The organism is Corynebacterium sp. MSK310, from assembly GCF_030227355.1.
In the GTDB taxonomy this organism is placed as follows: Bacteria; Actinomycetota; Actinomycetes; order Mycobacteriales; family Mycobacteriaceae; genus Corynebacterium; species Corynebacterium rhinophilum.
This window is the reverse complement of record NZ_JASPFZ010000001.1, coordinates 115344-230686: the sequence shown is the minus strand read 5'-3', so window position 1 is coordinate 230686 and position 115343 is coordinate 115344. Positions and strand designations below refer to the sequence as shown.

General features: G+C 59.1%; 108 protein-coding genes and 1 pseudogene (2 of these 109 cut by a window edge). 34 read left to right on the top strand and 75 right to left on the bottom strand.

Annotated features, from left to right (window positions below; translation table 11 throughout):
* The 3 genes from QP891_RS01075 to galE all read left to right on the top strand — a co-directional run.
* On the top strand, positions 1-364 hold the 3' end of the coding sequence (locus QP891_RS01075) for a sigma-70 family RNA polymerase sigma factor (protein ID WP_284784261.1). 650 nt of this gene lie to the left of the window's left edge; 364 of the gene's 1014 nt are visible here — the last part of the coding sequence; its start codon lies off the left edge, out of view; the stop codon is at positions 362-364.
* 235 nt (positions 365-599) lie between these two features.
* Entirely contained in the window at positions 600-1277 is a 678-nt protein-coding gene (locus tag QP891_RS01070) for a metal-dependent transcriptional regulator (protein WP_284782091.1), read from the top strand.
* Between the two features lie 3 nt (positions 1278-1280).
* Positions 1281-2264, top strand: a complete 984-nt coding sequence (gene galE, locus QP891_RS01065) for a UDP-glucose 4-epimerase GalE (protein WP_284816813.1) — start codon at positions 1281-1283, stop codon at positions 2262-2264.
* Positions 2265-2285: 21 nt separating this feature from the next.
* Here galE and QP891_RS01060 read toward each other — a convergent pair whose 3' ends face one another.
* Positions 2286-3371, bottom strand: coding sequence for a DUF4192 domain-containing protein (locus QP891_RS01060; protein WP_284816811.1), 1086 nt, complete (start codon positions 3369-3371; stop codon positions 2286-2288).
* 260 nt (positions 3372-3631) lie between these two features.
* Between QP891_RS01060 and QP891_RS01055 the strand changes: the two genes are divergently transcribed.
* On the top strand, positions 3632-4648 hold the full coding sequence (locus tag QP891_RS01055) for a PAC2 family protein (protein ID WP_284769667.1): 1017 nt from the start codon (positions 3632-3634) through the stop codon (positions 4646-4648).
* A 34-nt stretch (positions 4649-4682) separates the two neighbouring features.
* Positions 4683-7226 (top strand): DEAD/DEAH box helicase, encoded by a 2544-nt coding sequence (locus QP891_RS01050; protein ID WP_284769666.1) that lies wholly within the window; start codon positions 4683-4685, stop codon positions 7224-7226.
* 124 nt (positions 7227-7350) lie between these two features.
* Here the strand turns inward: QP891_RS01050 and ahpD are convergent, their stop codons facing one another.
* Together ahpD and QP891_RS01040 are read right to left on the bottom strand one after the other, a co-directional pair.
* Positions 7351-7875, bottom strand: a complete 525-nt coding sequence (gene ahpD, locus QP891_RS01045; protein WP_284769665.1) for an alkylhydroperoxidase, AhpD family — start codon at positions 7873-7875, stop codon at positions 7351-7353.
* A gap of 99 nt (positions 7876-7974) precedes the next feature.
* Positions 7975-8568: a peroxiredoxin gene (locus QP891_RS01040; RefSeq protein WP_023022697.1), complete on the bottom strand. Its 594-nt coding sequence runs from the start codon at positions 8566-8568 to the stop codon at positions 7975-7977.
* 162 nt (positions 8569-8730) lie between these two features.
* On the opposite strand from QP891_RS01040, the gene QP891_RS01035 reads away from it, so the two are divergent.
* A complete protein-coding gene (locus QP891_RS01035) occupies positions 8731-9678 on the top strand; it encodes a hydrogen peroxide-inducible genes activator (protein WP_284769664.1) in 948 nt (315 codons plus the stop codon).
* Between the two features lie 65 nt (positions 9679-9743).
* Here the strand turns inward: QP891_RS01035 and QP891_RS01030 are convergent, their stop codons facing one another.
* Positions 9744-10676 carry a hypothetical protein gene (locus tag QP891_RS01030; protein ID WP_284769663.1) on the bottom strand — a complete coding sequence of 311 codons (933 nt, stop codon included), beginning with the start codon at positions 10674-10676 and terminating at the stop codon, positions 9744-9746.
* A 121-nt stretch (positions 10677-10797) separates the two neighbouring features.
* On the opposite strand from QP891_RS01030, the gene hrpA reads away from it, so the two are divergent.
* Positions 10798-14700 (top strand): ATP-dependent RNA helicase HrpA, encoded by a 3903-nt coding sequence (gene hrpA / locus QP891_RS01025; protein ID WP_284769662.1) that lies wholly within the window; start codon positions 10798-10800, stop codon positions 14698-14700.
* 266 nt (positions 14701-14966) lie between these two features.
* Here hrpA and nrdR read toward each other — a convergent pair whose 3' ends face one another.
* Both nrdR and QP891_RS01015 read right to left on the bottom strand, forming a co-directional pair.
* On the bottom strand, positions 14967-15425 hold the full coding sequence (nrdR, locus tag QP891_RS01020; protein ID WP_023017363.1) for a transcriptional regulator NrdR: 459 nt from the start codon (positions 15423-15425) through the stop codon (positions 14967-14969).
* A 218-nt stretch (positions 15426-15643) separates the two neighbouring features.
* Positions 15644-16048: a hypothetical protein gene (locus tag QP891_RS01015; protein WP_284769661.1), complete on the bottom strand. Its 405-nt coding sequence runs from the start codon at positions 16046-16048 to the stop codon at positions 15644-15646.
* 253 nt (positions 16049-16301) lie between these two features.
* Here QP891_RS01015 and lexA point away from each other — a divergent pair, with 253 nt between their 5' ends.
* Positions 16302-17012 (top strand): transcriptional repressor LexA, encoded by a 711-nt coding sequence (gene lexA / locus QP891_RS01010; RefSeq protein ID WP_284769660.1) that lies wholly within the window; start codon positions 16302-16304, stop codon positions 17010-17012.
* A 483-nt stretch (positions 17013-17495) separates the two neighbouring features.
* On the top strand, positions 17496-18278 hold the full coding sequence (gene sugR / locus QP891_RS01005) for a transcriptional regulator SugR (protein WP_023022711.1): 783 nt from the start codon (positions 17496-17498) through the stop codon (positions 18276-18278).
* 69 nt (positions 18279-18347) lie between these two features.
* On the opposite strand, the gene ptsP is transcribed toward sugR, so the two are convergent.
* Positions 18348-20036, bottom strand: a complete 1689-nt coding sequence (ptsP, locus tag QP891_RS01000) for a phosphoenolpyruvate--protein phosphotransferase (protein ID WP_284769659.1) — start codon at positions 20034-20036, stop codon at positions 18348-18350.
* A gap of 209 nt (positions 20037-20245) precedes the next feature.
* Between ptsP and QP891_RS00995 the strand changes: the two genes are divergently transcribed.
* Genes QP891_RS00995 through QP891_RS00985 form a run of 3 tightly spaced genes read left to right on the top strand, consistent with a single transcriptional unit; the run spans position 20246 to position 23651 of the window.
* The gene (locus QP891_RS00995; RefSeq protein WP_284769658.1) at positions 20246-21208 is read left to right on the top strand and encodes a 1-phosphofructokinase family hexose kinase; all 963 of its coding nucleotides are present in this window, start codon (positions 20246-20248) and stop codon (positions 21206-21208) included.
* Between the two features lie 18 nt (positions 21209-21226).
* Positions 21227-23326, top strand: a complete 2100-nt coding sequence (locus QP891_RS00990; protein ID WP_284805805.1) for a PTS fructose transporter subunit IIABC — start codon at positions 21227-21229, stop codon at positions 23324-23326.
* A gap of 55 nt (positions 23327-23381) precedes the next feature.
* The gene (locus QP891_RS00985; RefSeq protein ID WP_023022720.1) at positions 23382-23651 is read left to right on the top strand and encodes an HPr family phosphocarrier protein; all 270 of its coding nucleotides are present in this window, start codon (positions 23382-23384) and stop codon (positions 23649-23651) included.
* Positions 23652-23780: 129 nt separating this feature from the next.
* On the opposite strand, the gene QP891_RS00980 is transcribed toward QP891_RS00985, so the two are convergent.
* From QP891_RS00980 to hflX, 3 genes are all read right to left on the bottom strand, one after another.
* Positions 23781-24824, bottom strand: a complete 1044-nt coding sequence (locus tag QP891_RS00980) for an HNH endonuclease signature motif containing protein (RefSeq protein ID WP_284769656.1) — start codon at positions 24822-24824, stop codon at positions 23781-23783.
* A 126-nt stretch (positions 24825-24950) separates the two neighbouring features.
* On the bottom strand, positions 24951-26231 hold the full coding sequence (locus tag QP891_RS00975) for a uracil-xanthine permease family protein (protein ID WP_284769655.1): 1281 nt from the start codon (positions 26229-26231) through the stop codon (positions 24951-24953).
* Positions 26232-26263: 32 nt separating this feature from the next.
* The gene (hflX, locus tag QP891_RS00970; RefSeq protein WP_284769654.1) at positions 26264-27772 is read right to left on the bottom strand and encodes a GTPase HflX; all 1509 of its coding nucleotides are present in this window, start codon (positions 27770-27772) and stop codon (positions 26264-26266) included.
* A gap of 75 nt (positions 27773-27847) precedes the next feature.
* Between hflX and QP891_RS00965 the strand changes: the two genes are divergently transcribed.
* Together QP891_RS00965 and QP891_RS00960 are read left to right on the top strand one after the other, a co-directional pair.
* The gene (locus tag QP891_RS00965) at positions 27848-28657 is read left to right on the top strand and encodes a hypothetical protein (RefSeq protein WP_284769653.1); all 810 of its coding nucleotides are present in this window, start codon (positions 27848-27850) and stop codon (positions 28655-28657) included.
* Positions 28658-28668: 11 nt separating this feature from the next.
* Entirely contained in the window at positions 28669-29217 is a 549-nt protein-coding gene (locus QP891_RS00960; RefSeq protein ID WP_284769652.1) for a hypothetical protein, read from the top strand.
* A gap of 5 nt (positions 29218-29222) precedes the next feature.
* On the opposite strand, the gene dapF is transcribed toward QP891_RS00960, so the two are convergent.
* The 3 genes from dapF to QP891_RS00945 are packed head-to-tail and all read right to left on the bottom strand — an operon-like array spanning position 29223 to position 31580.
* Positions 29223-30068: a diaminopimelate epimerase gene (dapF, locus tag QP891_RS00955; protein ID WP_284769651.1), complete on the bottom strand. Its 846-nt coding sequence runs from the start codon at positions 30066-30068 to the stop codon at positions 29223-29225.
* A 10-nt stretch (positions 30069-30078) separates the two neighbouring features.
* Entirely contained in the window at positions 30079-30978 is a 900-nt protein-coding gene (gene miaA / locus QP891_RS00950) for a tRNA (adenosine(37)-N6)-dimethylallyltransferase MiaA (protein WP_284769650.1), read from the bottom strand.
* Positions 30960-31580 (bottom strand): protein-L-isoaspartate O-methyltransferase family protein, encoded by a 621-nt coding sequence (locus tag QP891_RS00945; protein ID WP_284769649.1) that lies wholly within the window; start codon positions 31578-31580, stop codon positions 30960-30962. The genes miaA and QP891_RS00945 overlap by 19 nt, the downstream gene beginning before the upstream one ends.
* 136 nt (positions 31581-31716) lie before the next feature.
* On the opposite strand from QP891_RS00945, the gene QP891_RS00940 reads away from it, so the two are divergent.
* Together QP891_RS00940 and QP891_RS00935 are read left to right on the top strand one after the other, a co-directional pair.
* A complete protein-coding gene (locus QP891_RS00940) occupies positions 31717-33021 on the top strand; it encodes a DUF349 domain-containing protein (RefSeq protein WP_284769648.1) in 1305 nt (434 codons plus the stop codon).
* Positions 33021-34121 (top strand): GNAT family N-acetyltransferase, encoded by a 1101-nt coding sequence (locus QP891_RS00935; protein WP_284769647.1) that lies wholly within the window; start codon positions 33021-33023, stop codon positions 34119-34121. The genes QP891_RS00940 and QP891_RS00935 overlap by 1 nt, the downstream gene beginning before the upstream one ends.
* On the opposite strand, the gene QP891_RS00930 is transcribed toward QP891_RS00935, so the two are convergent.
* From QP891_RS00930 to QP891_RS00910, 5 genes are all read right to left on the bottom strand, one after another.
* Positions 34118-34744, bottom strand: a complete 627-nt coding sequence (locus tag QP891_RS00930) for an Rv2732c family membrane protein (RefSeq protein WP_284769646.1) — start codon at positions 34742-34744, stop codon at positions 34118-34120. The genes QP891_RS00935 and QP891_RS00930 overlap by 4 nt on opposite strands.
* Positions 34745-34767: 23 nt before the next feature.
* Complete coding sequence (miaB, locus tag QP891_RS00925) at positions 34768-36294, bottom strand: tRNA (N6-isopentenyl adenosine(37)-C2)-methylthiotransferase MiaB (RefSeq protein WP_284769645.1); 1527 nt, start codon at positions 36292-36294, stop codon at positions 34768-34770.
* A 171-nt stretch (positions 36295-36465) separates the two neighbouring features.
* Complete coding sequence (gene recX, locus QP891_RS00920; RefSeq protein WP_284769644.1) at positions 36466-37065, bottom strand: recombination regulator RecX; 600 nt, start codon at positions 37063-37065, stop codon at positions 36466-36468.
* A gap of 39 nt (positions 37066-37104) precedes the next feature.
* Complete coding sequence (recA, locus tag QP891_RS00915) at positions 37105-38241, bottom strand: recombinase RecA (RefSeq protein WP_005283473.1); 1137 nt, start codon at positions 38239-38241, stop codon at positions 37105-37107.
* Positions 38242-38422: 181 nt separating this feature from the next.
* Positions 38423-38638 carry a DUF3046 domain-containing protein gene (locus QP891_RS00910; protein ID WP_284769643.1) on the bottom strand — a complete coding sequence of 72 codons (216 nt, stop codon included), beginning with the start codon at positions 38636-38638 and terminating at the stop codon, positions 38423-38425.
* A gap of 130 nt (positions 38639-38768) precedes the next feature.
* Here QP891_RS00910 and QP891_RS00905 point away from each other — a divergent pair, with 130 nt between their 5' ends.
* Genes QP891_RS00905 through QP891_RS00895 form a run of 3 tightly spaced genes read left to right on the top strand, consistent with a single transcriptional unit; the run spans position 38769 to position 40662 of the window.
* Positions 38769-39332, top strand: coding sequence for a biotin transporter BioY (locus QP891_RS00905; RefSeq protein WP_284769642.1), 564 nt, complete (start codon positions 38769-38771; stop codon positions 39330-39332).
* Complete coding sequence (locus QP891_RS00900; protein ID WP_284769641.1) at positions 39332-40024, top strand: energy-coupling factor ABC transporter ATP-binding protein; 693 nt, start codon at positions 39332-39334, stop codon at positions 40022-40024. The genes QP891_RS00905 and QP891_RS00900 overlap by 1 nt, the downstream gene beginning before the upstream one ends.
* A 14-nt stretch (positions 40025-40038) precedes the next feature.
* A complete protein-coding gene (locus tag QP891_RS00895; protein ID WP_350309196.1) occupies positions 40039-40662 on the top strand; it encodes an energy-coupling factor transporter transmembrane component T family protein in 624 nt (207 codons plus the stop codon).
* Positions 40663-40788: 126 nt separating this feature from the next.
* Here the strand turns inward: QP891_RS00895 and QP891_RS00890 are convergent, their stop codons facing one another.
* The 4 genes from QP891_RS00890 to pgsA all read right to left on the bottom strand — a co-directional run bounded on the left by QP891_RS00890 (position 40789) and on the right by pgsA (position 43271).
* Positions 40789-41646: a PspA/IM30 family protein gene (locus tag QP891_RS00890; RefSeq protein WP_284769640.1), complete on the bottom strand. Its 858-nt coding sequence runs from the start codon at positions 41644-41646 to the stop codon at positions 40789-40791.
* A 133-nt stretch (positions 41647-41779) separates the two neighbouring features.
* Positions 41780-42157, bottom strand: coding sequence for a helix-turn-helix domain-containing protein (locus tag QP891_RS00885; RefSeq protein ID WP_005278839.1), 378 nt, complete (start codon positions 42155-42157; stop codon positions 41780-41782).
* An 8-nt stretch (positions 42158-42165) separates the two neighbouring features.
* The gene (locus tag QP891_RS00880; RefSeq protein ID WP_284769639.1) at positions 42166-42681 is read right to left on the bottom strand and encodes a CinA family protein; all 516 of its coding nucleotides are present in this window, start codon (positions 42679-42681) and stop codon (positions 42166-42168) included.
* 5 nt (positions 42682-42686) lie between these two features.
* A complete protein-coding gene (gene pgsA, locus QP891_RS00875; protein ID WP_284769638.1) occupies positions 42687-43271 on the bottom strand; it encodes a CDP-diacylglycerol--glycerol-3-phosphate 3-phosphatidyltransferase in 585 nt (194 codons plus the stop codon).
* 59 nt (positions 43272-43330) lie between these two features.
* On the opposite strand from pgsA, the gene QP891_RS00870 reads away from it, so the two are divergent.
* A complete protein-coding gene (locus QP891_RS00870) occupies positions 43331-43621 on the top strand; it encodes a YciI family protein (protein ID WP_284769637.1) in 291 nt (96 codons plus the stop codon).
* 4 nt (positions 43622-43625) lie between these two features.
* Here the strand turns inward: QP891_RS00870 and QP891_RS00865 are convergent, their stop codons facing one another.
* The 7 genes from QP891_RS00865 to dapB all read right to left on the bottom strand — a co-directional run bounded on the left by QP891_RS00865 (position 43626) and on the right by dapB (position 53731).
* Positions 43626-44747 (bottom strand): TerC/Alx family metal homeostasis membrane protein, encoded by a 1122-nt coding sequence (locus QP891_RS00865; RefSeq protein WP_284769636.1) that lies wholly within the window; start codon positions 44745-44747, stop codon positions 43626-43628.
* Positions 44748-44916: 169 nt separating this feature from the next.
* Positions 44917-48123 carry an FtsK/SpoIIIE family DNA translocase gene (locus tag QP891_RS00860; RefSeq protein ID WP_410757600.1) on the bottom strand — a complete coding sequence of 1069 codons (3207 nt, stop codon included), beginning with the start codon at positions 48121-48123 and terminating at the stop codon, positions 44917-44919.
* 272 nt (positions 48124-48395) lie between these two features.
* The gene (locus QP891_RS00855; RefSeq protein WP_284769802.1) at positions 48396-49034 is read right to left on the bottom strand and encodes a TIGR03085 family metal-binding protein; all 639 of its coding nucleotides are present in this window, start codon (positions 49032-49034) and stop codon (positions 48396-48398) included.
* Between the two features lie 65 nt (positions 49035-49099).
* Positions 49100-51268 (bottom strand): ribonuclease J, encoded by a 2169-nt coding sequence (locus QP891_RS00850; RefSeq protein ID WP_284769634.1) that lies wholly within the window; start codon positions 51266-51268, stop codon positions 49100-49102.
* A 2-nt stretch (positions 51269-51270) separates the two neighbouring features.
* A complete protein-coding gene (dapA, locus tag QP891_RS00845; RefSeq protein ID WP_284769633.1) occupies positions 51271-52179 on the bottom strand; it encodes a 4-hydroxy-tetrahydrodipicolinate synthase in 909 nt (302 codons plus the stop codon).
* A 54-nt stretch (positions 52180-52233) separates the two neighbouring features.
* Positions 52234-52980, bottom strand: a complete 747-nt coding sequence (gene thyX, locus QP891_RS00840) for an FAD-dependent thymidylate synthase (RefSeq protein WP_284769632.1) — start codon at positions 52978-52980, stop codon at positions 52234-52236.
* A gap of 4 nt (positions 52981-52984) precedes the next feature.
* A complete protein-coding gene (gene dapB / locus QP891_RS00835) occupies positions 52985-53731 on the bottom strand; it encodes a 4-hydroxy-tetrahydrodipicolinate reductase (protein WP_284816809.1) in 747 nt (248 codons plus the stop codon).
* A gap of 125 nt (positions 53732-53856) precedes the next feature.
* Between dapB and QP891_RS00830 the strand changes: the two genes are divergently transcribed.
* Positions 53857-54246, top strand: coding sequence for a VOC family protein (locus tag QP891_RS00830; protein WP_284769630.1), 390 nt, complete (start codon positions 53857-53859; stop codon positions 54244-54246).
* A gap of 117 nt (positions 54247-54363) precedes the next feature.
* A complete protein-coding gene (locus tag QP891_RS00825) occupies positions 54364-55095 on the top strand; it encodes an AMIN-like domain-containing (lipo)protein (RefSeq protein WP_284769629.1) in 732 nt (243 codons plus the stop codon).
* 85 nt (positions 55096-55180) lie between these two features.
* Here the strand turns inward: QP891_RS00825 and QP891_RS00820 are convergent, their stop codons facing one another.
* From QP891_RS00820 to QP891_RS00805, 4 genes are all read right to left on the bottom strand, one after another.
* Positions 55181-57427, bottom strand: coding sequence for a polyribonucleotide nucleotidyltransferase (locus tag QP891_RS00820; RefSeq protein WP_284769628.1), 2247 nt, complete (start codon positions 57425-57427; stop codon positions 55181-55183).
* A gap of 213 nt (positions 57428-57640) precedes the next feature.
* Positions 57641-57910 (bottom strand): 30S ribosomal protein S15, encoded by a 270-nt coding sequence (gene rpsO, locus QP891_RS00815; protein ID WP_005278802.1) that lies wholly within the window; start codon positions 57908-57910, stop codon positions 57641-57643.
* A 149-nt stretch (positions 57911-58059) separates the two neighbouring features.
* Positions 58060-59001 carry a nucleoside hydrolase gene (locus tag QP891_RS00810; protein ID WP_284769627.1) on the bottom strand — a complete coding sequence of 314 codons (942 nt, stop codon included), beginning with the start codon at positions 58999-59001 and terminating at the stop codon, positions 58060-58062.
* Positions 59002-60024 carry a bifunctional riboflavin kinase/FAD synthetase gene (locus QP891_RS00805; protein WP_284769626.1) on the bottom strand — a complete coding sequence of 341 codons (1023 nt, stop codon included), beginning with the start codon at positions 60022-60024 and terminating at the stop codon, positions 59002-59004.
* A 23-nt stretch (positions 60025-60047) separates the two neighbouring features.
* Between QP891_RS00805 and truB the strand changes: the two genes are divergently transcribed.
* Positions 60048-60941, top strand: coding sequence for a tRNA pseudouridine(55) synthase TruB (truB, locus tag QP891_RS00800; RefSeq protein ID WP_284769625.1), 894 nt, complete (start codon positions 60048-60050; stop codon positions 60939-60941).
* Between the two features lie 48 nt (positions 60942-60989).
* On the opposite strand, the gene QP891_RS00795 is transcribed toward truB, so the two are convergent.
* The 9 genes from QP891_RS00795 to rimP form a co-directional block, all read right to left on the bottom strand.
* A complete protein-coding gene (locus QP891_RS00795; protein ID WP_284769624.1) occupies positions 60990-61664 on the bottom strand; it encodes a 4'-phosphopantetheinyl transferase family protein in 675 nt (224 codons plus the stop codon).
* Positions 61664-62470, bottom strand: coding sequence for a metallophosphoesterase family protein (locus QP891_RS00790; protein ID WP_284769623.1), 807 nt, complete (start codon positions 62468-62470; stop codon positions 61664-61666). The genes QP891_RS00795 and QP891_RS00790 overlap by 1 nt, the downstream gene beginning before the upstream one ends.
* A gap of 101 nt (positions 62471-62571) precedes the next feature.
* The gene (locus QP891_RS00785; RefSeq protein ID WP_284769622.1) at positions 62572-63882 is read right to left on the bottom strand and encodes an MATE family efflux transporter; all 1311 of its coding nucleotides are present in this window, start codon (positions 63880-63882) and stop codon (positions 62572-62574) included.
* Complete coding sequence (locus QP891_RS00780; protein ID WP_284769621.1) at positions 63872-64840, bottom strand: DHH family phosphoesterase; 969 nt, start codon at positions 64838-64840, stop codon at positions 63872-63874. The genes QP891_RS00785 and QP891_RS00780 overlap by 11 nt, the downstream gene beginning before the upstream one ends.
* The gene (gene rbfA, locus QP891_RS00775; protein ID WP_284769620.1) at positions 64841-65284 is read right to left on the bottom strand and encodes a 30S ribosome-binding factor RbfA; all 444 of its coding nucleotides are present in this window, start codon (positions 65282-65284) and stop codon (positions 64841-64843) included.
* Positions 65285-65505: 221 nt separating this feature from the next.
* Positions 65506-68379 carry a translation initiation factor IF-2 gene (gene infB / locus QP891_RS00770; RefSeq protein ID WP_284769619.1) on the bottom strand — a complete coding sequence of 958 codons (2874 nt, stop codon included), beginning with the start codon at positions 68377-68379 and terminating at the stop codon, positions 65506-65508.
* Positions 68380-68486: 107 nt separating this feature from the next.
* The gene (locus QP891_RS00765) at positions 68487-68849 is read right to left on the bottom strand and encodes a YlxR family protein (protein WP_284769618.1); all 363 of its coding nucleotides are present in this window, start codon (positions 68847-68849) and stop codon (positions 68487-68489) included.
* An 84-nt stretch (positions 68850-68933) separates the two neighbouring features.
* Positions 68934-69950 carry a transcription termination factor NusA gene (nusA, locus tag QP891_RS00760; RefSeq protein WP_284769617.1) on the bottom strand — a complete coding sequence of 339 codons (1017 nt, stop codon included), beginning with the start codon at positions 69948-69950 and terminating at the stop codon, positions 68934-68936.
* A 23-nt stretch (positions 69951-69973) separates the two neighbouring features.
* Entirely contained in the window at positions 69974-70513 is a 540-nt protein-coding gene (gene rimP, locus QP891_RS00755) for a ribosome maturation factor RimP (RefSeq protein ID WP_284769616.1), read from the bottom strand.
* 38 nt (positions 70514-70551) lie between these two features.
* Between rimP and QP891_RS00750 the strand changes: the two genes are divergently transcribed.
* Both QP891_RS00750 and QP891_RS00745 read left to right on the top strand, forming a co-directional pair.
* Entirely contained in the window at positions 70552-71400 is an 849-nt protein-coding gene (locus QP891_RS00750; RefSeq protein ID WP_284769615.1) for a DUF4439 domain-containing protein, read from the top strand.
* A 182-nt stretch (positions 71401-71582) separates the two neighbouring features.
* The gene (locus QP891_RS00745; RefSeq protein WP_410755737.1) at positions 71583-71912 is read left to right on the top strand and encodes a transglycosylase family protein; all 330 of its coding nucleotides are present in this window, start codon (positions 71583-71585) and stop codon (positions 71910-71912) included.
* 129 nt (positions 71913-72041) lie between these two features.
* Here QP891_RS00745 and QP891_RS00740 read toward each other — a convergent pair whose 3' ends face one another.
* Entirely contained in the window at positions 72042-72404 is a 363-nt protein-coding gene (locus QP891_RS00740) for a DoxX family protein (protein WP_284769613.1), read from the bottom strand.
* 60 nt (positions 72405-72464) lie between these two features.
* Entirely contained in the window at positions 72465-74234 is a 1770-nt protein-coding gene (locus QP891_RS00735; protein WP_284769801.1) for a proline--tRNA ligase, read from the bottom strand.
* A 30-nt stretch (positions 74235-74264) separates the two neighbouring features.
* On the opposite strand from QP891_RS00735, the gene yaaA reads away from it, so the two are divergent.
* Complete coding sequence (gene yaaA, locus QP891_RS00730) at positions 74265-74987, top strand: peroxide stress protein YaaA (protein ID WP_284769612.1); 723 nt, start codon at positions 74265-74267, stop codon at positions 74985-74987.
* Positions 74988-75009: 22 nt separating this feature from the next.
* On the opposite strand, the gene QP891_RS00725 is transcribed toward yaaA, so the two are convergent.
* From QP891_RS00725 to QP891_RS00710, 4 genes are read right to left on the bottom strand one after another with little or no spacing between them, the layout of a single operon-like run.
* Positions 75010-75747: an ABC transporter permease gene (locus QP891_RS00725; RefSeq protein WP_284769611.1), complete on the bottom strand. Its 738-nt coding sequence runs from the start codon at positions 75745-75747 to the stop codon at positions 75010-75012.
* Positions 75748-75775: 28 nt separating this feature from the next.
* Positions 75776-76675, bottom strand: coding sequence for an ABC transporter ATP-binding protein (locus tag QP891_RS00720; protein ID WP_284769610.1), 900 nt, complete (start codon positions 76673-76675; stop codon positions 75776-75778).
* A gap of 59 nt (positions 76676-76734) precedes the next feature.
* Entirely contained in the window at positions 76735-77496 is a 762-nt protein-coding gene (locus QP891_RS00715) for a response regulator (protein ID WP_284769609.1), read from the bottom strand.
* Entirely contained in the window at positions 77489-78670 is a 1182-nt protein-coding gene (locus tag QP891_RS00710; RefSeq protein WP_284769608.1) for a sensor histidine kinase, read from the bottom strand. Before QP891_RS00710 ends, QP891_RS00715 begins: the two co-directional genes overlap by 8 nt.
* Positions 78671-78736: 66 nt before the next feature.
* Here QP891_RS00710 and QP891_RS00705 point away from each other — a divergent pair, with 66 nt between their 5' ends.
* Both QP891_RS00705 and QP891_RS00700 read left to right on the top strand, forming a co-directional pair.
* Complete coding sequence (locus QP891_RS00705; RefSeq protein ID WP_284769607.1) at positions 78737-79561, top strand: PhzF family phenazine biosynthesis protein; 825 nt, start codon at positions 78737-78739, stop codon at positions 79559-79561.
* 1 nt (position 79562) lies between these two features.
* Positions 79563-80918, top strand: coding sequence for a protein adenylyltransferase SelO (locus QP891_RS00700; protein WP_284769606.1), 1356 nt, complete (start codon positions 79563-79565; stop codon positions 80916-80918).
* A 110-nt stretch (positions 80919-81028) separates the two neighbouring features.
* Here QP891_RS00700 and mqo read toward each other — a convergent pair.
* Positions 81029-82445: pseudogene (mqo, locus tag QP891_RS00695) on the bottom strand (malate dehydrogenase (quinone)).
* A gap of 354 nt (positions 82446-82799) precedes the next feature.
* Between mqo and QP891_RS00690 the strand changes: the two are divergent.
* Positions 82800-83837 carry an alpha/beta hydrolase gene (locus QP891_RS00690; protein ID WP_284816807.1) on the top strand — a complete coding sequence of 346 codons (1038 nt, stop codon included), beginning with the start codon at positions 82800-82802 and terminating at the stop codon, positions 83835-83837.
* A 35-nt stretch (positions 83838-83872) separates the two neighbouring features.
* Positions 83873-85273 (top strand): mycothione reductase, encoded by a 1401-nt coding sequence (gene mtr, locus QP891_RS00685; protein WP_284816805.1) that lies wholly within the window; start codon positions 83873-83875, stop codon positions 85271-85273.
* A 117-nt stretch (positions 85274-85390) separates the two neighbouring features.
* On the opposite strand, the gene map is transcribed toward mtr, so the two are convergent.
* The 5 genes from map to dxr all read right to left on the bottom strand — a co-directional run bounded on the left by map (position 85391) and on the right by dxr (position 91995).
* Positions 85391-86260 carry a type I methionyl aminopeptidase gene (map, locus tag QP891_RS00680; RefSeq protein WP_126319280.1) on the bottom strand — a complete coding sequence of 290 codons (870 nt, stop codon included), beginning with the start codon at positions 86258-86260 and terminating at the stop codon, positions 85391-85393.
* 65 nt (positions 86261-86325) lie between these two features.
* Positions 86326-88176 carry a penicillin-binding transpeptidase domain-containing protein gene (locus QP891_RS00675; protein WP_284769603.1) on the bottom strand — a complete coding sequence of 617 codons (1851 nt, stop codon included), beginning with the start codon at positions 88174-88176 and terminating at the stop codon, positions 86326-86328.
* 94 nt (positions 88177-88270) lie between these two features.
* Entirely contained in the window at positions 88271-89434 is a 1164-nt protein-coding gene (gene ispG, locus QP891_RS00670) for a flavodoxin-dependent (E)-4-hydroxy-3-methylbut-2-enyl-diphosphate synthase (RefSeq protein WP_284816803.1), read from the bottom strand.
* 178 nt (positions 89435-89612) lie between these two features.
* On the bottom strand, positions 89613-90821 hold the full coding sequence (locus QP891_RS00665; protein WP_284769601.1) for a M50 family metallopeptidase: 1209 nt from the start codon (positions 90819-90821) through the stop codon (positions 89613-89615).
* Between the two features lie 13 nt (positions 90822-90834).
* On the bottom strand, positions 90835-91995 hold the full coding sequence (dxr, locus tag QP891_RS00660) for a 1-deoxy-D-xylulose-5-phosphate reductoisomerase (protein ID WP_284769600.1): 1161 nt from the start codon (positions 91993-91995) through the stop codon (positions 90835-90837).
* 139 nt (positions 91996-92134) lie between these two features.
* Here dxr and QP891_RS00655 point away from each other — a divergent pair, with 139 nt between their 5' ends.
* Positions 92135-92623: a DUF2631 domain-containing protein gene (locus QP891_RS00655; protein ID WP_284769599.1), complete on the top strand. Its 489-nt coding sequence runs from the start codon at positions 92135-92137 to the stop codon at positions 92621-92623.
* Between the two features lie 180 nt (positions 92624-92803).
* Here QP891_RS00655 and rlmN read toward each other — a convergent pair whose 3' ends face one another.
* Entirely contained in the window at positions 92804-93916 is a 1113-nt protein-coding gene (gene rlmN, locus QP891_RS00650; RefSeq protein WP_284769598.1) for a dual-specificity RNA methyltransferase RlmN, read from the bottom strand.
* A gap of 104 nt (positions 93917-94020) precedes the next feature.
* On the opposite strand from rlmN, the gene QP891_RS00645 reads away from it, so the two are divergent.
* Complete coding sequence (locus QP891_RS00645; RefSeq protein WP_284769597.1) at positions 94021-94422, top strand: LapA family protein; 402 nt, start codon at positions 94021-94023, stop codon at positions 94420-94422.
* Positions 94423-94531: 109 nt separating this feature from the next.
* Here the strand turns inward: QP891_RS00645 and QP891_RS00640 are convergent, their stop codons facing one another.
* The 5 genes from QP891_RS00640 to rpsB all read right to left on the bottom strand — a co-directional run bounded on the left by QP891_RS00640 (position 94532) and on the right by rpsB (position 99029).
* Positions 94532-95410, bottom strand: a complete 879-nt coding sequence (locus QP891_RS00640; protein ID WP_284769596.1) for a phosphatidate cytidylyltransferase — start codon at positions 95408-95410, stop codon at positions 94532-94534.
* Positions 95411-95533: 123 nt separating this feature from the next.
* Positions 95534-96091, bottom strand: coding sequence for a ribosome recycling factor (gene frr, locus QP891_RS00635; protein ID WP_284769595.1), 558 nt, complete (start codon positions 96089-96091; stop codon positions 95534-95536).
* Between the two features lie 70 nt (positions 96092-96161).
* Positions 96162-96848 carry a UMP kinase gene (gene pyrH, locus QP891_RS00630; protein WP_284769800.1) on the bottom strand — a complete coding sequence of 229 codons (687 nt, stop codon included), beginning with the start codon at positions 96846-96848 and terminating at the stop codon, positions 96162-96164.
* A 229-nt stretch (positions 96849-97077) separates the two neighbouring features.
* Entirely contained in the window at positions 97078-97890 is an 813-nt protein-coding gene (gene tsf, locus QP891_RS00625) for a translation elongation factor Ts (protein ID WP_284769594.1), read from the bottom strand.
* 305 nt (positions 97891-98195) lie between these two features.
* On the bottom strand, positions 98196-99029 hold the full coding sequence (gene rpsB / locus QP891_RS00620; RefSeq protein WP_284769593.1) for a 30S ribosomal protein S2: 834 nt from the start codon (positions 99027-99029) through the stop codon (positions 98196-98198).
* Positions 99030-99420: 391 nt separating this feature from the next.
* On the opposite strand from rpsB, the gene QP891_RS00615 reads away from it, so the two are divergent.
* The gene (locus tag QP891_RS00615) at positions 99421-99942 is read left to right on the top strand and encodes a M23 family metallopeptidase (RefSeq protein WP_284769592.1); all 522 of its coding nucleotides are present in this window, start codon (positions 99421-99423) and stop codon (positions 99940-99942) included.
* Between the two features lie 7 nt (positions 99943-99949).
* On the opposite strand, the gene QP891_RS00610 is transcribed toward QP891_RS00615, so the two are convergent.
* From QP891_RS00610 to rimM, 15 genes are all read right to left on the bottom strand, one after another.
* Positions 99950-100867 carry a tyrosine recombinase XerC gene (locus QP891_RS00610; protein WP_284769591.1) on the bottom strand — a complete coding sequence of 306 codons (918 nt, stop codon included), beginning with the start codon at positions 100865-100867 and terminating at the stop codon, positions 99950-99952.
* Positions 100868-100889: 22 nt separating this feature from the next.
* Positions 100890-102071, bottom strand: a complete 1182-nt coding sequence (gene dprA, locus QP891_RS00605) for a DNA-processing protein DprA (RefSeq protein WP_284769590.1) — start codon at positions 102069-102071, stop codon at positions 100890-100892.
* Positions 102068-103633, bottom strand: coding sequence for a YifB family Mg chelatase-like AAA ATPase (locus tag QP891_RS00600; protein ID WP_284769589.1), 1566 nt, complete (start codon positions 103631-103633; stop codon positions 102068-102070). Before QP891_RS00600 ends, dprA begins: the two co-directional genes overlap by 4 nt.
* Positions 103620-104018, bottom strand: a complete 399-nt coding sequence (locus QP891_RS00595) for a YraN family protein (protein WP_284769588.1) — start codon at positions 104016-104018, stop codon at positions 103620-103622. Before QP891_RS00595 ends, QP891_RS00600 begins: the two co-directional genes overlap by 14 nt.
* A gap of 183 nt (positions 104019-104201) precedes the next feature.
* Complete coding sequence (locus QP891_RS00590; protein WP_005278666.1) at positions 104202-104507, bottom strand: DUF2469 domain-containing protein; 306 nt, start codon at positions 104505-104507, stop codon at positions 104202-104204.
* A gap of 62 nt (positions 104508-104569) precedes the next feature.
* Positions 104570-105220: a ribonuclease HII gene (locus QP891_RS00585; protein ID WP_284769799.1), complete on the bottom strand. Its 651-nt coding sequence runs from the start codon at positions 105218-105220 to the stop codon at positions 104570-104572.
* Entirely contained in the window at positions 105198-105935 is a 738-nt protein-coding gene (gene lepB, locus QP891_RS00580; protein WP_284769587.1) for a signal peptidase I, read from the bottom strand. Before lepB (QP891_RS00580) ends, QP891_RS00585 begins: the two co-directional genes overlap by 23 nt.
* Positions 105913-106608, bottom strand: coding sequence for a signal peptidase I (lepB, locus tag QP891_RS00575; protein WP_284769798.1), 696 nt, complete (start codon positions 106606-106608; stop codon positions 105913-105915). The genes lepB (QP891_RS00580) and lepB (QP891_RS00575) overlap by 23 nt, the downstream gene beginning before the upstream one ends.
* Positions 106609-106853: 245 nt before the next feature.
* Positions 106854-107198, bottom strand: a complete 345-nt coding sequence (gene rplS / locus QP891_RS00570; RefSeq protein WP_005278655.1) for a 50S ribosomal protein L19 — start codon at positions 107196-107198, stop codon at positions 106854-106856.
* 171 nt (positions 107199-107369) lie between these two features.
* The gene (locus tag QP891_RS00565; RefSeq protein WP_284769586.1) at positions 107370-109577 is read right to left on the bottom strand and encodes a YhgE/Pip family protein; all 2208 of its coding nucleotides are present in this window, start codon (positions 109575-109577) and stop codon (positions 107370-107372) included.
* 255 nt (positions 109578-109832) lie between these two features.
* Positions 109833-112157 (bottom strand): Tex family protein, encoded by a 2325-nt coding sequence (locus QP891_RS00560; RefSeq protein ID WP_284769585.1) that lies wholly within the window; start codon positions 112155-112157, stop codon positions 109833-109835.
* Positions 112158-112316: 159 nt separating this feature from the next.
* Positions 112317-112907 (bottom strand): hypothetical protein, encoded by a 591-nt coding sequence (locus QP891_RS00555; RefSeq protein ID WP_284769584.1) that lies wholly within the window; start codon positions 112905-112907, stop codon positions 112317-112319.
* A 97-nt stretch (positions 112908-113004) separates the two neighbouring features.
* Entirely contained in the window at positions 113005-113379 is a 375-nt protein-coding gene (locus QP891_RS00550) for a hypothetical protein (RefSeq protein WP_284769583.1), read from the bottom strand.
* 5 nt (positions 113380-113384) lie between these two features.
* Positions 113385-114275, bottom strand: a complete 891-nt coding sequence (trmD, locus tag QP891_RS00545) for a tRNA (guanosine(37)-N1)-methyltransferase TrmD (RefSeq protein ID WP_284769582.1) — start codon at positions 114273-114275, stop codon at positions 113385-113387.
* Positions 114272-114769: a ribosome maturation factor RimM gene (gene rimM, locus QP891_RS00540; RefSeq protein ID WP_284769581.1), complete on the bottom strand. Its 498-nt coding sequence runs from the start codon at positions 114767-114769 to the stop codon at positions 114272-114274. Before rimM ends, trmD begins: the two co-directional genes overlap by 4 nt.
* 541 nt (positions 114770-115310) lie before the next feature.
* On the opposite strand from rimM, the gene QP891_RS00535 reads away from it, so the two are divergent.
* Positions 115311-115343: the beginning of a TetR/AcrR family transcriptional regulator gene (locus tag QP891_RS00535; protein WP_284769580.1), read on the top strand. Its footprint extends 666 nt past the window's final position; the window shows 33 of its 699 coding nt (coding positions 1-33); its start codon is at positions 115311-115313; the stop codon falls past the right edge of the window.

Genomic DNA, 115343 nt, shown 5'->3' with positions numbered 1-115343 from the left:
CAAAATCGAGATGCTGCTGCGCCAGTCCCGCGATCCCGTCTCGCTCGACATGCCCGTCGGCACCGACGAGGAAGCCCCATTGGGCGACTTCATCGAGGATGCTGAGGCTACCGATGCTGAGACCGCCGTCGTGGCCTCCATGCGGCACTCCGATATTCGCGGTGTCATTGACACGCTAGAAAAGCGCGAGCAGGACGTTATTCGCCTGCGCTACGGCTTGGATGACGGCGTGCCACGCACCCTTGACCAGATTGGTCGCCGGTTCGGGCTCTCCCGCGAACGCGTACGCCAAATCGAGCGTGAGGTCATGGCCAAGTTGCGCGATGGCAACCGCGCCGATCGCCTCCGCGAGTACGCGCTATAAAACTTTTCGCCTCCTGAACCCTCATTAATCGCGACCTCGACTGTGCCGCCGAGAATTTTTCCCAGTGTGCTTTCGAGGTCGCGTTCTCTATGCAAGCGGCGAGCTCGAACTCGTCTCCGAAAATCTCTCCAGCAAACTTAGGGCAACTTAAGCTAGTCTGGATACAGAATGTAAAAGGCGCTGTCTGCATTGCGCACGGCACGCATTACTGTTTCTCAAAGAAAGGTATGCCCACGTGAGGGACCTCGTTGATACTACTGAGATGTACCTTCGGACCATTTATGAATTGGAAGAAGAAGGCATCACTCCCCTGCGCGCTCGGATTGCCGAACGCCTAGAGCAGTCCGGACCTACCGTATCCCAAACCGTTGCCCGCATGGAGCGCGATGGTCTCCTCCACGTTCGTTCGGACAGGAGCTTGGATCTAACCGAAAAGGGACGCGAATTGGCCACGGCAGTGATGCGCAAGCACCGACTCGCGGAGCGTTTGCTTACTGATGTCCTCGGGCTCGATATCAGCAAGGTCCACGATGAGGCCTGCCGCTGGGAGCACGTAATGAGCGAAGAGGTGGAAAAGCGCATGGTATCGGTCCTCGATGACCCTAGCCGCTCGCCTTTTGGCAACCCCATTCCGGCGCTGGCGGAACTGGGCTTCCAGGTCCCCGAGCCATCGATTGGGACGCGGGCTATCGATCTCCCCGATGGCGAAGAGAAGTCCGCAAAGATTATCCAGATTAACGAGATCCTGCAGGTGGATGAGACCACCTTCCGGGAACTCGCAGAGGCTGGCATCCGCATCGGTACCGAGGTCACCGTGGTCAATAATGGCGGCACGATTTCGCTTACCACTCCCTCGGGTAAGGTCATCACCTTGGCAGATGATCTCGCACACGCCGTGCGCGTGGAGGTCTAGGCCATGAAGCTTTTGGTTACTGGCGGTGCCGGCTATGTCGGCAGCGTGTGTTCCGCAGTCCTCGTAGAGCAGGGCCACGATGTCACCATCATCGATAACTTTTCCACGGGTAACAGGGATGCCGTACCGAGTTCGGCCCACGTGGTAGAAGGCGATGTGGCAGACAAGGCGGCAGAGGTACTGGGCGAAGGCGGCTTCGAGGGCGTCCTCCACTTCGCCGCCCGCTCGCTGGTCGGTGAATCCGTGGAAAAGCCGGACGAATATTGGCAGCACAACGTCGTGACCACGCTGCGCTTGCTCAACGCCATGCGGGATAACGATGTCAAAAGCCTCGTCTTTTCTTCCACCGCGGCCACCTATGGCGAGCCGGAGCAGGTTCCTATTACTGAGGACATGCCGACCCAGCCCACGAATCCCTATGGCGCTAGCAAACTAGCTATCGACTACATGATTTCGTCTTTTTCCCAGGCGTTTGGGCTCGCGGCTACGTCCCTGCGCTATTTCAACGTTGCCGGCGCGTACGGTTCCATCGGCGAAAACCGCGAGATTGAAACCCACCTTATCCCCATTGTCCTGCAGGTTGCTCTGGGGCACCGCGATAAGATTTTCATGTTTGGCACGGATTGGGATACCCCGGATGGAACGCCGGTGCGCGACTACATCCATATCCGCGATCTTGCCGATGCCCACGTGCTCGCCCTCCACAGCAATACTTCCGGGACCCACCGAATCTATAACTTGGGTTCCGGCGAGGGATACTCCGTCAAGCAGGTCATCGAGATGTGCCGGAAAGTCACCGGCCACGAGATTCCGGCGGAGATCGCCCCGCGCCGTGCCGGAGACCCAGCCACGCTGATTGCATCCTCAGACAAGATCAAGCGGGAGCTCGACTGGAATCCTCAGCGCACTGACTTGGAAACCATCGTGACCGACGCGTGGAATTTCACTCGCCAGCTCGGCGACCGGGCGCATTCGGCGCGGCGCTAAACGCGGGGCTAAAGCGCGGGGCTACACAAAGCCATCGGTATCGATCCCTGCTGCCTCCCGCGCCGCGTCGCAACCACGGCTCAGGCTGGTAATGAGGCGTTCCCCCATTCCGCTGCGATAGGCCTGGGCGATGAGCTGACTCAAATTGTGCCCCGGCGCCTCATCGATGGCGACGGTCAGCGCCGGGCCGGCATAGAGTCCGAATTTCTGCGCCACCTGGGTCGCTGCATATAACGCTAGGGCGTTATAGCGGATGGGGCCGCCAAAGGTGCGCGCCGTGGCCAAAAGCAAGGTGCCGGCCGCGTGCGGGGATTCGACGAGGTCCCGGATGACCAGGTCTCGCATCCATGTCGTCGACATCCACATTGCTCCCACACAAAGTAATTCTTCGTTATCCAACGTCTCTTCCAGGGTTTCTACCTCGTTTAATACATATTGCGCATCCGCGATGAGGTTCTGGACTACACGAGTTGGATCCGTTGTGCCGTAGCCGTGGCCGGCGCGCATCTGTCGGGACAATTCCTCAGAGCAGCGCTGCATGGACGCGATTTCTTCGTGCCCGAAGTACGGATTGTGCGGGGCGAATTGCTGGACCAGCTCATTGCGGGAAAGTTCCGGCAAAGTGCCGTTTTCTACGCAGGCGCGCATGGAAGAGCTGGTGGAAATAGCGGGAATGGTTCCTTCGGTCCAGGCGGGCATAGGGCCCTTGCCACCCCCGGTGCTAAAGCCGAATACAAGATCGTAGGCAGTGGATGTGGCGATTTCTTCCACCAGCCAGCAGGCATCAATTCCGGTGCCCTGGTCATCTTCGAAGTGGTAGAGCGACTCGATCATCTCCCAGAGCTCTACTTCCTCGCGCTGGGAGATGATAAAGCCGAGGACGACTTCCGGGTTCCCACAGTGAAAGGCGCTCATGATCTCTGGAAGGGCCACAGGGACATCGGACAGGTCTACACGCGCGACTGGCCCCATGGTGCGGCCTGCTGGAGTTGGTTCGATGGAGATGAGGACGATGGATTCTGCTGGAAAGAATCCGAGGATTCCTGGAATATTGGCAAGGATATCGCCGGGTGTACGGATGGGCTGGTGTGGTGTTGTGATCTTCATGGCTCCTAGCTTCGGGGCCTGCGGCAAGTACCGAAAGCCCACCACAGGCAGAGGGCCGAAATCTGTGGATAAGGTGGGTGGAAGGGGGCATCGGCAAGCAGTTATGCACAACCCCATCGCACCGGGCCTAGCGTGGGTTGCCGAGTTAGGGCATAATGGGTTATTTAACTACTCCGCGAACACTGAACTGAGTGCGTGTGGGAATAGTACGGTCCTGGCGGTCGTTGATCTAGATTAAGAGACCAAGGAGGTAACACATCATGCACGAAGAAGAGCGCAGCATGTACGAATTGGAGTACCCCGCTCCGGTGGTCAAGGACAATTCCGGTGAAGGAAAAGGCCCCACCATGATTGTTGCCATGCACGGCTATGCCGATGCAGGCCAGGCTATTGAGTCGAGCGCCGATCATCTCAAGGCGGCGCTGGAAAACCGCCAGCTAGCCTCCTTTAACTCTGATGAGCTCATCGATTACCGCTCCCGCCGCCCCGCCGTCACCATCGATAATGACCGGGCCCTAGAGGTAGAACCCATGGATTTGGGCTTGAAGGTCCTCCGGGATAATTCCGGCAAGTCTTTCCTCCTTCTCTCCGGTCCTGAGCCGGATATGCGCTGGGAAGCCTTTACTACGGCGGTGGTAAAACTGGTGGAGAAATTCGATATTGAAGACACCATCATGCTCTACGCCGCGCCGATGCCCGTGCCGCACACCCGCCCCACCGTGGTCACCGCACACGGTACTGCCTCCCGCCTGACGGAAGGCATGGTCAAGATGGACTCGACGATGATGGTTCCGGGAGCCGCGGCGCTCTATATAGAAAAGGCCTTAGCGGATAAGGGCCGCACGGTAGCGGGCTATACCGCGCACGTGCCGCACTACCTGGCTGCGTCCCCGTACCCGCAGGCCACCTTGGAGCTCCTTGACTCCGTGGCTAAAGCCGCCCAGCTCAATATTCCGCTGGGCAGCATTGAGGCGGATATTTCCCGCGTCGAGGGCCAGCTGGATGAGCAGGTCAATGGCTCGGAAGAGATTGAGGGCGTGGTCCAGCAATTGGAGCAGCAATACGATGCCTTCATGGACCGCTACCGCGAAGAGCACCCACAGGCCATTATGCCGGGCGAGGAAGCCGTGCCCAGCGCGGAGGAAATCAGCGAAGAATTCGAAGCCTTCCTCGCCTCGCTCGATGAGTCCGATAGCGAGGAGATTATCCATACTGATATTGATGACCGCGAAGACTCTGCCGATGATGATGACAGAGACTTAGGCGACGATATCTAACGAACCCGCCCCCATCGCCGCTAAGGTGGTGGGGGTGAACTTATCTCAGCAGCTGCCAGATTTAACGGAAGTCCCCGAGTCCCTCATCGATGAGGCCATTTGGGATACTTTTAACTCGTGGACCACCAGCAAGGGAATCGATTTATACCCCGCGCAAGAGGAGGCCTCGCTCGGCATCTTGGCCGGAGATAACGTCATCCTCGCGACCCCCACGGGTTCGGGAAAGTCCATGGTGGCCAACGCCGCCCACTTCATCGCCCTAGCCCGTAGACAGCGGAGTTTTTATACCGCGCCCATTAAGGCGCTGGTCAGCGAGAAGTTCTTTGCACTGTGTGAAATCTTTGGCGCAGAGAATGTGGGCATGATGACTGGCGATGCCACCGTAAACGGCAACGCCCCCATCATCGCCGCCACCGCCGAGATCGTAGCCAATATCGCGCTTCGCGACGGCGCCGAGGCCAACATCGACCAGGTAGTCATGGACGAATTCCACTACTACTCCGATCCTGATCGCGGCTGGGCGTGGCAGGTTCCGCTCTTGGAGCTGCCCAAGGCGCAATTCCTCTTAATGTCCGCCACGCTCGGCGATACCGATTGGCTGCAGGAAGATCTCACCCGCCGCACGGGGCGCGAGACTAATTTAGTGGCCGGCTCTACCCGCCCGGTGCCTCTGGATTTTTCCTATGTTTTTAGCGCGGTGCACGAAACCATCGAGGAGCTGCTCGCTGATAATAAGGCACCCATTTATGTCGTGCACTTTTCCCAGCGCGAGGCAGCCGAGCGGGCCCAAGCCCTGACCTCGCTTTCTGGAATTATTAGCAAAGAGGAAAAAGAGGATATCGCTGAAGAAATCGGCGGATTCCGCTTTACCACCGCCTTTGGCAAGGACCTCTCAAAGTTACTTCGCAAGGGCATTGGCATCCACCATGCGGGAATGCTGCCCAAGTACCGGCGACTTGTGGAGCGCCTCGCACAACGCGGCCTCCTCAAGGTTATTTGCGGCACCGATACCTTGGGCGTGGGCATCAACGTGCCCATCCGCACCGTATTGATGACTGGCCTGGCCAAGTTTGATGGGCAACGCCAGCGCATCTTGAAGTCCCGCGAATTCCACCAGATTGCAGGTCGCGCCGGGCGTGCGGGCTATGACACGGAAGGTACCGTCGTCGTCGAGGCCCCAGAGCACGAGATTGAAAATGCCAAGGCCCGCAGGCGCATTGGCGATGATCCGAAGCGGCTGAAAAAGCTCAAGAAGAAATCCGCACGCGAGGGCGAAGTCTCGTGGTCCGAGAAGACCTTTGCGCGGCTCACGGAAGCAGAACCAGAGCAGTTGACCTCGCAATTCCGGGTCTCGAATTCGATGCTGCTCAATGTCTTAGCCCGCCACGGCGATGGCTATGCGCATATGCGCCACCTCTTGCGCGATAATCACGATCCCCGCAGCAAGCAGAACAAGGACATCCTCACCGCCCTCGACCTCTTCCGCGGATTGGTGGATTCCGGCGTGGTCCAAAAATCCACGAAGGGGCTCGATATTTACGGCCGCCCGTACCACCTCGTGCGGGAGTTGCCGCGAGACTTTGCCTTGAACCAGCCACTCGGCCCCTTTGCCTTGGCTGCGCTATCTCTGTTGGACCCGGAGGCGGAGAGCTATCACCTTGATGTGATCTCGGTCTTTGAGGCGATCCTCGATGATCCCCGGCAGGTGCTGCAGGCCCAACAGAAGAAGCGGCGCGGGGAAGAAATTGCCGCGCTCAAGGCGGACGGGGTGGACTATACCGACCGCATGAATATCGTGGAGGATATCACCTGGCCCAAGCCGCTAGAGGAGCTGCTCGAACAGGCCTACGATACATTTGCGGAGACCAATGCTTGGGTAAAGGAATTCGAGCTACGGCCCAAATCCGTAGTGCGAGACATGGTAGAAAATGCCATGACCTTCTCGGATTTGGTGGCCACCTACGGCCTAGCCCGGTCTGAGGGAGTTATCCTCCGTTATCTCACCGACGCGTGGCGGACTCTGAAACAGTCCATCCCTGATGAATATACGACGCCCCAAATTGAAGACATCATTGTTTGGTTAGGTGAGCTTATCCGCCAGGTGGATTCCTCGCTTGTCGATGAATGGGCGCAGATGGCCGGTGAAGACTCCCCCATCGATCAAGATACGCTCGACCGCGAGCTGGCCTTTGGCGTCGAAGACCCAACAGCCCTTACCGCCAATCGCCGCGCCTTTGGCATTATGGTCCGCAATTACATGTTCCGCCTCGCGCAACTCTTCGCGTTGGAGGAAGAAGACCGCCTCGCCGAGGTATTGGATTATCTGGACGAGATCCCCGATTTTTGTGCCGTCCTAGATGACTACTTCGACGAATACGACGATATTGATACCGGCCCTGAGGCGCGCGGACCAGAGTACTTCCGGCTGGAAGAATCAAGCTCTCGCAGCTGGCCCGTGCGGCAAATCATTAAGGACCCAGCAGGCGATCGCGCCTATCAATTCGTCGCCACCGTCGATCTGGACGCCTCCGATGAAGCCGGCGAAGTCCGCCTGTCAGAGTTGCGCGTCGAGTATTAATCACACGCGGGTTAGCTAAAACGATAAAAGCCACCCCCTGCGCTGTACCCGGCGTCCTATGGGGGACACCGAGGGAAGCAGCGCGCGGGGGTGGCTTATTCCAAAGGCTAATTAAGCAGCGCTTTTAGCGTGCGGCCTCAATCTGGACGGCCTGTGCGACTGCCTGAATGACAGAAGCAACCTTGATGGCCTCCCAGACCTGCTCCTTGGTCGCGCCAGTATCGTTGAGCTTCTGGGTGTGTGCGCCCAAGCAGTGCTCGCAGCCGTTGATAGCGGACACGGCGATATTCCACAGCTCGAAGTTAGCGTCTTCCACGCCAGGCTTGGAGATGAAGTTCATCCGCAGGCCAAACTTAACCTGTGCGTAGTCATCGCCCAACCAGCTCTTGGCGCGGTAGGCAACGTTGTTCATTGCCATGACGGTAGCAGCGCCGTAAGCGGCGTTGATAGCTTCCTCAGAGAGGTGCTCTTGTGCCTCTTCCGCGATTTCAGAAATCACGGTGTCATTGCGGGTAGCTGCCGCCGAAGCCAACAGGGTGCCCCACAGCTGCTCTTCATTCAGCTCGGTCGTGCGGGTCAGCGCGCCCAAGTTGAGCTTCTGGTCCTTGGCGTACTCGGGTAGCGATGACTTCAAGTTCTCGATAGACACAGTTTTTCTCCTTCTAAATCTTTTCTCAGTAATTTAAATTGCAAGGCAAGTGCGTGCCCCGCCAGAACGGCGGGGAAAGCACCTACTGATAACTAAGGCTTAAAGCTGGGACTGAACAACGTCCATCTTATCGATATTCTTGGTTGGGTCGTTCTTCTCCCAGTTGCAGGCGCAGACCTCTTCGGACTGCAGGGCGTCGAGAACGCGCAGAACCTCGTCAACGTTACGGCCCACAGCGTCCGGGGTAACGGAGACGAACTGGATAACACCATCTGGGTCGATGATGAAGGTTGCGCGGTCAGCAACGCCGTCAGCGTTTTCTACGCCCAGGGCGCGGATCAGGTCGTGGCGCACGTCAGAGAACATCGGGAACGGAACGTCCTTCAGGTCCGGGTGGGTTGCGCGCCAATTGAAGTGAGCGAACTCGTTATCGGTGGATCCGCCCAGCACCTGGGTGTCGCGGTCCTGGAATTCTTCATCCAGCTTGCCAAAGGCAGCGATCTCGGTCGGGCAAACGAAGGTGAAGTCCTTGGGGTAGAAGAAGACGACCTTCCACTTGCCCTCGTACTTGTCCAAGGAAACCTGCTCGAAGTAGTCCTCTGGCTGGCTAGCGTTAACGTCGTGCAGGTCGCCGCCGGTCAGGGCGGTGAGGTCGAATTCTGGGAACTTTTCGCCAACGGTCATGATAGGCATGTTCTTCAACTCCTTCTTAAAAGGGTAATCTTTTTCAAGTTTCTGACGGTCCCGTACCGAGGACCACGGGCCGGACCCTCTCCGGCCCAACACCAAAGACAATACCATTAATTCCGGTCACGTCAATAGCTAATCCTATAGATAAATGTTAGAGTGATAGGCATGCATAATAAAGAGTATCGACCAACACTTGCCCAGCTGCGCACGTTTGTCACCGTGGCGGAAAACAAGCACTTCGGCACCGCTGCCGCCAAGCTGGAGATCTCTCAGCCCTCCCTCTCCCAGGGCCTCGTGGCACTCGAGCAGGGGCTCGGCGTGCAGCTCATCGAGCGCTCTACCCGCAAGGTCATCGTAACCTCGGCCGGTGAAACCCTTCTGCCCTATGCCAAATCCACCCTTGAGGCCGCCGATACCTTTCTCGCGCACGCCCGCGGCGCCCACGGCACGCTGTCCGGCCCGCTTACCATTGGCGTTATCCCGACCATCGCCCCGTATATCCTCCCGGACTTGCTGGCGATGATTACGGAGACCTACCCAGAGCTTGAGCCGCGCTTTGTGGAGGAGCAAACCCAGCACCTCATCGCGCGCCTGCGCAACGGCAACCTCGATTTAGCCGTCCTTGCGCTGCCTTCAGAGGCCACGGGCATGGTCGACAGCCCGCTGTACACCGAGGACTTCGCCATCGTCAGCCCGCCCGATCACCCCATCGCCGGGCGTACGGACGTCCAGGTGGCGGAGCTGCGGGACTTGGATTTGCTGCTGCTTGACGATGGCCACTGTCTCCGCGACCAAATCGTCGATCTCTGCCGGCACGCCCACGTCAACCCGGCGGAAGCAACCAATTCCGTCACGCGTGCCTCATCGCTTACCACCATTATGCAGCTGGTCATGGGCGGGCTCGGCTGCACCCTTATCCCCAAGTCCGCATTGGCCACCGAATGCCACGGCAAGAACCTCGGCATCGCCTACTTCGATCCCGATGTCACCGCTGAGCGCGAAATCGGCCTCGTCTTCCGCTCCTCTGCCGCACGCAGTGAAGAGTTCCGCGAATTCGGCACCCTGATTACCGCCGCTTATGAAAATGCCCTCGCACGCTCGCTGGAGGGATAAAACCGCCACACACGATTAAGGCCACCGAAGCAATGCCTCGGTGGCCTTAAATAATGCTAAAGCGCTTACGCAGTTTGGCCGGTCGCGCGGCCTGCACACTGGCGGAACAAGTAAGCCGTAGCCAGTAAGGTAACCGGTACGGCCACAATCAAGCCAACCAGCAACAGGATGCCGCCGGCAATCGTAATCAGCGCGTTGAGCACCGTCAGCAGCAGGAGCTGGCCGTAGTTTCCTTTACCGGCCTTAAAACCGTTCTTAATGGCTTGGCCAACCCCGTCACCGTCGGCTGCAAACCATTGCATCAGCATATAAAGCGGCTGGATGAATAGGCCGATGAGAGCCACTACAGCCATGACTCCGAAAAAGCTCGCCATGGCTTCCAACGCCTCGTCCTCGGTGGCGTCGGCGCCCGCGTCTGGGCCGAGGAAGATCGAGCCACCAACGAAGATGAACATTACTACCGAGGAAATAATACCGATGATGATCATGATCACCAGTGGCTGCCACCACCGCACGTCCTTGCCCACATAGCTCCACCCAGTACGCGGGTCATCGATCTGGAAAAGCGCCAGTCGCATCGCCAACAAGCTGACGACGACCATGATCACGTAGGACACGATTTGCACAATGGATCCCGCACCGGAGGCATCCGCGCCCTCTGCGGGAGCAACGGCCAGGCTCACTCCGGAGACTGCTATGACAATGACGCCAACGAGCAAGGCACCGAGTATCCACAGTTTCCAGTTCTTAAACACCGTGCGAAAGGCCCACGAAATCGAATCAATGGCCGAGGGCTTTCCGGTAAATCCGCCGGAATTTACGGTATTGTCCTGTGCTTGGTAGCCCGCATATCCTTGATTGCCGGAGCTTTCGTAGCTGCCGCTCTCGTGGCTGCCGCCATAGGACGGCAGGCTTCCGTAGCTCGGCTGATCCTCCGGGTGATCAGTCGGTTCATAGCGGGGAAAATCGTCATTTCCACCGGAGTTTTTGTCGTTCATCAGCGGTGCCTTCCTTCTATATTCGGGTTGGGTGCAACGAGAAAAATATCTTTTAGACAAGTATTTTCACAATAGCAACTTTTTCCACTCCACGAAACCGGGGTAAGCTCATAGATTAGCCATGACACAGCATGAAACCACGACATCGCAGGCCCCTAGCCGCGATGAACTTTTTGCCGCATTAGACAACGTCACCATCGCCGAGGCCCGCAGCTTCCGCCGCCGCCTATCGAAGGCACGCGCCCCCAAGGCCCTGCGCGAAGTCGGCCAGGATATCCAGGCCGCCGCAGATCGCCTCGCGCTTGTCGATGCCGCCGTTCCCCCACTCACCTACCCCGATTCCCTGCCGGTCAGCGGCCGCAAGGACGATATTGCCGCCGCGATTGAAGAAAACCAGGTAGTCATCATTGCCGGTGAAACCGGTTCTGGTAAGACCACGCAGATCCCCAAGATCTGCCTCGACATCGGCCGAGGCCGCCGCGGACTCATCGGCCACACCCAGCCGCGCCGCATCGCCGCGCGGACCGTCGCCGAGCGCATCGCCTCCGAGCTCGACCAAGACATTGGGGAGTCGGTGGGCTACGCCATCCGCTTCGATGACCAGGTCTCTGATACCACCGCCGTAAAACTCATGACGGACGGCATCCTGCTAGCGGAAATGCAGCGCGATCGCTTCCTTAATAAGTACGACACCATCATTATCGATGAGGCACACGAGCGCTCTTTGAATATCGACTTCCTCTTGGGGTATCTCAAGCGGTTGCTTCCCAAGCGGCCCGATCTCAAAGTGATCATCACCTCCGCGACGATCGATCCGGAAAGTTTTGCCGAGCACTTCGCCCAGCCCGATGGCACGCCTGCGCCCATCATCGAGGTATCCGGGCGCACCTATCCGGTAGAAATTCGCTACCGCCCCCTCGAATTCGAGGCCGGTGGAAAGCTGGTGGATCAAGATCCGCTCGATGGCTTAACTGAGGCCATCGAGGAGCTCATGGCAGAAGGCGACGGCGATATCCTCTGCTTTTTCCCAGGCGAGCGCGATATCCGCGATGCTATGGAAGCAATCGAGGCCAAGAAGTGGAAAAACGTGAAGGTCGCTCCCCTCTTCGGGCGCCTGTCCAACCAGGAACAGCACCGCGTATTTAGCAATCACCGCGGAAGGCGCATCGTTTTGGCCACCAATATCGCCGAAACCTCGCTGACCGTGCCCGGAATCCGCTACGTCGTGGATACCGGCACCGCGCGCATCTCGCGCTATTCCACGCGGACCAAGGTGCAGCGCCTACCTATCGAGCCCATTTCGCAGGCCTCTGCCAATCAGCGCTCGGGTAGGTGCGGCCGCGTCGCCGATGGCATCGCTATCCGCCTCTACAGCGAGCAAGACTTTCAAAGCCGACCAGAGTTTACTGATCCGGAAATCCTGCGCACCAACCTGGCCAGCGTCATTTTGCAGATGGTCTCGCTCAAGCTCGGCGATATCGAGAAATTCCCCTTCCTCCAGCCACCCGAGTTCAAGGCCATTCGCGATGGCCTCAACCTCCTCCACGAGCTCGGTGCCCTCCAAGACAAGCACGAGAAACCGGCGCTGACCGAAACCGGCCGCAATTTGGCCCGCATCCCACTCGATCCCCGCATGGCACGCATGCTTATCGAGGCCCATACCAACGGCTGCCTCCACGATGTCATCGTCATCGTTGCCGCCATGACCATCCAAGACGTGCGCGAACGCCCGCTGGAGTACCAAGCGCAAGCTGATCAAGCGCACGCGCGCTTTAAGGACAAGACCTCTGACTTTTTGTCCATGCTGAAGTTGTGGGATTACATCAAACAGACCCGCAATGAGCAATCAGGCAATAAATTCCGCAAGCGCATGAAGCAGGAGTTTCTCCACTACATGCGCATCCGCGAGTGGTTCGACCTGGTCCGCCAGCTCAAAGACGTCTCCAAGCAGCTGGGGTGGGATTACCAAGAAGGCACCGAACGCCGCTCCGACGATATTCACATCGCGCTGCTATCTGGCCTGCTTTCCAATATTGGCGCCCGCGACGGCAATTCCAAGGAGTTCCACGGCGCGCGCAATACCCGTTTCCTCGTCTTTCCAGGTTCCGCCTTGGCCAAAAAGCCACCCGAGTTCCTCATGGCGGCGGAGCTCGTCGAAACCTCTCGGCTTTGGGCACGCGACGTTGCCGCTATCGATCCGGCCTGGGTGGAAAAACTCGGTGCGGACCTGCTCAAACACAACTATTCCGATCCCACGTGGTCCCGCAAGCGCGCGGCCGCCATCGCACACCAGAAGTCCACGCTCTACGGCGTGCCCATCGTCGCGGATCGCACCGTGCCCTATCACCGCGTGGATCCCGTCGCGGCGCGCGATATGTTCATCCGCAATGCGCTTATCGCCGGCGAGTGGAACGCGCACCACGACTTCCTCAAGGCAAACGCGCAGGCCCTTGATGAAGCGGCCGAATACGAGGAAAAGGCCCGCCGCCGCGGCCTTATCGTGGATGAGGATACCCTCTTCGATTTCTATGACCAGCGCATTCCCGCCAAGGTCACCACGGGCCGCCATTTCGATTCCTGGTGGAAGAAAAAGCGCCGCCAGGAACCCGATCTGCTGAATTTCGACCCAGCCACGCTTGTCGATGACTCCCACGACGTAACCGAAGTCTCCTTCCCAGATCACTGGCGCAAAGGCTCCATCGATTACGAGCTGACTTATAAATTCGAACCCGGCGACCCGCTCGATGGCGTCACCGTCATGGTCCCCGTTCCCATGCTTGCCGGCCTCGATACCGAAGGCTTCGATTGGCTCGTTCCCGGCCTGCGATTCGAGCTCGTCAACGAGCTTATTCGTTCCCTTCCCAAGGCCCTGCGGCGCACCGTCGTGCCCGCCCCGGAATTTGCCGAGCGCGCCATGGACCGGCTCATTCCCTTCGAAGGCCCCCTTACCCAGCAGCTTGCCGATGTCCTGCGCGAGCTCGGCGGGCACGGCATCAACGCCTCCGACTTCCAACCGGACAAGTTGCCGGATCATTTGCGGATGAACTACGCGGCCATCGACAAGCGTGGCACCATCATCGACTCCGATAGGGACCTTGCCGCCCTGCGCGAGCGCCAGGCCGGGCACATCAAATCGTCCGTCTCTCAAGTTAGCCGCACCGCCGAATCCACCGCAGTCAGCGAGTGGACCGACGATACCCTGGGCACCGTTGACGAGACCGTCACCACCACCGTTGACGGCCACGAAGTCACCGCCTACCCAGCGCTGGTGGCCACCAAAGACGGCGTGGAGCTTAAGGTTCACCCCACCAAGGCGGCTGCCGATGCCGCCATGGTCACCACCACCCTCACGCTCTTGATGCGCGAAATTTCCGTCTCGACCGCGCAAATGGTCAAGGGGCTGCCCTTGCAACAGCGCGTCGCCGTGGACTCTTATCCGCATGGCGGCGCCGACGGCCTGGTCAATGACGCCCGCGTCGCGGCGATCCGCGACCTCATGCTCGAAGCTGGCGGCCCCGTGCGCTCGCCAGAGGCGTTTACCGAGCTCAAGGATTCCGTGAAACCGCAGGTCCCCGGCCGCGTGCGACAATCAATCGTCTCGATCGCGCCTGGCTTGGCTGAGTACTCCAACCTCCGCGCCGAGCTTTCCCAGTGGGATGGTCCCGCCATCGACGATATGGAAAAGCAACTTAATTTCCTTCTTCCGCCAAATGCCATCACCGTGCACGGAGCCGCGCACCTGCGCCACCTTCCCCGCTACATCCAGGCAATGCGCATCCGCCTAGAGGACATGTCGCTCGATCCGGATCGCGATGCGGACCGCCAAGCGGAGGTCGATAATGCCAAGGCCTACCTAGCGAACCGCCTCCGAAACCTCCCCGCGGGCCGCGAAAAGACCCGCGAGGTCAAGGACATCCACTGGATGATTGAGGAATTGCGGGTCTCGCTCTTTGCCCAACGCCTCGGCACGGCCCACGCAGTATCCCTGCGGAGGATTCAAAAAGCGGTGGATAAGCTGCGCTAGTCTCCCCAACGTCTCGGTCCCGCCGCCGGCCGACGACCCCGGCTCCCCGCCACGGACGCCCAGCCTGCTGGCTGGCCGTCCGGTCTGCTGGCTGGCCGCCCGTCCGGCCGTCCCTAAGCTAGAAATCCGCTTACTCGGCCGCCGGCGGCGCGAACCTTGGTCAGCCCCTTAGAGAAACCATGCACACAAAAGGCCAGTTAAGACCGCTTCGAGCCTGCGCAGGAACGGTTGTATAACTGCTGAGAAATCGTCCTACACTGCGCAGCTTAAAGGTCTCCGCGATCGCGCCGCCGCATCAAACGAATCTCCGATTCAAAGTCATCCGCGCTCTCGAATGATTTATACACCGAGGCAAAGCGCAGATATGCAACCTCGTCTAGGTCACGCAGCGGCTCAAGGATCGCTAGCCCGATTTCGTTGGCATTCACCTGCGAGGACCCGTGCCCCCGCACTGTTTCCTCAACCTCTTGGGCCAACTTTTTTAAGGCATCATCGCTAACGTCGCGACCCTGGCACGCGCGTCTAACGCCCCGAATGAGTTTATCCCGACTAAATGGCTCAGCGAGGCCATTTCTCTTTACAACCAGCAGTACGGCCTTTTCCACAGTGGTGAAGCGCCCCTTGCAGGAAGCACACTCCCGCCGGCGCCGTATCGATGCGCCAGCATCAACCACGCGCGAGTCAATAACGCGGGATTGTTCGTTATGGCAAAACGGGCAGTACACACTAGTCCTTTCGCTAATTTAGCTTCTTGGTTTAGTTTACCTCCCAAGGCCAAGCCAAAACCTGGCACCATTGCGTCAGACTCCTCCTTCTCGCGTGCCTGTCTCCGTGAAGCAAGCGGGCCTATATCCGGCCGGGAAGACGAGTTGCTGTCTAACAAGGCCCGTAGCATATAACCCTGAAGTGCCTGCTTTAGTGGCCTGCTTTAGTGCACGCAGCACTACTGGCCGATCGCTGCTTCTACTTGTTGTACCGAAGCACCAGGTTCGGTCGGCGTTTCAGCGCTCGTACCCATCAGCCCGCCGGCAACCGTGCCGAAAAATACGGCAGCGCCAAATACTGCACCAAGGAGGTAATTCTTTCGCGAACTATGCGCATCGTCTTCTTTCATCGGCCTGTTCGCGAAATCAGGTAAGGAACTTTCATCAGGCCACGTATTCGAATAATCTTCAAAGTTCGTTCGATACACGGAATTTAAGGTCCTGATTTTCCCTTTTTCGAAAGGAGAATGCTGCGCGCCCCAGCGTTGATCATCAATATCCCAAATAGCGGCTGAAGGGACGATCTGTGGACGTACCGCGCGCTGTTTACCCATTTTATTGCGAGAGTTAAGTAGTTGAGACATTGCTTTCCTTTCGACGACCGCCGTAAGTCTAAAGCGGCCCCTTGACACAAGAAGAGCCCAATGTCGCTCCTGTGTTCGAGATTATTTCTATGTTCGATTTATAGCACCCCTTCGAAAACATGTCTAGTTTTTCGCGTAAATCTCGAACGCTTGTACTTTTCGTGCTACAAATGAGTTATGGCACGCAGGTGTCACCCTGCCCCTTTTCAAGCTACGAACGCAGAACCTCAGACCCCCTAGCTAGGAGCCGCACATGGGCCGCAAGAAAGCAAGCACCGCAAAGAACGATTACGCCTCCCTTTCGGAAAGGCAACGCCGCATCCTTAATGTCATCAGCGATGCGGTGATGCTCCGCGGTTACCCGCCCAGCATCCGCGAAATTGGTGACGCCGCCGGCCTGCAATCCACCTCGTCCGTGGCCTATCAGCTCAAGCAGCTTGAGGAAAAGGGCTTCCTGCGCCGCGATCCCAATAAGCCCCGCGCGGTCGACGTACGCCACCTCAACACTGACGACGCCGAAAAGAAGCCGGGCCGCAAGTCTAAGGACGTCCCCGATACCTCCGCCCACGGCCCTGAAGAGTCTGCCGCAGTAGCTTATATTCCCGTCGTTGGCCGCATCGCCGCCGGTGCACCAATCACCGCAGAGGAAAATATCGACACGTATTTCCCCATGCCGGACGAGGTCGTCGGCGGAGGCGAGCTCTATATGCTGCAGGTCGTGGGCGATTCCATGCAAGATGCCGGCATCCTCAACGGCGACTGGGTCATCATCCGGTCGCAATCGGTGGCTGAGGAAGGCGAGTTTGTCGCCGCACTTCTCGATGGCTCCGAGGCCACCGTCAAGGAATTCCACCGCGATTCCTCTGGCGTATGGCTCCTTCCGCACAACGATGCCTATCCGCCCATCAACGGCGATGATGCGGAAATTATGGGCAAGGTAGTATCCGTCTTCCGCAAACTCTAGGCCTCGGCAAGCTATTTTTACCAAGCGCACGCGAGTTTTCTCCTGCGGTTGTTGTCGCCACCGGCACTCTGCGCCCGCTTTCTTGAAACCCGCTCTTTGCACTTCGTGCGCTGCGCTGTTCCCCCTGCTTGGGAGCAGGGCTGTACGAGTTTTAACGCATTCCACGCCTTTCTGCCTCGCAATCGCGCCCCAAAAAGCCAACTTAAATTCGCGGGGTCTATTGAGAAAGCACCCCCGAAATAACGGATCCGTAAGTTAAGCGCTACTAGGGTTGGCTTCCAACTAGGACAAATAAAGGCGACTGACCTGCGGCTTTTATCCCAAACCAGACAACAGCGCACACCTTAATTTTTGTTTTCGTCCGATTACCGCCGAATTTTGACACAATGGAGGAAGAAATCCCACATCATATAGCTTTCACCGCGCACCTGCATACGCAAATGGAGTAACCGCCCGGCCGAAGGCGAGGAGCAAGGAGGGTCTGTGTACGCAGAGGAGCGACGCCGCCAGATCGCGTCCCAAACTGCTGTCGAGGGTCGCGTTAACGTCACCGATTTATCGGAGCGTTTCGATGTGACTGCCGAAACCATCCGCCGCGACCTAGCTGTGCTGGATAGAGAGGGCGTTGTCCACCGCGTGCACGGCGGCGCCGTTGCTTCGCAAGCCTTCCAAACCGCGGAGCTCACGCTCGATACCCGTCAGCGATCCGCATCGGGGGCCAAGGCCGCCATCGCGCATGCCGCGCTCGATTTCCTTCCCCCTGGCGGCGGCAGCATTTTTTTGGACGCCGGCACCACCATCAATACCTTTGCCGAGCTCATCAGCCAGCAATACCCGCAAGCGCAGTTCAATATCGTCTCCAATAGCCTGCCCATTGCGCTGTCCCTCGCCAATAGCGGCGTCCCCGATGTTCAGCTCCTCGGCGGAACCGTACGCGCAATCACTCAGGCCGTCGTCGGCGATACCGCCTTGCGCACCATGGCGCTCATGCGTGCCGATGTCGCCTTTATCGGCACCAATGCCCTGACCCTCGATCACGGCTTGTCGACGGCCGATTCCCAAGAAGCAGCCATCAAATCCGCCTTCGTCACGAATGCCCACAAGGTCGTGGTCATGTGCGATTCCAGCAAATTGGGCAACGACTACCTGGTGAGCTTCGCTTCCATTGCCGATATCGATGTCGTCATCACTGATTCCGGCGCGCCGGAATCCTTCGTCGATGCTCTCCGCGAGCGCGAGATCGACGTCGTCCTAGCCAGCGAATAGCTCCAGGCCGCACACGACTTCGCCCTCCCTGCCTCGGCGCCGAGGTGGGGAGGGCGAAGCTTTATGCCGCTAGTTGAATTTTTCTATCTGCTCCATCGCCGCGGCACGGGCGGCGGAGGGGCCTTCGGAATTGAGGGCGGCATCGGCAAGCTGCTGGCACTGGTCGAAGGTCAACTCGGCTAATTGGGCACCGACGCCGGCGACTGCGGTGGACGCAGCCGACAAGGAGTTGACGCCAAGGCCGGTCAATACGCAGGCCAGTAGCGGATCGGCCGCGGCCTCACCGCAGACGCCAACTGGGACGTTGTATTCGTGTCCAGCGATGCAGGTGTGCTGGATCAGACGAAGCACGGCCGGCTGCCACGGATCGGTGAGGTAAGCAAGCTGTGGCGACAAGCGGTCAGCGGCCATCGTGTACTGGGTGAGATCGTTGGTGCCGATGGATACGAAGTCCAAGTGCGGCATGATCTTATCCGCCATCAGCGCAGCCGCGGGAACTTCAATCATTGCGCCCGCGGTCAGGCCGCGCTCCCGGCACAGCTCCGCAAACCACTGGGCCTCCTTCGAGGTCGCCACCATCGGTGCCATGACCCAGGTCTCGGCAGCTTCGCCGCGGGACTCCGCAGCCTGTGCGATGGCATCCAACTGGCGAGTCAAGAGGGACTCATTATCGCGGGCAATGCGCAGGCCGCGCACGCCCAATGCCGGGTTCTCCTCAGAGGACAGCGTGGCATAAGAAATCGGTTTATCGGAACCAGCATCTAAGGTGCGCACCACGACCTTGGAATCGGGGTAGGCGTTGAAGACCTTTCTGTAAATCTTTGCTTGCTCGTCAACGGAAGGCTCCTCGCTAGCGGATAGGAACGACAGCTCCGTGCGGTAGAGGCCAATCCCCTCTGCCTGCGAGTCGGAGGCGATGCGGGCGGCGTTGCCATCGGCCACGTTGGCCAAAAGCTGCACGCGGTGGCCGTCCTTGGTTTGCGCTGGTCCAGTCCATTCGGCAACGCGGGCGGCGCGCTCGCGATATTCTTCGACCGCCTTGGTGGATTCTGCCTCGTCCGCGCCCAGCGTCACGGTTCCAAGCGCACCGTCGACGAAGACGAGCGTGCCGCTTTCAATCTCGCGCAGCTTGTTTCCCACGGCAACGATGCACGGAATATCGAGCTGGCGAGCGATGATCGCGGTGTGGCTGGTGGGCCCGCCCAGCTCGGTGACGAGTGCGCGGATATGCGCGGTATCCAGGGTGGCGGTATCGGCAGGCGCGAGGTCATCGGCAAAAAGTACCGCTTGGCCTTCCACCATGGGCAAACCGGGCTCCTGCTCGCCGCGCAGCTGGGCGATGACGCGGTCGCGCACGTCCTTCAGATCGGTGGTGCGCTCAGCCATAACGCCGCCGGCCGCCTCAAACATGGTGACGAACTTGTCCGTGGCTCCCACCGTGGCGAACTCGGCATTCTTGCCGGAGCGGATGTTCTTGCGCACGGCCTTGTGCCAGCCGCGGTCCTTGACCATGCCGGCGGTTGCGGTCAGCACTTCCGAGGCTTGGCCCTCCGCGGCTGCGGCGCGGTTTTCCAAGCGGCTGGCAACGATATCGACTGCCTCGAGGAAGCGATCGTATTCGGCTTCGCTGCTGGCCTCTTGGTCAATACTTCCTTCAGTAGGCAGGTCCGGGCGGGGGCGGACCCATACGGCTTCTGCATAGGCGACTCCAGCGACAACGCCGGTTCCTTTAACAGTGGACTGAAGCGTATTTTCCATGGCGATACTTCCTTCGAAGATAGCGGCTTATTTATTTCCAGATCATCACAAATCCAACAGAAATGCAATGTATACCACACGGTTTCTATTGACTTTCCAACACAATCGGGCAAGAATAAACATTAATGGCGGGCTTAAGCGCGTGTTCCAACCGGACCGATTGCGTGTGGCCCCCAATATACGCACTCTGCGAAAGGGATAAGTTCTCGATGATCCTCACGCTCACCCCAAACCCAAGCATCGACGCCACCCTGGCGCTCAATCAGCCTTTGACCTCAGGCGATGTTCACCGCGCCGCCAGTGTTACCCAGGTTGCGGGCGGTAAAGGCGTCAACGTCGCCCACGCGGTTCACCTCGCCGGGAAAGAAACCCTAGCCCTCTTCCCCGCCCGCGCGGCCGATCCGTTCATCAACCTCATCCACGACGTCGACCTCCCCTACGCCCACGTGGACATGGATGGCGGTGTGCGCGTCAATACCACCATCACCGAGCCAGATGGCACGACCACCAAGGTCAATGGCCCTGGCCCGCTGCTTTCCGATGCCACCCAAAACCACCTCATCGCCACCCTTACCCGCCACGCCCAATCCGCCGATTGGGTAGCCCTTGCCGGATCGCTTCCCAAGGGTGTTGACGCCGGGTGGTATACCGACCTCATCAAGGAAATCCGCACTGCCGCCCCGCAGGCGCGCATCGCCGTCGATACCTCCGATGCCCCGATGAAGGCCATCGCCGAGCAGCTCGATTCCGCAGCCCCGGATCTCATCAAACCCAACGGCTTCGAACTGGGGCAGCTCACCGGTCAGGATGGCCTCGCCCTCGAGCGCGCCGCTGCGGCCGGAGACTATAGCCCGGTCGTGGAGGCTGCTAGAGATGTCGTGAAGCGCAGCATCAAGGAAGTGCTTGTCACCCTCGGCGGCGCCGGCGCCGTGCTGGTAAACGCAGACGGCGCATGGGCTGCCACCCCGCCTCCTGCCACGGTGAAATCCACGGTCGGCGCGGGTGATGCCGCGTTGGCCGGATACCTATTAGGGCGCACGCAGGGGAAAGGACCGGCAGATTCCCTTGCGCTCTCGGTGGCTTATGGCACCGCTGCGGCCGCAAAACCGGGCACCCAATTCCCCCACCCCGAAGAACTCGATACCGCCCACACCTCCATCTCCGCTCTATAGCTAAAGGAGCCTTCCATCATGGCATCCGATCTCATCACTACCGAACTGGTAGCGCTCGACGCCGACTTCGGCGATAGCGTCGATTCCGTAATCACCAACCTCGCCACCTTGGTGCACGATACCGGGCGCGCAACCGAGGTCGAAGGCCTCGCCCAGCCCGCCATCGACCGCGAAGCCAAGGCCGGCACCGGTGTGCCAGGCGGCGTGGCCATCCCCCACTGCCGTTCCGAGGCCGTCACCGAGCCGACGTTGGCTTTCGCTCGCCTGTCCCGCGGCGTGGATTTTTCCGGCCCCGACGGCGATGCCCAGTTAGTCTTTCTCATTGCCGCACCTGCTGGCGGCGGCAAGGCCCACCTGCAGATTCTTTCCAAGCTCGCCCGCGCTCTCGTGCGCAAGGACTTCCTAGAGGCCCTGCGCACCGCGACGACGAAGGAAGAAATCGTCAAGGAAATCCTCGCCGTCGTCAACGCGGAAAAAGCGAAGAAGAAAAAGCAGGACAACGCGGAGGCTGCTGCAGGTGGGGCAGCGGAAGCGGCATCGGAAAGCGCGGGAGACTCGGCACAAGCTACCCGCATCGTTGCCATCACGGCCTGCCCGACCGGCATCGCGCACACCTACATGGCTGCCGATGCCCTCACCCAGACCGCCGGCGAGCGCGACGACGTCGATCTCACCGTCGAAACCCAGGGCTCGTCCAATAATGAATCGGTCTCGCAGTCCACCATCGATGCTGCCGATGCCGTCATCTTTGCCACGGACGTCGGCGTGCGCGACCGCGAGCGCTTCGCGGGCAAACCCGTCATCGAATCCGGCGTCAAGCGCGCCATCAACGAGCCCGGCAAGATGCTCGATGAAGCCATTGCGGCGGCAAAGAACCCGAACGCCCGCAAGGTCTCTGGCACGGCCTCATCTTCCTCCGCCGAAGAAGAGGGCCAGTCGCTGGGTTGGGGCAAGCGCATCCAACAGGCGATTATGACCGGTGTGTCCTACATGGTGCCGTTCGTTGCCGCCGGCGGCCTGCTGCTCGCCCTCGGATTCCTCTTCGGTGGCGCCGATATGGCCAATGGCTGGCAGGCACTTTCCACCAATTACTCCCTGTCCAACCTGCCGGGCAATGACATCATCGTCGACGGCGAGACGATGTCGTTCGAGCATTCCGGCTACTCGCTTTATATAGGCGCAGTGCTCTTTGCCATCGGCCAGGCCGCAATGGGCTTTATTGTCGCCGCACTTTCTGGCTATATCGCCTACGCCCTGGCCGGGCGCCCGGGTATTGCGCCGGGCTTCGTCGGCGGTGCTATCGCTGTAACGCTCGACGCGGGCTTTATCGGGGGCTTGGTGACCGGTTTGTTGGCCGGCTTTATCGCCCTGTGGATTGGCAATTGGAAGGTCCCGCGCTGGCTCGGTTCCCTCATGCCGGTGGTCATCATTCCGCTTTTGACCTCCCTGGTCGTTGGCCTGGCGATGTACCTGTTGCTGGGCGCCCCACTGGCCGCGCTGATGGAGGGCCTGCAAAATTGGCTGTCTTCCATGTCTGGGTCTTCTGCCGTAGTGCTCGGCATCATCTTGGGCCTGATGATGTGCGTCGACCTGGGTGGCCCGGTCAACAAGGCCGCCTATCTCTTTGCCACCGCGGGCTTGTCCACTGGCGATGTAGCCTCCATGCAAATCATGGCCGCGGTCATGGCCGCCGGCATGGTTCCGCCCATCGCACTGTCCTTGGCAACCTTCATTCGCAAGTCACTGTTTACTCCTGCTGAGCAGGAAAACGGTAAGTCCGCCTGGCTGCTCGGCCTGTCCTTCGTCTCCGAAGGCGCCATTCCGTTCGCCGCGGCCGATCCGTTCCGCGTCATCCCTTCTATGATGGCCGGTGGTGCCGTGACGGGTGCTATCTCCATGGCGCTGTCGGTCGAGTCCCGTGCCCCGCACGGTGGTGTCTTCGTCGCCTTCGCTATCGATCCGTTCTGGGCTTACCTGGTCGCAATCCTTGCCGGCGTGGCGGTATCCACCGTCGCAGTCTTGGCCATGAAGCAATTCTGTCCAAATAAAACCGTCCAGCAAGCTGCTCAAAAGGCTGCTCCAGAGTCCAAGACCAGTTCCCAGAACGTGGCGGCATAAACCAAACACTCGTACACTGGATCACGATAAATTAACCACAGAAAGGATAAATTCCATGGCTTCCAAGACTGTAAAGGTCGGCTCCTCCGTAGGACTGCACGCACGTCCTGCCTCCATCATTGCTGACGCTGCCGGCGAATTCGACGAGGACATTTTCCTGAACCTTGTTGGTGAAGATGACGATAACGAAACCGACGCCGCTTCTTCCCTGATGATCATGGCCCTCGGTGCTGAGCAGGGCGACGAGGTCACCGTTACCTCTGACAACGAAGAAGCCGTTGAGAAGATCGCCGGCCTCATCGAGCAGGATCTTGATGCTTCCTAAACGCTGCTGCTCATAACTAGCGTTTAAGCACGATTCGTACGCTCCTCGCCTTGATGGCGGGGAGCTTTTGCGATCCGCAGGCAGTTCTTCGCTACCCCTGTGAGCAGATTTAACTCGTTAGTGCAGCACTCAATTGCGGCCATCGGTCGTCGGCCGGTCGTTTCCGTTAGGGCTTCCGGGAGGCGTGGCCCAGGGAGGAAGCCAACGAACCTTTCCTTGTATTCGGGCCAATCGCCCGCGCCGCGGTGGCGCCTTCGGGTCATCGTCGTTAACGCCGTTGTGGTACGGGCAGCAGGTAGCGAGATTAGCGGCATTGGTATTGCCACCGTGCTGCCAGCTTTCTAGGTGGTGGATCTGGCACTCATCCGCAGGATAGTTGCACTTTTCCCAGGGACATACGGGATTGACTGCGGCAGCCATCAACCGCTGCTTCGCGTTGGCGAACCGGGACGTGCGGTACAAATTGACCGGTCCCTCAACGGGATGCACAAGCGTGATGTATCCGTGATCGCTTAAAACCCGGCTCACGAGGTCGGCACCGCTGATTCGCGAGCCATTGGTGAGCTGCAGGGTTATTTCCTCGCCATCGCCGTCAACGATGCGATCGAGCTCGTCCAAGGTGATGACCACCTGCGTGCTCGCAGTGGTGCGCGCCCCAGACTTCCCTCCGAAGAAGATGGATTTAACGGACTCCAGTGGGCGCTCGTTATCAAGAGCAGAGTGCATATCGGCGACATCGGAGGATTCCCCGGTAATGGTCAACGACCACGGTCCGCGCGGCCGGCGGGTAATGCGCACTCCTTTCTTGGGAGTGCGGGGCGGTTGGAGCTCCCGCAACATGGCGCGCGCCCGTTTGCGCAAGGCCGTGGCGCTGCCGCGAAATTTACACAACTCGGAGCGCACGGCCCAGGCATCGCGCTGGGTGCGAGCGCGCAGTGCGAATTTCTCGATCAGGGTGAGCACGTCTAGTGGGTGCGTCGTCGAGCGGGCCGTGCGTTGCTTGGCGCTAAAGGCACTGCGGCCAAAATAGATATCGCAAAGCTGCACCACATCGCGCGCGGCGACGTCGCTGGCACCGCGCTCCACCAAGTCGCGCTCGCTTAAGCCCTGGGCGGCGGCGATGATGTCCATCCCCTGGCCCAGCGCGGATAAGTAACGGTCGAGTGCGTTCATGCCGCCTAGTACAGCGCAGAACCCGGCGCAGCCGCGACCGCACGCACGAAGGCCTGTGGATTAGGCTGCAAACCGTACCGCTACGGCCCTATTTCGCGGCGGGTTCAACAAAGTTATCCACAGAATTTAGTATTTAGCGTCGTGGCCTTCGCCCACGGTTTCGTACAGCTTCCGCATGATCGGATAGGCAACGATGATGCCGACCGAGCCCCAGGCGATGCCCTCCAAGCTCACCCCGCCCACGGTCAGCGTCAGGTTGCCGATGCCCGCGATCAAGGCCACCGCGGCCGCGGTCAGGTTCACCGGGTTATTGAAGTTGACCTCATTATCCATCCAGATGCGCACGCCCAGCATGCCGATAAGGCCATAGAGCACGAGGGTTGCCCCACCGAGCACGCCGGTAGGGATGGTGAAGATCAGCGCGCCGAACTTCGGGACGAAGGCCAGCAAGATGGCGGTGAGGGCGGCGACCCAATAAGCGGCGGTGGAATAAACGCGCGTGGCGGCCATGACGCCAATATTCTCGGCATAGGTGGTGGTACCGGAGCCGCCGAAGCCGCCGGCGAGGGAGGAAGCGAGGCCATCGGCAATCAGCGCATCGCCGGCAAGATCGTCTAAGTCGCGGTTGGTCATCTCGGAGACAGCCTTAACGCGCCCGACGTTTTCCGCAATCAGCACCACGAGCACCGGCAGGGCCACGGCGATGGCCGAAAGATGGAACTCAGGGGCATGGAATTCGGGCAGTCCTACCCACGGGGCGGCATCGATGGCGGCCTTGGCATCCTCGCCCAAGTTGCCGGTCAGGGCGGCGAAAATCCAGCCGACGACCACTCCGATGAGGATGGACAGGCGCGATACCATGCCGCGCCCGGCCACAGTGGCCAAGAGGATGACCAGCAGCGTAATGCCTGCTACCAACGGCTGGCTGGCGAAGTTTTCGGCCGCATTCGGCGCCAAGTTGAGCCCGATGAGCGCGACGATGGCGCCGGTAACCGCCGGTGGCATCACAGCATCGAGCACCCGCCTGCCAGCAGCCTTGACCACGAAACCGACCGCCACCAGCACCAAACCGGTCACCAGAATGGATCCGGCCTGCGCCGCAATCCCGTATTGCTGCGAGGCGGTCAGCGGAGCGATGAAAGCAAACGACGAGCCCAAGTAGGACGGCAGACGATTGCGCGTAATCAGCAAGAAGAGGATGGTGCCGATGCCAGAAAATAGCAGCGTGGTATTGACCGGAAATCCGGTCAGGGTGGGCACCAACAGCGTGGCACCAAACATCGCCACCACATGCTGCATGCCGATGCCAATGGTTCGGCCCCAACTTAGTCGTTCCTCGGGCGCGACCACGGCGCCTGGTGCAATCTTCTTACCGTCGCCGTGGACGGTCCAACCTAGTATGCTCACGAACCACCATTATGGGCCATGGAGCACGAATTTTAGGAATCTTCCTCCACGATGAATTCGGCGAGCTCGCGGGCGGTGGTGGCGGGCAGGCGGACATCGACAAGCGTGCCATTTTCGGTATATTCCTCGCTGCGCACGGTGCCCTCGGCGTGCACGCGGGAGACGACATCGCCGCGGGTGAAGGGAACCTGCAGCTTAACGTGGCTATCGCGGGAGTTGAGGAAGAGCTCCACGCGCGCGCTCAGCTCGTCGATGCCCTCCCCCGTGCGCGCCGAAACATAGACGACGTCCTCATGATCCAGGACGTGGCGCAGCTCCGCGAGCACGAGCGGATCGGCCTGGTCGATCTTGTTGATCACGATGATTTCCGGCGGGGCCTGCTCACCAGTCTCGCTGACGATATCGTAGATGACTTTATTGACCGCCTCGATTTGCTTGAGCGGGAACGGGTCCGATCCGTCGACGACGTGCAGCATGATATCGGCGGCGAGCACCTCTTCCAGGGTGGATTTGAAGGCCTCCACCAGCTGGGTGGGCAGGTGGCGGACGAAGCCGACGGTATCGGTGAAGACGACCTGGCGGCCATCGGCAAGCGAGGCGCGGCGCGTGGTGGGATCCAAGGTGGCAAAAAGCGCGTCTTCAACAAGCACGCCCGCGTTCGTCATGGCATTAATGAGCGAAGATTTGCCGGCGTTGGTGTAGCCTGCGATGGCGATCTGAGCGATCGTGGAGGACTGGCGCCGAGAGCGCTTGACCTCGCGGGCGGTTTTCATCCCGCGCAATTCCTTGCGCAGGCGCGCCATCTCGGTGCGGATGCGCCGGCGGTCGGTTTCGATCTTGGTTTCACCGGGACCGCGCAGGCCCACGCCGCCATTAGAACCGGCGCGGCCACCGGCCTGGCGCGAAAGGTTGCCACCCCAACCGCGGGTGTGGGTATAGAGGTATTCCAGCTGTGCTAGCGAGACCTGCGCCTTGCCTTCCTTGGACTTTGCGTGCTGGGCAAAGATGTCCAAGATGAGCATGGTGCGGTCGATGACCTTGGTATTTAGCGCCCGCTCGAGCGCCGTGAGCTGGCCGGGGTTTAGCTCACCATCGCAGACGACGGTATCGGCCCCAGTGGCCTCGACGATATCGTGGAGCTCTTTGACCTTGCCCGAGCCGATGAAGGTGCCCGGGTCGGGTTTATCGCGCTTTTGGTAGATCATTTCGACTACGTCGGCGCCGGCGGTCTCGGTTAGGGCCGCCAGCTCATCCATCGTGGCTTCGACCTCCGCTACGGTGCCTTCGGTCCACACCCCCACGAGGATAACGCGCTCGAGGCGCAGTTTTCGGTATTCCACCTCGTAGCCATCGGTGGTGTCCTCGGCGCGGATGGAGGTCTCGCGGGTAACGCGGCGGAAGGCGTTGCGCTCGGCCAAATCTAAATCGCCGCTGGTCGGCGTGGTTTCCTGCGTGGTATCCGCGTGGTCGCGGAAGGCCTGGGCGAGAAGTTCATCCTTGCTCGCGGAGCTATCAGAATTCTGCGGGGAAAATTTGTTCATATTGCTATCTATTTTGGCACGTTAGGCGGCAAAACGGGAATTGCGGTTTCCGGGCATACTGGACAAAGCGATACAATGGTGGCTATGGAAACGACGCAGCCTAGGCCAACGACTACTACCCAGAAAAAGAATACCGAGATGCAGGCGATCGGCCTAGATTTCGAACGCTGGCAGGACGCGGTCGAGGCAGCCATCGCCACGGACCGCCTTGCCGTTACCGGCGAGGTCCGCGGCGGCCAGCTCATCCAATACGGTGACCCCTCGGGCGCCCAGCTTAATATCTTGGCGGTAGAGCCCTACGCCACCTTTATCGGCTTCGACGCGGTCACGCAGGGTTTTGCCCACATGGAGATGTTCAATGACGTTCTAGCGATCATGGACATCATCGATCCGTTCGGCACGCCGCTGGCCCAGGTCACGGCGAACCTCGCGCAGGGGCCACTGTTGGCAGAAGAACCGCGGCAGGAATGGCAGCAGGTATCGCTGACCGCCATGGGCCTTGATATCTCCACCTACGAGTCCCCGGCTGCCTACGAGGCCGAAAACGGCGAATACCCCGCCCTCTTTGAATCCGAGGGCGCCCGCGTCATCGCCTCTGGCTCCGGCGCACAGGCCCCCACGCCGGCGGCTACCTTCGCCGCCCGAGTGATGGAAGCCGAGTGGCGCACCAATGAACTCACCGGCGAAAAGTTCGCGCACCTCGTCATGGACGGGCTTTTCCCCTTCGATCTCTGCCTGCCGGCGGACCGTGGCGAATTGCCGGCCAAGGATTCCGTGATCTCCGGTACGGCCCTGCTCACCGCCGCTATTGACATGCCGTCCGGCGGCTGCGGCGATGGCGGATGCGGTTGTGGATCCGGCGGTTGCGGCTGCGGCGGACACTAGATTTTTAGGCCATGCCTTTCCTTAGCGATCCGCAAAACCGGAGGATACTTGTCTTTATCCTCCTGGTCCTTTGCGCGATCGCGATTGTTGCCACGCTAAAACTGCCCGGCCTCATCATCGCCGCCATGCTGGTGGGCGCGGGGTGGTTTATGCTGCGCACGCGCCCCGATACCGCGGAACGGAGGGCCCTGCGCAGCTCCATCTCGCTTTCGGCGGACGATATCCAGGACGTCATCGCCGAATTCGAGGAATTCGAAACGTCCACGGAGGCGGAGCCACTGGCGGATCGCACGCTGTACCGGCCGGCGCTGCTCGACCTCGACTGCTCCCACCCCGCCATAGATGCGTTCCACTACGAATTAGCCGGGGCGCGCCGCTTCCTCCGCCGCCTCAATATCAGAATCCACGCCCACGGCATGCGCACGCAGGAGTTAGAATCACTCCTCCGCGTCACCGATGAGCGCGCCCGCGAGCTGAAAGAATCGTGGCTGGCGGCCCGCCGCGCGGCCTTCCGGCTCGGCCCGGATTACCGCACGCGCCAGATCGACGACGGAAACTAACGCCTCTACAGGCTCGTTTCGCCCGTAGCAACGATGGCGGAGGGGCCCGTCAAGCGCGTACCGCCGTCATAGGCCTCAACGGTGACCTCGCCGCCAGGAACGTGGACGTGGACGGTGCCGAGGGCTTGGGCGGCATCGGCAAGCGCGGCGGTAGCTGCCGCGACCGTGCCCGTGCCACAAGACTGCGTCTCCCCAACCCCGCGCTCGAAGACGCGCATATGCACCTGCCCCTCCCGCAGCGGGGTCACCAGCTCAAAGTTGACCCCACCCGGGAAGAAGGATTCATCATAGACCGGCGCCGTGAGTTCCTTGGCGGCCAAAGCTGCTGGCTCCAAGCCCGGAATGACGGCCGCGAGGTGCGGGTTGCCCATATCCACCCTGAGTCCGGCGTAGGACTCACCGCCCACGGACGCGGTAGACACCCCGGTCACGCGCGCGGGCCCCATCTCCACGGTGACGCTAGCGGCAGTGGCATCGCAGGAATGCACCGTTACTTGCTTGGCGCCCGCCCGGGTGCCGATGGTGAATGCGTCCTCGCTAACCAAGTCGTGCGAGCGCAGCCAGTGGGCAAAGACGCGGGTGCCATTGCCGCACATTTCCGCCACGGACCCATCGGCGTTGCGGTAATCCATAAACCAGTCGGCGGAATCCACCCCGTCCGGAAGTGCCGCCAACTCGCCCGCGTCCACGAGGGCGCCGGCGCGCACAACGCGCAACAGGCCATCGCCGCCGATGCCCGCCCGGCGGTCACACAGCGCCGCCACGCGATCCGGTGCGAGCGGCATTTTGGCGTCGAAGTCTTCTACGATGACGAAGTCATTTTCAGTTCCATGGCCTTTGGCAAATTTCATGCCTTCTACCCTAGCGCCGAAGCGCGTGCAAAGCCTCGGCGGTAGTATCGCCCGCGGCATCGAGCCAGGTAATGCGCTTATCGCGGTTGAACCAGGAACGCTGGCGGCGCACGTACCGGCGGGTGCCAGTAATCGTGCGTTCTACCGCATCCTCCCACGTCAGTTCGCCGCGCTGGGCTTGTAGCACCTGCGCATAGCCAATCGCGCGGCCCGCGGTGGAATCGGCCACAAGCCCCTTATCCTGCAGGCGCTCTACTTCTTCGACGAGGCCTTGCTCAAACATGAGGCGCGTGCGCTTTTCGATGCGCGGGTTCAACCACTCGCTGTCTGTGCGCAGCCCCAGCAGCTTGGTTCCCCACCGAGGCGGGCCATTCTTCGGCGGCTGGCTGGCCTTAAAGGGCTTGCCGGTCAGCTCGATGACCTCGAGCGCCCGGACGGTGCGCCGGGGGTCTTTGTCCTCAATGATGGCGGCCGCGGCCGGATCGACGCGCGCCAGCTCGGCGTGGAGTGCGTCGGTTCCGATATCGGCGCGGCGGGCCTCGTATTTGGCACGGACCTGCGGATCGGTGGGCGGGAATTGCCAATCATCCACCAATGCCTGAGCATAGAGCATGGATCCGCCGACGAGGATGGGCGTCTTACCGCGGGACATGATGTCCTCGATATCGCGCAAGGCCGCCTGCTGATAGCGCGCCACGGAGGCGGTTTCCGTCACGTCCCAGACATCGAGCTGGTGGTGCGGAATGCCTTCGCGCTCTGCGGGGGAAAGCTTTGCGGTGCCGATATCCATGCCGCGGTATAGCTGCATGGAATCGACATTGACCACTTCCCCACCCAGTTCATGGGCTAGGGCCAGCCCGAGCGCAGATTTGCCGGAGGCGGTGGGGCCAACTACTGCGATGGGGCGCATATTACCTCCCAACCAGCCACGTAGCGGCCTACTCCGAGGGTGGCATCCGTCGCCCGCACCTGCGCGCGCTTGGGCGTGCAGCCAGCAAGCTCCAACCAGAGCTCCGGCTCTTCCACGCCACGTTGCTGAAGCCACTCGGCATTGCTGCTTGCCGATGCCCCCATCAGCACCTCCTCGCACCACCGGTGCGCCTCCTGCGCGCCGGGGATAAGGGCCAGCGGTGCCCTCTCGGTAAGACCTGCGCTGCCGTCTGCGACCACGACGCTCAGGACCTTAGGGTCTGGCGCGCCCAGGCGATCGCGGCTATCGCGGACCGTTATCTGTGGGACCGTGGATAAGACGTAGTGGGCCATGATCTCTGGCAGGTAGCTTCCGGCGCCCACGTGCACTTGGTCGGCCCCCCAGGCGCGCAGGCTTCCGGTGTGGCTAGTATGCCACCGTGGGGAGCGGGATCCGATAATTTCTGCCTCGTTAATGCCGGCGGCAGCGGCTTCAACCGCCAAGGTGCGCGCCGCCGCGAGCAGTGCCCGCGAGGCGGCGTCGTTGGGAGCTAGCTCGACTGCCAGCGCCGGCGAGGCGGGCATAACCATGAGATTGAACATTATTCCTCCATACTATCTACCCAAGAGGAGGTAATTAAATAGATTCTAGGCACACAGCGATTTTTCGCGGTAATGTAACCAGTGATTTCATCCGGCAGCCGTGACGCGCGGCGATATATGTCTAGGAGGGCTTTCCATGTCTCCCACCCCTACTCCAGGTTCCATGCCCAAGAAGGGCCCCCGCCCTACAGCCAAGCCCGTGCCCGTTCAATCTCCGAGCAAGAACGATCCAACCAAGTGGGGGCGCGTCGATGCCGATGGGTCCGTCTTCGTTTCCGCCCCCGAGGGCGAGCGCAAGATTGGGGAATGGCAGGCAGGCTCTGCGCAAGAGGGCCTCGAGCACTTCGGCGCCCGCTATGACGATCTAGCCACCGAGATCGAGCTTTTGGAGGCTCGCCTGCGCGCCAACCCCAGCGAAGCCGCAGGAATCAAGCAGACGGCCGCGGAATTGCGCGAGACCCTGCCTACCACCGCGGTCATTGGCGATATCGCCGCATTGGATCGCCGCCTGGGCGCGGTTATCGATCACTCCGTTGTGGCCGGGGAGCAGGCGCAGGCGGATAAGGAAAAGCGCCGACTGGATGCCATTGCGGCGAAGGAAAAGCTCGCCGCCGAGGCGGAAGAGATTGCCGAAAATTCCACCGAATGGAAGGCCGCCGGTGACCGCATCCGCGCGATTTTGGAAGAGTGGAAGCAGATTAAGGGCATCGATAAGAAGACCGATGACGGCCTGTGGAAACGCTACTCTCGCGCCCGCGATGCCTTCAATAGGCGCCGCGGTTCGCACTTTGCAGAACTCGATCGCGCCCGCGCGGCGGCGCGAAAGAAGAAGGAAGAACTCGTCGAGCGCGCTGAAGCCATCCAGGACTCCACCGACTGGGGCCCTACCGCCCGCGCCTACCGCGATCTCATGGCGGAGTGGAAGGCGGCTGGCCGCGCCCCACGCGAGGTCGATGACCAGCTGTGGGCAAAGTTCCGCGCGGCACAGGACCGCTTCTTTGATGCCCGCAATGCCGTCAACGACGAGCGGGACCGCGAGTTCGCCGAAAACGCCAAGGCAAAGGACGCGCTGCTTGCGGAATACGATAGCCTGATTGACCCATCGCAAAGCATGGACAAGGCCAAGGCTAAGCTGCGCGAGCTGCAGGAAAAGTGGGAGGAAATCGGCTTTGTGCCCCGCAATCAGGTGCGCGAGTACGAATCCAAGATCGAGCAGCTAGAAAAGCGCGTCACCCAGGCGGAAGAATCCGAATGGCGGCGCACCGACCCTGAAGCGCAGGCTCGCGTGGCCCAGTTCCAGGCCAAGGTGGAAGACTTCAAGGCCCAGTCCGCGGCCGCGGAAGCTAAGGGCAAAGAGAAGAAGGCCGCGGAGCTGCGCGCGCAGGCGGAGCAATGGCAGGAATTTGCCGATGCCGCTGCCAATGCCGTCAACGATAAATAGTGCACCTCGTTCAGATTGCGCGCCCCACCCAGGTATCCGAGGCTGAACCGGCGGATTGCATCCGATCCTTTGTTTTCTGGGCAAACCTGGCGGCGCAGGAAGCCAGTGGGGATGCGGCGGCCTCGACCTCGCCTAGCCGCGTGGTGCACCGCCTGCAAGGTTCGGGCGAATCGCAGACCTACCTTTTCGCCGTGGTCGATGCGCCGGCGACGCTCGGTCCTGTCTCCGAGCTTGGCCTGCCCCAAATCCCCGCCACCGCACCGAGCCCCGAGCTGGACTATGTAGGATTTATCCACATTAGCCTGCCGCTTTTAGAAGAGCGCAATGCCGCGGAAATCGAGTGCGTCCTCTGCGATCTGCCACTGCCCGGAGAACCCCTTGATGCCAAGGGGCAGAAGGTGGCTACCTGGATGGGAGATACCGCTTTAAAAATCACCCAACAGCTCGGCCGCAGCGTCGCGCACGTGGGTCTGCTGCACCCGCCGGAGACTTCGCCGGAGTACGACGCGATGGCAAAGGTCTATCAATCCCTGGGCTTTACGCAGCGCCATAGTGAGCGGCAACTAACCATCGATATTCCAGAACAGCCAGCTGCTGCCCTCTTTCCGCCTGGGCTTTCGGCCGCGGTATGGCAGGACTATGCCATTCCGGAAGAACACATCGACGATGTCATGCGCCTTTTAACGGTCGCCTCCGCAGATGCCGATACCGGCACCCTGTCCACCGAACCCATCGTGTGGTCTCGGCAGCGATTGGAGGAGGCGCACCAACGCCTGCGTTCGCGGCGCGGACATACGTTGCTCGTAGCGCTCATTGATGACGCCGGCGACATCGTGGCGCTCACGGAACTGGCGCGCCATGAGGCTGCGGATCCGGAGGTCTGCGAATGGACCCTCACCGTCACCGACCGCGACCACCGCCGGCAAGGCTTAGCACAATTGGCAAAACTCACCGCCCTGCACGAGGTCCACCGAGCGTGGCCGCAGGTGCGCCGCTGCTATTGTTCCGTCGCCGCCGGTGACGCAGCTATGAACGCGCTATATGCACGGCTCGGGGCGCGGGAAATCTCCCAATCCTCAGCCTGGGAGCTGCACCTTTAGCCCTCCTGCTGGTGACGGTGGCGCTCGGCGGCTTTCTTGCGGCGGTCATCGATAAGCATCTCCTGCGGCTGTGGGGACGCAATATCGGACTGGATTTTGCCTACCTCATCCAGCTGGCCCGCCGAGGCGCGGACCTTCTCCTCGGCCGCGCGTTGCTCCGGGCTGCGGCGCAGGGCGACGAGGCTAAAGCCCAAGAAGGCCAGGAAGGTGGCCAGCATGCCCACCCACATGCCAATGGCCGGGCCGTCTGCGGTGGAGCCGCGGTACCAAAAGCCCCACAGGTTGACGAAGAAAGAAACCGTCACCATCATCCACGCAATCAGCCCGAGGGTGGCGCGGCGGGTCAGCAAGGTCGCCGTCGTCAGCACGCCCACGCCGAGTAGCGCGAGCCACGCGGAGACGGTTTCCATCAGCGAGATCTTCACCCCATCATCGGTGGTGCCAAAACTCAGGACCTGCCACCCGTGGGCAGAGCCAGCATAAGGAACGATGAGGTAGACAATATAGGCCGCCACAGCGATCCACAGCGTTAGCTTCTGCCCACGCAGATCCATGGTTTGTGCTGCTCGACGCTCCGCCTGTGCCGCCTCCTGGGCGGCGCTGGTGGTATTTCGCTCTGTCATGGCACCCTAGCCTACTCCCCCGGTTAGCAGCCGCAGGAATCCGCTGTGGCAGCGCCGGCGGGCTTGCCGATGCCCGGCAGTCCCAACCCCACCCCAATGGGAGCGGTAGTGGGGGTTTGGCCCGCCGCCGACATGTCGCCGGCCTTGGTGCGGGTGTGGGTGGCTACTGCGGCATCGGCAAGCAAGAAGAACGAGCCTGCACCGGTGACCTTGGTGCGCACGACGTCGCCGGGGCGAATCTCGGCGGAGATATCCGCGCCGTTGTCGTCGATGGGGCTAAAGTGCACGAGGCGCCCATCGCGGGCTCGCCCCGACATGCGGTGGGTCTCATCGTTCTTGCGCCCGCCTTCAGCCTGGACCAAGAGCTCCACCTCAGTGCCCACGAGCTTCTGATTCTCTTCTGCCTGGATGCTATCCTGCAGCGCAACGAGCCGCTCGAAGCGATCCTGGACGATTTCCTTAGGCACTTGGTTTTCCATCTCCGCCGCGGGGGTGCCAGGGCGCGGGGAATACTGGAAGGTAAACGCCGAGGCGAAGCGAGCGCGGCGAACCAACTCCATGGTGTCCTGGAAATCCTCTTCGGTCTCGCCCGGGAAGCCGACGATGATATCGGTAGTAATCGCCGCGTTTGGAATCTTCTCGCGAACCTCATCGAGGATGCGCAAGAACTTCTTCGTGCGGTAGGAACGGCGCATGTCCTTCAAGACCTTATCCGAGCCGGATTGCAGCGGCATATGCAGCTGCGGGCACACCGCCGGGGTTTCCGCCATGGCGTCGATGACATCCGAGGTAAATTCTGCCGGGTGCGGGGAGGTAAACCGCAGGCGCTCGAGGCCGTCGATCTTTCCCACCTCGCGCAGCAGCTTAGAGAAAGCGAAGCGATCGCGCGGCATTTCTGGATCGGCGAAATTCACGCCATAGGCGTTGACGTTTTGGCCCAGCAGGGTGACCTCAGAGACGCCCTGGTCCACCAGCGCTTGTACCTCGGCCAGGATATCGCCCGGCCGGCGGTCCTCTTCCTTACCGCGCAGGGAGGGAACGATGCAGAAAGTGCAGGTGTTATTGCAGCCTACGGACACCGACACCCAACCCGCGTAGGCGGATTCGCGCTTAGCGGGCAAAACCGAGGGGAACGCCTCTAGCGAATCGACGATTTCTACCTGGGCTTCCTCGTTATGGCGGGCGCGCTCGAGGAGGGTTGGCAATGCTGCCATATTGTGGGTGCCGAAGACGGCATCCACCCACGGTGCGTTGTCAAGGACAGTGTCTTTATCCTTTTGCGCAAGGCAACCGCCCACGGCAATTTGCATGCCTGGGTGGTTCTCCTTCGTCTTCTTCAATGCGCCCAGCGTGCCGTACAGGCGCTTGTCGGCGTTTTCGCGGACTGCGCACGTATTAAAGACGATGAGATCCGGCTCTGTGGCCTCGTCGGCGGCCGCGTAGCCAGCTTCCTCAAGCAGGCCAGAGATGCGCTCAGAATCGTGCACATTCATCTGACAGCCGAAGGTTCGGACTTCATAGGTACGGGTTTCAGGAATTGTCTGCTCCACGTCGGCATAGTCTAGCCATCACCCAGAACAACTCATAACCGTCGCTGCTAGGCGCCCATGAAGGCTGGAAGATGAGACCAGGGCGTGGTGCACTGCCTTAGGGTGCGCACCCGCTGTGCGTGGGGATGCGCGCGCGAGTGCCTAGGTTAGTGTCCCACTAGGCGTACGGATTTAAGGAGAAGACAGCTCCTCGCAACGCTCCTCGAGGGCGCTAATGGCAATGTTCAAAGACATTCCCTCGTTGAACCCACGGCGCGCCAATACGCCCACGATTCTGCGCAGCGCCTTATCCCGTTCCTTCCTATCTGCAGGAACGGATTTCACGCTGCGCGCTTTCTTTTCCGCCAAGGCTCGGGCCATAGCTTCTTCATCGGCGGCATCAATTTGCTCGAGGGCTTCGTCTCTATCCGCTTGGCTTACGCCCTTTTCCCGGAGCTCGCGGTCGAGGACGCTGCGCGATTTCCCCCTCCGCTTATGCCGCTGCCGCACCCATTCGGCGGCAAAGGCGGCATCGTTAATGAGGCCCGCATGCGCTAAGTCATCGAGGACATCTTCAACCACCTCGGGGTCGAATTCGGCTTGTACTAGACGGTCATACAATTCCTGACGGGATCGCGAACGTTGATCCAGCAAACCCAAGGCGCGGGAGCGAACCTTGGATTTTGCCTCCTCCGCCTCCCGATCAAAAAGCCCGCCCCCGGCTTCTCCTTTTTCATAGGCGGCAAGGGCCTGGCGGAGTTGCTCTAACTTTTCAGGGGCGGGTTGATTCATAGCGCGGGTTAAAAGCGATGGGATTGCAGGTGGACAGGATTAGTCGTCATCGAAGTCGACGTTCGGGACCAAATCTACGGATTCATCCGTCAATGGGTCATCGGAGCCGGGGACATCCATGGCGGTAGCTTCTTCACCATTTGCCGCCTCTTCCCCAATGCCGAGCTTCTGGAAGATCTTCTTTTCGATCTCATTGGCAAGGTCTGGGTTGTCCTTAAGGAAGGAGCGGGCCTTCTCCTTACCTTGGCCCAATTGATCGCCTTCGTAAGTAAACCAGGAGCCGGACTTGCGGATGAAGCCGTTTTCTACGCCGAGATCAATGATGGAAGACTCCCGAGAGATACCCTCGCCGTACATGATGTCGAACTCGGCGATCTTGAATGGTGGGGAGACCTTATTCTTTACCACCTTGAGCTTTGTGCGGTTGCCAATGGCGTCTTGGCCATCCTTCAGGGTCTGGATACGGCGGATATCGCAGCGCACGGAGGAATAGAACTTCAGCGCCTTACCACCGGTGGTGGTCTCCGGGGAACCGAACATCACACCGATCTTTTCGCGCAGCTGGTTGATGAAGATTGCGGTGGTACCGGAGTTGTATAGCGCACCGGTCATCTTGCGCAAGGCCTGGGACATAAGGCGAGCTTGCAGGCCCACGTGGCTATCGCCCATCTCGCCTTCAATTTCCGCCTTTGGGGTCAACGCCGCCACGGAGTCCACAACGATAATGTCGATGGCGCCGGAGCGCACCAGCATATCTGCTATTTCTAGGGCCTGCTCACCAGTATCAGGCTGGGATACGAGGAGGTTATCGGTGTCGACACCTAGCAGGCGTGCATATTGGGGGTCGAGGGCGTGCTCGGCATCGATAAACGCTGCAATGCCGCCGTCTTTTTGCGCCGAGGCAATTGCGTGCAGTGCCACCGTCGTCTTACCAGAGGACTCTGGGCCATAGATTTCCACAATTCGCCCGCGGGGAAAGCCGCCAATACCCAGTGCCACGTCGATTGCCGTGTTGCCGGAAGAAATGGCCTTGATGGGCGGGCGGTCATCATCGCCCAAGCGCATAACGGCGCCTTTGCCATAATCCTTTTCGATCATGGCCATAGCTGCATCTAGCGCCTTCTGGCGGTCATCTCCCTTGGTTGCGGCTGAGGATGATTTCTTTTTCGTTGCCATTGTTATAAATCCTTATCTCGTACGACACTGCGTGAACACTTAATTAGACTGCTGCAGAGCCCTAAATGGTTCCGCCCTCATTGCAATCCCACTGTAGTCGCCCACACCGACACTCCAACTAGAGTACATACATCTGTTCGAATATCGAAAATGGACACGCATTTTCAGCTTTTCTCAGTCCCTATAAGGTTGGGTAATCTACGCCGAGACGGCGCTCTTGGGGGACATCGAAGTCATCGCACAGCCCTATCCATACACGGCGGGGATCGACGCCACGTTCGATAAGTTCATCCGGCGTTCCATTGAGCGCAGATAAAACATGCGAATGGCTAATCCACGCCCCTTTTGATTCGCCAAATTCATCCACAACCAATTGGTGGTACTCCGTCAATCGCATGCGCGCAATCCTACCCACCACCATGGAAATTTTTCCAAAGCCTTTACCAGGACCCTAAAAATGTTGTACTTGAACAACGTTCAAATATGCATGTCTACAGCGCCTTTACCCAAGATGCTAATCTTTTCCCATGCAGAAGAACTCCGTGGCAACCACCATTGCCTATGTTGCGGTATTTACCGCCCTCGTTATCGTTTTAGCCTTCGTTTCTATCCCCGTAGGCACCGCCGGCGTCCCCATCGTCTTGCAAAACGCCGCGCTCATTTTGGCCGGACTCATCTTAGGCGGCAAACGCGGCGGCTACGTTGGGCTCCTATTCCTCTTTCTTGGTTTGGCATTGCCCGTTTTGGCAGGCGGTGGCACCACGCTCCGCGCGCTCGCCGGCCCCACCGTGGGATACATCGTCGGATACGTGCTCTCCCCAATCGTCGCAGGCGCCATTGCTTACCGCGCCCCACGCGGAAAGGGCGGCATGACCATTGTTCTCGCTATCGCGGCCATCGCAGGCCTCCTGGTGCAGTACACCTGTGGCGCGATCGGCTTGATGCTTCGCTCCGGATTGGACGTCGGCCCGGCCATCGCGGCGCAAGGCCCGTTCGTCCTCGTTGACACTGCAAAGCTCATCGTGGCCATCATCATCGCCGTCGGTGTTCACTCCGCATTCCCCGACCTGATGGGTAAGAAGGCCTCCTAGTGCCCACCATCGACTTTTCCTCGGTGACAGTAACCTTTGATGAGACGGTGGTCCTCGATGACATCAACCTCACTTTAAGCGAGCAGAGGATCGGCATCATCGGTCAAAATGGTGGCGGAAAGTCCACGCTGACCCGGCTAATCAATGGCCTGGGTGAGCCCTCCGCGGGTACCGTCACCGTCGACGGCATAAGTCCCAGCGAGCAGGGCAAAAAGGTGCGCGAAAAGGTGGGTTTCGTCTTTTCTGATGCAGAAAATCAGATCGTCATGTCCAACGTGCGCGATGACATCGCTTTTTCGCTGCGCCGTTTCAAGTTATCTAAGGCCGAGCGCACTGCGCGAGTCGATGCCGCCCTAGAGCGGTTCGGGCTTCTAGACTTCGCCGAACGTTCCCCGCACACGCTATCTGGTGGACAGAAACAATTACTCGCCTTAGCCGCCGTACTGGTCATTGACCCGGTGCTCATCATCGCCGATGAGCCAACGACGCTGCTCGACCTTCGCAATCGCGACCGCATTAAGCGCGAGTTCGCACAGCTCGACCAGCAGCTCATCGTGGTTACTCACGATCTGGAATTTCTCACGGATTTTGACCGCGTCATCTGCATCGATGACCACAAGGTTGCCGCCGATGGAGCTCCCCAAGAGGTCATCGATTTTTACCGAGACCTCATGGCGCAACGGCCACTCTAGAAAGTCACCAACTAATGACTCGCCGCAAAACCAATATTCCGCTTTCCGTGTATGTTCCGGGCACGACGGTAATCCACCGGATGAAGCCCAGTTGGAAAATACTCATCCTGCTGGTATTTATCCTGGTTACCAGCATCTTTTTCAACTCTTTGCCGTGGGCCGGCGGTGCGGTAATCGCTGCAGCGTTGACCTATTTCATTGCCCGCATTCCCCCACGGATTGCGTGGAGCCAACTCTGGCCGCCCCTGATAATCCTCATTCCCCTTGCTGGCTTCCAATGGTGGGCGAAAGATTTTGACTACGCAGCCGTGATGTTCCTAAACATCTTGGCCGCCATGATTCTGGCCTTCTTATTAACGCTTACCTCAACGGTCGACGCGATCATGGAGTCCCTGGAGGAATCCCTCCAGCCGCTTAACCGATTCGGCGTCCCAGTAGAAAACATCAGCTTGGCGATGTCCCTGACAATCCGCCTCATCCCCCTAATGTTCGAAACGGTCTATGAGGTTCTCGATGCACGGAAGGCGCGCGGGGCTGGGTTTTCCCCCTCGGCGTTTGTTACGCCCGTCATCATCCGCTCCATTCGGCGCGCTCGGGCCATTGGCGAAGCCCTCCAGGCCCGCGGCGTCGGCGACTAAGGCAACAAAGGCACATCCCCGACTAGCATCAAAAGCCTCCGCCTTCCCCCCCACCGCTCAGAGCGGGAAAGGAAAGACTGGAGGCTTTTGTGCAGTTTGCGCTAGGACAAGCGCGGGTTGAGTAAGTTACTCTCCGCGCAGCTCGCGCAGGCGGGCCTGGACGGCGTCATCATTAGACGTCGGCTGAGCGGCCTGATCCGCAGCGGAACCAGAGGCCTTATTGCCCTCGATAGCCTGAGTGCGGTTGCCTTCCACCGACTTCGTGGAGTTCATCTCACTACGGATCTGCTCCAAACGGGAGTGCCCGGCCATCTGGATGCCTGCTTGCTGAACCTCCGCCATACGGTTTTCGACAGAATTTTCCGCCAATTCCGCCTGCCCCAAAGCCTTGGAGTAACGGCGCTCGATTTTATCGCGCACAGCATCAAGCGAAGGCGTGTTGCCACCGGCCGAGAGCTCGTTCATGGAGTTCAGAGACTCAGAAACCTTTTCCTGCATCTTTGCCTGCTCAAGCTGCGATAGCAGCTTCGAACGCTCATCAACCTTTTGACGCAGGGCGGCATTATTGCGTTCTACAGCGCGCTTTGCCTGCTCAGCTTGTTGCAATGCCTGGTCATGGAGCTTCTTCGTGTCCTCGACAGACTCCTCTGCGGTAACCAGCTGAGCGGCAAAGGCCTCAGCGGCGTTCTCGTACTCCACGGCCTTGCTCTCATCGCCATTAGCGCGTGCCTTATCGGCAAGTTCGAGCGCCTGGCGGGTATTGCCCTGCAGCTTTTCAACCTCGGCGAGGCGTCGGTTAAGTTGCATCTCCAGCTGGCGTTGATTGCCAATGACCGCCGCGGCTTGCTGCGATAGCTCTTGATGCTGACGTTGGGCATCTTCGATGGCCTGCTCAATCTGAATTTTCGGATCGGCATTCTCCTCGATTTTATTATCGAACAGTGCCATGAGGTACTTCCAACCCTTAACAAATGGATTCGCCATTATGCTCTAGACCTTTCTAAGGAATGTGGGAATGCGTCGCGTTGTCGTGTTTATAGTAACCCAACGCCTAGGGCTCTGCCGCCACTAATCGCAGGTATCCACCGCGGCTACTCTCTTTAGAGTCGCGCACGCGTTAAAGCTCAGAAGCAGCCGGCGCAGTATGCGCGAGCTCTTCATCCATCGAGGGCAGCGCCATATAACCAGCAGCCTCGATCAGGACATCCGATACAGACGCGTCGAGCGCATGGCACACGGAGGCCAATAGCTCAGAAGAAACTTCCTTGCGGCCTCGCTCGAGCTCCGACAAGTAGCCCGGTGACACGCGGGCAACGCTAGCCAATTCGCGTAGAGTAACTGACTTATCCGCGCGGAATGCACGCAGGGTCAAGCCCAATGCTTCACGCAAAAGTGGTTCTGGGGCGCGGGCAGGTTGTGGCGCCGATGGTGCCGCTGCCGCAGGTTCCGCGGCAGTCTGCGCCGAGTGGTCGAGGACTGCTGTAGAAATGTTCATCGTAAGTTTTAACGCTCCTTCGATGAAATTTGTTCCCCACTGGTAGGAAAATTTTTGATGACCGCACCAAGTTGGGCGATCGCTGCTCCTACCGTGGCGTTTCTAATTTCGTTGCGTGCAGTACCCAAGTCGCGCAGGCAATAAGACTGCGCTATGCGGTCGGCAGAATAGATTCCTAAAAATACCGTGCCGGGATCTTTTCCTTCTTGTTTGTCCGGCCCAGCAACACCGGTAAGCCCTATCCCCCAATCGGCCCCAGTTTCCGCGGTGGCGGCGCGGGCCATATCGACTGCGGTTTCGCCAGAGACGACGCCCATGCGCTCGATCTCTGAGACTGGTTTGTCCAGAAAGTGGGATTTTACCTCGGTGGCATAGGTGATAAGGCCGCCACGCAAGACGGCAGACGCCCCAGGCACCGAAGCGATGGTAGCGCTGGCTAAGCCGGCGGTCAGTGATTCACAAAAGGCCACGGACTCGTGGCGCGCTGTCAATAAGGCAACGAGGTCAGATTCTGTGAAGGTCATTGCGTTTAGCTATTTTGCTTCTGGCCGTCGATGAGATACTGCACGCCGGTAACGACAGTTACCACAACGGCCATCCACATGATGAAGGAGGTAGGAATATCCATCCACGAGGGAAGCGGCCACAAGTATAGACCCACGGCGAAGGACTGCAGGACGGTCTTCAACTTGCCGCCTTTAGAGGCCGGGACGACCTTTCCGCGGCGCAGCAGGGCCATGCGCCAGATGGTGATGCCGAATTCTCGGATCAAGATAATGACGGTGATCCAGACCGAAAGCTGATCGACGATATTAAGGCAGACCAGCGCTGTGGTCATGAGCGCTTTATCAGCAATGGGATCGGCAATCTTGCCAAAATCAGTAATCAACCCGCGGGCGCGGGCAATATCGCCATCGAGCTTATCCGTGAGCATTAATGCGGCGAAGACGCCGAAAGACCACCACTGGTGGCCGCCGATGACCAGCCATGCAAAGACCGGAATGAAAACGATACGCAGGCAGGTAAGGACATTTGGCAGATTCCAATTAGAGACCTGCGGATTCACATCCGAGGACTGCGCTGACTGTGCTCCGGGTTGATTCACCCTATACATACTACCCGCTTGGGTTCTGGTCTCGCGGCACACTCCCCCGAGAATTTATACTGGGAGGTATGAAATATTTTGCAGTCAATTATGAATACAACCCAGCCAATCCAGAGATAGCGAAGGTGCGCCCTGCCCACCGCGAGTTTACTGGGAAGTTATTTGATGGGGGCACCATCGTGGCCTCGGGACCGTTCACGGATTCCCAGGGAGGCGCACTCATCATTGTGTGCTTTGACGATGATGACACCCAGGTTGCCGATGTCATCCAGCTGATGAACGGTGACCCCTTCTATCAAGAAGGATGCCTCCAGGGCCGAAGCTTCCGCGAGTGGAACCCGGTCAAAGCCCGCTTTTAGCCCCCTAGTTGGGTAGATCTTCTTTGGGCAGCTCCTCGGCCTTGCCCAAGTAATCCCCGCGGGTATTGCGCACGATCTTATTTCCTTCCTCATCCCAGTCGTAGCGGTTGTGGGAGACAGCCACTACGCCTTGGGTCTTATCGCGCATGTTCTTAATAACCGATGCAAGAACGGTGATGACCAGAACTCCAACGATGACCACTAGCGAGCCGATGGTGGAAATTTCCGGCACGGATTCGATATTGTCGCCGCCATTGATAAACGGCAGGTTATTCTCATGCAATGCGTGGAAAAGCAGCTTGACGCCGATAAAGCCAAGGATGATGCCCAGGCCGTAGGGCAGGTAGACGAGGCGGTCCAAGAGGCCATCGATAAGAAAGTACATTTGGCGCAAGCCCATCAGTGCGAATGCGTTGGTGGTAAAGACCAAAAACGCCTCCGAGGTGATGCCGTAGATTGCCGGAATGGAATCGAAGGCAAACATGACATCGATAAGCCCAATGGACACCAGCGCCACAAACAGCGGCGTGAAAGCAAATTTACCCTTCTTTGAGCCATCGTACGCACGGTGGGTGAGCTTGTCCCCGTGGTACTGCGGGGTAACATCTACCGCCTTGCGCACGAGCTTGATGATGGCCATATCGTTCGGGTTGGTCTCCGGCGCGTCCCGAATCTCATCGATGACCAACTTGATGGCGGTATACAGCAAGAAGATGGCGAAGAGGTAGAAGATATCGGACCACGCCGCGATAACCGCCGCGCCCAGCAAGATAAATACCAAGCGAAAGACCAGGGCGATGATGATACCGATGAGCAGCACCTTTTGTTGGTATTTGCGCGGGATTTTAAACGATCCCATGATAAGCGCGAATACAAAAAGGTTATCCACAGAGAGCGCTTGCTCGGTGACATAACCGGTAAAGAACTGGATGCCGTGCTCATGGCCCCAAACGGCCCAGACGACGCCGCCAAAAACCACGGCGACGGCAATATAGAAAAGGGTCCACAGGCCCGACTCTTTCAAGGTGGGCTCATGTGGGCTGCGCACGTGAGAATAAAAGTCGAATATAAAAAAGGCTAGAATCACCGCACCGGTGACCAGCCACACCCACAATGGGACGTTCATCGCGAGATCCCTCCGGTCGAATTTACTTTAAGAAAGTGACCGGAGGTCTCCCCCGCCCAGCGACTATTCCTTGCTGGGCCGACACGACCGGGAGCGCCAGGCTACCGTGTTGACGATCTATGCCGTATGTGGGGTACTCCCCTCCAAGACCGTGACTATCTTACACTACTTAGAATGCTCCGGACGATGGGTTATAGGTTGCTTGCACCGTCCGCGTATCGGAATTGGGCGCATCGGGGGCATCGGAAGTAGCAGACTCTGCAGAATCGCCCGCATCATCGTCTGCCTCTTCTTGGTTCATCTCGTCCTGGATTTCCTTGGGGGCATCGGCAGGATCGGCGCCCTTAATCATCCACAGGATGGTGTCGAGCTCTTCGGGCTTGACCAGCACCTCGCGGGCCTTGGAGCCTTCCGATGGCCCCACGACACCGCGCGATTCCATCAGATCCATCAGGCGGCCCGCCTTGGCAAAGCCGATGCGCAGCTTGCGCTGCAGCATTGAGGTGGAACCCAGCTGGGCGGTCACCACAAGTTCGACGGCCTCGAGGAGGTCATCCATGTCCTTGCCGATGTCATCGTCGATTTCCTTCTTCGCCTCGGACTGCTTTTCCTCGGTCACGCCCTCGGTGTAGTTCGGGGCAGCCTGGGATTTGGCGGCTTCGACGACATCCATGACCTCGTCATCGGAAACGAATGCGCCCTGCATGCGCACTGGGCGCTTTCCCTGCGGGATGAATAGGCCATCGCCCATGCCGATGAGCTTTTCCGCACCGCCTTGGTCCAAGATGACGCGAGAGTCGGTCAAGGACGAGGTAGCAAAGGCCAAGCGGGAAGGCACGTTGGTCTTGATCAGGCCGGTGACCACATCGACGGACGGGCGCTGGGTAGCAAGCACCAAGTGGATGCCGGCAGCGCGGGCCTTCTGGGTGATGCGAACGATGGAGTCCTCAATTTCCTTCGGGGCGGTCATCATCAAATCCGCCAGCTCGTCTACGACGCAGACGATATAAGGATAAGGACGAACCTCGCGCTCGGAACCGGCCGGTGCCTGGTACTCGCCGGAGACTACCTTGCGGTTATAGTCCTCGATCTTGCGCACGCGCGCGGCCTTCATATCCATGTAGCGCTGCTCCATCTCTTCCACTAGCCACTGGAGTGCCGCAGCGGCCTTCTTCGGCTGGGTGATGATGGGCGTAATCAGGTGCGGGATGCCTTCATACGGCGTGAGCTCGACCATCTTTGGATCGACGAGGATCAGGCGCACCTGCTCCGGGGTGGCGCGGGTCAGCAGCGAAACCAGCATGGAGTTCACGAATGCAGACTTACCGGAACCGGTGGCACCGGCAACCAGCAAGTGCGGCATCTTCTGCACGGAAAAGGACGTGTATTCACCCTCGATGTCCTTGCCCAGGCCAATCAACATTGGATCCGGGGACGAAGTCATGCTAGGCGCATCCAAGACCTCACGCAGGTGAACCATTTCGCGGTCCGGGTTAGGCACCTCAATGCCCACCGCGGACTTGCCTGGAATCGGCGTAAGCAAACGCAGGTTATCGGTCGCTACGGCATAGGCCAGGTTGGACTGCAGGTTCGTAATCTTTGAGACCTTCACGCCTGGTCCAAGCTCAATCTCATAGCGGGTTACCGTGGGGCCACGGCTAAAGCCCGTTACCTGAGCATTGACGTTGAACTCTTCGAAGACATCAGTAATGGCCTCAATGATGCGGTCATTGATCTCGGTGCGTTCCTTCGCAGGCGTGCCAGGGGTTAGGAGATCGGTAGAGGGCACCGCATAGTTGTCGTTGCCAAACTGCGCTGGGGCGGGCGCTTGGGGTTGCGCGGCAGGCTGCTCCGCCGCGGCGGATTCTACCTGTGCGCCGGTGGCGGCATCGCGACCAGAGCGCTCGCGGAATAGGCGCCGAGCCTCCTCGTGCGCCGAAGACACGGCATCAGATCCGGCCTTGGCAGCACCTGCGGCAGCCGCGCCCGCGGCGGCTCCAGCAACACCTTTGGCTTTGCCAGCGGCACCAGCAACACCAGCCACCCCAGAAGCAGCAGCACCAGCGGCACCCGCGGCGCGACCAGCGCGCGAAGCTGCATCGCCCTTCTTGCGGCCGGCAGAAGACCCGCCAGTGGCAGCACCCAAAACGCGGGTGGGCTCACTTTCTGGCAGCGCCGGTTGGGTGGATTCGGAGTCCTCTGTGTATTCGGCGTCGTCTACGGCCGGGAAGGCATCGGTATCCCCCATGCTGGAATCCGTGCCGTATCCCAGTTCTTCGTCGCTGCGGTCTACGGGTTCATAGCCCGCGCGGACTGGAGTATTGAAGGCGACGGTGTGGTCGTCTCCGGGGGCATCGGCAAGCGGCTCCACCGGATAGGAGCTACCGGTCTTGCGCGGGGTGGACGGGCGGCGACGTTTCGGCGCAGGACGCTCGGATCGCTCGCGGCCGTGCGCAATATCGTCGATATCGCCAGATACGTGGCCGTAAAGATCGTCTTCGTCGGCATCGTCGTAGTCCGCCTCGCTGCCGCCAAAGCGGGAAAAGGCCGAGCGCAGCGAATCCGCAACGAGCTCGTAGGCCTCGCGGATGGTAATACCGGTAACCAGCAGCGCACCGTAAATGATGACAAGGAAGAGCAGCGGCACCGCAACATACGAGGTAAACGCGGCATCGAGGATCCCGCCGATGGCAAAGCCAACAACACCTCCGGCCCCGCCCGCGGTATCGGTAGTAAAACCGAGCGGCGGATTACCGGCAAAGATGTGGATGAGGCTTAGCATCGCCAGCACGATGATCGTCGTGCCGCCCGCAATGCGCGGATTAATGCGCCCGGATGGACCATCCATTTCCATCATGAGCGAAATGGCCAGGGCGACGAGCGCAATGGGAAGCACCCACGCGCCGGCGCCAATGACGTAGCGCACCAGGTTTCCCACCCAGGCGCCCACCTGGCCGGCGACGCCGAACCATACGGTGGCGGCGAGGACGATGGATACGCCAATGAGCACTAAGGCAACCGCATCCGGATTATTGACGCGGAACCCACCCTGGGAAGATGGCGCGGCCTCCTCGGCAGCCTGTGCTTCCTCCTCGGCCGCGATATCGCGCGCGCGAGTTACCTTGCTCTTCTTCTTTTTCCCGGCGCTGTCAGAAATTTCCTGTGGCTCCCTTGTTCTCTCGAAATCCTCCGTGCCGTCTGCAGGTGCATCCTGGCTCGGCTTTAAGCCCGCAAGGCCATTTCCTAGGCCGCGGGCGACATTGCCCATTCCTCGCGCGGTGGCACCAAATGCAGAGCCAAGCCCCTTGCCGACGGCCCGAAATGCGCTCCCCGTACGCTCCTGCGTCGTTCCTGCCGCGCGCCCAGACGAGGTCATCTCCAGGGTCTCTGGCACACCGGCGCTGGACTGACTGCGGCCAGACGGGCGCGACCGGTTGACTTTCCGGCCAGGCGCGCTTTTCGATGCTCGCGTCTGGTTGCGGCGCGATCCGCGCGAGGAGGCATTTTTGACAGACATGTCATTTACCTTAACCGGAAAACCCCACAAATCACATACGCCACACGCGTGGCGCGGTCCGCAAACTGGAAATTATGCAGTGTCTGCGTCAAAATGTTGCCGCCTGGCCAGGAAAAGTGCCTATTTCTAGGCTAGAGGGTTGACATTTCAATGGCGGACTCATCGCCATTGATGGTGACTTGGACAACGTCGCGCCCGTACGCCCACAGCAGTAGTTCCCCGACCTCCCCGCTGACGCGGACCACACGATCACCACGATCGGCCACCCCGTGCTTATCCGCCACGACGATGCGCGGCAGCCCATCCGGTTGCAAGATGACCGGTTGGGCGGACTTGCGCAGGCTAAATTTAGCCCAGATCTTCAAAAAGCGGTGCAGCTTCTTCTGTACCGCAGCGGAAAAATCGCGCGGTTCGGTCTCGCCATTGGCGCGGCGAATATCCTCGTGATGGATAAAATGCTCGGCCAAATTCTGCTGGGAATCAAGAAAGCGTGCGGGGTTGAACTTTGCCGGTCCCCTCCCCCAGGCATCGACAAGCTCATCGAAATCGCGGCGGGCGACCTTGGCGGATTCCTTGTCCAGGTGAGACTTAAAGACCGAGAGGAACATGCCCGCGGCAGCATCGGGACGGTTTTCGCGCACCCAGAGGTGAGTAACTAAGTCGCGCGTGGTCCAGCCCTCACACAACGTGGGGGCATCTGGACCTAACTGATGAAAAAGCGCGACCATCTTGGCGCGTTCGGAAGATGAAAACGACATGTGCCCCAGCATACCGAGGACATCGAAATGCTGGGGCACAGAAATTATGCCGGGATTAAATCCTTTTGTAGGAGAATCTACAGGGACTCGCGGCTGGCGTCGACATCGGCGTCATCGGCAAGCAGCGTCCCGGAATTCGTCGGCACGATGGTGGGCAAAATGACCGGCTCGCGCTTGTACTTGGAATCCATGAGCTTGGAAACCTTGCGGCGCAGCTTTTGCACCATCCGGTAGGTGTCATTCTCACCCTCTGCAGCGAGGTCGTTCATGGTGTTTTCCACCATCTCTGCCACCTCGGGCACGACGCCGCGGTCATCGTCGGAGAAGCCGGTGGTCGCGACCGTCGGGTGCTCTAGCAAGCGAGAGGTGCGGTTATCGATCACGCAGGTAATGGATACCACGCCGCCGGCGCCTAGGTTGGTGCGATCTGCCAAGGTATCGGCATCGACATCGCCCATGGACACGCCATCGACGTAGAGGTGGCCAACCTGCAGCTGGCCGACGACCTCCGCGCGGCCCTTGCGCAGATCCACCACGACGCCGTTTTGCGCCAAGACCGTCCGGTCGCGAGCAACGCCGGTAGAAATCGCCAATTCCTTATTGGCGCGCAGGTGGCGCCACTCGCCGTGGACCGGCATGGCATTGCGCGGGCGCGCCGCGTTGTACAGGAAGAGCAGCTCACCGGAGTAGCCGTGGCCGGAAGCGTGCACCTTGACGTCCTGGTTGGTGATGACGTTGGCGCCAATCTGGGACAGCATATTGATAACGCCGAAGACGGCCTCTTCGTTGCCCGGAATGAGCGAGGACGAGAAGATGATGGTATCGCCATCGCGCACCGTAATCTGGCGGTGCTCGCGGCGGGCCATACGTGAGAGCGCAGCCATCGGCTCACCCTGCGTACCGGTGGTGATGAGCATGGTCTTGTGCGGGGCCATCTTCGCGGCCTCATCGATGGGGATAATCGTGCCGCGCGGCACCTTCAGAAAGCCCATCTTTTCCGCAATTTCCATATTGCGCATCATCGAACGGCCGTTGAAGGCCACCTTGCGGCCATTGGCCACGGCAGCATCGATGGCGGCCTGCACGCGGTAGACGTTCGAGGCGAAGGAAGCCAAGATGACACGCTGCTTCGCGTTAGCCACCAAGCGCTTGAAGCTGGCAGGGATATCGCCCTCGGAGGCAGATACGCCCGGCACCGTGGCGTTGGTGGAATCGCACAGCATGAGGTCAACGCCCTCGTCGCCGTAACGAGACAGCGCCGGAAGGTCGGTCGGACGGTTATCCAACGGGGTCTGGTCCAGCTTGATATCACCGGTGTGGATGATGTTACCGGCCGGGGTGCCCAGCATGATGCCGAGTGCATCAGGCACGGAGTGGTTAACCGCCCAGAAGCGAACGCGGAAGCAGCCGTAGGTCACGTCGGACTTCTCGTTAACCTCGACGAACTTCGGCTTCTGGCGGTGTTCCTTACACTTCGCCGCAATAAGCGCGATGGTGAAACGGGAGGCAACGATGGGAATATCCGGGCGCAGCTTCAACAGCCACGGGATGGCACCGATGTGGTCTTCGTGGGCGTGGGTGACCACGAGGGCCTTGACCTTGTTGATCTTCTTTTCAATCGGCCCGAAGTCCGGCAGGATGAGATCCACGCCAGGCTCGCCGGAGGATGGGAAGAGCACGCCGCAGTCAATGATGAGCAGCTCATCGCCGTACTCAAAGACGGTCATATTGCGGCCGATTTCAGAAATTCCGCCCAAAGCGTAGATGCGCAGGGTATCTTTCGCCTGCTTCGGCGGTTCCGGCAGGCGCTTGGTCAGATCCGCGCCCTGCATCGACTTCGGCACATTGCGGCGGCCGCGGTTGTTGTTGCGGCCACGGCCTTTGCCATTGCCGTTCTTTCCGTTGCCACCATTGTTGTTCTTGTTATTGCCACCGTGGTTATTGCCACCTTGGCCATTGCCGCCGTGGTTATTTCCCTGGCCATGGGCATTATTGCCGTTTCCGCCACGGCCACGGCCGCGGCCGCCGCGGGAACGCGAGCGACGTCCGTTGTTATCGCCATCGTTCTTGTTATCGGACGAGTTGTTGTGGCCAGAGTTGCCCTGGTCTTCGTTTCCGGCAGTGCCGACGTTATTGGCAGGGGCCTGAAATACGGGCGAAGCCGCCTCGTTGGAGGCGGTCTCAGTTTCCGAAGGTGGACCCGCCTTGCGGGTGACCTTGCGGGAACGGTTACGGGGTTCAGTCATTCTTAAAGGACTCCAGATTGTTCCAAATCACGGCGAAGTACCTCGCGTTCCTCCTCGCTCGCGGCGGTGATAGGAAGGCGGGGCTCGCCAACTTCAAAGCCCTGCAGGCGCAGAGCTTCCTTTGCAAATGTCGCTCCGCCCAACCGCGCTTGAGCGCGGGTCAGTGGAAGAAGCGTTGAGTAATTTATTTCTTGCGCGCGGGCCAAATCGCCCGCATCGAAAGCTTCATAGAGTTCTACCAAGGCACGCGGTGCGGCGTGACCGATAACGGAGATGAAACCCGAAGCGCCGAGGGATAGCCACGGCAGGTTAATCGGATCATCACCGGAGTACCACGCCAAGTCGGTTTCTTGGATGAGTTCTGCGGCCGCAGAAAGATCGCCCTTGGCATCTTTCACGGCTTGGATAGTCGGCAATTCCGCAAGGCGGCGGAGCGTATCCGACGCCACTGGGATGCCCGAGCGGCCAGGGATGTCATAGACGCAAATCGGCAGATCCGTGGAATCAGCAACTGCGGCAAAATGCTCGTAGACGCCCTTTTGGGAGGGCTTAGAATAATAGGGAGTCACCACGAGCAAACTATCGGCTCCGGCGGCGGCGGAAGCTTGGGCCACCTCGATGGAGGTGGCGGTATTATTCGTTCCGGCGCCCGCACAGATCCGGACGCGGTCTCCTACTTCCTCTTTTACGGCCTTGAGCAGCTCCAACTTTTCATCCAAGGACGTGGTTGGAGACTCGCCCGTCGTTCCACCCAAGATGAGTGAATCCACGCCGTTGTCTACGAGATGAGCTGCCAGGCGGCGACCCGCTTCTAAATCCAGCGCACCGTCACGATCAAACGGAGTGACCATGGCGACGCCAATGCGACCGAAGGTGTCAACGCCAGTCTTTGCTGTCATACCTGTGCTCATAGCCGTCAAGGTTACCCGCTAGGACACCTTTTGGCCGCATCGGGGTGCCGCGTGTTAAGCGTAGGGGCTTGCGGCCATCTGCGTTCCATCGGCCAACGTGGTGATATGGAAGTCATCGAAAAGCGCTGGTGCTTGCTCCTGCAAATGCTTCAAACACTCCACCGCTACGTGGCGCAATTCCGTATCCGCGTGCTCGGCCGCCCGCGCCCCAATGAAGTGGCGCCACGCGCGGTAATTACCGGTAACGACGAGCCTAGTTTCCGTAGCGTTGGGCAATACTGCGCGCGCTGCCTGGCGCGCCTGCTTCTTTCGCAGCAGCGCATTCGGCTCATCGAGCTTTTCTTCCAAGGCTTCTAGCAGCTCATCGTAGACAAAACGGGTTTCATCGACCGCCTGCATGACCAACCGGCGCAATTGCTCATCTTCTTCCACCAGCTTGGGCAGCGCTACTTGCGTCTCCTTTGGATGCACAAAGCGCTGGGATAGCTGCGAGAAGGAAAAATGCCGGTGTCGAACCAATTCATGGCTGGCAGAGCGCGAGAGCCCCGTGATGTACATCGTGGCCGTAGCGTGTTCCAATAGCGCCGTATGGCCTACCTCCATGATGTGGTGCAGGTAGGCGGAATTCGTAGCGGTGCGCGGGTTGGGCTTATCAAAAGACTCATAACACGCCCGTCCGGCGAATTCGACGAGGGCCTCGCCGTCAGTCGCCGTGTCATCAGCGCTCCACTGCGTTCCCTGCGGCGGATGAAACTCGGTAGCGGCAATGAGCTGGATTTTAAGCTCACTCGCAGTGGCCATACCGCTACAGCCCCAGGTACTTGTCTAGCCCGACGACCAATCCTGGGTGCTGCGCAATCTCCCGCACGCCGACCAGTACGCCGGGAGTAAAGGAGGAACGATCGTAAGAATCCTGGCGGATGGTCAGAGACTGTCCCTGCGCACCGAAAATGACCTCTTCGTGGGCCACCATGCCGCGGGTACGCACGGCATGCACCGGGATTCCGTCTACATTCGCCCCACGTGCCCCATCGAGGGACTTTTCCGTTGCATCCGGCATCTCCCCCAAGTCGGCGTCGCGGCGCGCTTGGGCAATGGCTTCTGCGGTGTGGATAGCGGTGCCGGAAGGCGCATCCAGCTTGGTGGGGTGGTGAAATTCCACGACCTCAGCAGTCTCAAAGAACTTCGCTACCTGCTTAGCAAGCACCATTGTCATGACAGCAGAGATAGCGAAATTAGGTGCGATCAGCACGTTGCCAGCACCTTCTTGGCGGGTCCACTGCTCAACCTGGTCCAAGCGCTCTTTATCAAAGCCAGTGGTACCCACCACGCAGTGGATGCCGTTCGCGATGCAAAACTCCAAGTTTCCCATCACCGAATCAGGCTGGGTGAAGTCCACGATGACCTCTGCATGATTATCAACTAATTGCTGCAGTTCATCCCCGCGGCTAATTTCCGCTACGAGCTCTAAATCATCTTCGGCATTCACGCCTTCAACAATCGCCTTGCCGACGCGCCCTTGCGCTCCCAAGATTCCTACTTTGATCGCCATTGTGGGCCTCACTTTCTTAACAACTTTGCGTTAAAATTCTACTTGTTTAACTATCCTATCGCGCTCGCTCATGCGCGGCGGGCAGCCCTCCGGACACCAGAAATACCACTGCTAGACTGGCTGCCATGCAGATTTATATTGCTTCCGTTCCAGTAGATGACGTTGCTCGTGCCCACGATTTCTATGTCGATGTCCTTGGCTTCCGCGTAAAAGATGACGTCACACACGGCGATTTCCGGTGGCTGACGGTCACCAACGCCGACGGCGATGGCAGCGTTGAATTGCTGCTTGAGCCCGAGGGCCACCCAGCCGCCAAGACGTACACCGAAGCGCTGAAGGCGGATAATATCCCGGTCACCCAATTCTTGTCGCAGGATGTGGAGAAAGAATACGCCGAACTAAAGGACAAGGGCGTGGACTTTACCATGGAGCCCACCGACGTTGGACCCTCCATCATCGCGGTCTTTGACGATACCGTGGGCAACCTCATCCAGCTCGTCCAGTTGAAGCGTTAGTCCACACCTTCGCTAGTTTTCTTTGTACAACAATTGCATCACTTCCCCAGTTGAGCCACTTGTGTACCGGTAGAATTGAAAGAGACAACAAGGTAGACAACCTAGGAAGTGGTCACAATGTCTCGATCTACTCTCACCCGCGTTATCGCTGCTGGCGCCGGTATAAGCTGCATGCTCTCATTGGCTGCTTGCGCTAGCCCCAGCGATGACAAGGCCGCCGATGCCTCATTTGCCACGCAGGAGGAATCAACCAGTTCCACTGCAGAGTCGACGACGTCATCGGCAAAGAAGTCAGAGCCTTCTACCACGACCACTGACGATGACCCAACCAAGACGGTAGAAGACACCGCCCCGTTAAGCCACAATCAACAAAAGGCGCAAGGCAATAATCCAAAGCCGACTTTTGGTGGCATGGGCACGCCCTCCCTCGAGGATCAACACCACCTTCCTCCTGGATTGGGTGGCCTCGTTCCCACAGAGATCCGGGTAGCCGCGCACGATTCTTTCACCCGCGTCGTGGTCGACCTTGAAGGAGACGGCGAAGCCGGGTGGTTTACCACCTATACGGATCAGCCCGCCCACCAGGCCTCGGGACTTCCTGTCGAGGTAAAAGGCGCTACATTCCTCAACCTTGGCATCGAGGGCACCCCGTGGCCATCGACGCCAGAGTTGGAGCAAAAGTTCATGGATACTGGCATCACCCCAGGTGCCGGCGTGGTGCAAGAGATCAACTACACCACCACCTTCGAGGCGCAAACGCAGTTGATCATCGGTCTGAAGAAGCAAACGCCGTATTCCGTGACCTTCCTGCAGAACCCCAAGCGCCTCGTGCTTGATTTCCAAAATTAGGTAATCATAGCGAAGGCATAGCAATGGCCCTGTTTCCCAGCATGTGCGGGAAACAGGGCCATTGCTCTAACGAGCGCGCGAGGAATTAGTCCTCAACGGGCACTAGGGAAATCTTGCCGCGGTTATCAATATCCGCGATTTCTACCTGTACCTTGTCGCCCACGTTGACGACATCTTCGACCTTCTCGATGCGCTCGTCGCCACCCAGGTTGGAGATGTGGATCAATCCATCGCGGCCTGGGGTCAAGGATACGAAGGCGCCGAATGGAACGGTCTTGACTACCGTGCCGAGGAAGCGCTCGCCTACCTTGGGCAACTGCGGATTGGCAATGGAGTTAACCTTTTCAATCGCAGCATCCGCTGCTTCGCCGGTTACCGCAGAGATGTAGACCGTGCCATCGTCTTCAATCGAGACTTCAGCACCGGTATCTTCGGTGATCTGGTTGATGGTCTTGCCCTTAGGCCCGATGAGCTCACCGATCTTATTAACCGGAATCTTCACCGAGGTGATCTTCGGGGCCAGGCCAGACATCTCATCTGGGGAATCAATGACCTCAGCCATGGTTTCCAGGATGGTGGCACGGGCATCGCGGGCCTGCTCGAGTGCTTGAGCCAAGACCTTAGACGGAATGCCATCGAGCTTCGTGTCCAACTGCAGCGCAGTGATGAATTCAGAGGTACCTGCAACCTTGAAGTCCATGTCACCGAAAGCATCCTCGGCACCGAGGATATCGGTCAGTGCGACGAACTTTTCCTTGCCCTTAACCTCACCGGAAACCAAGCCCATGGCGATGCCGGCTACCGGCGCCTTGAGCGGAACACCCGCATTGTAGAGGGACAGGGTGGATGCGCACACAGACCCCATGGAGGTGGAACCGTTGGAACCGAGCGCCTCAGAGACCTGGCGGATGGCATACGGGAAATCCTCGCGCGACGGAATGACCGGAAGCAGGGCGCGCTCGGCTAGTGCACCGTGGCCGATTTCGCGGCGCTTGGGCGAGCCGACGCGGCCGGTCTCACCGGTAGAAAATGGCGGGAAGTTGTAGTGGTGCATGTATCGCTTGGATTCGATAGGAGTAAGCGAGTCGATCTGCTGCTCCATCTTCAGCATATCCAGGGTGGTTACACCGAGGATCTGCGTTTCACCGCGCTCGAACAAGGAAGAACCGTGTGCGCGTGGTACCAAGTCAACTTCGACGGACAGGTCGCGGATATCGGTAAGCCCGCGGCCATCGATGCGGAAGCCATCGGTCAAGATCTTGCGACGCACGATCTTCTTCATGACCTCGTTATAAGCAGCACGAATCTGCTTGGAGGCCACTGCTTCTTCCAAGTCCGCGAATTGCGGCAACAGGTCTTGTTCTACCTGTTCCATGTGTGCATTCGTAGCCTCGTCGCGCTCCTGCTTGCCTGGGATGGTCAGCAGGTTCTCCAGCTTCTTGGAAGCAGCCTTTTCCACGGCGTCGAAGACATCGTCCTCATAAGCCGGGAAGAGCGGGAACTCCTGGGTCTCCTTGGCAGTACGCTCTGCAAGGCCGTTTTGGGCTTCACACAGGGTCTTGATGAACGGCTTGGCTGCCTCGAGGCCCTCGGCGACGGCGGCTTCTTGCGGAGCCGGGGCGCCATCGGCGATGCGCTCTGCAACGTTGGTGCCAGCACCGGCCTCCACCATCATGATGGCGACGTCTTCTTTGCGGCCCTTAGTCACGATGCGGCCCGCCACGACCATCTCAAAGAGCGCGCGCTCGTGCTGCTCGTGGTTCGGGAAAGCCACCCACTGGCCCTCTGGGTGCTTGTCATCGGCGATGAGCGCCATGCGCACGCCGCCGACGGCACCGGATACCGGCAGGCCGGAAAGCTGGGTTGCCGCGGACGCGCCGTTGATGGCTACGACGTCATAGTACTCTTCTGGGTCCTGCGACAGGACGGTGATAACAACCTGTACTTCATTGCGCAGGCCCTTGACAAAAGTGGGGCGCAGCGGGCGGTCGATGAGGCGGCACGCCAAGATAGCCTCCGTGGAGGGGCGGCCCTCGCGGCGGAAGAAGGAACCGGGGATCTTACCGGCCGCGTACATGCGCTCTTCCACGTCAACGGTTAGCGGGAAGAAGTCAAAGTTCTCGCGCGGCTGGTTCGAGGCGGTCGTGGTGGCCAGCAGCATCGTGTCATCGTCGAGGTACGTGGTTACGGAACCATCTGCTTGGCGGGCCAGCTGGCCGGTTTCGAAACGAACGGTGCGGGTACCAAAGTCCCCATTGTCGAGGACAGCGATAGCTTCGGTGATACCGAATTCTTCATCAATATTGAACTCTACGGAGTTCTGAACGCTCATCTAGTAAATCTCCTTGAATGTTTTAGGCGATCGTCGGTGCCGCCTTTTCCACATTGTTTTTGACAACGGTGAAAATTCTAACAGAGATTCCGCACTTTTGAGCTACGGCAATTACAAACGCCGCTGCTCCCCACAAGGATAAAGTGGGTATAAAACCACTAATTCCCCTTGCCGCAGGGCAAGGGGAATAATTCGGCCGCAGCCGCGTCGCAATTAGCGGCGCAGGCCCAGGCGGGAAATCAGGTCACGGTAGCGATCCACGTTGTTTTCTGCCAAGTACTTCAGCAGGCCACGACGACGACCAACCATCAGCAGCAGACCACGACGGGAGTGGTGATCGTGCTTGTGGAACTTCAAGTGCTCGGTCAAAGTATTGATGCGAGAGGTCAGCAGGGCAACCTGTGCCTCAGGGGAACCGGTGTCGGTCTCGTGCAGGCCGTACTCCTTGAGGATTTCGGCCTTCTTCTCAGTGGTCAATGCCATGAGTATTTCTCCTTTATTTCAGTCCACATTATTCTTCTACGCAAAGCGCCGCCGTGGCGAGCTCCGCGTGCCGCAACTGTCGTGAACCACAGTCGCTAAGCCAAATCGTCATCTTACAGCCAACTAGCGCGGCAAATCAAAACGCTGCACTACTTAGCGCCCACCGTCCGGAAAAGTTCTTCGAGGTAGTCCACGAATTCATGAACGAAGCGCTCGTTGTCCACGCCCACGGCCACCTTCGCGGTAGGTTCCTGGCTCAGCCGGGTTTCATCGGCAATGGTGCGCCCGCGGGTGGGGCCTTGCGTATCCGTTTTCATATTGGTTTCGATGACCTCTACCAACGACGGATCTGCGGCTACCGCCACGGCCAGCGGATCGTGCAGACCGCAACCTCCCAAGTGGGGAGCCGTGGTGGCATAAGCGCGGATGTAGTAATCCACCATATCGGCGAAAACCTCGCCCGCGGTCGTTCCGGTCTCCCGCCAGCGCGCGGTTTCTTTTTCCGTCAAGAGGGTGCGCAAGGTGACATCAAGGCCGACCATGGTGACATCTTGGCTGTGGCGGAAGAGGTAATCGGTGGCATCCGGGTCTTGGGAAATATTGGCCTCTGCCCACGCGGAGACGTTGCCAGGAACGGTCAGCGCTCCGCCCATCATGACGATGTGGGCGTTGGCGGCAAAGGTGGTATCGGCAAGCATAGCCTGGGCGATGGTCGTCGACGGACCTGTAGGAATAATGACCAGGTCATCACCGTAATCGCGCACGGCCTGCAAGAGGAAATCCGTGGCCGGCTGCGTGTCCTCGGTCTTACCGGACGGGCTAAGCGCGACCTCGCCCACGCCATTCTGGCCGTGGATGAAGGAGGAAATCTCGCTGGGCTGGAAACCGTCCGGGCTGCGGCCCGCAAAGACCGGGATATCAGACCTATCCAGCAAATCCAGCAGCGCCAGGGTATTGCGCACCGCCAGCGGCACCGTGACGTTGCCATAAGTACACGTCACACCGATGAGCTCAAGATCGGGGTGGGCCAGGGCATAAGCCAAGGCCAAAGCATCATCAATGCCGGTATCAAGATCGAGGATGGCCTTCATTTACTTCTCCTTTAAGAAATAGTCTTCGCTATTGCAGCCCTGCGCGCGAGCATCGGCAGCCAGCACCTTGCGGGCGGCTGCGACGTCCTGGGCCATGGCTTCCAAAAGCTCATCGACGGAATGAAACTTCACCATATCCCGCAGGTGGCCCACGAATTTCACGGTTGCCTCATAGCCATAAAGATCGGCATCGCGGTCCAAGACAAAAGACTCCACGGACCGCTCTTCATCACCAAAGGTGGGATTCGTACCGACGGAAATCGCCGCGGCATAGGCTACTTCGGGCTGCATATCCCCATCGAGGGGCGAGTCAGAATGCACAATAAACCAACCGGCATAAACCCCGTCCGCGGGAATGGCTACGGTATCCGGGAAATACTGATTAGCCGTGGGAAATCCCAGTTCCTTGCCACCGCGCCCCGCACCGCGCACCACGGGACCAGTGACCGTAAAGTGCCGACCAAGCGCCCAATTCGCCGATTCTATTGCGCCCCGGGACAGGCTATGGCGAATATAGGTGGAACAAATCTGCACACCGTCCTCGTCCAAGAGCGGGATGATATCGACGCTAAATCCAAACTCCTCCCCCAGCTGCCGCATGGCTTCCGCAGTACCGCTGGCCCCAGCGCCAAAGGTGAAGTTCTCCCCCACCACCACGTGGTGCGCATGAAGTTTGCCCACCAAGAGGTCGCGCACATAGGGGCGCGGCTCCACCCCCTCAAGCTCCTTGGTGAAGTCAATGACAAGCACCATCTCGATGCCCATTTCTTCCGCGAGCTCCAGCCTGCGCTCGAAGCTCACCACGGATAACGGGGCGCGCTCCGGCAAGAAAACGGAGACCGGGTGCGGGTCAAAGGTCACCATGACGGGGACCTGACTATTCGCCCGCGCATGCTCCACGCAAGCAGAAACGAGCTGTTGGTGGCCGCGGTGCAAGCCATCGAAGACGCCAATGGTTACCGAGGTCGGCCCCACATCCGCGGGGATGTCATCGATTCCGTAACAAATATCCACGGAATCCATCGTAGAGCATAGACTTGTACCCTATGACTGATGCGCTCGCACATTCCGGACTTGTCATTGTTGATAAGCCTGCCGGCATGACCTCTCACGATGTTGTTAGCCGCCTACGCAGGTATTTTCACACCAAAAAGGTCGGCCATGCCGGCACCTTAGATCCCATGGCAACTGGGGTGCTGGTCCTTGGCATCGAACGCGGTACCAAATTCCTCGCGCACATGGTTGCTTCCACCAAGTCTTATTCGGCCACCATTCGCCTCGGCGCTTCTACCACCACCGATGATGCCGAGGGCGAATTTCGCTGGGAAAAGCCCGCAGCAGCGCTTGATCGATCCGCCATCGAGGCCGAGGTTGCCACATTGACCGGTGAGATTATGCAAAAGCCCGCCGCGGTTTCCGCCATCAAGATCAAAGGTAAAAGGGCGCATGAATTGGTGCGCGAGGGAAAAGAGGTAGATATCCCCGCCCGCCCGGTCACCGTCCACAGTTTTGATATTCATGACATGCGCACCGAGGGCGATTTTCTAGACATCGATGTATCCGTGGAGTGTTCCTCCGGCACCTATATCCGCTCCTTGGCGCGCGATATGGGCGAGGCACTTGGCGTCGGTGGGCATTTAACCGCCCTGCGCCGCACGACGGTGGGGCCCTTTGCGCTTGCCGATGCCCACCTCCTCGACGATCTCGCAGAAAACCCCCGCCTGTCCTTGAGCCTCGACGAAGCACTCAAGCGCAGTTTCCCCGTGCTGCCCGTCACCGAGGACGAGGCCGCGGCTTTAGCGATGGGCAAATGGCTCGAGCCGCGCGGGCTATCCGGGGTGCATGCGGCGGTAGCCCCCAATGGCCAGGCCATCGCGCTCATTAAGGAGAAGGGAAAAAGGTTGGCCACGGTCTTTGTGGCGCGGCCGTCTACCCTCTAAACCAGAGCCTTAGAGGGAAGACCAAGGGGACCAGTGCGAACGTTCGGTTTAGGCGGAGAAATCAAGGGCCGGAACCAGCGTGGAAACCACGACATAACCGCCCTTTAGGATCCACTTGCCAGTGATAAACGGCACTGGCGTGGGGCGGGCCAGGATATAAGAAATAAAGGTTCCATCTTCGCGGATATCGATTTCTGCCTGATCGAAATCGAGCCACCGATGCGTCATGGGAAACCACGCCTTATAGGTGGCCTCCTTGGCGCAAAATAGCAGGCGGTCTGGGCAGTGCACCCCCGCCTTTTCTAGGCGCGGCAGCTGCGGCATTTCCCCGGATCGGGCGATCATGGTCAACACATGTTCGGGCAGCCGCTGCGCCGGCTCCGCATCAAGGCCAATGGAGCGAAAATCCGTAGTGGAGGCCACCACCGCTGCGCGCAGGCCCTCCGTATGCGTCATGGATCCGATAAATCCTTCGGGCCACAGCGGCATGCCCCGCTCTCCGCGCATAATCGGGTTAGTACCTGTAAAGCCCAGCTCGCGCAGGGCCTGGTGCGCACACCACCGGGCATCGCCAAATTCGGACTTCCGGATATCGACCGCCTGCGAGACTATGGACTGTTCCTTAGGGTCGAGCTGATCATAGTTGAGTAGGTCGGACTCGCGGGCATCCGTACGCACATAGCAATACCGGGTAGTTTCTGGGAACAGGTCGGGGTATAACATCAATTCACCTCCCCAAACGTCGAAGTAACTGGGTATGGCCACGGGATACGGTGCGGCTGGTTACGCCATTCGCGCGGGTAGCCTAATGAGACTTCGATATGGTCTACCCCATCCACATTCATCTTTGAAGGCATGTGCAAGTGGCCGTAAATGACAGCTTCTGCCTTGTACCGTCGCGGCCACGAACGCGTATGCCGCGAGCCGCTCCACAGGGCAATCTCTGGAAAGCGCAGAACCATCGTAGGTTCTTGCACCAGTGGCCAGTGGTTAACCAAGATAGTTGGGCCCTGTACTCGGGATAAACGCTTAATGGAATACGCCAAGCGGTCCCAACACCATGCGCGCACGTCTACGAAGGGAGCGATTGCTACCTCATCGGTCATGACAAGCTTTTTAGAGTGTGCCTGCTGCACCGCTTCTTCCACCGAGGTACCCGGTGGGCGGAAACTGTAGTCATACAGGGTAAAAAGCGGCACAATCGTTATCCCATTAAAAGCCGGATAGGGGTCCTCTGGGGTGATAACGCCGATTTCCCGGCAGGCGGCCACCAGGTAATCGTATTTTTCGCGCCCCTTGTACTGGTCTTGGGAACGAGAAAATAAATCGTGATTGCCTGGTGCCCAAATGACGGTGTCATAGCGCGCGGCCAAGTCCCGCAAGATGCGCAGGATAAGCTCGCTGCGCTCTGCAACATCGCCTGCCACAATGAGCCAATCGGCCGGATCGGGTGGGTTAAGTTCTGCAATGCGCGCTAAATTTTCACGGATCGCGCCGTGCAAGTCTGCTACTGCCCATAGCGTTGGCATTACCGCTCCCACCCGCCTTGCTCATCATCGTTACGGAGTCTCTCGCTGTAGTTAAATCTGTAGTGCTGTTGCTACTCGTTACAGTCACTGTAGCGCAGGTACTACTCTGCTACTACAGCCCATTTCATGGAATAGAAGCGGTAGACCACGCCAATGAGGCGGAAAGTAATGAATGCAGCCAAGCCGCACCACACGCCGGTAAGGCCCGTGCCCATGGCATGTGCGAGGAGCACCCCGGGCAAAAATCCCAGAAGAACCGAGGCAATAGTCAGGCTGCGCAAGAATGCCGCATCCCCTGCCCCCAATAGAACGCCGTCCAGGGCAAAGACCACGCCACCGGCGATGACCATGCCGACCAGGATCCACCATGGTTGGCTCATGGCATCGATGACCTCCTGAGAGGATGTAAAGACGCGCGGAATGAACCCGGCCCCAGCGGCGAAAACCAAGGCGAGGAAGGCTGAGAAAATCGTAGAATACATCACTACCTTGCTTCCCACGCTGCGCGCGTGGCGCGCCGAACCAGCGCCCAAGGCAGCTCCAGTCAAGGCCTGAGCGGCAATGGCCAAGGAATCCAAAATCAGCGACATGAAATTCCACAGCTGCATCATGATTTGGTGGCCGCCCAACGCGGCCGTGCCCACGCGGGATACCACGGCCGTTGCAGTTAGAAAGGCCACCTGAAAGCTAGCGGAGCGCAAGATAAGGTCGCGGCCCAAGATCAACTGTTTACGCACGATGTGCCACCGAAATTTCCACGAACCTTCGTGCTGTTTATACAGCTCGCGCACGAAGAGGCTCGCGATAATGCTCATCCCCAATACGGTGGCAATGGCAGACCCGGCAAGGCCCCACCAATACACGAATGCGGGTACGGCAATGGCTCCGGGAATCATTCCGGCAAGGGTGAAATAGAGCGGCTTCTTGGTATTTTGCACACCGCGCATCCAGCCATTTCCGGCCATTTCCACCAACGTTACGGGAATCGCCAGTGCAGCGATCCGCAGCCACAGTGCAGTTCCGGCCGCAGTCGTAGGATCCCCGGTAAGCCACTGGGCAAAAACACCGCCGAAGATCCACATGATGAGGGCTAAAAGCCCACCAACGCCCAGGGCCACGTAGGTTGCTTGCACACCTTCTGCCACTGCCTCGGCGCGCTTACCAGCGCCAAAAAGGCGAGACGAGCGAGCCGTCGTGCCATAGGACAGGAAGGTCAGCTGCGTGGTCACCACGGTATGGATCGTGGTTGCCGCGGCGAGCGAAGCCAATTCCTGGGCACCCAGGCGCCCCACCACTGCGGTATCGAGCAAGAGGTAGAGCGGCATCGCGGCCAGGACTCCAAGCGCAGGAAACGCGAGGCCGAAGACCTCGCGTGCGCTTACTGTCGTGGGGGTTGACTGCCTAGTGCTCATCGATGGCACTCACCAGCTCCGCGACGATTCGTTCTTCGCTTCCCGATGTCATGTACCCAGCAGCGGGAATATGCCCGCCGCCACCAAATTGGGTTGCCAAGGCGGCGCAATTGATCGTAGTCGAACGCAGCGATACCGCCCATATCCCAGGCGACTGTTCCTTAAAGACCACACCCAATTCGGTGCCTTCAAGGGCACGCACGAAATCTACTAGGGACTCGACTGCGGAATCCGAATGACCTTCGATATCGGCCAAGCCTGCAACGAGGATGCCCACACCCATTTCACCAGCATGTTCAATGCGCAGTCCTGCAAGCACGCGGCCGACCATCTGCAGATCATCTGGAGTCGTGGCATCGAGCAGATCCGTGGCAATCTGCTTGGTATCCAGGCCATAGCGCATCAAGCGCGTGGCCACATCGTGCATGGCGGGCCTGCCCCACCGGAAGCTACCCGTATCGGTCAAAAGACCCGCATACAGGCAGTGTGCGATGCTGCTTTCGATTTGCACCGACAGCATATCCAGGATGGTCAATATGGCCACCGTGGTGGACTCGCACTCTGAATCAACCAAGTTCACTGAGCCAAACCCGAGGTTGGACGAGTGGTGGTCGATGCACAGCACGCGCCCTGCCTCTGTCAGCTCGGCGATATCTGCAGAAAACAAACCAGTGCGATCGATCGACCCACAATCCACGGTGACATAAAGGTCATATCCCTGCGGGAGCTCCCGCATGACCTTAACGTGATCTGCGCCGGGAATGGAGTAAAGATTAGGCGCAAAGTCCTTGTCCTGGCCAATGACCGCACAGGCTTCTTTCCCACTTTGTTGCACGGCTAAGAGCAACGCCGTGGCTGAACCAATGGCATCGGCATCCGGGCGCAAGTGAGTGATAATACAGATGCTTTGCGCGCCAGAAATGGCATCGACTGCGTCCTGATATTCCTTGCGGGTCACTTAAGCCTCGTCTTCATCGGAGGTTTTATACGGATTGGCCTCGCCCGCGGGCTTAGCGTTTTCCTTCAATTTTGCTAGCTCCTCATCGCGAGCCCGAGCGCGCGCCAAGAGCTCTTCCATGTGCGCGGAGGCTTCCGGGACGGTATCGAGCTCAAAAGCAAGGGTTGGGGTAAAGCGAACGGACAACTGATCGCCAACGATCTTGCGCAACTGTCCCTTCGCGCGCTTGAGTGCTTCCTCAGCCTGGTCATAATCGGGTTCCGCATCGATATCGTGGCCACGCACCGTGTAAAAGACGGTAGCGTCGTGCAAATCACCGGTGACGCGTGTATCGGTCACGGTGACCATCTCCAAGCGGCGATCCTTAATCTGCAGCTCAATCGCACTAGCCACGATTTCCTGAATTCGTTTTGCTAGCCGCGCCGCGCGTGCGTGATCGACCATGAGAACCTCCAAGCTAAAGGGGAAAAATTTATTCCTAAATTACCGTGTCGCGGTATCAGAAACCACCAGTTTAGTTACTCACCGCACCCAATGGAAACCGCTTGAAAACCTCACATGCGAAAACGCGAAACGGCCCGCTCTACCTGCCGCACCTCGCGATCTCCCTCCGGGGAGAAAGAATCTTGAGGTGGGCACGCACAGCGGGCCGAAACTAGCAGCGACTAGTCGCGCGGTACCTCGACTTCTTCATAAGCCTGGATGATATCTCCTACCTGGATATCCGGGTAGGACAGCACCATACCGCACTCATAGCCGGCCTTGATCTCAGTAGCGTCGTCCTTTTCGTGACGCAGGGACTCGATCTTGGCATCGGCAGTAACCACGTTGTTATCGCGGAGCAGGCGAACCTTGCCGTTGCGGACAACCTTGCCTTCGGTGACCATACAACCGGCGATGGTACCCACCGAGGAGGACTTGAACAGGGCGCGGATTTCGGCCGCACCGGTGTCGCGCTCCTCGTAGATCGGCTTGAGCATGCCCTTGAGAGCGGCCTCGACTTCCTCGATGGCCTTGTAGATAACCGTGTAGTAGCGGATATCCACGCCCTCTTGGGTAGCGATCTCCGTGGCCTTGCCCTCCGAGCGAACATTGAACGCAATGATGACGGCATCGGAAGCGGCGGCCAACGAAATATTGGTCTCCGTTACGGCACCAACACCGCGGTCGATGATGTTGAGCTCGACTTCGTCCTCGGTCTTGATGTCCAACAGGGCATCTTCCAGCGCCTCGACGGAGCCGGCGTTGTCGCCCTTGAGAATGAGGTTGAGGGTCGAAGTCTCCTGCAATACCTTGTCCAGATCCTCCAGGGACACGCGCTTGCGCTGCTTTGCCTGCAAGGCAGAACGCTTACGAGCATCGCGCTGGTTAGCAATCTGGCGGGCCACGCGGTCATCATCAACCACGAGCAGGTTATCGCCAGCACCTGGAACGCCGGACAGGCCTTGCACCTGTACCGGGCGGGAAGGACCGGCTTCCTTGACGTCCTCACCAAACTCATCGAGCATGCGGCGCACGCGACCGTGTGCATCGCCTACCACGATGGAATCGCCGACGTGCAGCGTACCGCGCTGGACGATGACCGTAGCCACCGGGCCGCGACCGCGGTCCAAGTGAGCTTCGATGGCCACACCCTGGGCATCCATCTCTGGGTTAGCCGTGAGCTCGAGGGCGGCATCGGCAGTCAGGATGACAGATTCCAGCAGCTGGTCGATGTTCTGGCCCTGCTTAGCAGAGATGTCCACGAACATCGTATCGCCGCCGTACTCTTCAGGCACCAGGCCGTACTCCGTGAGCTGGCCACGGATCTTTTCCGGCTGCGCCTCCGGCTTATCCACCTTGTTCACGGCCACGACCACCGGGATATCGGCAGCCTTGGCGTGGTTGATGGCCTCAACCGTCTGTGGCATGACGCCGTCATCGGCGGCGACTACCAAGATGGCCAAGTCAGTAGACTTCGCACCGCGGGCACGCATGGCGGTAAAGGCCTCGTGACCAGGGGTATCCAGGAATGTGATGGTGCGCTCGCCATCCACGTCAACCGTGGTCTGGTAAGCACCGATTCCCTGGGTAATACCGCCGGCCTCACCGGCTGCCTCATTGGTCTTACGGATGGTATCCAACAGGCGGGTCTTACCGTGGTCAACGTGACCCATGACGGAGACGACTGGAGGGCGGTGTTCGAGGGCCTCTTCGCCGCCTTCATCCTCGCCGAATTGCAGGTCGAAGGACTCGAGCAGCTCGCGGTCCTCGTCTTCTGGGGAGACGACTTCTACCTTGTAGTTGATCTCGTCACCGAGCAGCTGCAGCGTATCTTCCGATACGGATGCGGTTGCGGTGACCATTTCACCAAGGTTGAACAGTGCCTGTACCAATGCTGCTGGATCGGCACCGATCTTCTCCGCGAAGTCAGACAGCGAAGCGCCGCGGCGCAGGCGGACGGTCTGTCCCTTGCCATCTGGCAAGCGGACGCCGCCTACGACGTGCTTCTGCTGCTCTTCAAACTCATGGCGCTTTTGCCGCTTCGACTTCTTGCCCTTGCGTGGTGCGCCACCTGGACGGCCGAATGCACCAGCGGTGCCGCCGCGACGCCCACCGCGTCCACCGCGGAAACCGCCGGGACGACCGCCGCCTGGGCCGCCTGGACCACCAGGTCCGCCGTGACCACCTCGACCGCGGCCGCCGCGTCCACCACCGCTCGGTGCCTTGGAGGGCATCGAGGCAGGGTTCGGATGCGAAGGCATCATGGCTGGCGACGGACGACGTCCACCGCCGCCACCCTGGCCTTGATTCTGATCCTGGCCCTGACGGTTAGTGCCGCCCTCGTTGCGGCCGCCGCGCTTTCCACCGCGGTTATCGCCAGGCCGGTTGCCGCCGCGCTGGCCCTTGGAGCCACCGGGACGTGGGCCTGGTCGGTTATCGCCGCCACCCGTGGAAAATGGGTTATTGGCAACGCGGCGGGATCCACCGGGCTTAGGCATCGGTCGCGGCATGGCGTTGCCTGGGGTCGGACGCTCGCCCGACTTCTTGGCATCGCCTTGGCCTGCGTTTTGACCTGGCTTCGGTGCACCTTGGCCGGGCTTCGGTGCTGGCTTGCCAGCGGCAGCGCCCGGCTTTGGTGCTGCCTTACCAGGCTTGGGGGCAGCCTTAGCGGACCCTGCGCCTGGCTTCGGCGCAGCGTCGGATGGCTTCGGTGCCTGTGCCCCTGGCTTCGGTGCGCCGGGCTTAGGCGCAGCGGATTTCGCTCCGCCCTGTGCGCCAGCGCCTGGCTTTGGTGCAGGCGATGCCTGCTTCTTGGCGCTGCCTTGACCGGGCTTAGCGGGCTTGGCAGTTTTCTCAGCCTTGTCTGCCTTAGCTTCGGTGGCATCGCCACCGGACTGTGCTTCATAGTGAGCACGCATCTTCTTGACCACCGGTGGTTCGATGGTCGAGGATGCGGTTTTCACGAACTCGCCTTGTTCTTTCAGGGTGGCGAGCAGTTCCTTGCTGGTTACTCCGAGCTGTTTTGCCAACTCGTGAACACGTAGCTTTCCGGGCACTTGTCTCCTCTTGGTATCGCCTAGGAGCCAAGGCCGCGAAAAACTGGCCTGACTCCTAGTTAAACGTTCTGGACTTTCATCGCTGATGCTTCATCGTTGTGCGCTCATCAGTGTTCGGTCTTCCTTTTTAACTCTGGTGTGTACGAATCTTGTGCAGCTTGTTCCGCACACGGTACTTTTTCGCCCTGTACATTTTCGTACTGTGCTTCCAAGTATCTACGTACCTGACCTGTGTCCACGGATGCGGACGTGCGGAGCGCGCGCTTGAAAGCATGTTTGCGCTCAGCTAGCTCGAGTGCAGAAAGCGTGGGGCTAATCCATGCGCCGCGGCCGGGAAGCCGCCGGAATGGATCCACCACCGCGCGGCTGCCTTGAGGATCATTGGCATCAATGACCACCCGCAGCAGCTCCGTATCGGGCATGCGGCGACGCGTAGCGATGCAAGTACGAAGCCGTTGAGTCTGCGACATCGAACTCCTTAACTTTCGCTGCGTCTGCATGTCCCTTTCTGCATCTGGGCCGTTTACTAGCCTACGCTATTTATCCGCATTTCCTTAATTCGCGTCCGCGTCTGAATGAATATCGATCTTCCAGCCGGTCAAACGGGCGGCTAGGCGCGCGTTCTGGCCTTCCTTACCAATGGCAAGGGACAGCTGGTAGTCAGGGACGATAACTCTCGCCACCTGCTCTTCGCTATCGAGCACGGTCACCTTGATCACCTTGGAGGGGGCCAAAGCATTGCCCACATATACGGTGGGATCCTCGCTGTAATCAATGATGTCGATCTTTTCCCCACCGAGCTGGCGCATGATGTTATTCACGCGCTGACCGCGCGGGCCAATGCACGCGCCCTTGGCGTTGAGGCCTTTAGCGTGGCCAATAACAGCGACCTTGGAGCGGTGCCCAGCTTCGCGGGCGATGGCGATCATTTCCACGCTGCCATCCGCAACTTCCGGAACTTCCAGTTCAAAAAGCCCGCGCACTAGCTCCGGATGGGTCCGGGACAAGTTGATTTGCACATTGGCGCCATTGCGGTTTACCCCCACCACATAAGCCTTGATGCGGTCACCGTGCTGCAGCTTCTCTCCGGGGATTTGTTCTGCGGGAAGCAAGATTCCGTCCTGCGATTCCAACTCGGAACCGAGCTGGACCACAACGATGCCGCGGGCATTGGCACGCGCATCGCGCTGGACGATGCCACTGACAACGCGCCCGCTAAGCTCCGAATAGGAATCAAAAGTGCGCTCGGCTTCGGCCTCGCGCAGCTTGCGCAAGATGGCTTCGCGCACGGCGCGTGCACCCACGCGGCCAAAGTTATCCGGGGTGTCATCGTACTCGCTGGTTACCTCCCCGGTTTCGGAGTCGCGCTCGGTAACGATGACACTGACGGCACCGGTGGTGGTGTCGATGTCTACTCGGGACTTGGTGCCTTCGGCCTTGCTCTCCGCGGTGGATTCGCGGTAATCCAGGTAGGAATACAACAAGGCACTTGCAATCGACTCCAACAGGTCATTGACGGGGACCTGCCGTTCGGATTCGATGGTACGAAGTGCCTCAAGATCAATATTCACTTGTCTATCCTCTCGATTGCCGGTTAACTCTCGGCTTCTGCAAATGGCTGGTGCACGGCGTCTAACTCACGCTGTGATGGCTGTGCAAACTCAATTTCTACCACTGCGTGGGCAATGTTTTCCAATCGCTCCACTTCTGTATGCACCTCGTTTTTTTCAGAGGTGATAAGGACAACGGCATCTTCGTCCGCGTTGAGCGCGCCGATGCGCGCGGTGTGGCTCGTGTCGTCGCCGCGGTTAAAAGTCACCTTCCGCCCCTTGTTGCGGCGCCAGTGACGCGGTGCGGTCAGCGGCAAATCCACACCGGGGGTAGAGACCTCCAATGTATATCCGGCGCCAAAATTCAGCTCGCCCGCCGCCTCTTTTTCATCGAAGAAGGCTGAAATATCGTCGGAGACTTCCTCCAATACGTCAGAGCTGGGCCGCCTATCGCCATCGATGCGGATGATGACCTGTGATTTCTTTCCCGCCTTGGTGGTTTTAATATCCTCCACGTCCAGCCCGCGGGCTTCTAGGCGAGGTTGGAGCAAATCAGTTAATTGTTGTGCATCTGGGAAAGCCATGCCCACTAGCCTACGTCCTTCGAGGTACAGTCTTTTGGGTGAACCGCCGACGTATTGCTTTAACCTGTGTAGCCTCGACTGCCGCGCTGCCCGCCCTCGCGGGCTGTTCCGCAGTCGATTCCGTCGTCGACTATTTTGGCCCGCGCCCAGAAGACGCGCTCGAGCGCCTCGCCGTGGCCGCCGCGAGCGATAGCCTCGCCCTCCAGGGCGTCGATGATGCGGCCGCGGATATGCGCAGCTCGCAGGCCGATGCGCTGTATGAGGAGATTGCGCGCCTCTGCGGCACCGATGACCAAGGAAACGTCCCACACAGCTGTGAGGTGGAACGCCCGACGCAGGCACCACCTGCCACAGATTCCTCCCAGCTGCTAGAAGAAGCCGCCTCTGCCACAACGGAAGCCGCCGATGAGGTCAGTTCTGAGTCGCGGCCCATAGTCACGCAACAGGCCATCACGCTTAATGCCTGGCTGCCTGGCGATGCCCCCGATATTCCCACGCTCTCCCAGCCACACCGCGAGAGCGCGGCTGCTTTGTTGCAGTGGGAATACGAGCAGATCTTCGGCCTGGATTTCGCTCGGGCTTATAGCGATCCTGCTGCCGAGGGGCGCATCGATAAGCTCTTAAGCCTCCATCACCGCCGCATCGACCAACTGCAAGAGGCGCTTAGCCAGAATGGCGAGGCTCCCCAGCCGGAGCCTGCCTATTCTTCCGGCGCAGCCACGCTTCCCAGCGATGCGGACTCCGCTGCAGCCTTCCTCGATACCTTGGTTGAACTAGACGCAGACAAGTGGCACGCGGCTGCGGTGGCTGCCGCACAACAAGAAAGCCCAAACCAGGAGTGGCTGAACTGGTTAATCGGCATCGCCGCCGAAGCCAAGGCCGCATAGCTTCGAGTATTGACCCACCGTGTCTACCTGAATATTCACTGTTCGGCGGGCAGAGAAAAGTCAGCGAGTTATAGGCCGATATTCATTGATAATTCGTTCGGCCCTTACGTAATTTGGTGGATTACGTGCTTGGTGGAGATACCACAAGCCCCAAAAACACAATGAGAAGGAGTGCTTTCTCAATGCGTACGAAGAAGACTTTGCTCACTATGGCCGCAGCTACGTTGGGCATCGCGGGCATTGCCGCCCCTGCCGCCAACGCCGCCCCGGAAAGCGCGTGGGACCAGGTCGCCGCGTGCGAGTCCGGCGGTGACTGGCACATCAACACCGGCAATGGCTACCACGGCGGTCTGCAGTTCTCGCAGCAAACCTGGGCCGGTAGCGGCGGCACCCAGTACGCGCCTACCGCTGATCAAGCCACCAAGCAACAGCAGATCGAAATCGCTGAAAACGTTCTTGCCACCCAGGGTGCTGGCGCATGGCCTAATTGCGGCGGCCCCGTGGCTGGCTAATCGGCTTCCTCCCACAGCGGTAGCGTGATGCCGCCGCGAGCGCGGCATCACGCAGACAACCGACTCCCCCCCGGTATTCTTCTCGGACCCTATTGCCCGGGAAAACAGGGGAGTCGGTTCTTTTTGGTTTTATGCCCTACCCTGCGCAATCTTCCATGCGTAGCGAATCAACGGAATCTGCAGCGGCAGCCGAATGATGTGATAAAGCTTCTTCGGCCATCCTGCGTCGCGCTCGATCCAGGCGTGGTACATATTCGCCGGCCACACGGCAAGAAATAGCGCCGCGGCTGACGCGCCGCCGGATTCGCGGGTGGCGCGATCGGTAAGCAAACAGCCCGTAGCTATTTCCCAGGCGCCGGAGGCAAAGTTATACAACCGCGGCGAGCCCGGCAGCTGCGGCGGCACAATGGATTCGAAATTCTTCGCGCGTAGGAAATGCAACGCTCCCATGGTGATAAGAGCCGTGGGAAGCACCTTCTTATTAAGTCTCATGCTTCCCCACGATACCTTGCCGCTGCTTATGAGCGCTGGGCCTTGGCGCGGTGCTTTGAGCTAAGCCCGCACCAACTCGAGGAGTTTATCCACGATTTTCTCCGCTGGGACCTCCAGCGTTTCCTGCCCGCGGATGCGCAGCTCGATGATGCCATCTTTGAAGGCGCGTCCCAAGATGGCCACAAACGGCATGCCGAGCAGCTCTGCATCCTTGAACTTCACGCCTGGAGAGACCTTAGGGCGGTCATCGAAAAGCACCTCAAGGCCCGCCTGGGACAGCTCTTCTACTAGCTTATCGCCGGCCTCCATGGCCGCTGCATCCTTATTCGCCACCGCCACGTGCACCTGGTACGGCGCCACCGCAACCGGCCAATTCAGGCCCTTATCATCGTGGCGCTGCTCTGCCAGCACGGCCAGCATGCGGGAGATGCCGATACCATAAGAGCCCATTGTGGGAATAGCGCGCTTCCCGTTTTCATCAAGAATCTGCACGTCAAAAGCCTCGGTGTACTTCCGGCCCAACTGGAAGATGTGGCCCAGCTCGATGCCGCGCTGCAAAGCCAAGGTGCCCTGGTTATCTGGTGCGGGATCGCCCTCTTTAACCTCGGCCGCTTCCACAAACTCATCGACGTGGAAATCGCGGCCTGCCACGCAGCCCACGACGTAGCAGCTTTGTGCATCGGCGCCGGTGATCCAGGAAGATCCCTTGACCACGCGGGGATCGGCAAAGACCTTCACGCCATTGGAATTCAGCACGCGAGGGCCCACAAAGCCCTGCTCCAAGAAATCGTATTGCGCGTAAATCTTATCGCTTGCCAGGCTGAACTCTGCCGGTTCCAAGGCCGCTTCAAGGCGCTTGGGATCTAGTTCGCGGTCGCCCGGAATCAGCACGGCCGCCAGTTCCTTCTTCTCTTCAGAATCCTCTAGCGCCGGGTGGGTTACCTCCACCATGACGCACTTGAGGATATCTGTGGCCCGAGCCTCATGGCCGTCGACCGCAATGTCCTCGGTCTTCGCCCAGTGCACAAGCGCTTCAATGGTGGCGGCATCCGGGGTCCGGTATTCCTTTGCCGCCGGCTGGCCCGCGATGTCCTTTTCTGGGGGCGCTTGGGTCACGACCGCCTCTACATTGGCTGCATAATCGCCCTCGGTAGAGCGAACAAAAAGGTCTTCGCCCACCTCAGAAACTGCCAAGAACTCCTCGGAGGCGGATCCGCCCATCGCCCCAGAAGTGGCCTTACAAATAGCGTAATCGATTTCCAAGCGGTCAAAAACATTTTGATACGCCTTGCGGTGGCGGGCGTAGGAGGAATCGAGGCCCTCATCGTTCATATCGAAGGAGTAGGAATCCTTCATCACGAACTCGCGCCCGCGCAGCACCCCGGCGCGGGGACGTTCCTCATCGCGGTACTTGGTTTGAATTTGATACAGCGTGACTGGGAAATCCTTGTACGAGGAGTACATGTCCTTAACGGCATTGGCAAACATTTCCTCGTGCGTGGGGCCAAGCAGCAAGTCCGCGTTCTTGCGGTCCTGCAGCCGGAATAGGTTGGGACCGTATTCCACCCAACGGTTGGTCTTTTCATAGGGCTCGCGCGGTAGCAGCGCCGGGAACAGCATCTCTTGCCCGCCTATGGCGTCCATTTCTTGGCGTACTACGTCTTCAATCTTGCGCAGGGTGCGCAGCCCCAACGGCAGCCAGGTATAAATGCCCGGCGCGACGCGGCGCACATAACCGGCACGCACCAGCAGCTTGTGGCTGGGGACCTCGGCATCGGCTGGGTCCTCACGAAGGGTGCGGAGAAATAGTTCAGAAAGGCGGGTAATCATGGTCAAAATATACATCGCTACCCTATCTATATGCTCATTGTCCTCCCTCCTTCAGAAACCAAGGCTCATGGCGGCACGGGAAAGCCGCTTGATTTTGCCAACCTATCTTTTCCCGAACTAAGCGATACCCGGCGCGAAATCGCTGCTGAGCTGCAGTCTCTTCCCATCGATGAGGCGATGGTTGTGCTTAAGCTCTCGGAGAAGCTACGCAGTGAGGCTGAATCGAACAATCAGCTATTTACCACCCCCACCATGCCGGCACTCGAGCGCTATACTGGCGTGCTTTTTGATGCACTTTCTGCATCCACCCTTCCCTCATGGCAACGCCTTGCTATTGGCGATGCCCTCTTCGGGCTCCTGCGCGCGGACGACCCTATCCCCCATTACCGCTTATCGGGCGGTACCAAGCTGGGCGGTCGCACCATGAAGTCTTATTGGGGCAAGCAGGTAACGCAGGCGTTAGAAAACATCGATGAGCTGGTTGTGGATCTGCGCTCGGGCACCTACCAGCAACTGGGCCGGCTGCCTTCGGCCGTGACGGTGCGGGTAGAAAGCGTGCAGCCGGATGGCTCGCGCAAAGTGGTCAGCCACTTTAATAAGCACTATAAAGGCCTGTTGGCCCGGGAGCTGGCGCTTTCGCCTGCCGATGCCTTCAGCGCCGCCGATGTCGCCGCTATTGCGCGCGCTGCCGGCATGACGGTAGAAGAACCACCGCACGGCTCAAGGGAGCTTACCCTCGTCGTATCCCCATAAGGTGTGAGTGCCCGCGGGGAGCCTAGACCACGGCGCGGCGTCGCTGGACGGCCGCGGCCCCGCCGAGGACCGCTACCACCATGGCCAAGACGATGACTCCGGATGCCCATTGCGGGGCCATGAGCCCGAAGGTGTCTTGGCCTTGAAAGAAGGTGCGCAGGTTGGCATCGGGAAAAATCTGCAGGATGATTTTGGCCCAGCCCATGTCCATCGAGGTCAGCACGCTTTCGATGACGAAGTATTCGATAATGAGCAGCATGGCCGCAAAGGTGCCGCTGCGCAGGATATAAGCCAGGCTGGTGGCCAGCAGGGTATAGACGATGTATTCCATAAAGGTAAACAGAAACACGGCGTTATCCGGGTAGTGCACGAAGCTGGAGAAGTCATACGAGCTGCCGAGCGCAGCGTTAAACAACATTCCGAGGACGCCGGCCAGGCCCGCGGCGGCGACGTTGGCCACGGTGATGACGAGGATTTGGCTCGAAAGCACCTGCAGGCGCCGATTGGTAGATAGGTAGCTCCAGGCTACGGTGCCTTTTTGTAGGTCTCCGCCGACTAGCGTGGCCGAGGAAAAGATCATGATGACCACGGCAAAGATGGCGCCGATGGCTAGATCGGAGGATTGGAGGGCGCTGTCGTCAGTGCGGAGAGCTCCCATCAGCACGTTGGCGGCTGTTAGCCCAACGGTGATGATAGCGAGGTAGACCCACGTAGAGCGCAGGGAAAATATCTTGCGGGATTCGGAAACGATGGTACTCATGGCTCGTCATCTGCCTTTCTTAAGCGAGTTATGCGGAGCGGTAATCCAGGTGATCTGCGGTAGCGCCAAGGAAGGCGTCTTCTAAGGAGGGGTGCTTGACCTCAAGGCTGCTGATGCGGATGCGGTGGTCAAAGCACAATTGGCCGACCTCGTCGCGGTCCAAGCCAGTAATGCGCAACACTTCCCCATCAAAGGAAGTTTCCGCCTGCGAATCGTGCAGCAAGCGGGCCAACTTTTCTGGTTGATCTACCACAGCCTCCACGGTGGTAGCACCGGAGGCATTGACGAATTCTTCTACCGTTCCTTCGCCAACGAGCTTGCCTTTGCCTATGACCACTAGGCGGTCCGCCGTCAGCTGCATTTCTGACAACATGTGGGAAGAAACAAGCACGGAGCATCCCCCAGCGGCGAATTCCCGGATGCGGTCGCGCATCCAGTGAACGCCCTCGGGGTCGAGGCCGTTGACAGGTTCATCGAGAAGCAAGTGCTTAGGTTCTCCCATCATGGCGCAGGCAAGTCCGAGGCGCTGCTTCATGCCAAGCGAATAACCCCCGATGCGCTTTTTCGCGACCTTCCCAAGCCCGACGCGCTCCAAGGTGTCATCGACGTGTTCCATCGATACTCCCTGCAGTGCCGCCATATAGCCCAGGTGCGCGCGGGCACTGCGGCCGGGGTGGAACCAATTGGCATCAAGCAAGGTGCCCACCGTGGAGGCGGGATCGGGTAGTTCGCGGAACGGTGTTCCATCGAATGTAGCGGTGCCGGAGGTGGGATTTTCTAGCCCCACGCACATGCGCATCGTGGTGGATTTGCCGGAGCCATTGGGTCCTAGGAACCCGGTGACTTGGCCATCGGGAACCTCAAAGGAGAGGTTGTCTACTGCTGTAAAGGAACCGTACTTCTTGGAAAGCTGTGTGACTGTGAGCATGGTTTTATCGTGTCGTTTTCCCGGCGCGATGTAACCATCCTCGAGGCGGATTTAGCCGTTCATCCCTGGGGATGAGAAAGCAGCTCTTCCACGGTGACCACCCCATGGGTATAGGCATACAGCACGGCCTGGACGCGGTCGCGGGACCCGGTCTTGGTCAGCACGTGGCGCACGTGGGTCTTGACCGTTGCCATGGAGACAAATTCCTCTTCAGAGATTTCGGTATTCGAATACCCCAGCGCCATAAGCCTTAAAATATCCATCTCGCGCGGGGTAAGTTCCGCGGACGGCGGAGCCGTCGCGGTGGTGGCGCCTGGCTGTGCATCCGCAGCGGTGTGCGCAGCCGAGTGCGCCTTCCTGCTGTCCCCACCCTCCTCGCTGCGGACTTGTTGGAGCACCTGAGCGGTAATACGCGGTGAGAGCACGGCCTCGCCTGAGTGCACGGTGCGAATGGCTGAGAGCAGCTCCTCGGGTTCGACGTCTTTGAGCAAGAATCCGGATGCCCCGGCAGAGATTGCGCCGTGGACAAAGTTGTGATCATCAAAGGTGGTCAGCATGATGACCTTGGTATCTGGGAATTCAGGGAGCACTTCCTCCGTGGCCGCAATGCCATTGACCCGCGCCATCTGCACGTCCATGAGGATGATATCGACGGGCTCTTGCCGCGCCAGGTCCAGTACCTCATCGCCGTCGGAGGCCTGCCAGACCACGCTCATATCCTCCTGCGAGCCAATCAGCATGGCGAACCCGGCGCGCAGGAGCGGTTGGTCATCGACAAGCGCAATGCGAATGGGCTCAGGTTCCTGTTCCGGATTAGACATGCGGTACCTCCACGGTGATTGCAAACGTTTCATCCTCGGCCTTGGTGGACACACTGCCACCATAGGCCTTCACACGCTCTTTGATCCCGATGAGCCCATAGCCGGGACTGTGGTCCTCGTCCGGCTGCGCCATGGGGTTGTGCCCCTCGATAACAAGCGCCGACTTATCGCTGCGAAAGCGCAGAGTTCCCCTGTTCTGGCTGGAGTATTTGAGCATATTCGTCAGTATCTCCTGCACGATGCGGTAGATGGTGAATTGATAAAGCTCGTCGCTATCGGCGGGTAACTTTTCCATGCCGTAAACGGTGATATCGAAGCCAGCGCGCCGGGCCTCTGAAAATAGGCCTGCGATGTCTGAGGTGCCTGGGGCTTTGGTTTCCCCGCGCGCGTCTTCTTCGCGCAAGACGGATAGCAGGCTACGCATCTGTTTTAGGGATTCGCGGGAGGTGGAGGCGATGGTATCGAGCGCCTCCGTGGCTACCTTGGGGTCTTTTGCGGCGGCGAACCGGGCGCCATCGGCAAGCGCAATGACCCCGGCGAGGTTATGGGCGACGATATCGTGCATCTCGCGGGCGATGCGGTTGCGCTCCACGGCGCCGGCCATCTCCGCGCGCTCGATGAGCAGCTGTTGGCCCTCCCGGCGCTTCCGGTTATTGGTGCCGAGCAAGTAGAAAAAGCCGAGGACCGGCCAGCCGAGCAAGACCGTGCCGGCATAGGCAAGCAGCGGGCTCATGGTCGCATCGCCCAAGCCGATATCGCTGCCCGCGAAGACCTTTTCACCAAACAGGCTTGCGGTGGTTCCCGCCAGGGAGCCCAGGGCAATCCATGCAAGCCAGATATAGCGCAAGCGCTTGCGCGAGTGCGTGCCAATGAGAAAAGCCGTGTAGGCGAAAATCGGGGCGTGGAAGTTCGCCAGGGAGGCCAAGGGCGTAAAAATGCACAACGTCATGGTGCCGGCGATGAAGAAAATGGACTTTTCTTGCAGCTTGGGATGCAGCCACAGCGCGAGCGGAATGCCGACGGTGTACAAGACCGCCACGATGGCCTGAAAGGGTGAATCGGTGTGCAAAAAGTTCGCGGCGTTGGGCAAAAGCACGCCGAAGAACACAGGGATGAGGATTCGCCACGGCGGGCCAATCCAGTCGCGCAGACGATCCGGCCAAAGCTTAGACATAAGGGCAAGGCTAACGCAGAAACTAACTCGCCGGCCTCATCCTCAGGGCTGACTAGACTGGCTGGCATGCAACTCCAGTTCTTTGAAGTCGATGTCTTTGCCACCTCGGCGTTTTCCGGTAACCCGCTCGCCGTCGTGGCCCATGCCGATGGGCTCTCGACGCAACAGATGCAGGCCATCGCGCACTGGACCAATTTTTCTGAAACCACGTTTTTGCTCGAGCCCACCGAACCCGCGGCGGACTATCGCGTGCGCATTTTTACCCCGCACGAGGAGTTTGATTTCGCCGGCCACCCCACCTTGGGTAGCGCCGCCGTCTGGCGGGCTCTCGGCAATGAACCTCAGAAGGAAGGCACTATAGTGCAGGAATGCGGGGTGGGGTTAGTCTCCGTGCGCGAGAACGCGGGTATTAATTCTTTTGCCACCCCGCCCCTGCGCGCGGGCGGGCCATTAAGCAGTGCCGAACTGGCAGAGGCCTGCGCGGGATTGAATATCGCAGAAGCAGATGTCATCGATTCCGCCTGGGTGGATAATGGGCCCGGCTGGCGGCTTATACAGCTGCGCGATGCCGCGGCCGTGCGCGCGGTTCAGCCCGCCGCCACTCGCCCCAAGGTGGGCGTGGTGGGAATGCGTGATAGCGCCGCAGACGCGGGCTCCGCTGCCTATGAAGTGCGCGCGTTTACCGCAGAATTCGAGGATCCCGTCACCGGCTCTTTCAACGGCGGGGCCGCGCAATTCATGCGCTCGCGCGGGCTGGTTCCCGCCCGCTACACCGCCTGCCAGGGCAGCCAGCTGGGAAGAAACGGCGAGGTCTTTATCCACGATGACGGCACCGATATTTGGGTCGGTGGCCGCGTCCACATCCGCGTGCAAGGACAATTGGAGGTCTAAAATGCACCTACACCACGACTATGCCGATCACCTGCCGGAATTTGTGGCGGCAACCCACGGCGAAGAACAACCGGATCCTAAGCTCGTAGTCCTCAATGAAGAGCTGGCAGTGCAGCTGGGCTTGGATACTGACTGGCTGCGCTCTGCAGACGGCCTGGATTTCCTTTTAGGCCGCGACGGCGGGCATGCCATGGCCTATTCCGGCTTCCAATTCGGTTCCTTCAACCCACAGATGGGCGATGGCCGGGCCATGCTCTTGGGCGAGGTGGAAAAAGACGGAAAACTGTGGGATCTCCACGCCAAGGGCACGGGGCTTACCCCCTATTCCCGCCTGGGTGCTGATGGCCGCGGCACCCTTTCATCCATGCTGCGCGAATACCTGATTTCTGAGGCCATGCACGCCCTCGGCGTACCCACCACCCGCTCGCTTGCTGTGATTTCTACCGGCCGTCCCATCCAGCGCGGCCACGTGCAGCCGGCTGGCGTCCTGGTCCGCGTGGCGGCAAGCCATATCCGGGTCGGAACTTTTCACTATGCCGCGCAGTCTGGCCACCTCCAAGACCTCGCGGACTATGCCATAGCGCGCCACTACCCTGGGGCAGATTATCGGGAGTTTTTTCAAGGCGTCATGGACCGCCAGATTGCCACCGTGTCTTCGTGGATGCGCTTCGGCTTTATCCACGGGGTGATGAATACGGATAACACCACCATCTCCGGCGAAACCATTGATTACGGCCCGTGTGCCTTTATGGAGTCCTACTCGCCCGATACGGTATTTTCCAGCATTGACCAGCAGGGACGCTATGCCTTTGGCAATCAACCAGCTATCCTGGGCTGGAACCTCGCCCGGCTCGCGGAATCGCTGGTGCCGCTTTTCGATGCCGATATCAATGCCGGGGTCGACTTCGCGCAAGAGACCATCAATGGGTTCCAGGAGAAATTCGCCACCCAGCGCCGCAGCGATATAGCCGCAGCCCTCGATACCTCTACCGAGGTAGCCTCGGCCTACCTTGCCGCCATGCAGCTATCCCGCCCGGATATTACGCTGGCGCACCGCGCGCTTGCCGATGCCGCCCGCGGCCACACCCTTCCTGCCCGAGAGCTCTTCTCAGATTCAGACTTCCTAGATAGCTACCTAGCCACTCACCCCGCCCCGGATGCCGTGGATGCTGCCATGCCCCGGGTCATTCCCCGCAACATGGCCGTCGAAGCCGCGCTGCGCGCCGCCGAGGCAGGCGATATGCAGCCCTTTACTGAGCTTCTCCACGCCGTGACCCACCCGTGGGAGCCGCATCCGTCCTACGAACAGCCCGACCCGAATGGGCTTGCAGGTTTTCTCACCTACTGCGGTACCTAATATGCTGTCAACCCCAGATTTCGGGGTTGCGCAGCACAAAGCCCTCCGTGCAGTAGGTTCTGCACGGAGGGCAGGGGCCAGGAATTAGCCCAAAGCCGAAGGGTGGGCGTTTAGCGCTCCAGCTTCAGCGTCTTCTGGGTGTATTCCCACATCTCGTTGTAGAAGTCCTCATCATTGGCCAGCTTCATGCCGTAGGACGGGACCATCTCGCGAATCTTATCGCTCCAGTCAATCATGCGCTCGCCAAAGCAACGCTCCAGCAGCTCCAGCATGACGGCTGGGGCAATGGAAGCACCCGGGGAGGCCGGCAATATTGCCTTCCTGGTTATTGACCAGTGCGGTACCGAACTCGAGGGAGCCAAAGCGCGGTGCACCAGCAGGCTTGATGACCTGTACGCGCTGGCCGGCTATCACGGTCTCCCAGTCGCTTTCCTTCGCATTCGGGACGTATTCGCGGAGGGAATCAACGCGGTCGGAGAAGTCCTTGCGGACCTCATCGATGAGGTACTTGGTCAGGCCGAATTCCTGTACCGCAACACCCAGGTAGGAGGTGATATTATCCGGGCGGATGGACTTGAAGAGATCCAGGTAGGAGCCCTTCTTCAAGAACTTCGGACTCCAGCCGCCGTACGGGCCAAACAGCAGGCCCTTCTCGCCGTCGATAACGCGGGTATCCAGGTGCGGCACGGACATCGGAGGAGCACCGACTGCTGCCTTACCGTAAACCTTGGCCTGGTGCTGCTCAATAAGCTCCGGGTTCTTGGCGCGCAGCCACAGACCGGAAATGGGGAATCCGGCGTAGCCAGCTACTTCTTTCACCTTTGCCTTGCGGAGCAGATCCAGGGCGTAGCCGCCGGCACCGACGAAGACGAACTTCGCCTTCACCACGGTGATATCGCCGGTGTGCTTGTTCTTGGAATAGACCTTCCAATCATTTCCGTCGCGGTCAATATCGAAGACCTCGTGGCCGTAACGGATCTCCGTACCAGATGCGCGCGCAGCGGTCAGGAATTGCTTGGCCAGGGCACCGAAGTTCACATCGGTTCCGACTTCGGTCCAAGAGATAGCGACCTTATTGGAAAAGTCGCGGCCGTCTGCCATGAGCGGCAGCTTCTCCGCGAAGGTGGATTCGTCATCAGAGAACTGCATGCCGGGGAACATGTGCTTTTCACTCAGCACCTCGTAGCGGCGCTTCAGGTAGTCCGCCTGGATTTCACCTTGAGCGAAGGACACGTGTGGGACTGGGTTGATGAACTCGCTAGGTTCAGTCAGGATGCCGTTGTTGAGCTGGTGGGACCAGAACTGGCGCGACTTCTGGAACTTCTCGTTGGTGGCAATGGCCTTAGAGATATCAATGCGGCCGTTCTTCTCTGGCGTGTAGTTGAGCTCACACAGAGCAGAGTGACCGGTACCGGCGTTATTCCACGGAGAGGAGGATTCCAGGGCGGGGCCATCAAGGCGCTCAAAGATCATCTGGGTCCAGCTCGGCTCCAGCTCGCGGAGCATAGCGCCCAGGGTGGCGCTCATGATGCCGGCACCGACCAGTGCGACATCAACCTCATCTACAACTTGTGCTGTCTTCTTTGCTGAGGACACTGTGTTATAACCTCTTCGGATTGAAAATTTATATACATCGGCGCATTCTGCACCATATATTTTAAGCGCTTTGCGCCCCACACCGCGACTGTTTTGCACAGACAACCTGCCGATGTGTCACGCATTAACGCCTTACCTTACGCTTTTCTCCACTCGATTGGTTTTTCTCCCCCACCCTGGCCGCCACATTATGGGACGCCATGTAATACACTTCACATTGAGTGGAAATAATCGCAGGTCACGCAGCTACCGTAGCGAACCCCTAGAATTGACTAGACTCGTGTCATGGCTACAGCAACTCCGTCATGGGGGCCCGATATCCTCGGCCCCGATTTTCAATCAGCCACCCTCGACCTTGGCCCCGATCCCGATGGCGAGGGGGACGTTGTCACCACCCTCGTCCATTACGCACCAGGATCAAGCGAAGGCTCCGGGTCAGCGGGCTCTGCCGATTCTTCATCGCCTTCCCGCCCGGCCCTGGTGTGGCTGCACGGGATGACTGACTACTTCTTTCACTCACACGTTGCAGAACACTTTGCGGCGCAAGGCTATGATTTTTATGCGGTCGATCTGCGCAAATGCGGCCGCTCGCATAGGCCTGGCCAGTCCTGGCACTACGTTTCAGATTTGTCCTTATACAACGCGGATCTTTCCGCGGCCCTCGATGCCATTGCGAATGACAAGGTAATCGTTATGGCCCACTCCACCGGTGGCCTGATTGCGCCGCTATGGATCGACTTTTTACGCCGCCATGATCCGGAGCGGTTCTCCCGCCTTAAGGGGCTGATTCTCAATAGCCCTTGGCTCGACATGATGGGCGTTCCCGGTTGGGCAGTCTCCGCGCTGAAACCTGTCATATATTCCACCGCCAAAATCGCACCCAAGACCGCCTTGTTTGGGGGCAACCTCACTGCCTACGGCGAATCGGTGCACAGTGATTACTACGGCGAGTGGGACTATGACCTCAGCATGAAACCCCTAGCCGGGCATAAAAAATATATCGGATGGTTGGCCGCCGTGTTCCACGGTTTCGATGCCCTTCACAGCGGCCGTATTAACACCGGAGTCCCCGTATTGACGCTGCAATCTACCCGCTCCCTATTGGGAACTCCGTACTGCGATGCGGTCAATCATGCGGATTGCATCATCGATGTCGCCCAGACCCGGCGGTGGGCAAAAGAGCTCGACGCGCACTACACGCTGCATTCCATCGAAGGCGCGCGCCACGATGTCTTTTTATCCCTCCCCCACCCCCTAGAAGAGGCCTTCGCAGCGTGCGATGCGTGGCTTCCCACCATCGTGGAAGCCCCTACACCAGCATAAATACCCGAATTGGACACATGAATTAAGGTACAGATATGACCACAATTGATACAGCAAATACTCCGGCCGCTGAGGAACACTACGACCTCATCATCATCGGCACCGGTTCCGGCAACTCCATTGCCAACCGCGATTTTCACGATAAGAAAATTGCCATTATTGAAAAGGACCGCTTCGGTGGCACCTGCCTGAATGTCGGCTGCATCCCCACCAAGATGTACGTCTACGCAGCCGATGTCGCCCTCGCCGCCCGCGAAGGCGAGCGCCTTGGCATTGATGCCCAGGTCAACAACGTGGAGTGGAACTCCATTGTGGAGCGCGTCTTCCACAACCGCATCGACCAGATCGCCCAAAGCGGCGAGGACTACCGCCGCGGCGACAAGACCCCGAATATCACCGTCTACGACGAGTACGCTCGCTTCGTCGGCCCTAAGACCATCCAGACCGGCGATCACGTCATCAGCGCCGATCAGATCGTTATTGCTACCGGCTCCCGCCCGGTAATCCCTGAGGTCTACGCCAATTCCGGTGTGAAGTACTACACCAACGAAGACATCATGCGGATGGATCGCCAACCAGAAAGCCTGATCATCGTCGGCGGCGGCTATATCGCTATGGAATTTGCCCACGTCTTCGATGGCCTCGGTACCAAGGTCACCGTGGTCAACCGCAGCGAGACCCTGCTGCGCCACCTCGATTCCGATATCTCCTCGCGCTTTAACGAAATTGCCCGCGAGCGTTTCGATGTGCGAATTGCTAACGGCACCAAGCTGGAAGAAACCGACAAGGGCGTCAAGCTCGAGCTCGATAATGGCGAGACCCTCGAAGCAGACGCAATCCTGGTAGCCACCGGCCGCAAGCCGAATGGCGATCTCATGGATGTGGACAAGGCCGGCATCAAGCTGCTGGACAATGGCCGCATTTCCACCGATGCGCATGGCCTTACCGATGCAGAAGGCGTCTGGGCGCTTGGCGATGTCTCTTCGCCCTACATGCTCAAGCACGTCGCCAACGCCGAAGCCCGCACCATCCAGCACAACCTGCTCCACCCGGAGGATCTGCAGGAGCTTCCGCACGACAACGTTCCTGCCGCCATCTTCACCCACCCGCAGATCGCCTCTGTGGGCTTGAAGGAAGAAGAAGCGCGGGAGCAGGGCTTCGATATCACCGTGAAGATTCAAAACTTCGGCGACGTGGCCTACGGCTGGGCCATGGAAGATACCACCGGTATTTGCAAGCTGATTGCGGACCGCAAGACGGGCCAGCTCTTGGGCGCCCACCTAATGGGCCCGCAGGCCTCCACCCTGATCCAGCAGCTGATTACCGTAATGGCCTACGAGATCGACCTGCGCGACTTTGCCCGCAAGCAGTACTGGATCCACCCAGCCCTGCCAGAGGTCGTAGAAAACGCCCTCTTGGGCCTCGAGTGGGACTAAGGCACGTAGAAGGCTCCATAGCAAAAGCCGCCTCCCCGACCACGCGCAAAGATTCATGCGCGACGGTTAAGGAGGCGGCTTTCGCAGTGCCTAGGCCTTGAGGAAGGGACCTAGCGATTAATCCTCATCTGGGATGGTCAGGATTTCATTGCCATCCTCGGTAATGACCAAGGTGTGCTCGAACTGGGCGGTGAACTTGCCATCACGGTTTTGCACGGTCCAGTCATCGTCCCAAATATCGTAATCCAGCGAACCAAGATTGATCATCGGCTCCACCGTCAAGGTCATGCCCGGTTCCAAGATATCGCGGTACGTGGTGGAATCGTGGTGCAAGACCACCAACCCATTGTGGAAGGTGGGTCCTACGCCGTGGCCGGTGAAATCGCGCACGACGTTATAACCAAAGCGCTTGGCATATGACTCGATAACGCGGCCGATAACGTTGATCTCGCGGCCAGGCTTTGCGGCCTTAATGCCGCGCATCGTGGCTTCTTTGGTGCGCTCTACTAAAAGGCGGTGCTCCTCTGATACGTCACCTGCCAAGAAGGTGGCGTTATTATCGCCGTGCACGCCGTTTTTATAAGCGGTGACATCGATATTGACGATGTCACCTTCTTCAATCACGGTGGTATCCGGAATGCCGTGGCAGACGATTTCATTCAGCGAAACGCAGCTGCCCTTGGGAAATCCCCGGTACCCCAAGGTAGATGGGTACGCGCCGTGGTCACACATATACTCGTGCGCCACGCGGTCGACCTCATCCGTCGTCACGCCAGGCTTTACGGCCTTGCCGGCTTCCTTCAGCGCGTTGGCCGCGATCTTGCAGGCCTCCCGCATCTTCTCAATCACTTCGGGGGACTGCACAAAAGGCTCGCCGATGGCCTCTTGTACCTCGTCTTTCCACACATATTCCGGGCGCTCGATATCTTCTGGCACCGGCCGGATGGGGGTTGGTTTACCTGGCTTCAATTTTCCACGAGTACTCATAATTGCCCATGGTAGTCCTCATACCGGCTCACGCAGTATCGGGGTGGCCAGTCAGTGTCCGCTGCTTACTCGACCTTGGGGGCCGGGCCATCATTGGGGCGCGAGCGGTAATCATCCAGCTTCCGCAGGAAGTTATCGGTAATGGCTACCGAGGATTCGGAGCCGCCGCCCAATACGATGAGCGTGGCAAAGGCGATATCGTCTTCTTCCCGGTAGCCGGTAAACCACGCGTGCGAGCCTTCATTGATCTCGGCCTCACCGGTCTTGCCGTAAATCGTTCCGCCCGCCTGCATCCCGCGGGCGGTACCGCTGGTGACCACCTGGCGCATCATGCCGCGCACGTTATTCAGCACGTGGTCTGGAATCGGCCTCGACTTATCCGAGGCCTTGGTCTCGCGGCCCTCAATAAGCTTCGGCGTTGGGGTCTTTCCCGCTGCCACAGAGGCCGAAACCATAGCCATGCCGAACGGGCTGGCAAGGTCGTAGCCCTGACCGTAGCCTGCCTCGGTGCGCTCCAGAACTTCCTTGCCCTCAGGAATCGAGCCGGTCGTGGTGGTCAGCCCGGGGATTTCATAATCCACCCCGAAGCCAAACTTTTTGCCAGTTTCCTTCAATTCACCGGGTGCCAGCTTGGTGGAAATATCGGCGAAGGTGGTGTTGCACGATTGGGCGAAGGCTTGGCTTAACGGAACATTGCCGAGCGAAAACGCGTTGTAGTTGGTCACCACGCGGCCATAGATATTCATCGTGCCGGGGCACGGAACGATGGTATCCGTGGTTAGGTCTTGCTTTTCCACACCTGCAGCGGCGGTAAGGATCTTGAAAACCGAGCCCGGCGGGTATTGGCCTTGCAGGGCGACGTCGCCGTCTTCGTCCGCCTTTTCGGTCTGCGCCACCGCCAGGATATCGCCATTGGAAGGCCGGATTGCTACCAGCATGGCCTGGGCGTCCGAGCGCTGATCCACCGCTTCTTGGGCCGCGCGTTGGACGTCATAATCGAGTCCAACCTTGATTGAGGGAGCGGCCTCTGGCGCATGCTTTTCGACATCGGAAAGCGCCGCACCATTTTCATTGACGACGGCGATGGACCAACCTGTCTCGCCGTCGAGCTCGTCATTGACGGCCGAACGCACGCGAGATAAGAGATCGGGCGCAAGGCCGCGGTCCCGGGTCACCAGCGCGGGTTCCTCATTAATGCGAACGCCGTCCATCCCCTCCATCTTGGCGCGGATGACAGACTCCTGTTCTTCTGTATAAAGCCCCACCGAATAGGCAGAATCTGCCTTTTCTAGTTTTTCGGCGAGATCCTTGGCGTCTACCTCCGCGATCGAATCGTCCTCGCGGTGCGCCGCAGCTAGGGCGCTGCTGACCTTGGAGGCCGTGGGGCGGACATCGGAAAGCGAGCTAGTATCCACGATGACGCGGTAATTCAGCCCAGGACTCATCAGCTCCACCCCATTGGAGGAGACGACGCTGGCGCGCGTAGCTTCCAAGGCGCGCAGCTCCAAGTGCTGGTGCGCGCCCAAGTCCGGGTGAATTATGCTGGGCTTCCACCGCACCGTCCATTCATCTTCGGCCTTGGTCAAGGTCATCTGCGTGGTATAGCTCAGGCTGCGTTCCTTGGGCAGATCCCATTTGACCTTATAATCCGCCGTGGCCATGGTTTCGTTCTGCTTTATCCCCTCGAGCTCAATATCGAGACCCTCTGCCTGCAAACCCGAGTACGTAGCATCGAGGGCCTGTGTGGCGTCATCGGGGGAATCTGTAAGCTCCTCCAAGCCCTCGTTATTTCGGCTCTCCATGCCTTCAATGAACTCTTCTGCCACCGGCTCTGCAGATACGGGCTTAGGGGTACAAGCAACCACACCAGTTGCAGCAAACGAGACTGTAGCAACCAGTGCGAATAACTTCTTCATGCTTTGGCACATTAGCAGCGCACGCAGCAAAAAGGACTGCCCCACACCGAAGTGCAGGGCAGTCCTTAAAAACTACCGCGTGGAAGGAAGCTGCTTACTGCGTCACGCGAACATCGGCCTTGGCGCCATCCACGGCTTCGATACCTTGCTCATCTGCAATGCGCAATGCCTCTTCAATGAGGGTCTCCACGATCTTGTCTTCCGGCACGGTGCGCACCACTTCGCCCTTGACGAAGATTTGGCCCTTGCCGTTACCGGACGCCACGCCTAGGTCGGCGTCACGGGCCTCACCAGGTCCGTTGACAACGCAACCCATGACGGCAACGCGGATGGGAAATTCCATGCCCTCGAGGCCGGCGGTAACTTCTTCCGCCAGCTTGTACACGTCCACCTGCGCGCGGCCGCACGACGGGCAAGACACGATTTCCAGCTTGCGCGGGCGCAAGTTGAAAGACTGCAGAATTTGATCGCCCACCTTGACCTCTTCTTCAGGCGGAGCTGATAGCGAGACGCGAATCGTATCGCCAATGCCCTCTGCCAAAAGGGCGCCGAAAGCAACGGAAGACTTAATGGTGCCCATGAACTTCGGGCCCGCTTCCGTCACACCCAAGTGCAGTGGGTAATCGGTCTGCGCGGCCAGCTGGCGGTAGGCCTCCACCATCAGGACTGGGTCAGAGTGCTTAACTGAGATGGCGATATCGCCAAAGCCGTGCTCCTCAAACAGGCCCGCCTCCCAGATAGCGGACTCCACGAGCGCCTCTGGGGTGGCTTTGCCGTACTTTTCCAACAGGCGCTTATCCAGCGAACCGCCATTGACGCCAATGCGGATGGGGATTCCCGCATCGCCAGCGGCCTTCGCCACTTCCTTAACGCGGCCATCAAATTCACGGATGTTGCCGGGGTTGACGCGGATTGCCGCGCAGCCAGCATCGATGGCCTGGAAGATGTACTTGGGCTGGAAGTGGATATCCGCAATGACCGGGATCGGGGATTTCTTGGCGATGGTCGGCAGAGCCTCCGCATCCACCGGCTTAGGGCAGGCCACGCGCACGACATCGCAGCCAGAGGCAGTAAGCTGTGCGATCTGCTGCAGGGTGCCATTGATGTCGTGGGTCTTGGTATTAGTCATCGACTGCACCGAAATTGGGTAGTCAGAACCAACGCCCACTGGGCCTACGTGCAATTGCCGCGTTTTCCGGCGCGGGTGCAATACTGGCGGAGGCCCGTCAGGAATTCCTAGACCGATAGGACTAGACATGAATGCTCCTTATTTCTAGCTCGTGGCTCGTTGCTAAATGTTATTGCACAATAAGTGTTGAACGTCCCCACTCTAGCACTAGATGGTTAAGCGCTAAAGTGCCCGCTCGCGCTGTACACGTGCGCTAAGCGTTGGGCACTCTACTCACGCCGCGCGGCGGGCACAACGGCTAACGAACCTAGCCAAATAGTCTGATCGGATTGACCACATCCGCGATGATGATCACTACGCCCAGCGCCATAAGTAGGGCCGCCATGACATAGGTGATGGGCATAAGCCGGGTGTAATCGGCAGGACCCAGCGGCTGCTTGCCCATCAATTTGCGAATGCCATCGCGAATCTTCTCATACAAGATGATCGCGATGTGGCCGCCGTCAAAGGGCGGCAGCGGAATGAGGTTAAAAATAGCGAGGAAGAAATTCAGCGTCGCCAGCATCATGAAGAACGATGCCCACAGGGAACGCTCCACGAGTTCGCCACCAACCCGCGACGCACCGACTACGGACATCGGCCCGTTCACATCCCTCTCGTGACCAAAGATGGAGGCCACCACGCCCGGTACCTTAGCGGGGAATTGTTTGATTCCCTCCACCGTGGCCTCGAGCGAATAGGTGGTGAAATGCCACGTTGCAGGAACCGCCTGTGTTGCTGAATACTTCTCGACGATGTCGAGGACCTCATTGCTCAGCCCGATCGATCCGGCATCCACCAATTCGCCCTGTTGATTCAGGCGCTTGACCGTTTCCAATTCGATGGAGAAGTCTTTTTCCGCGCCGTCGCGCTCTACGGTAAGCGTCACGGTCTCGCCGGGACGTTGCATTACCTCATCGCGCAATTGCGTAAAGGAATCCAGGTGCTGGCCATCAAGCGCGAGAATGATATCGCCTTCCTGGACACCGGCCTTACCAGCGGGCCCGTTGCCAGTGCACGATTCCAGCTCCTGGTTTTCTTTTTGGTCTGCGGTGCAGACTACGTCCCCCACCCGCGGGCGCACATCGGCATCGGGATTGGGTAGCCCAGCCGTCATCGCCACGAAATACAAGATGACAAAACCGAGGATCAGGTTGACCCCAATACCGCCTGCAAGGACGATGATGCGCTGCCACCATGGCTTTTTATACATCGCATAGGGCTTTTCTTCCTCCGTAAGGAATTCATCCTGCGCGGTCATCCCGGCGATATCGCAAAATCCACCCACCGGAAACGCGGCGAGACCGTATTCGGTATGCCCCTTACGGAAGGAGAAAATGCGCGGGCCAAAGCCGATAAAATACCGCCGCACCCGCATGCCAAAGGCGCGGGCCGTAAACATATGCCCCGCCTCATGGAGTGCCACGGTCAGCCCAATGCCAAGGGCGAACAACACAATGCCCAGCAAATTTGCCATTAAAGAAAGCTTTCTAGTCAGCTAAACGGTCAATGCGCGCATTCGCACGCCTGCGAGCCTCACCTTCTACGGCGAGGATTTCATCGAGGGTAGAGACTACACCAGCAAACTGGGAAGATTCCCCGAGGATCTCGCCTACGACATCAACAATCTCTGGGAGGTGGATACGCCCGGCCAAAAAGGCCGCCGCGGCCTCTTCATTGGCAGCGTTATAAATCACTCCCGTCCCCTTCGCCGCAGCCTCGCGGGCGAGGGATACGGCGGGAAAGGCGGCATCATCAAGCGGCTCAAAATGCCACGTATGCGCCTGGGAAAAATCGAGGGCCGGCTGCGCCCCCGGTACACGCTGGGGCCAATTCAAGGCTAGGGAGATGGGCAGCTTCATCGATGGCGGAGAAGCCTGGGCGATAGTGCAGCCGTCTTTAAAGGTGGCCATCGAGTGAATGACCGACTGCGGGTGAACCGTGACTTCGATGCGCTCTGGCTCAATATCAAAAAGCAGAGTCGCCTCGATGAGCTCGAGCCCCTTATTGATCAAGGTGGCGGAATTCAGCGTATTCATCTGCCCCATGGACCACGTGGGGTGCTGCGCGGCTTGCTGCGGGGTAACGTCCCACATCTGCTCACGCGACTGACCGCGAAAGGGGCCGCCCGAGGCTGTGAGAACGAGCTTGGCCAGCTCGCCTTTTTCGCCCGCGCGCAGGCATTGTGCCATCGCAGAGTGCTCCGAATCCACGGGGATGATTTGACCTGGCCGCGCGGATTTCGTGACCAAAGTGCCGCCGGCAACCAAGGACTCCTTATTCGCTAGTGCGAGGTACTCGCCCATGTCCACCGTTGCCAGGGTGGCTTTGAGCCCGAGGGAGCCCACTAGGGCGTTGAGCACGGTATCGGCAGGAACCGAGCGCACCAGCTCTTCCGCCGCACCATCGCCAGAAAGTACTGTGCCGCCTAAAGCCGCAGAAACCTCCGCAGCCGCCGCAGGTTGGGCCACGGCAATGTGGTCAAACGAAAGGTGGAAGGCGCGGGCCTGCTCAATGATCTGCTGCGGATGAGAACCGCCCGCAGCAATGCCCACGACCTCAAACTTATCGGGGTTATCCGCAATTACTTCTAATGCTTGCGTGCCAATAGAGCCGGTGGAGCCGAGAATAAGTATTCGCTGAGTAGTCACCCCTCTACCCTAGCGGTCATTTATGTAGCCCTGCTATGGGGTGGAGCCGGGCAAGAAGGCGGGGGTGTTTAATCGCCTTTGCAGCCACGATGTTTTAAAATAGTAGGCAGTCAAATGGCATTGGTGTGCCCCTCGATAAATGGACACACGCGATAGCGAAGGAGAGCAAGTGTCTTCCCACAAGCCGGTACCGCAGGTTTATGACGGTGTTTCTACCGAAGATGTTCCATCCGCAGGCTTCGGTTGGTCCCGCATCAGCCGCTCTGGTGTGCAAATCGCGGGTTGGATCTCCGTGATTTTCATGATTGGTTTCAACTTTGGTAACCACAAGGGCCACGTGGAGACCGTCTGGCTCGTCACCCTAACCGTCCTTCTGGTTGTGGGCCTGCTCATCTTCACCTTCGAGCCAAAGCTCAACCAGGTGCGCACCATCACCTCTAATAATAAGCCGGCCGACCACCAAGAACGTGACTGGATTTATGACCAGAAGACCGTTTCCGGTGCCTACACCGAGTTGACCGACTCCCAGCTGCGCGCGTTGAATATCGAGCCTTCCCGCGTATCCCACCTGCGTGTTGACTCTGCCTCCGATGCTGCCGAGGTAAGCACCGGCAAGCACGCGCTGTAATCCTAGCTACGAAAACCGCCGAGTCTTCCTCATTGCGAGGAGGCCCGGCGGTTTTGTGGTTTGCCGGGCGTGTAGTTGTGCTGCCCCGCATACGCCAACACCCGCAAATACTAAAGACAAAGCCACCTAGGCACTTTTCAAACTATGCCTAAGTGGCTGTGGCGACCTGCCGGTTCTGGCTTAGGCCGACATGTCTTCTCGCTCATCGGCGGCAAGCTGGCCACAGGCTGCAGCGATTTCATCGCCCTTAGTATCGCGCACAGTGCACGGCACTCCTTGCGCCTGGACGCGACGCACGAATTCATCGAGGCGTGCCTTGGGAGCTGCGTCCCACTCTGAACCCGGAGTCGGGTTAAGCGGGATCACGTTGACGTGCACCTTAGAGCCAAGTTTCTGGTGCAACTTCCGGCCCAGCATATCGGCGCGGAAATCCTGATCGTTCTTATCCCGGATGAGGGCGTACTCGATAGATACACGGCGGGCGGATTTATCGGCGTAGTACCGTGCGGCATCGAGGACTTCATCAACGGACCAACGATTATTGACCGGCACCAAGTTATCGCGCAGTTCATCATCCGGAGTGTGCAGCGACACTGCAAGCGTGCAGGCAAGGTCTTCGTCCGCAAGCTTGCGAATGGCAGGTGCCAAACCCACGGTGGATACGGTCACATTGCGCTGCGAGAGCCCAAAGCCCGTCCCATCTTGGCCGGTAATCTGGCGCACCGCCTGAACCACACGCTTGTAATTTGCCAGCGGCTCGCCCATCCCCATGAAGACAACATTGGATAAGCGTCCGCCTTCGGCTGCCATCGCCGCGGCTGCATGACGGAACTGTTCGACGATTTCGCCGGTAGAAAGGTTGCGGTCTAGCCCGCCCTGGCCGGTGGCGCAAAACGGGCAGGCCATTCCGCAGCCAGCCTGAGAAGAAATGCACAAGGTAGCGCGGCCGGGGTACCGCATCAAGACAGACTCCAAAAGGGTGCCATCGTGCAAGCGCCACAAGGACTTAGTGGTCTCCCCATCATCCGTAGAAGTCGTACGAATAGGCTTCATGAGCTCAGGGAAGAAGGCGTCTTTGACCTCCTCGCGCTTGCCGGCGGGGATATCCGTCATCTCTTCGACATCGTCCGTGAGATGCTCGTAGTAGTGCTTAGCTATTTGCTTAGCGCGGAATTTAGGTAGACCGATTTCTGCGAGCTTATCAATGCGCTCGCTTTCAGAGAGATCCGCAAAGTGCTTCGGTGGCAGTCCGCGCCGCGGCGCGGAGAAGTTAAGTTTTACTGGTTGAGCCATAATGATGCCCATCATTCCACGGTTTACCGGAACTTTTCCAATTGTGAACGCCTCATTTTATAGCCAAGTGGAATTTTGGAAGGGTTTACAGAAATAATGGACATATGACCAATCCGAAATACCCTGAAGATGACTTTTCTACCTCCGATGATAAGGCCACCGCGGCAGAAGATAATGCCGCTCTGACCGAAACCGGAAGCAAGGAAGTCTCCACCGACACCGGCACCACTGAGCCTGCTTCCGCCCCACAAAAAGCCCAAGGCTCATTCGCCGCTAGCACTTGGGCAGCGCTCATCGTGGGCTTCCTCTTGCTGATCGTATTAATCATCTTCATTCTGCAAAACCAGCAAGAAGTTCCAATGAACTTCCTCGGCTGGTCGGGTCAGTTCCCGGCGGGCATTGCCTACTTGATGTTCACCATCGGCGGCGCGCTCATCATGGCGCTTGTAGGTGTGTGGCGCATGCTGGAATTGCGCCGCCAATTGCGCAAGCAGGCCCAAGGCTAAATAGCCCTACCGCCGCTTTCTCCTGCCTCGGAACGTTATTCCAGCAATGCAGTGGGAAGCGGCGGTTTTATATTCAGCCCCCTTTGACACGCGGTGGTTTCAGCTCGGATTAGACCGCAAGGTTTGCCATAAAACTAATGGCCACCCAAGTAACCATGGCAGAGGGCAGCATGCCATCAAGGCGGTCCATAAGGCCGCCGTGCCCAGGGAGAATGTGGGACATGTCCTTAATGCCCAGCTCTCGTTTAAATTGCGATTCCACCAAGTCACCCAGCGAAGCGCAAATAACAAGGCCAAGGCCCATCAAAGCACCTACCCACGCCGAGTGGTGCAAGAGGAAGTGGACGGAAAGCGCCCCAACGATGACGCCGAAGGCTATGGAGCCGCAAAAGCCCTCCCAGGACTTCTTCGGGCTCACGGCCGGTGCCATGGGGTGCGAGCCGAACATCACACCAACGATATAGCCACCCGTATCAGAGGCGACCACGCACAACATAAAGACTACGATGGAAGCGGCGCCGCTGGCCACTGGGGAAGAAATCAGCGACAGCATGGCTGCAAAGGTCGCGAAAAGCGGAATCCACGTCAGCACGAAGATACCGACGGACATGTCCCGCAGGTAATTAATGGGTGGGCGATGCCGACCGTTATGAAAAAGCCTGCCGAACATCAAAATGAGGACTGCTGTGACATATACGGCCACGAGGCCGGGCGCGCCAAGCGGCCAGGAAATCCACACCATGGCTTGACCCAAAATGATTAACAGGGTGCGCGGGATATAGTACGAGTTCTCCCGCAAGCGGGTAAGAACTTCCCACATGGCCCCGCCGACCGCGACTGCTACCACCGCATACCAAGCCAAGGGGCCAGCCCAGACGGCGAGGACGACGAGGGCGCCGAGCCCCACGCCTACTCCAATAGCCGCCGGCAAGTCACGGCCGGGACCATTTTTCGGCTGCGGCAATCGGCGGTTCAAGGCGTCACTCACCGTGACCGGCTCCTTTCACTTGGCGTTGTATGCGCGTCGCGGGGCTTGTCTATTTCCTATACAAAAATACTACGTATAGAAAAGCGCCGCCGGCCGATTGGGCGCGGCGGCAGCGGAAAAGTCCTAGACCTCCATCAATTCGGATTCCTTGTTTTCCACTAGCTTGTCAATCTGCTCGACGTAGCCAGCGGTAATCTTTTCCATTTCCTTCTCTGCGGCAAGGACCTCATCCTCGCCCTCTTCGCCATCCTTTTGGAGCTTCTTCAGCTGTTCCATGGCCTTGCGGCGAATATTGCGGATTGCGATCTTGCCGTCCTCGCCCTTGCTCTTAGCCAGCTTGACCATTTCCTTACGGCGTTCCTCGGTCAGCTGGGGAACGGTCACACGCAGTACGTGACCGTCGTTGGTGGGGTTAACGCCCAAATCCGAGTTGCGGATGGAGTTTTCAATCTCTTGGATCATGGACTGCTCGTATGGCTTGATGAGCAACATGCGCGGCTCTGGGACAGAGATGGTAGCCATCTGAGTAATCGGCGTCGGCGCACCGTAGTACTCCGCGATGAGCCCGTTGAACATCGCCGGGTTCGCGCGTCCGGTACGAATGGTCACCAGCTGCTCGCGGGTGTGCTCGACGGAAGCGGTCATGTGCTCTTCGGCTTCGAGCTGAATGTCATCGATCATGAGGCTGAATCATCCTTCAACGTTGAGGGGTAGCTGTATAAAAGGTAGCAGGTTCTGTGTCGTTTTAGAATTAGGACTGCACCAGCGTGCCGATAACCTGGCCGCTGGCCGCGCGGGCGATATTTCCCTCTTCTAGGAGGTTGAAGACCAAGATCGGCATGTCATTGTCCATGCACAGGCTAAAGGCGGTTGCATCGGCAACCTTGAGACCCTTTTCAATGACCTCGCGCGGAGTAATTTGGGTGTAGAGCTCCGCATCCGGGTTCGTGCGTGGGTCATCGGAGTACACGCCATCAACGCCCTTGGCCAAGAAGAGCACATCGGCGCCAATTTCCAAGGCGCGCTGCGCGGCCGTGGTATCCGTGGAGAAATACGGCATGCCCATGCCGGCACCGAAGATAACCACGCGGCCCTTCTCTAGGTGTCGGTCAGCGCGCAGCGGCAGGTACGGCTCGGCGATTTGCGCCATGTTGATAGACGTTTGCACACGGCAATCAACGCCCTTTTGCTTCAAGAAGTCCTGCAGGGCCAACGAGTTCATGACTGTGCCCAGCATTCCCATGTAGTCAGAGCGGGCGCGATCCATGCCGCGCTGCGAGAGCTCTGCTCCGCGGAAGAAGTTGCCGCCGCCGATCACCACGGCGATTTCGATCCCCTGCTCAGCTACTTCAGCGATTTGGCGAGCTACATTTTCGACAACGTCCGGGTCAATTCCGACTTTGCCTCCGCCAAACATTTCGCCGCCGAGTTTCAGCATTACTCGTTTGTATCCGGTTCGCTTTTCGTCTGCAGAAGTCACGCCTTCATCGTCTCCTTTTGCGCGGGCTGATTTTATTTCTTTTCCATCTTACCTACACTGCCGCCGCTTCCCCACACTGCACCATAGGCCAGCAGCCGCCGCTTCCCCAGTGTCCCTAGACAGCACAAAAGCCCACCGAGAGGATATTCCTCCCGTGGGCTTTAAAGGCTAAAAAGCGGGCTTAAACTTAAGCGCCAACCTCGTAGCGGACGAAGCCGGTAATGGTGGTGCCGGCCTCTTCTGCGACCTGCTTGACGGTCTTCTTGTTATCGGACAAGGAAGCCTGCTCCAGCAAGACAACGGACTTGTAGAAGCCGTTCAGGCGGCCTTCCACGATCTTTGGAAGAGCAGCCTCAGGCTTGCCCTCCTCACGAGTGGTGGCCTCAGCGATGGAGCGCTCCTTCTCGACGATCTCTGCAGGAACGTCTTCGCGCTTCAGATACTCAGCGTTCATAGCTGCAATCTGCAGTGCGGCAGCGTGTGCGCCTTCCTTGTTGCCTTCGTAGGAAACCAAGACACCGACTGCAGGAGGCAGGTCAGCGGAACGCTGGTGCAGGTAGACAGCAACATTGTCGCCATCGACAGTGACTGCACGACGTGCCTGCAGCTTCTCACCGGTCTTTGCGGATTCCTGGTCAACGAACTCGGAGACCTTCTGGCCGTCGATCTCTACGTTGTTGAGTTCTTCCGGGGAGTTAGCCTTGGCTGCGGCTGCAGCTTCAACAATCTTGTTAGCGAAGGACTGGAAGCCTTCGTTCTTTGCCACGAAGTCGGTCTCACAGTTGATCTCAACCATGGTGTTGCCGGATACGGCAACGAGACCTTCGGTGGCCTCGCGGTCAGCACGCTTGGACACGTTCTTAGCGCCCTTGATGCGCAGGAATTCAACGGCCTTGTCGTAGTCGCCGCCGTTTTCTTCCAGGGCCTTCTTGCAATCGAGCATGCCGGAGCCAGTTGCTTCGCGCAGTGCCTTCACGTCTGCAGCAGTGTAGTTCGCCATAGTTAGGGCGATCCTCCTTGAAAATCAATCAGTGTTCGTTGAGACAGCGTAGCCGAAGTAGCGGTCTCGCGCCGTCTTTGGGTGGGGAAATCTACCCCATTTTGCCTTCATCAATGCGGTCGTACTGAGGCTAATTTTAGCCGCCTCCAGCATAGATAAAAGTAACCCCCACCGCCGTAGCACACGGTGGTAGGGGTCAGGTAAACAGCCTTGTACAGGAATTATTCCCTAGCTGCCCCACACCAAAATGTGCGTGGGGTATTCAATTAAGTGCAGTTAAGAAAGAATCCTCACAAGAGGCAGGCCTACTGTGCAGGCTTGTCTGCGGGTGCTTCCTCGGTCTTTTCTGCAGAAGCAGGATCGGATGCGGCTGCAGCAGCCTCAGCATCGCGCTGTTCCTTCTCTGCGGAATCGCCGGCAGCTTCCTTAGCGGCTGCAAGCTGACGCTCCTCGCGAGCCTTCTTACCTTCTTCGACGGCAGAAGCCACGATGCCGGACAGCAGCTTGGTGGAACGGATTGCGTCATCGTTGCCCGGAATCGGGAAGTCAACATCATCTGGGTCGCAGTTAGTGTCCAAGATGGCAACAACCGGGATGTTCAGCTTGTGAGCTTCCTTAACCGCGATGTGCTCCTTGTTGGTGTCAACAATCCACAGTGCGGACGGGGTCTTAGCCATCTCGGAGATGCCGCCCAGAACGCGCTCAAGCTTGGCGCGCTCGCGGTTAAGCATCAAAACTTCCTTCTTGGTACGGCCCTTGTAGCCGTCCTCACGCTCATCCATAGCCTGAAGCTCCTTCATGCGCTTCAGACGCTTGGACACGGTCTGGAAGTTGGTGAGCATGCCACCCAACCAACGGTGGTTGACATAAGGCATGCCGACGCGGGTTGCTTCTTCAGCAACTGCTTCCTGCGCCTGCTTCTTGGTGCCAACGAAAAGGATGGTGCCACCGTGAGCGACGGTTTCCTTAACGAATTCGTATGCCTCATCGATGTAGGTCAGCGTCTGCTGCAGGTCGATGATGTAGATGCCGTTACGGTCAGTGAAGATGAAACGACGCATCTTCGGGTTCCAGCGACGGGTCTGGTGGCCAAAGTGCACACCAGCGTCGAGGAGCTCGCGCATGGTTACAACTGCCATGATTCGCTCGCTTTCTTTTAATTGTCTTTCGGTTTTTCCAAATGTGCGGTGTTTTATTCCGCACCCTAGCAACGAAGGCCCTGCTAACACCTTGTTTCCAAGGACCACGTCAGCTATCGGACCGCCACATCCTTAATGCAGGATGCGACAACTTCGTCGCGCGTAGTCAATGCCTCCGTGATGATTACCACCCAGCGGACACACTGCTATAGAAGACAATAATCCCAGCCAGCTGGATTTTCCAAACCGAACGAGCACTTTTCCACAAGTTCCTCTGGCCGCTGCATCTCGATTGTCACTCGAGTTTCTTCCGCCCCAACGCTGTCAATTTATCCACAGCTAATCCACGCTTCGCAGGACAATATTGGCCCAACGCTTCACACTGTGCCCCATGAACCGTTTGCTACGACCACACAACAACGCCGCTTGCCGATGCCCCCTTCTCCCCTCCGTCACCACCATCCTGACTGGTGCGCTAGTGCTACTGTGCGCTGCGCCCGCTGCCGCATATGTCGATCCCGCCTCCGGAAAGACGCGCCCGGTTCGGGTGCTACGCGGCTTTGATAAGCCCGAGCATAAGTGGAGCGCCGGACACCGCGGCGTCGATATGACCCTGCGAATAGGCGGTACCGTCGTCGCCGCCGAATCAGGCACCGTAGCTTTTGTCGGCACCGTAGCGGGCACCCCGGTTATTTCGATTGACCATGCCGATGGTATTCGCACCACGTATCAACCCGTGCACGCGAGCGTTACCCAAGGCCAAGAGGTGCGCGAGGGCCAAACTATAGGCAAGCTCGGCCACCCAGTAGACGGCACACCAGGGCTGCATTGGGGCGCCCGAATCGCCAAAGACAGCTATATCGACCCACTAAGCCTGCTAGATATGCCGGTCATCCGGCTTAAGCCTTTATGAGAATTACTCAGGCCCGCGGGTGCGCCTGGGAATAGACCTGCTTTAACCGCTTTGCGGAGACATGCGTATAAATCTGTGTGGTACTCAAGGATGAATGGCCCAGTAGCTCTTGGACCACGCGCAGATCCGCCCCGCCTTCTAGGAGGTGAGTAGCCGCAAGGTGGCGCACCCCGTGCGGTGTTAGCCCGCTTGTGCCCGTAACCGCTGCGGCTTTTTCCACGATACGTCGCACCTGGCGCTGATCAATGCGCGCTCCCCTACTGCCCACAAAAATGGCCTGGGTATCTCCCCGCGCCAGTTCTTTGCGCCCGCCATCTATCCACTGCTGCAGGGCATCGGTTGCGGCGGTACCGAAGGGCACGACCCTTTGCTTGTTTCCCTTACCAGTAACGCGCGCGGTGGAACGCTTAAAGTCCACGTCCCCGATATCGAGGCGGGCCAATTCCGCAACGCGCATTCCGGTGGCATAGAGCAGCTCCAAAATGGCGCTATCGCGCTGAAAATGGGCTTCATCGACTGAAACGGCGTTGCCCACAAGTTCACCCGCCTGTTGCGGCGCCATGACCGTTGGGAGATGCTGGCCCACCTTCGGTGTTACCAATCGTGCCGCGACATCACGGCTTAGGTAGCCTTCCCTTTCCGCCCAGGTAGAAAAGGCTTTAACTGAGGCAGTCCTGCGTGCCAGCGTTGCGCGCGCTTTGCCTTCTGCAAGCGCGTTGCCCAGCCACTGCCGCAGGTTATTGAGGTTAAAGTCCGCAAAAGTATCGATGTCTTGGGCCAGGTTTTTTAAGTCCGCGCGGTAGCCACGCACCGTAGCCTCCGCACGGCCTTTGACCTGGAGCTGGAAGTCCGCAAAATTTTCGATGGCCTCATCCATTTGCCCCACCGGAGCATTGCTTTCTGCAGCCTTCCGTTTATCACTCATACCCCATGAGTTTACTTTCTTTTCAGCCCATCTCTAAGCGAACCCAGTTATTTCCTTCCCGCACGATCACGCACATTTTCTCTAGGGTAAGCAATAAGTGGATAGTAAGAGGAAGGCGGAATCCCGCGTCGCGTGCAATATCTTCAGCGGTGGCTGCAGGGCGTCCCGGCGGCGGGGTCGCATCAAAAACACGTAACTCATTCCGCGATAGCCGCTGCGTTAAGGACGCCGCAAAATTCATCTCATATTGCGCCTCCGGATCGACCGTCCCGGCGCGGCTGACTAGGGCGCGAACTTCATCGGCGCTGGCGACCAACTGGGCCCGCCCGTCTTGGATGCGCTGGTGGCACCCGAGCGAGCCGCTCGTCGTAATTGGTCCCGGCACGGCCATGGCAACGCGCCCTAAAGCTTCCGCCCAGTTGAGGGTATTAAGCGCGCCGGAACGATACGCGGCTTCCATGACCACGATTCCTTGACTCAGCGCTGCAACAAGGCGGTTGCGAATAAGGAAGCGATGCCGCTTGGGTGCTGTCTTGGGGGCGAATTCGGAGACGATGCAGCCATTATCGGCAATCTGATCGAAGAGTCCACCATTGCGGGCCGGATAATTCTTGTCGATTCCGCATGCGGCTACCGCAACGGTGCGTCCCGCATTGTGTAAGGCGGTCTCATGCGCCACCGTATCTACTCCCAAGGCGCCGCCGGAGACGATCGTCCATTCGTGGTTTACCAGGCCTGAGACCACGCTTTGGGTTGCCTGCCACCCATAGCGCGAAATGGCGCGCGTGCCCACGATTCCTACGGCCTGCCATACCTCGGGTTTGAGTGCTGAGCCGCGTACCCACAAGCTATGTGGCGGCACTGCTTGTTCATCGAATGTGGCCGGCGCGTCCGCGCCATTCTGGTAGAAACCGAAGGCAGAAGAGAATTCCTCTGTCGGCCACTCCGGGCTATCGGCCGTAATCAAGCGCGCCCCTACGCGCTCTGCCGCAGCGAGATCTTCTTTTTGCCGCACCCAATCAAACCGCGAGGCGGTGCGGGCCAAAAGCGGCCCGATCCAATCGGCTCGGTGATAAATCCCGTGGGCAATCTCTTCCGCCGAATGGTGCTCCAGCAAGGCCTGCAAGGAGGCAGACGGGCCCTCAACCACGCGATTGAGATATACCCACGTGGCAAGTGGAGTCGATAAATCAAGCTCACTCATGCCGAAATCCTCCCCACCGTCTGGCTCGAGCGAAGGTCGAGGGCTTGGCCCACTTCCGCAAGATCCGGCCTAGAGCTTCCGTGCAGATCGGCCAAGGTCCACGACACGCGCAGGACGCGGTCGATACCGCGCTGCGAAATCTCGCCCTCGGCTAAGTAGGCAGACAGCATGATCATCGCGGACTCGGAAGCTGGGCGGTGTCGGCGCAAATAGGACGAGGACACGGCGCCATTGACGCGTGCCGGAATGTCATCAGCTGCCCAGCGTGCCCGGGCGCGGTCACGGGCTGCGGCGACGCGCTCAGCAATGGCGGAAGATGATTCTTCGCCCTCCGCGTTAATGGTGGCTGACTGCCCAGACAGGGTGACCACCATGTCCAAGCGGTCACGCAAGGGCCCAGACAGGTTCGATAGATAATTAAGCCGGTCATGCGGATTGCAGGTGCATTTAGAGGGATCCTCGGCAGCGCACCGGCAGGGATTGGCGGCCATAATGAGCTGGAAACGCGCCGGGTAGTCTATTTCTTGCTGCGCGCGTGCCAGGCGGACATGGCCTTCTTCTAAAGGCGCCCGCATGCCGTCGAGGACCGGTGCGCTTACCTCGCTGACTTCATCGAGGAAGAGCACCCCATTATGGGCCAGGCTCACCGCACCTGGGCGAGGATGGCCACTTCCACCACCAAGGAGCGCTGCGCGGGTGACCGAAGAGTGCGGGGCGATGAAGGGAGCATGGGAGACCACTTCTCCGGGGGTTCCTGTCAGCGAGTGGATAGCGGTGGTTTCTACCATCTGGTCTGGGCTCAGGTCCGGAAGGATGCTAGGCAGGCGCGAGGCGATCATGGATTTTCCCGAGCCCGGTGGGCCGATCATCAACAGGTGGTGTCCACCGGCAGCGGCGACTTCTGCCGCCCACTTCGCATGGTGCTGCCCGGCTATATCGCAATAGTCGAGCCGTTCCTGTGTGGGTGCCGGTGCGGGGTGGTCAGAGCAGCACTCGGCTGCGCGAGGCAGGTCACGCTCTCCTAGCGCCCACGCAAAGGCATCAAAGAGCGTGGCTGCAACCAAGACATTCATATCGGGCACGAGGGTGGCCTCGGCGGCATTTCCTGGCGGAATAACCAGCGTGTTAATGCCCTCCTCGCGGGCGGCAAGAAGTGCTGGGATAATGCCGGGGACTGCTCTAACCGTGCCGTCCAGCCCCAGTTCCCCGAGCACCAAGGTTTCTTCGAGAACCCGGCTGGGTGCCTGCACGAAGCGCGCGTAATCAGCGCCGTGCTGTTCTACGTGGGCGGCGAGAATCGCAAGGGCCATGGGCAGGTCAAAGTGGGAGCCTGATTTTGGTAAAGAGGCCGGCGACATGGACACGATGACCTTGGTTTTCGGCCACGGCAGGCGGGAGTTCGCGGCGGCGGTCTTGATGCGGTCGCGGGATTCAGATATCGCAGTATCCGCATGCCCCACCACATGGATTCCGGGAAGCCCGTGCCCCACATTCGCTTCGACGTTGATAACGCGGGCGAGCACGCCGTGTAGGGAGACTGCTAAACATTTACCGAGAGCCATCGTCGACCCCCGTAAAGTGTTCTAGCTCAAAGCCCTCGTTTTTGGCCACGAGGGCTATGACATCAAAGCGCACTGTGGAAAGTGGCTTGCCATCTAACCATTGGACGGCGGCCCTGCGCATGCGCGAAAGCTTGTGTGGAGTTACGGCCTCAGCTATGCCAAAGCTCGCTGTAGAGCGGGTTTTCACCTCGACGAAGACGATAGTGCCATCTGGCTCGCGGGCGATCAGATCGATTTCTCCCACGCGGTAGCTAACGTTTGCGGCGATGATCTCGGATCCCCGCTGGCGGAGGTAGCGCGCGGCAAATGATTCGCCCCGCTTGCCTAGCTGTTGTCTATACCGAGGATGTTTCGTGGCCAAGTGTTTATCTGATGCAAATTGCATGTGCGGTGTCCTTTTCTTTCGTGCTGTTTTGTACTGCACGCACAGAACACCGCAGGATGCGGGCAGGCTACAAGCCCGAAAACCAGAAAACCGCCGCAGCTGTGAATAACTTCGACATCACGAAGAGTTATCCACAGCTGCGGCGGAATGCAGCGGGCGCCGAGTTGACAGGCGCGCTAAGCCCTAGTCCGGCATGATGAAATCCGGCTTATCCAATTCCTCGATATTGACGTCCTTGTAGGTAATGACGCGAACGTAGCGCACAAAGCGCGCGGAACGATACATATCCCATACCCAGGCATCGGACATGCGCACCTCGTAGTACACATCGGGCCCGGCGGTATGGGGAATCAGTTCTACGGCATTGGCCAGGTAGAAACGACGCTCGGTTTCTACGACATAAGAAAACTGGCTGACGACATCGCGATATTCGCGGTAAAGGGACAGCTCTACCTCTGCCTCGTAGTTTTCGAGTTCCTCTGCACTCACTGTGGACCTCCAAAAGATGGGATAGCTCGCCCTAGCTTAGCGCGCAGAAACCACAATTTTCGCTAGGCACGCGCAGTGAATTGGGCATGGGCGCGCTGCACATTGCTGTAGCTCATGCGGTGTTCCGGGCTCGCCCCCAAAGCGGCAATCGCGGCCTCGTGCGCCTTGGTGCCATAGCCCTTATGCCCAGCCAAGCCATAGCCCGGAAAACGCTCATCCAGATCCCGCATGAGGTGATCCCGGCTTACCTTGGCCAACACGCTTGCCGCCGCAATGCATCGCGCCGCCGCATCCCCGCCAATAATGGGCAGGTGAGGTTGGGTAAGGCCGGGGATATAGAGGGCATCGGAAAGCACATAGCCTGGGCGCTTGTCCAGGCGCGCTACCGCCCTGCGCATGCCTGAGGTATTCGCGTGCTGGATGCCGCGCTTGTCGATGTCCCCTGCCGCAATATGGACCACCGACCAGTCCACAGCCTTGTCTTTAATGATGGGAAAGAGCTTTTCTCGTTGGCGGGGCGTGAGCTTCTTGGAATCGGTTAAGGTATCCAATTCTCCCACGATGCGCTCGGGCAGGATGCAGGCGGCGATGGTGATGGGGCCACAGCACGCACCGCGGCCGGCTTCATCCACCCCAGCGACGGGGCCGAGCCCCGCTCGGGCCAGCGCCACCTCAAAGGTGCGCTGCTGTTTAAGCCGCCGCATTCTGGATATCCGGATCGTCGATGCCACCAAAGCGCGATACGGGCAAGACCACGGCTTCTACCTTGCCGCGCACATTATCGACCGGCACGGTGCCTTGCAGGTGATCTCCGATGTGCGCGCGGGAATCAAGGGAATTGGTGCGGTTATCCCCCATGACCCACATATTGCCTTCCGGGACGGTCACGGGGCCAAAGTACTCGCCGCCACAAGCCTGCGAGCCGGAGCCAGGATCCACCGGAATCTCGGGAGGATCCAACGTGAAGCTCTGATCTATCGGTGCGCCATCCACCATCACCGCGGAATCGCCCTCTTCGCACTTGACCGTCTGGCCCTCGGTAGCGATAACGCGCTTGACCAGGATATTTTCCCCATTGGGCAAAAGCCCCACGGATGCAAGGGCATTTTGGGCACCGCGCACCAGCACGTTTTCGGAGCGCTGAACTTCAAATTCGGTATTCCAGGATTCGGGTCCTTCAAAAACCACGACATCGCCTGGATCTGGGTCGTGGAAGTAATAGCTCATCTTCTGCACCGCGATGCGGTCATTATCGCAGCCAGTACAGCCATGCAGCGTGGGTTCCATCGACGCGGAGGGAATGACATACATCCGGCCGACGAAAGCCTGCAGTAGGACTAAGAGCACGAAGCCGCCTATGACCGGTGCGAGGAAATCACGGGTGCGCAGGCGCTGTTGTTGCGGCTTAGCTTTGGATGTCTGGGTCATCGACCCCACCAATGCGGTTGAACGGCCAGAATACGAACTGCACCTTTCCGCGCACATTCTCTACGGGGATCGTGCCGTGGAAATTATCACCCATGTGGTAACGCGAATCAGCAGACGCGGTGCGGTTATCCCCCATGACCCAGATATTATCTTCGGGCACCTTCACCGGGCCGAAATACGGGCCGCCGCAGGCTTCCGATCCGGTCGACTCATCCACTGGGTAGGTCGGCGGATCCTGTACGTAGTCCTGGTTGATGGGCTTGCCATCCACCATGACGGCGGGATCGCCCTCTTGGCACGACACCGTCTGCCCACCGGTGGCGATAACGCGCTTGACCAGGGTATTTTCATCTGGCGGTGCCAGGGAAATAAAGCTCAACGCATCCTGGATGCCATGAATGACGGAATTGGATGAGCGCGGAGACACGTAACTCCCATTCCAGTCGTCCGTGCCCTTAAAGACCACAACGTCTCCTGGCTCTGGGCCCTTATCGCCGTAGTAGGAGACCTTTTCTGTAAAGATGCGGTCATTTGTGCATCCCTCACAGCCGTGCAGTGTCGGCTCCATGGATCCTGAGGGAATCACGTATTGGCGGCCAATGAAGTTTTGGAATAGCCCCACGACCACCAGCACGGAAATGACGACCACGAGCGTCTCCAGCCACCACGGCATTTGTTTTTTCTCCGTGGCTACCTTCTCCGTGGCCGCTTCTTTGCCCTGCGAGATGCTTTCGTTATTCACCCGTCAGATCCTAGCAACTGCATGCCCGCAATACGGATTGGCTCCCGTGACTGCGGGGCGATTCACAGGAAATCGAAATGATTTGAAGAGACCGCAATAAAAATCTCCCTCCCTTTCCCGGCACTGTGGATGTGGGAAAGGAAGGGAGAAAAACGCTGCGCGCAGCGGCGCTAGAACTAGCGACGCTCCTTGATGCGAGCCTTCTTGCCGCGCAGATCGCGCAGGTAGTACAGCTTCGCACGGCGGACGCGGCCGCGGCGGGAGACCTTGATGGACTCGAGGTTCGGGGAGTGAACCGGGAAGGTACGCTCTACGCCGATACCGAAGGACACCTTACGCACGGTGAAGGTCTCGCGAATACCGGAGCCCTGGCGGCGGATGCAGATGCCCTTGAAGAGCTGTGCACGCTCGTTGTTACCCTCAATAACCTTGACATTGACGTCGAGGGTATCGCCGGGGCGGAAGGACGGGATGTCGTCGCGCAGCTGTGCTGCATCGACCTTGTCGATAATGTTGGTCATACCAATATTCCTTTTCAGTTTGGGACAGAGGACCCTGGCGGCTTGAAGCCTGACCGGTTCGTGCCCGTTACATAGAACGATGAACTATTTTTCCATAGGAACCGGCCAATTCCAAATTCCTCTGCTTCGCAGATTTACTACCCTACCTGGGGCGAACGGGCCGGGCGCAGCTTAGGCAGGCATGGGAGAGCGGAAGCGGGAATGGTGCTCATCGAGGATCTTCGCCGTGCCCAGGTGCCGTGCTCGGAAGACGAGGTACGAGGCCCCCACCGCAATCACCGTGATGCCAAAGAGGATGATAATCCCGCTCCAGAACGTTCCATCATGAATGCCATCGGTGGCGCGGGTAAAGGCATCCTTGGCGTAGGACATCGGGTGGAAGGGGTGCAGCAGGCTCAGCGCACGCGGAATCGCCACGACCGGCCATACCCCGCCAAAGACCATGACGCCCAGGGCGAAGGCGCCGGCGGCAAAGATCGAACCAATCTTGCGCCCGAAGGTAACCAGGAAGAACTGGTAGGTCGCAGCACCTACAGCGGATATCGCAGCAAGTACGAGCGCGATCATGGACCAACTTGCCGGCTGCCATCCCAGGGTAGAAGACATCAGGGCCATAAACGCTAGTACGAGGAAGTTCAGCCCGGTCAGCGCGGCAAAGGCGCCGAAGACGCTGCGGGCAGGGCTAGTTATCCGGGCTCCCCTACGCGCCATGTAGTACGGCAGCGTCATCGCCAGCAGCAGCATCACGAGGAAGCCGAATACGAGCACGAAGAGCATGGAGGCGCCGCCGGTAATATTCTTCTCGGTCGGGTCCGCTGGGTTTACCACCGTTTGCACGGGGTGGACATTGGATGCGGTGAAGTTGATGGGTACCGCCATATTTTGCGCGGAATCCTCAGGACGGGAAACGGTGGGAGCTTTAGCTGCACCTTCGGCAAGCTTCGTGGATAGTTCGCCAGAGCCTTCCTTGAGGCGATCCATGCCGCCCTTCAGCTCAGCTCCGCCTTCTGCCAGCCGGCCGGTGCCCTCCTTAAGCGCGCCCGTGCCATCGTGGAGGCGAGATGCGCCATCCTGCAGGCGGGACGCGCCGTCCTGCAGCTGCGAGGTACCGTCACTAAGCTTCCCGACTCCGCCGCGCAGTTCCTTGATGCCATCGGACAGGCGGTGTGCCCCGCCGTTCAGTGTGGTAAGGCCGCCCAGATATTCCGATTGCGGATCGGACAGGTTGTAGTGCAACTGGCCGGTACCTGCGGAAAGCTTTTCCAGCTGGCCCACCATATTCCCACTCGATGCGGGATCAAGCTTGGATACGAGCGAATAAAGCTGGTCTGCTTGTTGGGTCATGCCGAGCCCGCGCAGAATGTCTACCAGCTGGGTAAGACCAGGCACCACGGCTTGGGCTTGTTTCAGCACTGGGATGAGCATGCCCGTGAGCTGATTGACACCGGCATCGATTTGGCCCGCACCATCGGCGAGGCGGCCGGTACCGGCAAGGAGCTTATCGGAGCCATCGGCAAGCCGGGTGGCACCTTCATCGAGGCGCGCGGCGCCATCGCTCAGCCGGCCCGCACCATCATTCAACTGGCCGACGCCATCATTGAGCCGCGTCGTTCCGTTGAGGAGCTCGGCCGTGCCGTTATTAAGCGTTCCCGCACCGTTGTCGAGCTTGTTAATTCCGTCAATCGCGCGCCCGCCGCCCTCTTGCAGCTTGCCGACGCCTTCATCGAGTCGCCCCGCGCCGTCCGCGGCATTGTTCAGGCCGTCGCTCAACTTAGTAAGCCCTTCGATGACCTGGTCAGCGTACTTTTTGGAAATGGCGTTTTCCACGCTGGTTTGCACCTGCGGAATAAGGCTGGAGGAAATCACTGAGCCATTCGTGCCGTAGTAGTCATTGGTAGCGAAGTTTATCTCAGGCTTTTCGGGCTTTTCGCTGATAATGGTGACGGCTTGTTCGGAAAAGTTCTTCGGGATCGTCACCACCATCAAATACTTGCCCTTGACCAGGCCCTCATCGCCGTCGTTCTTATTGACCTCAGAGAAGTTGAGGTAATCGGTATCCAGCAAGCCCTTGACCACCTGGTCGCCATAGTTGGTGTGCTTGCCCTGCTTATCCACGCCCGCATCTTCATTGACCACGGCAAGGTCAATATTGCGCATGTACTTGGATGGATCCCACATAGCCCACATCATGGTTCCGGCCACGATGATGGGAGCAACGAGGAGGAATACGATAAGCACCCGCGACAAAGCGCTGCGCGGGCGCCAATCCAAGAGGCGGTGCCAGCCCAGCACTCCCCGGCCCTTGGGTTCCTCGCCGCTTATCGAAGGCATCTCTGCGGTGTCCCCGGCACCTTGACCGCTATCGGCCGCACGACTCATAGTTGTCTCCTTATGGCAGTAGTTCAGCGTCCCCCTTGCCCCGCTCTACTCAGCAGTGCCTCGCTGGAACAGGAGAAGAAGGACGCCATTTACTTAGTTTTGCCAAACTTACCATTAATGGACGCGGGAGTCCGCATCGACTGCGAAGTGGCGGTCATATTTTTCGGCGCATGCGCGGTTGGCGGTGAAATTTCCCCACCGCCGCCTCAGGCAGCGGCCCACCTTGCGGTACCGGTAGGCCGCTGCACAGAGAAGTTAGAAGCCGGCCTTCTTCAGGGCATCGGCCATGGTCCCCTTGGCTGCCGGGCGCCCGCGGGAGCCTCCACGATCGGAGTTGCGGCCACCCTTCTTCCCCGCTGCGCGCGAGGGTTTTTGACCGCCGCGTTTGCCGGATCCGCGCGGCGAATCGCCGCCGCGACGCTTCGGCGCAGGCTGGCCTGGTTCATCATCCAGCCGCAGCGACAGGCCGATGCGCTGGCGATCAACGTCAACCTCCATCACCTTGACCTTGACCACCTGGCCAGAGCGCACGACCTCATGGGGATCAGAAACGAACTGATGGCTCATGGCAGAGACATGGACGAGGCCATCTTGGTGCACGCCGACATCGACAAACGCACCAAAGGCCGCCACGTTGGTGACCGTGCCCTCTAAAACCATGCCCGGAGTAAGGTCAGAGACCTTATGTACGCCTTCTTTAAAGGTGGCGGTCTTAAACTCAGGGCGCGGATCGCGGCCCGGCTTATCTAGCTCGGCGATGATATCGCTCACAGTTGGGATACCGAAGGTCTCGTCCGCAAAATCGGCGGGATCCAGCTTGTCCAGCACCCGGTTATTGCCAATGAGCTCGCCGATGCCCAGCCCCGTCTGCTCCGCAATCCTTGTCACGATGGGATAGGCCTCGGGGTGAACCGCCGACGCATCGAGCGGGTCCGCTCCCCCATTAATGCGCAGGAAGCCGGCGGATTGTTCAAAGGCCTTCGGGCCTAAGCGCGGCACCTTCTTCAGCTCCTTGCGGGTAGCAAAAGAGCCATTGTCATCGCGGTAGGCCACGATATTGGCGGCGATGGTGGGGTTAACACCCGCCACGCGCTCCAATAGCGGCGCCGAGGCCGTATTGAGGTCGACGCCGACGCCATTGACGGCGCTTTCTACCACGCCATCCAACGTCCGGGCCAGCGACGTCTGGTTCACATCGTGCTGATACTGGCCCACTCCGATGGCCTTAGGATCGATTTTCACCAGCTCTGCCAGCGGATCCTGCAGGCGCCGGGCAATAGAGACCGCCCCGCGCAGCGAGACATCCATATCGGGGAATTCCTCCGCCGCCAGCTGCGATGCGGAGTAGACCGATGCGCCGGATTCGGAAACCACGACGGGCGTCGGCCGCTGACCCCCAGCCTGTTTGAGCAGGTCAGCAATCTCGTGCGCGAGCTTTTCTGTTTCCCTGGAGGCAGTGCCATTGCCGATGGCCATAAGGTCAACCGAGTGCCGCGCGCACAGTGTGGACAGGGTCTGTACCGCCTGCGACCACTGGTTTTGCGGCTGATGGGGATAGACGATGGTGGTATCGAGCACCTTGCCCGTTTTATCCACCACGGCGCATTTGGTGCCGTTGCGGTAGCCCGGGTCAAGGCCGATGGTGGCGCGCTGGCCCGCGGGGGCGGCAAGCAGCACATCGCGCAGGTTCGTGGCAAAGACCTTGAGCGCGCCTTCTTCTGCTACTTCTTTCAAGCGCATGCGCACATCTAGGCTGGAAGAAACATACAGCTTGGTGCGCCATCCCCAGTGCACGGCGTTATCCAACCACGCGGAGCTGCGTTCCAACTCGAACCGATCCGCGATGAGGTTCTCGTAGTCGGCGTCGTCACCGGCATCGAGGTGCAGCTGCAGCACTCCCTCGTTCTCCCCGCGCAGGAGTGCCAGAATGCGGTGGGAAGGAAGCGAAGAAAAAGGTTCGTTGAAGTCGAAGTAATCCTTGAACTTCGCCCCCTCGGCTTCCTTTCCTTCCACCACCTGCGCCTGCATGGCACCCTGGTTAAACATGCGCTCGCGCACACTGCCTACCAAGTCTGCATCGAGCGCGAAGCGATCGATAAGAATGGAGCGCGCCCCCTCTAGCGCCTTCTTGGTATCCGCGAAACCTTCCGTAAGAAAACCCTGTGCCAGTTCCTCCGGCTGGGCCTGCGGCTGCGCAATCAATATGTCGGTCAGCTCTTCCAAGCCGGCTTCGCGCGCGATATCCGCCTTTGTCTTGCGCCGCTTTTTATACGGCAGATACAAATCCTCAAGCCGGGCTTTGGTATCGCAGGCAAGGATCTGGCTGCGCAGGTCATCGCTAAGCTTGCCCTGCTCATCGATGGCGGCAAGGATTGTCTCTTTGCGCTCTTCTAGCTCACGCAGGTAGGTGGCCCTCTCTTCGATGGTGCGCAGTTGGGCATCATCCAAACCACCCGTGACCTCCTTGCGATAGCGCGCAATGAAAGGCACCGTATTTCCCTCCGCAAGGAGCTTCAGCGCCGTCGAAACCTGGGTTTCTTGAGCGCCGATCTCCGCCGCGATGGTGGCCGCAATATTCACGTAGATTCCTCACACTTCTATTTCACAGCTTGGTATGGGACCCACCCAATCTACCGCATGCCTTTTCCATCGCCCCGGCTTGCCACCGCAGGGCACACAAAAATCCTCTTCCTCCCGCACGCTGAAAGCAGGAAGAAGAGGAGCAAAAGACGCGCTATTTTAGTGGATGACTACCTGGGCCCTATCGCCGCCAGAGCAGCTCACCCTCGAGGAGTTCCCGGAGCAGTACATCGTATAGGTACCACCGGTAGTCGGTGAATAGACGCTCAAGGTGACATCCGTTCCGCCACCGGACACCCAGTTATTCATAAAGGTGTTGTAGACATTTTTCGCAAATGCTTCTGACGTTTTACTGGTGGCAGCGTAATAGCTCGTGTAGTCGCCCCACGAGTGCCCATTGCCGCTGCTTACAGGTGCCTGAGCTGGGGCGGGCGCAGGTGCCTGCTCAGTCTTGGTCACGGTAGCTTCACTACCCGACGACTTCTCGTCGTCCTTGTCATCAACGCTTGTGGAGTCCGCCTTTTGCTGAAATTGGGTTTCCTGCGCGGTGGCGTTGGAATTATCGCCATTTCCCTGCACGAAAAAGACTGCCGCAGCGGCAATGGCAAGAAGTGCCACAACTCCCAAAATGATCGCCGCAATCATGGCCCCATTCCCGCGGCTTTGTTGCGGCTGAAAATACGCGGGGTACTGGTTGTACTGCGGCTGTTGGTTGTATCCGCCAAAATCATTTCCATTGGGAGAAGTCATGCGAGAGAGTCCTTGGAGAGCAAGTAAAAATGCGAGTGTGTGCTGCACTTACAGTAGCACTACCCAGCACCGATACAAGTTTCTCTAGCGACTTTTCCTAATTTTCTTCGCTGGATTCAACGCTCCATACCGGCTCGGCCGACCACGCGAATTCGGTATGCCCGATTTCTGTACTTCCCAACCACGCCGCGGTGGCCGGCAAGCACTCAGCAACCATCGGCGCGAGGGAGGGCAGGGCTGCTGTGGTATCGCCATTGACGATGACCCGCCACAGCGGCGTGCCCTCCGCTGCGGTTCCATTGCTGAATTCATATTCTTGGGCCAATGGGCTATCTTTCGGCGGCGACGGGGAAACTACGGTGGCAAAAATATTTACCGGCACAAAACCTGCATCGCGCAGTTTCTCCGGCATATCAGCCAGGCTTTCTTCCCATTCTTCCTGGCTCATCAGCACAGAAAGATCCACGCTCACCCGCACTACTGTGCCTTGCCTTTCGGTTCACGCTCGCTCAATTGCGCTACAAATGCCTTATCCGCCTTACTCAATTCCACCTGATCCAATAACTCCGGGCGGCGCTGCCACGTGCGCTCCAACGCTTGTTCCCTGCGCCACCGATCTACCAGACCATGATTTCCAGAAGTCAAAACCTCCGGCACCGCAAGCCCGCGCCACTCGCGCGGTTTGGTATAGCTCGGGCCTTCCAATAGGCCATCTGAAAAGGAATCCTCTTCATGCGAGCGCTTATTACCCAATACCCCGGGGATAAGGCGGACTACGGCTTCTGCGATCACCAATACGGCGACCTCCCCGCCAATGAGCACATAATCCCCGATGGATACTTCCCGAACGCGGTAGCGCTTCTTTGCATCTTCAACCACGCGCTGGTCGATGCCTTCGTAACGTCCACAGGCAAAAACAATGTGCTCTTCGGTGGACCATGCCCGCGCATCCGCTTGGGTAAACGGCGCCCCAGCCGGGGTGGGAACCAGAAGCAGCGGAAGCTCGCCATCTTCGTTCTCACTATCTGGCTCGCCTTGTGACGCTTCAGCGTCATACGCCTGGGCTTCGACACCTTCTAATTCATCGTGGCGTGGGCGGTTGAGGTGCGGCAGGGAGGAATCGAGGGTGGGGGCGGTGGTCCCGAGTGCGACATCGTTAAGCGCAGGGCCCCATACCTCAGGTTTCATGACCATTCCTGGGCCGCCACCAAAGGGGGAGTCATCGACCGATTTATGCGCATCCGTAGCCCACTGCCGCAGATCGTGCACGCCCACCTCAAGACGGCCCTGCTCGATTGCCTTGCCTAAAAGGGCATGGCGCAGCGGCTGCAGGTATTCCGGAAAGATGGTCACGACATCGAGCCTCATAGATCCAACAACCCTTCTGGGGGTTGGATGGTGCACGAGCCGGCTTCCAAGTCCACCTCGGGGACGATGGCATGGACAAAGGGCACCAAGGCGGAGTTGCCCGAAGCCAGCTCAACCTCTAAGAGATCTTGGCTAGGCCCGTGCACGACGGAGGTCACAGAGCCGATATCTTCCCCCTCGTGGATAACGCGCAGGCCTTCGAGCTCGTGGTCATAAAAGCCCTCGTCATCATTCTCTAATGGGGCAGCGAAAAATTGGGTGCCGCGCAGGCTTTCCGCCTGTGTGCGATCGGCAATTTCCTTGCACGTCACCAAAAGCCTGCCTTTATGGCTGCGCACCGCAGAGATAGTCAACTCGTGTCCCTTGCGGCCCTGCCTTCCCCGCAGTGTTTCTCCCACCGCAAAGCGCACCTCAGGCTCATCGGTGGTGGGCTCTACCACGACTTCTCCCTTGATCCCATGCGACTTAATGACGCGCCCAATCATCAATTCCATGGCGCAGAGTTTACCGCATACACCCAGTTGCTCTTATTTCCTGCCGCGCTCCCCACAATCTCACTCTTAGGCATTACGCTTGAAGCATGAACGACTCTCCCCACCCGTCCTCCGATCCTCGCAGCGCGCATCAGGAGGCACCGAACTCCCCCTTGATCGACCTTGATCTGGTGGCTTTGGCACCTCCCACCGATCCTGAACGCGAGCGCCCTGGGGTCAAGCGAGTCTTAAACGGTGAGCGCGCAAACCTGATCCTTTTCAGTTTTGCCCCTGGTCAATCCCTGCCAGATCACAAAGCCGCCCACCCGATCACCGTGCAGGCGATACGCGGCGAAGTGAATTTCACTTGTGGGGAGAACACGGTCGCACTAGCCCCAGGTAACATTGTGCACTTACCCGCCTATATAGTGCATAGCGTTGCCGCACCCCTACCGGATGTGAACTCGGACTCACCGACAGAACAGTCAGACGGGCAACCGGCACTAATGCTTTTAACGATGCCTACAGGCTAATTGGAATACACACACCGTTAGGACAGATTTTGGATACATCGCAGTCTCATAACAAGCCTTAC

Excerpts from the sequence above, each read along its gene's own strand:
- galE (WP_284816813.1), top strand. The coding sequence starts at position 1,281 with ATGAAGCTTTTGGTTACTGGCGGTGCCGGCTATGTCGGCAGCGTGTGT.
- QP891_RS01060 (WP_284816811.1), bottom strand. The coding sequence starts at position 3,371 with ATGAAGATCACAACACCACACCAGCCCATCCGTACACCCGGCGATATC.
- QP891_RS01055 (WP_284769667.1), top strand. The coding sequence starts at position 3,632 with ATGCACGAAGAAGAGCGCAGCATGTACGAATTGGAGTACCCCGCTCCG.
- QP891_RS01040 (WP_023022697.1), bottom strand. The coding sequence starts at position 8,568 with ATGCCTATCATGACCGTTGGCGAAAAGTTCCCAGAATTCGACCTCACC.
- QP891_RS01035 (WP_284769664.1), top strand. The coding sequence starts at position 8,731 with ATGCATAATAAAGAGTATCGACCAACACTTGCCCAGCTGCGCACGTTT.
- QP891_RS01030 (WP_284769663.1), bottom strand. The coding sequence starts at position 10,676 with ATGAACGACAAAAACTCCGGTGGAAATGACGATTTTCCCCGCTATGAA.
- hrpA (WP_284769662.1), top strand. The coding sequence starts at position 10,798 with ATGACACAGCATGAAACCACGACATCGCAGGCCCCTAGCCGCGATGAA.
- QP891_RS01015 (WP_284769661.1), bottom strand. The coding sequence starts at position 16,048 with ATGTCTCAACTACTTAACTCTCGCAATAAAATGGGTAAACAGCGCGCG.
- lexA (WP_284769660.1), top strand. The coding sequence starts at position 16,302 with ATGGGCCGCAAGAAAGCAAGCACCGCAAAGAACGATTACGCCTCCCTT.
- ptsP (WP_284769659.1), bottom strand. The coding sequence starts at position 20,036 with ATGGAAAATACGCTTCAGTCCACTGTTAAAGGAACCGGCGTTGTCGCT.
- QP891_RS00995 (WP_284769658.1), top strand. The coding sequence starts at position 20,246 with ATGATCCTCACGCTCACCCCAAACCCAAGCATCGACGCCACCCTGGCG.
- QP891_RS00990 (WP_284805805.1), top strand. The coding sequence starts at position 21,227 with ATGGCATCCGATCTCATCACTACCGAACTGGTAGCGCTCGACGCCGAC.
- QP891_RS00985 (WP_023022720.1), top strand. The coding sequence starts at position 23,382 with ATGGCTTCCAAGACTGTAAAGGTCGGCTCCTCCGTAGGACTGCACGCA.
- QP891_RS00980 (WP_284769656.1), bottom strand. The coding sequence starts at position 24,824 with ATGAACGCACTCGACCGTTACTTATCCGCGCTGGGCCAGGGGATGGAC.
- hflX (WP_284769654.1), bottom strand. The coding sequence starts at position 27,772 with ATGAACAAATTTTCCCCGCAGAATTCTGATAGCTCCGCGAGCAAGGAT.
- QP891_RS00965 (WP_284769653.1), top strand. The coding sequence starts at position 27,848 with ATGGTGGCTATGGAAACGACGCAGCCTAGGCCAACGACTACTACCCAG.
- QP891_RS00960 (WP_284769652.1), top strand. The coding sequence starts at position 28,669 with ATGCCTTTCCTTAGCGATCCGCAAAACCGGAGGATACTTGTCTTTATC.
- dapF (WP_284769651.1), bottom strand. The coding sequence starts at position 30,068 with ATGAAATTTGCCAAAGGCCATGGAACTGAAAATGACTTCGTCATCGTA.
- miaA (WP_284769650.1), bottom strand. The coding sequence starts at position 30,978 with ATGCGCCCCATCGCAGTAGTTGGCCCCACCGCCTCCGGCAAATCTGCG.
- QP891_RS00945 (WP_284769649.1), bottom strand. The coding sequence starts at position 31,580 with ATGTTCAATCTCATGGTTATGCCCGCCTCGCCGGCGCTGGCAGTCGAG.
- QP891_RS00940 (WP_284769648.1), top strand. The coding sequence starts at position 31,717 with ATGTCTCCCACCCCTACTCCAGGTTCCATGCCCAAGAAGGGCCCCCGC.
- QP891_RS00930 (WP_284769646.1), bottom strand. The coding sequence starts at position 34,744 with ATGACAGAGCGAAATACCACCAGCGCCGCCCAGGAGGCGGCACAGGCG.
- recX (WP_284769644.1), bottom strand. The coding sequence starts at position 37,065 with ATGAATCAACCCGCCCCTGAAAAGTTAGAGCAACTCCGCCAGGCCCTT.
- recA (WP_005283473.1), bottom strand. The coding sequence starts at position 38,241 with ATGGCAACGAAAAAGAAATCATCCTCAGCCGCAACCAAGGGAGATGAC.
- QP891_RS00910 (WP_284769643.1), bottom strand. The coding sequence starts at position 38,638 with ATGCGATTGACGGAGTACCACCAATTGGTTGTGGATGAATTTGGCGAA.
- QP891_RS00905 (WP_284769642.1), top strand. The coding sequence starts at position 38,769 with ATGCAGAAGAACTCCGTGGCAACCACCATTGCCTATGTTGCGGTATTT.
- QP891_RS00895 (WP_350309196.1), top strand. The coding sequence starts at position 40,039 with ATGACTCGCCGCAAAACCAATATTCCGCTTTCCGTGTATGTTCCGGGC.
- QP891_RS00890 (WP_284769640.1), bottom strand. The coding sequence starts at position 41,646 with ATGGCGAATCCATTTGTTAAGGGTTGGAAGTACCTCATGGCACTGTTC.
- QP891_RS00885 (WP_005278839.1), bottom strand. The coding sequence starts at position 42,157 with ATGAACATTTCTACAGCAGTCCTCGACCACTCGGCGCAGACTGCCGCG.
- QP891_RS00880 (WP_284769639.1), bottom strand. The coding sequence starts at position 42,681 with ATGACCTTCACAGAATCTGACCTCGTTGCCTTATTGACAGCGCGCCAC.
- pgsA (WP_284769638.1), bottom strand. The coding sequence starts at position 43,271 with ATGTATAGGGTGAATCAACCCGGAGCACAGTCAGCGCAGTCCTCGGAT.
- QP891_RS00870 (WP_284769637.1), top strand. The coding sequence starts at position 43,331 with ATGAAATATTTTGCAGTCAATTATGAATACAACCCAGCCAATCCAGAG.
- QP891_RS00865 (WP_284769636.1), bottom strand. The coding sequence starts at position 44,747 with ATGAACGTCCCATTGTGGGTGTGGCTGGTCACCGGTGCGGTGATTCTA.
- QP891_RS00860 (WP_410757600.1), bottom strand. The coding sequence starts at position 48,123 with ATGACCTCGTCTGGGCGCGCGGCAGGAACGACGCAGGAGCGTACGGGG.
- QP891_RS00855 (WP_284769802.1), bottom strand. The coding sequence starts at position 49,034 with ATGCTGGGGCACATGTCGTTTTCATCTTCCGAACGCGCCAAGATGGTC.
- QP891_RS00850 (WP_284769634.1), bottom strand. The coding sequence starts at position 51,268 with ATGACTGAACCCCGTAACCGTTCCCGCAAGGTCACCCGCAAGGCGGGT.
- dapA (WP_284769633.1), bottom strand. The coding sequence starts at position 52,179 with ATGAGCACAGGTATGACAGCAAAGACTGGCGTTGACACCTTCGGTCGC.
- thyX (WP_284769632.1), bottom strand. The coding sequence starts at position 52,980 with ATGGCCACTGCGAGTGAGCTTAAAATCCAGCTCATTGCCGCTACCGAG.
- dapB (WP_284816809.1), bottom strand. The coding sequence starts at position 53,731 with ATGGCGATCAAAGTAGGAATCTTGGGAGCGCAAGGGCGCGTCGGCAAG.
- QP891_RS00830 (WP_284769630.1), top strand. The coding sequence starts at position 53,857 with ATGCAGATTTATATTGCTTCCGTTCCAGTAGATGACGTTGCTCGTGCC.
- QP891_RS00825 (WP_284769629.1), top strand. The coding sequence starts at position 54,364 with ATGTCTCGATCTACTCTCACCCGCGTTATCGCTGCTGGCGCCGGTATA.
- QP891_RS00820 (WP_284769628.1), bottom strand. The coding sequence starts at position 57,427 with ATGAGCGTTCAGAACTCCGTAGAGTTCAATATTGATGAAGAATTCGGT.
- rpsO (WP_005278802.1), bottom strand. The coding sequence starts at position 57,910 with ATGGCATTGACCACTGAGAAGAAGGCCGAAATCCTCAAGGAGTACGGC.
- QP891_RS00810 (WP_284769627.1), bottom strand. The coding sequence starts at position 59,001 with ATGAAGGCCATCCTCGATCTTGATACCGGCATTGATGATGCTTTGGCC.
- QP891_RS00805 (WP_284769626.1), bottom strand. The coding sequence starts at position 60,024 with ATGGATTCCGTGGATATTTGTTACGGAATCGATGACATCCCCGCGGAT.
- truB (WP_284769625.1), top strand. The coding sequence starts at position 60,048 with ATGACTGATGCGCTCGCACATTCCGGACTTGTCATTGTTGATAAGCCT.
- QP891_RS00795 (WP_284769624.1), bottom strand. The coding sequence starts at position 61,664 with ATGTTATACCCCGACCTGTTCCCAGAAACTACCCGGTATTGCTATGTG.
- QP891_RS00790 (WP_284769623.1), bottom strand. The coding sequence starts at position 62,470 with ATGCCAACGCTATGGGCAGTAGCAGACTTGCACGGCGCGATCCGTGAA.
- QP891_RS00785 (WP_284769622.1), bottom strand. The coding sequence starts at position 63,882 with ATGAGCACTAGGCAGTCAACCCCCACGACAGTAAGCGCACGCGAGGTC.
- rbfA (WP_284769620.1), bottom strand. The coding sequence starts at position 65,284 with ATGGTCGATCACGCACGCGCGGCGCGGCTAGCAAAACGAATTCAGGAA.
- QP891_RS00765 (WP_284769618.1), bottom strand. The coding sequence starts at position 68,849 with ATGTCGCAGACTCAACGGCTTCGTACTTGCATCGCTACGCGTCGCCGC.
- rimP (WP_284769616.1), bottom strand. The coding sequence starts at position 70,513 with ATGGCTTTCCCAGATGCACAACAATTAACTGATTTGCTCCAACCTCGC.
- QP891_RS00745 (WP_410755737.1), top strand. The coding sequence starts at position 71,583 with ATGCGTACGAAGAAGACTTTGCTCACTATGGCCGCAGCTACGTTGGGC.
- QP891_RS00740 (WP_284769613.1), bottom strand. The coding sequence starts at position 72,404 with ATGAGACTTAATAAGAAGGTGCTTCCCACGGCTCTTATCACCATGGGA.
- QP891_RS00735 (WP_284769801.1), bottom strand. The coding sequence starts at position 74,234 with ATGATTACCCGCCTTTCTGAACTATTTCTCCGCACCCTTCGTGAGGAC.
- yaaA (WP_284769612.1), top strand. The coding sequence starts at position 74,265 with ATGCTCATTGTCCTCCCTCCTTCAGAAACCAAGGCTCATGGCGGCACG.
- QP891_RS00725 (WP_284769611.1), bottom strand. The coding sequence starts at position 75,747 with ATGAGTACCATCGTTTCCGAATCCCGCAAGATATTTTCCCTGCGCTCT.
- QP891_RS00720 (WP_284769610.1), bottom strand. The coding sequence starts at position 76,675 with ATGCTCACAGTCACACAGCTTTCCAAGAAGTACGGTTCCTTTACAGCA.
- QP891_RS00715 (WP_284769609.1), bottom strand. The coding sequence starts at position 77,496 with ATGTCTAATCCGGAACAGGAACCTGAGCCCATTCGCATTGCGCTTGTC.
- QP891_RS00710 (WP_284769608.1), bottom strand. The coding sequence starts at position 78,670 with ATGTCTAAGCTTTGGCCGGATCGTCTGCGCGACTGGATTGGCCCGCCG.
- QP891_RS00705 (WP_284769607.1), top strand. The coding sequence starts at position 78,737 with ATGCAACTCCAGTTCTTTGAAGTCGATGTCTTTGCCACCTCGGCGTTT.
- QP891_RS00700 (WP_284769606.1), top strand. The coding sequence starts at position 79,563 with ATGCACCTACACCACGACTATGCCGATCACCTGCCGGAATTTGTGGCG.
- QP891_RS00690 (WP_284816807.1), top strand. The coding sequence starts at position 82,800 with ATGGCTACAGCAACTCCGTCATGGGGGCCCGATATCCTCGGCCCCGAT.
- mtr (WP_284816805.1), top strand. The coding sequence starts at position 83,873 with ATGACCACAATTGATACAGCAAATACTCCGGCCGCTGAGGAACACTAC.
- map (WP_126319280.1), bottom strand. The coding sequence starts at position 86,260 with ATGAGTACTCGTGGAAAATTGAAGCCAGGTAAACCAACCCCCATCCGG.
- QP891_RS00675 (WP_284769603.1), bottom strand. The coding sequence starts at position 88,176 with ATGAAGAAGTTATTCGCACTGGTTGCTACAGTCTCGTTTGCTGCAACT.
- ispG (WP_284816803.1), bottom strand. The coding sequence starts at position 89,434 with ATGTCTAGTCCTATCGGTCTAGGAATTCCTGACGGGCCTCCGCCAGTA.
- QP891_RS00665 (WP_284769601.1), bottom strand. The coding sequence starts at position 90,821 with ATGGCAAATTTGCTGGGCATTGTGTTGTTCGCCCTTGGCATTGGGCTG.
- QP891_RS00655 (WP_284769599.1), top strand. The coding sequence starts at position 92,135 with ATGGACACACGCGATAGCGAAGGAGAGCAAGTGTCTTCCCACAAGCCG.
- rlmN (WP_284769598.1), bottom strand. The coding sequence starts at position 93,916 with ATGGCTCAACCAGTAAAACTTAACTTCTCCGCGCCGCGGCGCGGACTG.
- QP891_RS00645 (WP_284769597.1), top strand. The coding sequence starts at position 94,021 with ATGACCAATCCGAAATACCCTGAAGATGACTTTTCTACCTCCGATGAT.
- frr (WP_284769595.1), bottom strand. The coding sequence starts at position 96,091 with ATGATCGATGACATTCAGCTCGAAGCCGAAGAGCACATGACCGCTTCC.
- pyrH (WP_284769800.1), bottom strand. The coding sequence starts at position 96,848 with ATGCTGAAACTCGGCGGCGAAATGTTTGGCGGAGGCAAAGTCGGAATT.
- tsf (WP_284769594.1), bottom strand. The coding sequence starts at position 97,890 with ATGGCGAACTACACTGCTGCAGACGTGAAGGCACTGCGCGAAGCAACT.
- rpsB (WP_284769593.1), bottom strand. The coding sequence starts at position 99,029 with ATGGCAGTTGTAACCATGCGCGAGCTCCTCGACGCTGGTGTGCACTTT.
- QP891_RS00615 (WP_284769592.1), top strand. The coding sequence starts at position 99,421 with ATGAACCGTTTGCTACGACCACACAACAACGCCGCTTGCCGATGCCCC.
- QP891_RS00610 (WP_284769591.1), bottom strand. The coding sequence starts at position 100,867 with ATGAGTGATAAACGGAAGGCTGCAGAAAGCAATGCTCCGGTGGGGCAA.
- dprA (WP_284769590.1), bottom strand. The coding sequence starts at position 102,071 with ATGAGTGAGCTTGATTTATCGACTCCACTTGCCACGTGGGTATATCTC.
- QP891_RS00600 (WP_284769589.1), bottom strand. The coding sequence starts at position 103,633 with ATGGCTCTCGGTAAATGTTTAGCAGTCTCCCTACACGGCGTGCTCGCC.
- QP891_RS00595 (WP_284769588.1), bottom strand. The coding sequence starts at position 104,018 with ATGCAATTTGCATCAGATAAACACTTGGCCACGAAACATCCTCGGTAT.
- lepB (WP_284769587.1), bottom strand. The coding sequence starts at position 105,935 with ATGACCCAGACATCCAAAGCTAAGCCGCAACAACAGCGCCTGCGCACC.
- lepB (WP_284769798.1), bottom strand. The coding sequence starts at position 106,608 with ATGCCGTGGTGGCTGGAGACGCTCGTGGTCGTCATTTCCGTGCTGGTG.
- rplS (WP_005278655.1), bottom strand. The coding sequence starts at position 107,198 with ATGACCAACATTATCGACAAGGTCGATGCAGCACAGCTGCGCGACGAC.
- QP891_RS00565 (WP_284769586.1), bottom strand. The coding sequence starts at position 109,577 with ATGAGTCGTGCGGCCGATAGCGGTCAAGGTGCCGGGGACACCGCAGAG.
- QP891_RS00555 (WP_284769584.1), bottom strand. The coding sequence starts at position 112,907 with ATGACTTCTCCCAATGGAAATGATTTTGGCGGATACAACCAACAGCCG.
- trmD (WP_284769582.1), bottom strand. The coding sequence starts at position 114,275 with ATGAGGCTCGATGTCGTGACCATCTTTCCGGAATACCTGCAGCCGCTG.
- rimM (WP_284769581.1), bottom strand. The coding sequence starts at position 114,769 with ATGGAATTGATGATTGGGCGCGTCATTAAGTCGCATGGGATCAAGGGA.